Source organism: Streptomyces sp. NBC_00016, assembly GCF_045040885.1.
GTDB classification, from domain to species: domain Bacteria; phylum Actinomycetota; class Actinomycetes; order Streptomycetales; family Streptomycetaceae; genus Streptomyces; species Streptomyces coriariae.
On record NZ_CP108304.1, the window covers coordinates 1,483,923 to 1,597,886 of the forward strand.

Here is a 113,964-nt window from a genome sequence, read left to right on the forward strand (position 1 = left end):
GCCCAGCTCAACCCCGACCTCGCCTGGGCCGACGTCCTCGGCCTGTCGGTGCTGGCCGGTATCGGCTTCACCGTCGCCCTCCTGATCGGCGAACTCGCCTTCCCCGGCGGCCAGACCGGCGAGCACGCCAAGGCCGCCGTCCTCGTCGCCTCCCTCATCGCAGCGGTTCTCGCCGCCGTCCTGCTGCGGCGGCGCAACACCGTCTACCGCCGCCTGTACGAGGCGGAGAACATCGACGCCGACAACGACGGAATCCCCGACATCTATCAGCACGACACGGCTACCGAGGGCGCCGCCGCCCGCGCGGACGGGCAGTGCACCTGATGACCGGCGGCGACTCCTCACTGCTGGCACCCGTGACCGTCATCGCCGCCCTGGGCATCCGCACTGCGATCACCGAGCTCCGACACCCGGGCAGTGCCCGACGGCAGTGGGCGTTCGCCACCCACCCCTGGGCCACGGCAGCCGGCGCGACGGTCGCCGCGGCCATGGTCTTGATCAGTGGTGCCCGCTTCGGATGGGCGGTGGCGGCCTGGGCCCTGCTCATCGGGGCACTCACCGCGTTCCTCACCGGCCGCGACACCCCGACCGCCACATCTCCCGCAGCACCGAGCAAGGAGCAGCCCGTGTCGGAACGACGGACCGGCAAGGTGCTGGCCGCCATCGGCGCGCCGATCACCCTGGCCGGAGTGGCGATGTACTTCCTGCCCGGTCCCGGCTTCCCCGTACTCATCATCGGCCTCACCCTCCTCATCACCGGCCTCGCCATGGCCGCCGCCCGCCGGTGACACCACACTTCCGACCCGCCCGGCAACCGACAGGACCCGACGACGATGACCTGGGAGTGGACCGGGAGGCATGGCCGCCCGGCAACACGACGGCCCCTCATGAACGAAACGCCAGAGGGGACCGAACCCCACGCGACGCCGTTCCCCCACGCCATATCGCTATCTGCCGAGTTCGAAGGGAATGAGTCGATCGCCGAGGCCCGGAAACTTGCCCGGTGCTTCCTAGCCGACATACAGAACGTCCATGGCCTGCCGGTCTCCGACCGCGCCCAGGGCCTGGTGGAGCTGGTCGTCAGCGAGCTGGTCACCAACACCCGCAAATACGCGCCCGGCCCCGCCCTGCTCACTCTCCAAGTCCGTGACGGCTCCGTGGACATAGCCGTCTGGGACAGCAACCCGGATCCACCGACAATCCTGCCTCCTGACCCCGCCCGAGTGGGACAGCACGGTCTGGAGATCATCATGGCTGCAGCCCTGACCTTTCAGATCCACCGCGAGCCCGTCGGCAAGCGCATCACAGCCTCCATCATGCTGGCCGACGACAAGGACGCCGACGTCGCAGGCCGATGAAACGCGTCCGGACCCGGCCGGCGTGCTGTGGCCAAACCGCCTGCCTATGTGACAGCTGTCGCGCTTCGGCTCAGCTTGCGGGACAGTCGCGGTCCCAAACTGGGGAATGGGATTACCGCGGTCGCCACGGCCTACTCGGATTGCAGCTCACGAACTCGGGCACGGAACACGCGCCAGCGCCTCTCGTTCTCATGCACAAGAATTGCTGATTCCGCCATCAGGTCGGCAGCCCTGTCGAGCAGCTCGGAAGCCGAATAGAGGTAGGCAGGAGCCGTCCGCTCGCCTCGCAGGTCGGCCCGAAGTGCTGTCGGCGAGAAGTCGACCTGGGCCAGCAGGTCCAGGGCCCGGCGCAGCAGTCGCGCGATCAGAGCCTGCAAACCCGCCGACTGCCAGTCATTGGCGATGATCCGGTGGCGCTCTCCCAGCAGGTCGGCAAGGGCCGGATAGGCAGCCAAGTTTCCCGCCATGCTCCAAGCATGCTCCATCGCCTGGGCCAGCCAGTCACCGCCCTGCTGGGTCTCATCGGCGAGCAGGGCGACTTCACTCTTCAGCCTCTGGAGTTCGGCAGGCTCGCCCTCCCCTTCCATGAAGAGGATTCCCGACTCCGCTACGAGCCCTGGCGCATTCAGGTCCTCCGTGCCGGCGAACGCAATCGGCGACGTCTGCTCACCGACCTCGACCACGGTCCACCTGTCGGCCAGTGACTTCAGCGCCCGAGCCCGCGCCTGGAGCTCTCCAGCCTGCTGCAAAGGCGCTTGCGAGTAGTACTCCTCATGCTCTCGATGGAACTTCGAGAGGTTGTCGATCACCTGCAGCAGTGACTCCGGAGGGGTGAGGTGCGCCTCGTCATCGGGCATGCCGGCAGCTTGCACCTCGTCTCACACCAAAGGCAGCGGGGCACGCCCTCCAAGACAAATACCAACACCCGTTCGGTGGAAACGAGATCACGTGCCTCGCCCGCGACGCCACCACCGCCCACCGCGTTCAGCTGGAGCAGGGTGGAATGGTCGGCAGGAACGTCCGGTCCCAGCGCCCACCGGCCACGACTCCGTCGGCGCCCCAACCGTCCCGAGCGAGTCCGGCCCCCTGACCTGTGACCTCAAGTTGGCTCGCAGCACCTCACCGCACGTCGCCCTCACGTCGACGACCACCGCCCTTGACCGCGCGCGCCTACACGCGCGGCAAGATATCCGAGTCCACCTGCCGCGGCCGCCAGGGCGATCTCTGTCCAGTCGAGCGCGACCGTGCTGAGCACCGCGCGGAGGAAGGGCACATACAGGGCAGCGGCCGCGAGCCCGGCCGAGACGGCGACCGCCGCCGGCAGGAACGGGTTCTCCCGGGTCAGTAGGCGGTCCCGCAGGCCGAGCACGACTCCGAGCTGTGCCGGGCCTCAATGCCTATCTGGACTTGAGCATCCGGCCACCCAAGGCCCCGCACCGGGGGCTGGTCGCAGCGTCCTCGAGCCACGCCTCGCCGGAGACCTTCAGCTCCGGGTTTCGCAGCCGCGCATGTTCCGCGCACGACGCGGCGATGCTCTCCGCCATGATCACTCCGGACGGGCGGTATTCGCCGAGGGCGGGAAGGCGTCGCTCGCACCGCTCCCATCGCGAGCCGTGGACAAGCCGCACTGCCAGTCTGTGGCGCGCCGCCTCGTCCACGGCCCAGTCCACGGCCTCCAGGCTGGAATCCGATCCGTCGACCCCCACGACCAGCGGGCGCTCCATCGTCCCACCGCCCTTCCGCCCAGCCGCTGTGAGAGTCCCCTGTGAATACCGTCGCACCGGCCTGAACCCCCCGCGACACGCGCTTCGGCTCTCGGAGTGCCTCCGCCCGGGTTGCGCCACGCCGGTTTGCGGCGATGGTGGAGTCATGCGGCCGGCAGCAAGACGCCGCTGGGTCCCACCTCCCGCCACGGCTTCCGCATCGGCCGCGTGCTGAGACGTCCGTGACCGGACAGGAGCCAGTCTCCACCTCGAGGTCGCGGAGAAGGGACGGCCATCGTGGTTGCGAGGACCGGCGTATTCGGCGCCATGACCCACGAGCATCGCGAGCAGCTCATGTCACACGCTCGTGAGGTGTCGTTCGAGGCAGGCGAGCGCATCTTCGACGAGGGCGGCAAGGCCGACCGCTTCTGGATCATCCACACGGGCACGGTCGCTCTCGACCTGCAAGTGCCCGGCCGACGGGCGGCGGTCGTCGAGACCCTCGGTGCCGGAAAGCTGCTGGGCTGGTCCTGGCTGGTCCCTCCCCATCAATGGCATCTGGGGGCCGTGGCCGGCAGCCCGGTCCGCGCCTACGAGTTCGACGCGGCGGCGGTTCGTGAGATGTGCGCGAAGGACCCGGGGCTGGATCACGAGCTGTGTACGTATGTCTCCGGCGTGCTCGCGCGCCGGCTCAGGTCCGCTCGGGTGCGGCTGCTCGACCTGTACGCGCCCCACGGTTCGGGCGAGGTTCCCTGACAAGGCGAGACGAGGTGCTTCGAAGTGCCGCAGACCCCGCACATCGTGAGCGATGTGATGACTCAGACGGTCGTGGCTGTCGGACGCGACGCGCCCTTCAAAGAGATCGTGCGGACCATGGAGCAGTGGAAGGTCAGTGCCATGCCCGTCCTTGAGGGCGAAGGTCGCGTCATCGGTGTCGTCTCCGAGGCCGATCTGCTGCCCAAGGAGGAGTTCCATGACAGCGACCCGAGCCTCTTGGAGCAACGCCGGCGTCTGTCCGACGTCGCCAAAGCGGGGGCAGCAACGGCGGAAGAACTCATGAGCACCCCCGCTATCACCGTCCACCCCGGCGTCACCCTGGCCCAGGCTGCCCGGATCATGGCCGTCCGGCACGTCAAGCGTCTGCCTGTGGTCGACGACATCGGCATGCTCCAGGGCATCGTCAGCCGTGCCGACCTGCTGAAGGTCTTCCTTCGGTCGGACGAGGACATCGAGGAGGAAGTCCGCCGCACCGTGGTGTCCTACCTCTTCCCGGCCTTCAGCCACGCCATCCACGTGAACGTGCACGAGGGAGTCGTCACCCTCCGCGGACACATCCGCGACACCTCACTCATCTCGGTCGCCGTGCGCCTCGTGCGCGCCGTGGAGGGCGTCGTGGACGTCGAACCCCAACTCACCGGCGAGTCCGCCACTCCATCTGGACCGGGGGGCGCGCGATAGCGGTCAGGCGGTGCGGCCCCACCACCAGGGTGGACAGGTGTCCGCGTCGGCGCTGGTCACGAGGTGGTCGGGCACACCGAAGTAACACTGAGCCCCAGCCGGGCCCTACCTGGTCATATCTGCGGAACGACCGCGATCGGACACGGCGCGTGATGCAGCACCGCATGGTTGACCAGGCCCAGCTGCAGACCGACGTGCCCATGTCGTCTGCGGGCTCCGACGACGAGCAGATCAGCAGCGGACGCGGCATTCAGGAGCGCCTGTCGTGCCGGACCCTCGACCACCTCGCTGCTCACCGGCACGTCCGGATACCGCTGTTCCGGGCCACGCAAGGCGTCGGCGAGCACCTGGGCAGGCGGGCGATCGAGGGCTTGGAGAGCGTAGCCGGACAGTCCCGGAGGCCCAGGGTTCCCAACCGGGACACTCCAGGTGTGCACCGCCAGGAGCCGACTGCGCCGCACCTGGGCCTCGCGGAACGCGAAGTCCACGGCCGTACCGCTGCCCTCCCCGTCCTCGACTCCGACAACGACGCACCCGAACCGGCCGTGCCGGTGCTCCACACCGCCGCGCACGACGACGACCGGGCAGTCGGCACGGGCCGCCACAGCCAGGCTGACCGATCCGAGGAGCAGCCCGGCGAGACCTCCGAGCCCTCTGGACCCGAGTACCAGAGCGAGGGCGTTGCGTCCCTCGCCGACCAGCGCGGACGCCGCGTCCTCGGACAGCACCTCACTCGACATCCGTACCGCAGGAGCACTCTTGCCGGCTCGCTCCGAGGCTGCGGCGACCAGGTCTGACGCGTCAGGGCCCGCTGCGGCCGCGTGCAGGAGACGGAGCGGCACCTCGTGGCGGGCTGCCTCGTCCGCGGCCCAGTCCACCGCCTCAAGGCTCGCCTCGGACCCGTCTACGCCGACCACCAGGGGAACCGCCATTGCCTCCGCCTCCTCCTCATGCCGGACTTCACGTCCGTCCGTTCGCCGCCGTTCGCTCTGCCGCACTCCTCCGCAGCGGCGGGGAGCGCCGCTGCGGGCACTGCGGGGACCGCATGCGCCGTGAGGAGATCTGGGGTACTCCTCAAGGGAGAAGCGCCGTGGTCAAACGCGCCGGCACAAATGCTCATGCGTGCGCCGACTACGTCCCACCGCCGGCCCGCACGGCCAAAGAATCACCGAGACCGCAGCAGTCCGGACAGCGGCCACACTCACCGTCCTTTCCAGCTTCGTACGAGACGGAGGCAGTCGCCATGGAACGAGTCCTCACCGTGGGCCTCGACGGCTCACCCGAGAGCCTCGCCGCTGCCCACTGGGCCGCCGACGAAGCCCAGCGGCGCAAACTCACCCTGCGCCTGCTGCACGCGTGGCCGCTACTGGCGCCGGAACCGACCGCCGTCCCCTCGGAAGTCGACCAGAACTACTGGGCGAAGCGGCTCGTGCACAACGCCCAGACGGAACTCCAGGCGCACCATCCGGGCCTCACCGTCGTCGGCAACCTGGTCGCCGACGACGCGCAGGACGCACTGATCCAAGCGGCGTCCGAGTCGGAGATGCTCGTACTCGGCTCGCGCGGCCTGACTCCTGTGGAGAGCTACTTCCTCGGTGACATCAGCATGTCCGTCGTGGCAAGCGCCGAGGGGCCCGTGGTCCTCGTCCGCGCCGACAAGCGTGCGAAGCGTGCGGAAGGGTCCTCGGCGTCTGAGTCAGGTGCGGCAGGCGGAGTGGTGGTGGGGCTGAAACTGCACGGCCCGTGCGACGACCTGCTCGAATTCGCCTTCACCACCGCAGCAGCTCGGGGCGTGCCCCTCCGCGCCGTTCACGGCCGCGCCATCCCGATCCACGCGTACGCCCCGTGGGGCGTGGACCACACCGTGACCCAGGAGATCATCCAGGACGCGCAGAAGCACCTGAGGCAGACCCTCCGCCCCTGGTGCGAGAAGTTTCCAGGCGTGGCCGTGACGGACGACATCCGCCTCGAAAGTCCCGCCAGGGTCGTCGTAGCAGCCGCCGAGCGCGCCGAACTCCTGATCGTGGGCCGGCGCAGCCACCACGCCCCGGCACCACGCCTGGGCTCCGTGGCCCAGGCCGCCGTCCACCACGCGCGCTGCCCAGTCGCCGTCATCCCTCATGAGTGAACCGAGCCGCTACGGGAAGCCGGTGGTGTCAGACCCACTCGGCGTCACGGACGCACTGCTGCCGTTCGCCTTCTGGGCAATCGCTACGCGGGACCTGCGGCACCCGGCGGCGACACCACCTGCACAGGTCCAACTCTCGCCGGCTGCCCGGGCGGGAGCCACCGCGAGCACCCGACATTCCCGTAGCCGCTGACACCGGTGACCCGACCTGCTCGGTAGTGTGCTCTTAGGTGAGCCCGCGTGGCAGGAGTGGCCAGGACCGTGACGACGGGCAGACGAGATCGCCGGTTCTCGCCCCCTGCGCGGCCAGCGCCCGCGCCTGCGCAACAGCCGAACGACCCCGCTGTCGGGACCTCTGGCAACGCCGAGCGCCAGGTGTCAGCCGTGGGGGCTCTCTGCCGGTGGCCGTCGCCGCCCGTTGCGCCGTCAACGGCGATGACGACGCCGGTGATCGAGTCGGCCCCTTGAAGCGCCGGGCCGCGAGCACGAGCCGGTGCCGCTCAGCCGCATCACCACCCTCGCCCCGTCGACCTCGCCAACCCGACACCACCATGTCGCTTCGTCCCGGCCTGGCAGACGCACGTTGTTGGGCTGCCGCGTGCGGAGACAGGCGGAGCGACACCGCGGGGGATCAGTGCCGCTCCTGCTCACCCGGTGCGATGAATCGTCCATGCGGCTGACGGCGGTGATGGCCCCACCTCCTGGGGCCGAACGCCCCCGAGCATGTCAGCGGCTGTCGCTCCCTTCCGTCGCGGGCAGGGCGGCCCTGCCGGCCTCCAGCCGCGCCACCGGGACACGGAACGGGGAGCAGGAGACGTAGTCCAGGCCCGCCGCATGGAAGAAGTGCACGGACTCGGGGTCGCCGCCGTGTTCGCCGCAGACTCCGATCTTCAGGTCGGGGCGTGCGGCGCGGCCCTCGTCGACCGCGATCCGGATGAGTCGGCCCACTCCGTCGCGGTCGAGGGTCTCGAAGGGGGAGGTGGCGAAGATGCCCTTGTCGAGGTAGGCGGAGAAGAACGCGGCCTCGACGTCGTCGCGGGAGAAGCCCCACGTGGTCTGCGTCAGGTCGTTCGTGCCGAAGGAGAAGAACTCGGCCTCCTCGGCGATCTGGCCCGCGGTGAGCGCCGCCCGGGGAAGTTCGATCATGGTGCCGACGGGGCAGTGCAGGGGCACGCCCGTCTCGGCGGTGACCTCGGCGAGCACCCGCTCCACCTCCTCGCGGGCGAGCCTGAGTTCCTCGACCGCGCCGACCAGCGGCACCATGATCTCGGCCTCGGGAGAGCCCCCTGCCCTCATTCGTGCCACGACCGCCTCGGCGATCGCCCGCACCTGCATGGCGACCAGTCCAGGCACCACCAGGCCCAGCCGCACGCCCCGCAGACCGAGCATCGGGTTCTCCTCGTGCATGCGGTTCACCGCGTCGAGCAACTCGACGTCGTGCGGGTCCGGTTGCCCGCCGCGGGCCTCGGCTGCGGCGATCCGTACGGCGAGTTCGGTGTGGTCGGGGAGGAACTCGTGCAGCGGCGGGTCGAGCAGGCGGATGGTCACGGGCAGGCCGTCCATGGCCTCCAGGATGCCGGCGAAGTCCTGCCGCTGAAGTGGGAGAAGAGCGTTCAGCGCCCGGTCGCGTTCGGCGTCGGTGCGGGCCAGGATCATCCGCTCGACCAGCTTGCGCCGCTCGCCGAGGAACATGTGCTCGGTACGGCACAGACCGATGCCCTGCGCGCCGAAGCGGCGGGCGCGGGCCGCGTCCTCGGGGGTGTCGGCGTTCGCCCGGACCTCCAGCCGCCGTACGGAGTCGGCGTGCTGGAGGGCGCGGGCCACCCCGGCCACCACGCTGTCGGACTCTTCGCCGGTCTCCAGGTAGCGCATGGCGGCGGAGGCGACCAGCGGGACTTCACCCGCGTACACGGCGCCGACGGAGCCGTCCACCGAGATGACCGTGCCCTGCTCGACGACGGTGCCGTCGGGGGTGGTGAACCGCCGGGCCTCGGTGTGCACGGTGAGTTCCTCCGCGCCGCAGACGCACACCTTGCCCATGCCGCGGGCGACGACGGCCGCGTGGCTCGTCTTGCCGCCCCGGCTGGTCAGCACGGCTTCGGCGGCCACCATGCCGGGCAGGTCGTCCGGGGTGGTCTCCTGGCGGACGAGCACCACCTTCTCGCCGGCCGCGGCACGCCGTACGGCCTCGGCGGAGTCGAACACCGCCGCGCCGACCGCCGCACCCGGGGAGGCCGGAAGCCCGTGGGCGAGCGCGTCGCCGGTGACGGAGGTGTCGAAGCGGGGGAACATCAGCCGGGCGAGGCCGTCCCCGCCGACCCGGGCCAGTGCTTCCTCCGGCGTGATCTGCCCTTCGTCCACCAGTTCGGCGGCGATGGCGAACGCGGCTTCGGCGGTCCGCTTGCCGACCCGGGTTTGGAGCATCCACAGCGTGCCGCGCTCGATCGTGAACTCGATGTCGCAGAGGTCGCGGTAGTGGCGCTCCAGGGTCCCCATGTGGTCGAGCAGCCGCCGGTACGAGTTCGCGTCCAGCCGCTCGAGATCGGCCAGCGGCACGGTGTTGCGGATACCGGCGACGACGTCCTCGCCCTGGGCGTTGGAGAGGTAGTCGCCGTAGAGGCCGGGCCGCCCGGTGGCGGGGTCGCGGGTGAAGGCGACACCGCTGCCGGAGTCGGTGCCCCGGTTGCCATACACCATGCGCTGTACGGTGACGGCGGTGCCCAGGTCGTCGGGGATGTGCTCGCGCCGGCGGTACAGCCGGGCCCGTTCGCCGTTCCAGGAACGGAAGACCGCGAGGATCGCCAGGCGCAGTTGCTCGGCGGGGGACTGAGGGAACTCCTGTCCCGTCTGGTCGTGGATCAGCCGCTTGTACGTCTCGACGAGCCAGGCGAGGTCGTTCGCGTCGAGGTGCAGGTCGTCAGGGGCTTCGCGGGTTTCCTTGAGCAGGGTCATGGCCTCGTCGAACAGGGCCGAGTCGACCCCCATGACCGTGCTGCCGAACATCTGAACGAGTCGGCGGTAGGAGTCCCAGGCGAAGCGGTCGCTGCCGGACGCCTTGGCCAGTCCGAGGACGGATTCGTCGTTGAGGCCGATGTCCAGGACGGTCTCCATCATGCCGGGCATGGAGAACCGTGCTCCGGACCGGACGGACACCAGCAGCGGATCGTCACGCTGGCCCAGCAGGCGCCCGGCGGACTTCTCCAGGACGGAGAGGTGCCGGGACACCTCCTGCAGCATGCCCTCCGGTTCCGAGCCGCTCGCCAGGAAGGCCCGACACGCCTCGGTGGTCACGGTGAAGCCCGACGGGACCGGCAGGCCCAGCCGGGTCATCTCGGCCAGGTTGGCCCCCTTGCCGCCGAGCAGGTCGGCCATGTCACGGCCGCCGTCTGTGAACTCGTACACGTAACGGACCATGACGCCGGTCTCCTCGCTGTGTCTGCGGACTCGGTACGACTACAGCGTCCGGCGGCGGCGGCGGCGGGGACAGGTGCTGTCCGTCCCGTGCGGTGGGCCGACCGGCCCCCTTTGCACGACAGGGTCCGGCCTGTGGCGGGCACGCCGACGGGCGTGTCGACTCGGCCGGTTCCGCTTACGCCCCGGACTGGCGACCGTTACCGTGGCACATGGTCGGACCAGTGGGTGTCCGTTCGGTGAGCGGACTTGGAGGAACACAGGTGGGAAGCCCCGGGGAAGCCCGTGTACGGCTGCCTCAGCTCAGGCTGGACGAGCTGCTGGAGGAGTTGCAAGCACGGCTGGACGCCGCGCGAGGCACTCGGGACCGGGTGCACAGCCTGCTGGAGGCCGTGCTCTCGGTCGGCCGGGAGCTAAACCTTGAGCAGGCCCTCCACAGCATTGTCGAAGCGGCTGCGGTGCTCGTCGACGCGGAGTACGCCGCGCTGGGCGTGATCGGTCCTGACGGCAAGCGGTTGTCGGCCTTCCACACCATCGGGGTCACCGAGGAGCAGATCGCCGCGATCGGCCCCTACCCCGAGGGGCACGGCATTCTCGGAGAGCTGATCCGCCACCCGGAGCCCCTTCGGCTCGCGAAGATCTCCGAGCACCCGGCCTCGTACGGCTTCCCGCCCCACCATCCGCCGATGAACACCTTCCTCGGCGTCCCGATCCGGGTCCGCGACCAGGTGTTCGGCAACCTGTACCTGACCGAGAAGCGCGGCGGTGGGCAGTTCGACGAGGAGGACATCTCCGTCACGCTCACCCTGGCCGTCGCGGCCAGCGTCGCCATCGACAACGCCCGGCTGTACGCCGAGTCCCGGCTGCGCGAGCGCTGGCTGCGGGCGAACGCCGAGATCACCCACAGCCTGATGTCGGGTGGTGGGCGCACCGAGGTCCTTCGTCTGATCGCCGAGCGGGCGGGCGAGATCACCGAGGCGGCGCTGGCGGCGGTCGCCCTGCCCATGGAGGACACCGGGTCGCTCGGCGTCGAGATCGCCGTCGGACTGGACGCCGACGCGCACCGGGGGCTCGTCCTGTCGATGGACAGGAGCCTGATGGGACTTGCCTTCTCCGGAGCAGCCCCGGTCACCAGCGAGGACGTCGCCCACGACGAGCGGATCTCTTTGGAGCCTCCGCGCTTCGGGGGGCTGGGCCCCGCCGTGGCCGTGCCCATCGGTACCGGCGACGCGGGTGTGCGTGGTGTGGTGCTGCTGGCGCGGGAAGCCGGCCGGCCGGTGTTCACCACGACGGAGACCGAGACCTTGCAGGTCTTCGCCGCGCAGGCCGCCGTCGCGATGGAGCTGGCGGAGCGCCGTCAGGACGCCGAGCAGATCGCCGTGCTCACGGACCGCGACCGCATCGCACGCGACCTGCACGACCTCGCGATCCAGCGGCTTTTCGCCACCGGCATGACGCTGCAGAGCGCGGGCCGCTTCATCGAGCATCCCGAGGCTTCCGAGCGCGTGGCGCGAGCTGTCGACGACCTCGACGAGACCATCAAGATCATCCGATCGACGATCTTCGGCCTGCGCACCCGCGAGGGAGCCGACGGCACCGGACTGCGGGCCCGCGCGATGCGGGTCGTGGGGGAGGCGGCGCCGGTCCTGGCCTTCGCCCCCAGTGTGCGGATGGAGGGCCTGCTGGACACCGATGTGCCGAAGGAGGTCGCCGATCACGTCGTGGCGGTCCTCTCCGAGGCTCTGACCAACATCGCACGTCACGCCCGTGCCGACCGGGCCGAGGTGGTCCTCACGACCGATGGGCGCGAGGTGCGGTTGTCGATCACGGACAACGGCGTCGGTATTCCGCCCGAGGGCCGCCGCAGCGGACTGCGGAACATGGCAGAGCGGGCCGAGCAGCTGGGTGGTCGCCTCGAACTGGCGAAACCTTCCGGCGGTGGCACCTCGCTGATGTGGCGGGCACCGGTGCAGGAAGGTTAGGCGTCCGTCCCACACCGCTGCGGCGCGACGCCGTAGGGCGCCGATCATTCGTCGAGGTACGTCACAGCAGGTCACTCCGCTCCGAGGCGTGCGGAGAGGTGGCAGCGGACGTCGACGACGCCCTCGACGGCCCGCGCCAGGCGTTCGGCCACCGGTACCAACCGCGGGCCGTCCACCCATCCCGTGAGGGTCACGACGCCCTCGGCCACCTCGACCCGGATGTGGTCGGCGGACAGCGGGAACAGGCGGTCGACGACCTCATGGCGCACCTCCTCGGTGAGCTCCTCGTCATTCCGCAGGAACACCTTGAGCAGATCCGAGCGACTGACGACGCCCTGGAGCATGCCCTCGTCGTCGATCACCGGCAGCCGCTTGACGCCGCGCCGGGCCATGATGCGGGCCGCCTCGGCCAGAGTGGTGGTGCCGTGCACGGTGATCGCCGGGCTGCTCATCAGTTCCTCGGCAGTCACCGCGCCGGCCTTGGCCAGGTCGGACAGCCTCCGCTGCTGGGTGAACCGGTCCGGATCGCTGTCCCGGAACTCTTCCTTCGGCAGCAGATCCGCCTCCGAGACGACGCCGATCACCCGGCCCTCGCCCTCGAGCACGGGGAGGGCGCTGACCTTCCAACGCTCCATGAGCTGGACGATGTCCTTGAACAACGCGTCGCGGCCGACGCCGATGACGGCGCGTGTCATCACGTCGCTCACGACGTGCGGGCTGCTGTTCATGGTCTCCTCCTCGAAGGGTCGTCCACGGCGGGGCCAGGAGACGCGGGCCGAGCCGGATCTGCGCCCCGCGTCCTCGAGGATGGCCCCGACCCTTGGGACGATCCGGCTGCTGTTCGGTGTTGAGGACCATCGGCAGGCCCGGTCTCCGGCGCTCGGTCTCCGGCGCCGGATGTCCGCGCCAGGTCCAGAAGGCGCCGCGAACACAGGACGGGAAGGGCGTCACCCGCTTCTCGCGGATCCTGATTGCGCGGTGCACGACCGCCGTCGATCGCTTCTCCGCGTCTGTGTCGCGCCCCTCCCGTCGTCTCCACCCCACCACGGAGGACCGCCCGGCCACCAGGGCCGATCGGCCCCGATCGGCCCCGGCGTGGGCGCATCCGGGGCACTCATCCGATCGTGAACCGGCCGATGGGGAGGGTCCATACGGGCTTGCGTGCAGGTACCTTGCGGACCTTTGCGCGGACCGGTCGGCTCATGCGCCCTCGCCTCCTTCGCGGTTGGCTGGAAGCAGAGAGAACACACCGATCAGGGAGGGTGATGACAGTGGGTACGAGTCTCACGCCGGAGTTCTGGGAGCGGTTCGCGCTCCTGTTCGTGCTGGCGACGGGCGTGACGTTCGTGCTCGCGGCGACCTTCGACGCCCTGGCTGTCCGCCTGCTGCGTAGCCGAACGCAGCGGACGCCGCCGCGAACGACGCATCTCGAGCAGCGAAGCGACCACCGTATGTCGACGCACTGCTGAACGCCGATCGCTCGCCGGTCATCTCGAAAGGCCGGAGACGGTCACCGCCGCACCGCCGGGGCCTGATTCGTCGATGGGTGTAGCTCTTCTGCAGGGACGGCACAGTAGAAGGACACCCACCCCGTCAACCAGCGTTCTACCAGCTCAGGGCTTCCCCGGAGGAGAGCCGCACCCGGAGGCTCTTCCGGCGGACGTGATGTCAGTCGGAGGCGACCCTTACGGGGTCGTCGGCCGGGGTGCCGACGCGCAGCCACCGATAGCCGTAGGCAGGCAGTTCGACGCGGAGCAGGCCGTCGTCGTCCACCGTGAGACCGGCGTGCCCTTCGTCGAGCAGATCCATGAGCCTCCCGCCGGGCCCGGCCTCGGGCAGCCGCAGCCGTACGGTGACCGGCCCGCCCGCGAAGTTGTGCATCGCCAGGACAGTCCCGTCGGTCCCGTCGGTGGTGCAGGCGATGTGCGCCAGGACCGCTCGCTCCCCGGTGTCCACGAGGCGGTAGTCGCCCCAGGCCAGCTCGGGAGCCTCCCGGTAGCGCTCGATGAACAGCCGCATGCGGCTGAGCAGCGAGCCCGGGTCGCGACTCTGCTCGTACACGTTGACCTTCTGGGGTCCGAACGCGCCGTCGGTCAGCGGGTTGGGAAAGGCGTCCGGGCCGGCATGGGAGAAGCCGGCGCCCGCCTCCGGGGTCCATTGCATGGGCGTCCGTACGGCTTGGCGTCCCTCGGCGGCCAGGTTCTCCCCCATGCCGAGTTCCTCGCCGTAGAAGAGCACGGGGGTACCCGGCAGGGTGAACAGCAGGCTGTAGGCGAGTTCGATGCGGCGCCGGTCGCCCTCGACCATGGGCGGCAGCCTGCGGCGCAGTCCCCGGTCGTAGAGTTGCATGTTCTTGTCCGGGCCGAAGGACGCGACCACCTCGGCCCGTTCGGCGTCGCTCAGCTTGTCGAGGGTGAGTTCGTCGTGGTTGCGCACGAACGTGGCCCAGTGGGCGTCTCGCGGGGCTGCGGGGCGGTCCCGTAGCGCGGCGGCCAGCGGCCCGGCGTCCTCGCGCGCCATCGACAGGTACATCTGTTGCATGGCGATGAAGTCGAAGCACATGGTGAGCTCGTCGCCGCGGCCCGAGGCGGGGTCGCCGAAGAAGCGGGCGGTGTCGTCGTAGGGCAGATTGACCTCGCCGAGCAGCACTGCCTCGCCGTTGCGGCGGCCGAGGAAGGCGCGCAGGTCGGCGAGGTACTCGTGCGGGTCCGGCAGTGCCCCGGAGTCGGCCTGCCCGTCCGTCTCCAGCAGGAAGGGCACGGCGTCGACCCGGAAACCGGACAGCCCGAGCTGTGTCCAGAACCCCATGACGCGGGCTATCTCGTCGCGGACCTCGGGGTTGGCGACGTTGAGGTCGGGCTGCTGCTTGTAGAAGCGGTGCAGGTAGTACTGGCCGCTGCCCTTGTCGTACTCCCACAGGCTGTCCTCCGCATCGGGGAAGACCACACCCTTGGGACCGTCCTCGGGGGGCTTGTCCGCCCAGACGTACCAGTCGCGGTGGGCGGAGTCCCGGCCGGATCGGGCGTCCTTGAACCAGGGGTGGTCCTCGGAGGTGTGATTGACGACGAGGTCGGCGATCACACGGATGCCGCGGTCCTTGGCGGTGCGGGCGAACTCGGTGAAGTCACCGAGGGTGCCCAGGCGGGGGTCGACACCGTAGAAGTCCGTGATGTCGTACCCGTCGTCGCGCTCCCGCGTCGGATAGAAGGGCATCAGCCACACGCAGGTCACGCCGAGACGCTCCAGATGGTCGATGCGCTGCGTGAGGCCCGCGAAGTCGCCGATCCCGTCGCCGTTGCCGTCCTGGTACGTCTCGACGTCCAGGCAGTACACCACCGCGTTCTTCCACCACAGGTCGGACGTACGGGTCAGACGCATCGGTACTCCATCACCGTGGCGGGAAGCGGGCGGGTGACGTCGAGTCGCGGCAGTACCTCGGCCCCGAACGCGTCGATGAACGGGCCCTGTTCGCGGCCCACGTGATGCAGCATCACCGCGTCGAAGCCGAGTTCGGTGTACTCCTGCAGCCATGCGGTGTGTCGGCCCAGGTCGGACGAGATGTTGACCGAGCGCGCCACCTGCTCGGGGGTGACGTGTTCACTGACGACGTCGAACAGTTCCGCGGAGTCGAGGTCCCAACTTGCCGGGGGCGCGTGCACGTTGGTGCGCCATTGGTCGTACGCCAGCGCCCGGGCCTCGTCCTCGCCGGGCGCCCAGCTCAGGTGCGCCTGGAGGTGCAGCGGCCCACGGCCGCCGGCGTCACGGTACGCGTCCACGATCTCGCGCAGCCGCGCGCGTGGAGCGTTGACCGTGATCAGGCCGTCCGCCCACTCGGCGCACCAGGCCGCGGTCGCCGTGCTGCACGCGGCTCCGATCAGCGGCGGTACGTCGGGCGGCAGCGTCCACAGCCGAGCCCGGTCCACGGTCACCAGGCCGTCGTGGCTGACCTCCTCGCCCCGCAGCAGTGCCCGGATGACGTCGACGCACTCGCGCAGCCGCGCGGTGCGGACGTCCTTGCGGGGCCAACCCGCCCCTGTGATGTGCTCGTTGGAGGCCTCACCGGTGCCGAGCGCCACCCAGAACCTGGCCGGATACATGGCCGCGAGGCTGGCGACCGCCTGCGCGACGATCGCGGGGTGGTAGCGCTGGCCGGGCGCGTTCACCACGCCGAACGGCACCTGGTCGGTGGCCTGGAGGGCGGCGCCGAGCCACGACCAGGCGAACCCGGACTCCCCCTGACGGACGCTCCACGGCGAGAAGTGGTCGGAGCACATGGCGGCGGTGAAGCCCGCGCGTTCCGCGTGCACCACGGCGTCGAGCAGATCCGCGGGCGGGACCTGTTCGTGCGAGGCGTGTAATCCATAGACAGTCATGCCGCGCGAGTACCCCCGGGAGGGACCCTCAGCGGAGAAGTGGCCGGACGCCCCCGAAACCGCGTGCGCGGCAACGGAGTTGCTCCGCACACTCGCTGCCCGGAGTACGTCCCGACGAGTTTCCTGTCACCTTGCTGACGATCGGCGCCGACCTGGCCGGCAAGGGCCTGTTCAGCGAGGGCGACCCGGACCTGGATGGGTGCGGGTCTTCTGGTGTGAGCTCGTCTGTCAGGCCAGGAGTTCGTTGTTGTGCTGGTCGGGCCGGGGGTAGAGGCGTTCGCGCTCTCTGTGGGTGTGGAAGGTCCAGTACTGCGGGAAGTCGCCGTTGCTGATGAGGGCCCGGAGGGTCAGGACGGCTTCGGCTCCGGGGACGCTTCACCGGCCGCCAGTGATGTCGAACCGGTCGGCCACCAGATGACGTGCGGCGCCTTCGACGATGCCGCTGGCGATCGGCCATCCGGCCGCGAGTGCCTTGTCGTAGTGGAGATGGGCGGCGTTGTTCTCCAGGTAGTGGCAGGCCCGGTGCGCTGCGGCCCGCTGGTCTGCGGACAGGCCCAGCCGGTCGGCTTGTGCGCGGATGCCTGTGACGGCGCCGAGGGCGTCGCCGGCCAGGATCCCCGGCAGTGCTGCATCTGGACTCCGGACTGCTGGAGCGCAGTACGCGGTACACGTTCGGCGAGGGCCGGTCGCTCACCGTCCGGCAGCAACGTCTCGTACACATGGCAGACCCCCATCTGGCCTGTCTGCGCACCGACTTCAGGGCCGAGGGCTTCTCCGGAGACCTCGAGGTCGAGGCGGCTCTGGACGGCGGAGTCGCCAACGCGGGGTGTACCGCGCTACCGGGAACTGGACGGCCACCACCTGACCCACGTGCACACGGGTACCGCCGCGCCGGACACCGTGTGGTTGCGCTGCCGGACCCGCACCTCCGACGTCCGGATCGGCATGGCGGCCCGGCTGACCGCCGAAGCGCCCGTCGTCACCGCCCGGCACGAGGGACCGCGCGCCGGTCAGCGAGTGCGCGTGAGTCTGCTGCCGGACCCGTACGGTCACCGTCGTCAAGACCGTTGCTCTGCACACCTCCCGGGACGCCGCGATCAGTGACCCGCTGGACGCCGCGATCCAACGGGTGGGCGCGGCACCCGCCTTCGACGAGTTGCTCGAAGCACACCTGACCGCCTGGGACCAGCTGTGGCGGAGGACGGAGCTGGACCTCCCCGGCGAGGCGGGCCGCGTCCTGCGGCTGCACCTCTTCCACGTACTGCAGACCATCTCCCCGCATACGGCGGACCTCGACGTCGGCGTCCCGGCCCGCGGTCTGCACGGCGAGGCGTACCGCGGCCATGCCTCACCGTCGGTGAGGCACCGGGCCCGGCCCTGAGCGCTCAGGGGCCGAGGTCCACTCCGTACAGCGTGTGTCCGCCGACGAGTTCACGTCCCCGGACCAGCTCCGGGTCGATGCGGACGAAGACCTCCCGCGGCGCGGGCACCCAGGACCGCGGCCCCGCGCTCAGGAGGCGCGTGTGTTCGGCCGGGTCGGTGATCAGGGTGGCCGTGCCGGTGACCACGACGCTCCAGCCGGAGTGGGCGGCGGCATCGACCGAGTCGGCCTCGAAGGCGACCACCGCCCCGTCGATCGCACCCACCAGCTCCGAAGTCGCGGAGGTGCGCAGCAGGATCGCGTCGTCGCCGTCCAGACAGAAGTTGACGGGCAGCACTGCGGGCAGCGCCTGCCGGGTGTGGACGATACGCCCCACGGGGACCGTGCCCAGCAGGCGTACGCACTCCTGTCGGTCGAGTTCGCGGAATCCGTCGTTGGCGTACATCTGCCTTCTCTTCTCTCGCACCTGATGACTCGCACCCGATGAGGGGGCGCGCCGCAGCGTCCATGGTCGGACCGCACGGCACGCCGCGGCCAGGGGCCATCGGTCCCGGGCCGCCCTGAGAAGGGCCCGGTTCAGACCGTGATCCGGCGTCCGGTGACGGAGTACGGATCGATCCGCACCCACATGTCGCGCCGGCCCCCGGCCCAGGGTGTGCTGTGCGCCCGTGCCGCGAGGCGGTTCGCCTCGCCGACGTCCGTCACCATGCGCGCGTGTCCCCGCACCAGCACGCTCCAGCCCTCGCTGAACGCCGCGTCGATGCGGTCGATCTCGAAGGCCACCGAGCAACCGGCCGCCAGCGCCGGCGTCGCATCGCGGGCGGTCCTGAAGACGATCGTGCCGTCGATGACGCTGTAGTTGACGGGGACGATCACCGGCCCGGATGCCGTGGGCACCGCGAGCCTTCCCACACCGTGGGTCGAGAGCAGGTCACCGCACTCGGTCCTGCTCAGCTCGGTGAACCGAGGATCATGCCCGGCCTGTCCGGGCCCGGGGGGCAGATCGGCGTCGCCTCCGGTGAGCGCCGAGAGCGTGGTCTCCAGAGCAGCCGCCAGCTTGAGCAGTGCGGCTCGGCTCGGGGCGGCGTCGGAATGCTGCTCCAGGTGCCGCAGATAGCCGGGGTCCATGTCCGCTCGGGCGGCCGTCTCCCCGTGTGTCAATCCGAGTTGGAGTCGACGTGCGGCGAGTCGGCGGCCCAGGTCACCCGAAGGGAGGCTCTCCGTCGCACTCATGTGGGTCTGTTCGGCCATGACTCGTCACGTCCTCTCGTCAGGCCGCCGGGATGGCGACCTCCTCGTGCGGCTGTTCGCCGAGCACCACCTTGAGCGCGCCGGTGTCGGCGGCCCGGGCGAAGACGTCGTACGCCTCCTCCATGTGGTCCAGCGGGAAGGTGTGGGTGACCAGCTGTGCCGTGGGCAGTCGGCCGGCGGCGGCCATGCGCAGCAGGGTCGGGGTGGAGTGGGTGTCCACCAGGCCGGTGGTGATCGTGACGTTCTTGATCCACAGGTCTTCCAGGTGGAGCGTGGCGGGCTTGCCGTGGACTCCGACGTTGGCCACGTGGCCGCCGGGGCGCACCATCCGCGTGCAGAGCTCGAAGCTCTCCGGCACGCCGACCGCCTCGATGACGACGTCGGCGCCGAGCCCGTCGGTGAGGTCGGCGATCAGCTGCTCGGGGTCCTCGCGCGCGTCGGCCACGGCGTCGGCGCCGAGCCGCCGGGCCGCTTCCAGCCGGGACGCGGCCAGGTCGACGGCGACGATCCGCTCGGGCGCGAACAGTCGCGCCGTGGTGATCGCCGCGAGGCCGATGGGGCCCGCTCCGACGACGGCGACGGTGTCGCCCGGGCGTACGTGGCCGTTCAGGACGCCCACCTCGTACGACGTCGGGAAGATGTCCGCCAACAGGACGGCGTCCTTGCTCTCCACCGCACTGGGCAGGGCGTGCACGGACAGGTCGGCGTAGGGGACGCGGACGTACTCGGCCTGGGTGCCGTCGATCAGGTGGCCGAGGATCCAGCCCCCGCCGCCCCGGCACTGACCGTAGGCGCTCTCGCGGCAGAAGCGGCAGCGCCCGCAGGCACTGATGCAGGAGACCAGCACACGGTCGCCCGGACGGACGGTCCGGACGTCGCCGCCGACCTCCACGATCTCGCCGACGGCCTCATGCCCCAGGACCGTGCCCGGGCGCACCTCGGGGACGTCGCCTTTGAGGATGTGCAGGTCCGTGCCGCAGATGGTGACGGCGTCGACCCGCACGATGGCGTCGGTGGGCTCCTTGACGGCCGGGTCCGGGACGTCCTGCCAGGCGGACTGCCCGGGACCGTGGAAGACAAAGCCTTTCATGACCTTCCTCACCCTCGTCGGTCTGGTGCGGAGCCGGGAGGAGCGGTGGTGGTCGCCGCCCCCTGCGGACCCGGCGTCGACTTGAGCGCCGGGATCGCCCCGCGGGTCCAGCCTGTCCGGTGCGGAGGTGCGACGCTTGGGCCGTCCGGCCCCCATGGCCTGCCGAACGGGTCCACCAGCGGTCGGCGGCCGGCAGGATCGGCGCGGTCCTGTCGGCCCCACGCGACAGGGACCGAACGGCCCTTCCCTCCACCCTGTCGGACGGCTTTGTTGATTCCATGGCCGAAATCCACACGAGGCCAGCGCCGTACCAAGCGGATCGCCGTGCCGCAGGCGCGACCGTCGTGACACTGCACGGTGAGATAGACCTCCTGGTCGTACAGCCGCTCAGGACGCGCCTTGACGCGCTCACCGCCGGCCCGCACCCCGATCTGGTGATCGACCTGCGTGGCGTGTCCTTCATCGACTGCGTCGGGCTGAGCGTCCTGTGCCGAACGCGCAACCGCGTCAGAGCGCGACGGGGTCGGCTGCGGCTGATCGCCGACAAGTCCTCCTTCCTCCGGATACTTCGATCCACCGGGCTGTCCGGCGTCTTCGACATTCGGCCCGAGATGCCGGATTCCTCGGGTGCCCTCGTGCCGCTGCCGGGCTGAAGGCCTCCGTCTGCCGGCGCGTCGGGGCCGAACGCCCCCCATGCGCCCCCGGTTCGGCCCATCCCTCGGCACGAAACCCGCTGTCGCCTTCGTAGGAGTCACGATGACGACGAAGAGGTGGAGGCGCGGACCCATGCACGGCAGCGCGTACGCGAGGAGCGGCTGTGGCGCTGGCGGAACAGCCCGCTGCGGCGGCGCGACGACATCATCGAAGCCTGGATCGTGCTCGCTGTCTGGACGGCCGTCATCGGGGGCGGCACAGCCGCAGGCCTGACGACGGCCCAGGCCGCGAACGAGGTGTTCACGGAACAGGGGGCCGAACGGCACGCGGTCCAAGCCGTGCTCCTGACCGACGTTCCTCGAACGATGACCGCGACTGTGCGCTCGGCCGATCGCACGACGGCGTCCGTGCGCTGGACGTCGCCCGACGGCGTCTCCCGGACCGGCAGGACTTCGGTGAGTACCGGTCACAAGGCCGGATCCGGTCACGGTCTGGCAGGACGGCCAGGGCCACCTGATCTCCGAGCCGACCGATCCCGCGACGGCCGCCATCGAGGCGGGCCTGCTCGGCGCCGCGGCGGCCCTCGCTCTCGCCGGACTGGCGTGCGGAGCGGGCGCGGCCGCACGGCGGCCGCTCGACCGGCGGCGCATCGATGCGTGGGGCCGGGAGTGGGACCTGGACGGACCTCGACGGAACCACGCGATTCCGGCGTCCGTGCCAGATCGCGGAACCGGTCGTCGGTTGGTCCTCGCGAGGCGTGCGCCTGCACGTCGTGCACGCCTGCTGCCTTGCATCACGCTCCTACGCCCGCGTCAGCTCGCGGGCCACGCCCGCTGCCCACGTTTCGATCGCGTCGAAGTTCCGGAAGTCGCCGCCCTTGCCGGAGCGGAGGATCATCCCGGCCACACGCCCCTTCGCGCCTTCCTCGAGGCAGCCACCGAAGGTGACGTGCTCCCGGACGGACAGGCGTGTCATCGCCCGCCTCACACCGCGCACGGGCGGGATGTCCCGTTCCGATGCCGATGCGTCCAGCGGGCCACTGCTGAAGAACCAGACCGGTCGCTCCGCGAGGAGATGGCGGTGGCGGCGGACGAAGCGGCGCGCGTTCTTCTGCCAGCGCCCGGCGTACAGCCCGCCGCCGACCACCACGGCGTCGTACGACGCCACGCTCGTCACGGCGCCTGCCGGCAGTACGTCGACCGTCAGCCCGTCCTTGCGCAGTACCTCGGCGACCGCTTCGGCGATCTGCGCTGTCGACCCGTTCGTGGATCCGTAGGTGACCAGCACGGTGTCGGTCATGGCGGTGCGCCTCCTCTCACAGCCGGCCCGGCCGGTCGTCGGCCGCGCCGTGCGGCGCCTGCGCCTCGGCGCGCAGGGCCGCGTCGTCCAGTCGGTAGGTGAGGTGGTCGACCACGTCGACGACGCCGACCGTTCGTCGGGTCATGGCGAGGGCGATCTCCGTCTCGGTCTTGCGCTCCATGTGTCCCGTGAGAGTGACGACGCCGGCGGTGACGGTGACGTCGACGCTTCTGGGCGGCAGCCACAGCGCATGTATCAGTACGTCCTCGATCACCTCGCCTCGGATCTCCGCGTCCGGCCGCAGGAAGCCCCGGAGCAAGTCGCGCCGGGTGACGATGCCGAGGAGCCGCCCCTGCTCGTCCACGACGGGAAGTCTCTCCACCCGACGCCGGGTCATGGTCCGGGCTGCCTCGGCGATGGTGTCGTCGGCATGGACGGTGACGGGCGGTTCGGTCATGAGCCGGCCGGCTGTGCGGGCGTTCGCCTTCTCGGCCCGCCGCCTGGCGCCGGGCATCAGCACGTGGAACGCGGTGCGGCGCTGTGGCCCGTAGGGGTCGGGTGCGGCCGCCTGGTGCAGCATCAGGTCCGTTTCGGACAGGACGCCGATGACCTTGTCCTGCTCGTCCACCACCGGCAGTCCGCTGATCCGGTGGTCCGCGAGCCGGCGCGCCACCTCCTTGAACGGTGTGGCGTACCCGGCGCGGACGACATCCGTGGTCATCACGGAGCCGACCTTGTCGTGCCTCATGGCCGTTTCCTCCTCAGCGCAGTCGGCGCAGGTAGGGGTCCTGGGGGCGCCGCGGCAGAAGTCGCACCCGCGCGTCGAGCACGGTGACACCGCCGGGCGCCGCCAGAACCGGGTTGAAGTCGACCTCGGCGAGCTGCGGGAGGTCGGAGGCCATCCGGGACAACCGCTGGAGCAGCTGTTCCAGCTCCTCCAGGTCGACGGGGGCGCTTCCGTTCGCGCCCAGCAGCAGCGGGGCACAGCGTGGCGAGGTGATCAGTTCGTGCACGTCGCGGTCGGTGAGCGGGGCGAGGCGGGCCGCGTGATCGGCGAGCACCTGCGTCGCGGTACCGCCGAGCCCGAACAGGACGAGCGGGCCGAAGACCTCGTCCTGGACGACGCCCGCGAACAGCTCTGTGCCGCGCGCGGCGAGCGGCTGTAGGACCACTCCGGTCATCAGTCCGTCGAAGCGGGTCGCCAGGTCACGGAAGGCCGCTCGCACCTGGGAGTCGCCGCGCAGGTCGAGGTGGACGGCGTGCTGTGCGCTCTTGTGGACGAGTCCGGGCCACTGGGCCTTCATGACCACCCGGCCGTCGAGTCCGTGCAGCCGCTCGGCGGCCAGGACGGCCTCGTCCTCGGTCTCGGCCCATGCCCAGGGGATCTGCGGAATGCAGTAGCAGGCGAGCAGGTCGGCGCAGGCGCGGGGGTCGAGCCAGCCGCCGTCGGGTGTCAGCGCGAGGAACTCCTCGACGACCGTTCGGGCCCGCACGGTCTCGACGTCGTCGAGGACCGGGACCACACCGGCGGGCCTGGCCAGCCAGGAGGCCCGGTCGGCGGCGCGGGCGAGGGCACGGGCCGCGGCCTGCGGTTCGGCGTAGGAGGGGATCGTGCCGCCGTCGGCTGCGGGCAGCAGTCTGATAGACCGGTCCTGCTCCAGGCGTACGGCGAGCACGGGCATCGCCCGCCGGCCGGGAGCGGCGGTGACGGCCCGCACCAGGTCGTCACCGGTGGCCACCGCGACCGCCGTCGGGACGAGGGCCACGACGACGGCGTCGATACCGGTGCACCGGGTCAGACGGTCGACGCATTCGGTCAGCTGCTGCTCGGACACGGCGGCGGTGGCGTCGACGGGGTTGCCGATGGCGGCGCCGTCCGGCAGCACGCCGAGCAGTTCCTCGACCATGGCGGGGGTGAACGGGGGAACGGCCAGCCCCGCCTCCACGCAGGCGTCGGCTGCCAGCACTCCCGCGCCGCCCGCGTTGGTGACGATCGCGACGCGGGTGCCTTCCGGCAGCGGCTGGGAGTGCAGCAGGGCCGCGGTTTCGAGGAGCTCGCCGACCGAGCGGGTCGCGGTGATGCCGGCCTGGGTGAACAGCGCGCCGCGGGTCATGGTGCGGGTGGCGGCGGCAGCGGTGTGCGAGGCGGCCGCGCGACGCCCCGCGTCCGTGCGTCCGGTGTCGACGGTGAGCACCGGGATGCGACGCGTGACGCGGCGAGCGGTCCGGGAGAAGGCGCGCGGGTTGCCGAATGACTCCAGGTGCAGCAGCGCGAGGTCGGTGCGGCCGTCGCTCTCCCACCACTGCAGCAGATCGTTGCCGCTGACGTCGAACTTGTCGCCGAGCGAGACGAAGGACGAGACTCCGATGCCCAGCCGGGAGAGCCCGTCGAGCAGGGCGATGCCGACGCCTCCGGACTGCACGGCGACACCGGCCGTCCCGGGTCGGGGGTGTTCGGCGGCGAAGGTGGCGTCGAGGTTCAGCTCGGGGTCCGTGTTGGCGACGCCGAGGCAGTTGGGTCCGACGAGCCGCATGCCGTAGGTGCGGCAGGCGTCCAGCAGGGACCGCGCCTGGGTGTGGTCGAGTCCGGCGGTGACGACGACGAGCGCACGCACCCCGGCCCGGCCGCACTCGTCGGCGACTGCCGGGACCGCGCTGGCCGGCACTGCCACGATCACGAGGTCGGGGGTCTTGGGCAGGGCCGCGACGGACGGGTGGGACGGCACACCGAGCACCGAGGTGACGCGGGGGTTCACGGCGAAGAGCCGCCGGGTGAAGCCACCCTGGTGCAGATGGTGGAGGATCGCCCGGCCCACCGACCCCGGCGTGTGTCCGGCGCCGACGACCGCGACGGCGTCCGGGCGCAGCAACGGCAGGAGGCTGGCCACGTCGGCGGCACGGCCCCTGGCCTCGACGGCCGACAGGTAGGTGTCGTCCTGGTCGAGGTGGACGGTGCAGCGCACCTCCGGTCCCTCGAAGCGGCGGGAGGTGCGCAGGCCGAGGTCGGCGAAGAGACGGAGCACCTCGTGGTTCTCGCTCAGCGCGTCGGCCGTGAAGGTGGTGATGCCGTCCGCGTGCGCCGCCGAGACCAGGTGCTCGACGAGCAGGGTGCCCACACCCCGGTGGTGCAGACCGTCGGCAACGGCGATGGAGACCTCCGCGTCGTCCTTCTCCCCGGCGGTGTCGTACTCGGCGAGGCCGATCACCCGGCCGTCCGCCTCGGCCATCAGGGCCCGGTAGCCCGGACGGGTCGGGGCGCAGGCCCGGTCGGCGGCCATGGCGGCCGACCGTCGGCTCGCCGAGAAGAACCGCAGGCGGAGGTTGTCCGCCGACATCTCCTCGTAGAACCCTTGCAGCTGGCCGTGGTCACTCGGCCGCACGGGCCGTATGCACACGGTGGTGCCGTCGGCGAGCAGGGCGTGAACCGTGGGCCGGTCGATCAGGTCGTCCGTCATCGCAGGTCTCCTCCATGGCTCTCGACACTTCGATCGTCCGGCAGACCGGAGGGCGGTCCCATGGGCTGTCCGGGGCGGAACGGGGGGCCGATCGGCCCCCCCGTTCCGCTGATGGTCCCGGGGCGGTCGGCGTCGTCAGGCCCGTCAGGCCGTCCATGTCCAGTCGGCGACCTCGGGCAGGTCGGTGCCGTGCTCCCGGATCCAGGCCTGGTGACGGGTGCGGGCGTCGGCCATCCGCTGGCGTACCGCGGCGGCCCGCACGGCGAGGCCGGGGACCCGGTCGATGACGTCCATGACCAGGCGGTAGCGGTCCAGGTCGTTGCGGACGACCATGTCGAACGGCGTCGTCGTCGTGCCGGACTCCTTGTAGCCGCGCACGTGAAGGTTCCTGTGCCCGGTGCGGCGGTAGGCGAGGCGGTGGATCAGCCACGGGTACCCGTGGTAGGCGAAGATCACCGGCTTGTCGGTGGTGAACAGTCCGTCGTACTCGAAGTCGCTCATCCCGTGCGGGTGTTCCTCGCGCGGCAGCAGCCGGGTCATGTCGACGACGTTGACCACGCGCACGGCCAGGTCGGGCAGATGCCGGCGGAGCAGCTGCGCGGCGGCCAGCACCTCCAGGGTGGGCACGTCGCCCGCGCAGGCGAGGACCACGTCGGGTTCGCGGGTGCCGTTGTCGGTGCCGGCCCACTCCCAGATGCCGGCCCCGCGGGCGCAGTGGGCCCGGGCGGCGTCCATGGAGAGCCAGTCGAAGCAGGGCTGCTTGCCCGCCACGATGACGTTGACGTAGTCGCGGCTGCGCAGGGCGTGGTCCGCGACCGACAGGAGCGTGTTGGCGTCCGGCGGGAGGTAGACGCGGACGACCTCGGGGCTCTTGTTGAGGACGTGGTCGACGAAGCCGGGGTCCTGGTGGGAGAAGCCGTTGTGGTCCTGGCGCCAGACGTGCGAGGTGAGCAGGTAGTTGAGGGAGGCGATGGGCGCGCGCCAGGGCAGCTCCCTCGACGTCTTGAGCCACTTGATGTGTTGGTTGACCATCGAGTCGACGATGTGCACGAACGCCTCGTAGCAGGAGAACAAGCCGTGCCGGCCGGTCAGGAGATAGCCCTCCAGCCAGCCCTGGCAGGTGTGTTCGGACAGGATCTCCATCACCCGGCCGTGGTGCTCGAGGTGCTCGTCGACCGGCAGGTGTTCGGCCTGCCACGCCTTTCCGCTGACGTCGAAGACGGCCTGAAGCCGGTTGGACGCGGTCTCGTCCGGGCCGACGAGACGGAAGTCCCGTCGCTCACCGGTGTCCTTCATCACCCGGGCGAGGAGGTCGCCGAGAACGCGGGTCGGTTCGTGCAGGGTGGTGCCCGGCTTGTCGACGGGTACGGCGAAGTCGTCGATCGGGGGGACGGGCAGGTCGCGCACGAGCAGGCCGCCGTTGGCGTGCGGCGTGGCGCCGAGCCGCTGGGCGCCGTCGGGGACACAGGCGAGGACGTCGGCAGTGGGACGGCCGTCGGGCCCGAAGAGTTCCCGGGGCCGGTACGAGCGCAGCCACGCCTCCAGCTGCCGCAGGTGCTCCGGATTCTCACGGACCCCGGACAGAGGCACCTGGTGGGCGCGCCAGGTGCCCTCGACGGGTTCGCCGTCCACCACGGCCGGTCCCGTCCAGCCCTTCGGGGTGCGCAGCACGATCATGGGCCAGTGCACGCGCTCGGTGACACCGCCCTCGCGGGCGGTGCCCTGCATGACGGCGATGCGGTCGAGTGCGTCGTCCATCGCCGCGGCCATGGCCCGGTGGACCTTGGCGGGGTCGTCGCCGGTGACGTGGATCGGGTCGTGGCCGTAGCCGCGCAGCAGCTCGTCGAGTTCGGCCTCCGGGATGCGGGAGAGCACCGTCGGGTTGGCGATCTTGTAGCCGTTGAGGTGCAGGATGGGCAGGACCGCGCCGTCGTGGACGGGGTCGAGGAACTTGTTGGAGTGCCAGGCGGCGGCCAGCGGCCCGGTCTCCGCCTCGCCGTCGCCGATCACGCAGGCGACGAGGAGGTCCGGGTTGTCGAAGGCGGCGCCGTAGGCGTGGGCCAGCGAGTAGCCGAGCTCGCCGCCCTCGTGGATCGAACCGGGGGTCTCCGGGGCGACATGGCTGGGGACGCCACCGGGGAACGAGAACTGGCGGAACAGCCGGGCCATGCCGTCCTCGTCGCGCGTCACGTCCGGGTAGGTCTCGGTGTAGCTGCCCTCCAGCCAGGAGTTGGCGAGGATCGAGGGACCGCCGTGGCCCGGACCCCATACGCACAGCGCGTCGAGCCCTCGGGCCTTGATCACCCGGTTGAGGTGCGTGTGGACGAGGTTGAGACCGGGCGAGGTGCCCCAGTGCCCGAGCAGCCGCGGCTTGATGTGCTCGGGTCGCAGCGGCTCCCGCAGCAGCGGGTTCGCCATCAGGTAGATCTGTCCGGCGGCCAGGTAGTTGGCGGCGCGCCAGTGTGCGTCCAGAGTGCGCAGCTCTTCGTCGGTGGGTGCGGTGGCGTCCTGGTGCCGGATGGTGGACATGGTGACTCCGAAGGCGTCGAGTGGTCGGTCGGGTCGCTGGGCGCTCACGCCTGCTCGGGCACGATCGCGACAGGGCAGGCGGCGTGGTGCAGGACTCCGTGGGCGACACGCCCGAGCTGGAGCCCGAGGTGCCCGGGGTTGCGCCGGGCACCGACCACCAGCAGGCCGGCGTCGCGCGAGGCGTCGAGCAGGACTCTGCGGGCGGGTCCCTCGACGGTGCGTCGGTGCAGTTCGACGTCCGTCGGGGCGTCCTTCAGGGCCTCTTCCAGAGCTTCGGCGGCGTGTTCCTCGTGCAGTCGCGCCGGCTCGCCGGCGAGGAGAGGGTGGTCCACGCTCTCGTGTGCGGGGCACCGCCACGCGCGCACGGCGTCCAGGGGTGCGGCGCGCAGCCTGGCTTCCTGGAAGGCGAAGCGCGTCGCCGCGGAGTCCTTCCCCGTCTCCCCCACGCCGAGCACGACATGCCCCCGCGAGTCCGCGCCGGCCCGGTTGTCGTGGCTGCCGCGCAGCACGATCACCGGACAGTCCGCGTGTGCGGCCACGGTGAGGCTGACGGACCCGAGCAGCATCTCGACGAGGCCGCTGCGGCCCCGGCTGCCGAGCACCAGCGCGCAGGCATGGCGCCCTTCCCGCACCAGCGCGTATTCCGGCTCCTCGGGCAGCACGTCCGCGGAGACCTTCAGGTCCGGTCGACGGTGGAGGGCACGCCGTGCGGCGGCCTCCACGATGTCGTCCGCCCTCACCTCCTCCGGCGGCTTGGCGACGTCCGCGGCGAGCGCGCTGCCCTCGTAGCGCTCCCAGAGGGAGGCGTACACCACCTTCAGCGCCACTCCGCGCAGAGCTGCTTCGTCGGCCGCCCAGTCGACGGCGCGCAGGCTCGGCTCGGAGCCGTCCACGCCGACGACCAAGGGCAGTCCCGCCGCCTTCACCGCTGCGCTCCGAGGTCGAAGACGATGCGTGCCTTGACGTGGCCGCGCAGTACCTCGTCGATGGACTCGTTCACCGAGGCCAGGGGTCGGGTCTCGTAGACGACCTTGGTGCGGCCGGCCGCGTGCAGTTGGAAGACCTCGGCGAGGTCCTGCCGGGTGCCGACGATCGAGCCGATCACCGAGGTGCCGTTGAGAACGGTGTCGAAGATGGGCACGCGGACCGTGCCGTGCGCGGGCAGGGCCACCATGACCAGCTTGCCGCCGCGCCGCAGCCCGGAGTTGACGGCTTCGAAGGCCGCGTCGTTCACCGCGAGCGCGATGGCGGTGTGGGCGCCGCCGTGCCGCTTGAGCACCTCGCCGACGTTCTCCTTGCGGGCGTCGATGACGATGTCCGCGCCGAGTTCCGCGGCCAGCCGGAGCTTCTCGTCGGTGACGTCGATCGCGGCGACCGTGGCGCCCGCGATCTTCGCGTACTGCACGGCCAGATGGCCGAGCCCGCCGATCCCGGAGATCGCGACGAGCTGAGCGGGCCTGACGTCGGCGACCTTCAGCGCCTTGTACGTCGTCACGCCCGCACAGGTCAGCGGGGCGGCTTCCAGGGCGCTGATCCCGTCGGGTACGGGCTGGGCGAAGTCGGCCCAGGCGAGCATCTTCTCGGCGTAACCGCCGTCGCAGCCGTAGCCGGTGTTGATCTGCTGCTCGCACAGGGTCTCCCAGCCGGACAGGCAGTGCTCGCACCGCCCGCACGCCCTGCCGAGCCACGGCACGGCGACGCGCTGCCCGACGGTGAGATGGGTGACGCCTTCGCCGAGCGCCTCCACCAGGCCGACACCCTCGTGCCCGGGAACGAACGGCGGGTTCGGCTTGACCGGCCAGTCGCCGTGGGCCGCGTGGATGTCGGTGTGGCACAGCCCGGACGCCTCCACCCGGACGCGGACCTGGCCGGGGCCGGGCTCCGGGTCGGGTCGCTCCTCGATGACCAGGGGCTCGCCGAACGCGCGTACGACCGCTGCCTTCATGGGTCTCTTCTCCTCAGGGTGAATCAGCTGTGCGGGACGACGGCGACGGGGGCGGTGGAGTGGTGCAGGACCGCGTGGGTGACGTGCCCGACGTGGGCGCCGAAGGAGCTGCGGCGGATGCGCCGGCCCACGACGACCAGGGATGCGTGACGGGAGGCCTCCACGACGTGGATCGCGGGGCTGCCGTAGCGGGACTGCTCGACGACCTCCACGTCCGGGAACTTCTTCCGCCAGGGGGCCACGGCCTCGGCCAGCGCCTCGGCATCACTCAGGGCCAGTGCCTCGTGCAGTGCGGGGTTGGCTGGTGTGCCGTACGCGTAGTAGGGCGGCGGGTTCCAGCCGTGGACGACCCTCAGGGACGTCGCGCGGCGCCTGGCGGCGTCGAAGGCGAACTCGATCAGCGTCTCGTCCGGGTACTCGACGTCGAGTCCGAGCACCACCGGCCGGAACGGGGTCGCGGCGGAGGGAACGCCTGCCGGGTCCGGCTCGTGCTCGTCGGCGGCCTGCTCCAGCGCCCGTACCAGCACCACGGGGCGGTCCGTGTGGGCGACGACGGACAAGCCGACCGAGCCGACCATGAACCCGCCGATCCCGCCGAAACCACGCGAGCCCAGGACAAGCAGTTCGGCACTCTTCGCCACCTCGGCCAGCGCATGGCCCGGGTGTCCGGAGAGCTGCTCCCTGATCACCTCGACGCCCGGGTGCCGCAGACCGATGCCCTCGGCGGCCTCGCGGGGAATCCGCTCGGTCCAGTGCTGCTGGGTCTCGGCTCCGAGGAGCGGGGCCTCGGCCATGGGCTCCGGCACCGGCTCCCAGACGTGGACGATCTTCAGGGGCAGGTCGCGCAGCTTTGCTTCGCGAGCCGCCCATTCGGCGGCTGCCCGGCTCTCCTGCGAGCCGTCGAGACCTACGGTGATGGTGCGGAGCATGATCTCCACCTCCTGGGGCGAGGGATCCGATTCCAGCGTCGTCTTAGGGGGGTTCGTTGTGCAGGGGCCACTGGTCCCGGATCGGGACCGGACGGCCCAGGAGAGGGCTCGGCGCGGTGGGCCGGGTGACGGGCCCACCGCGCCGCCGGTGTTCAGCGCAGCCAGCCGTGGTCGCGCACCATCGGCAGCCGGGCCCAGAGCCGACCCGCGCCGAGGGTGTCGCCTGCCGCGGTGGCGGCCAGGACGATCAGGGCGACGGCGTAGATCAGGTGGTAGTCGGCGAACGGGTTCGTCGACATGCTCAGCGAGCCGTCCGAGATGTGCCGCGCGGGCGGCCACTCGGCGACCCACATCAGGATCATCATCGCGGTCCCGGCGACGGCGGCGATCCGCAGCGCGACACCGAGGACAAGCGCGAGGCCGATCCCGAGCAGACCGAGCATGAACAGCCAGTTCGCCCACGGGTCGCCGGCCCAGGAGTGGAAGGTGGACTCCATCGGCCCGACGGCGACGGAGCCGAGGAAGCCCTTCGTCGGCGATCCGCCGTCGATCCAGCCCTTGCCGGACGGAGTCGCGTAGCCGAGGCCAAAGGTCTTGTCGAGGAAGGCCCACAGGAAGACGAACCCGGTGAGCAGGCGCAGGGAGGCGAGGACGTAGGCCCGCACGGTGTGCGTGCCGGTGTCTGACGACACTGCCGACTCGGCGGACTCGGATGCGGTGGCGGCCGGGTTCCCGCGCAGTGACGGCAGGTGGAAGCCGGTGCTCCGGTGCGGGTGCTCGTGCACGGACATGGTGGGTTTCCCTTCGAAGACGGTCGGGTCGTTGTCTGACGTGACTCACTCTGGCCCTGTGCACCGGACGGCGCCGGATGCCGAAGGTCCGCGACCATGGGGCTGAACGGCCCTGTCTTGAGGGGCTGTTGGGCATCGACACGGCACGCCCGACACACGGAGTGCGCCGGTGCCTCGGGCACCTCTCCTCGACGAACCGTGCCGCGAACTCGCCCGGCACGAAGTCGTGTTCGCCCTCACCCGTGTGACGCAGCGCCTGCGGGACGACTCGGACGCACACGGCCTGCCTGACGGAGTCAGCGGGCGGGGACTGATCTTCCCTGCCCCGCCCACTGCCGTGGACGCGTACCGGAGGTGGTGCGGCGAGCGGTGGACACCCGGCCCCGGGGTCAGTCGTGCGGCACCACCGCGACCGGTGCGGAGGCGTGTTGCAGCACGGCGTGTGTCACCGGGCCGACGCGGCCGCCGACCGCCGCACGGCGGTTCTTGCGGCCGACGACGACGAGCGCCGCGTCCCGCGAGGCGTGCACGAGATGACGGCCGGCGCCACCGATCACGGCCTGCTCATGCAGTTTGACCCCGGGGAACCTGTCCTTCCACGGCCGCAGGACGTCGCTCAGCCCGTTCCGTGTTTCCTCGGCCAGCTCTTCGTTGAGTCCCGCGTCCACGGCGGCGGCGTAGCCGTAGACGGCGGCCGGGTTCCAGCCATGGACCACGCGCAGGCCGGCCGCGCGCTGCTGAGCGGCCCTGAAGGCGAACTCGATGACAGTATCGCTCGGCTGTTCCAGGTCCAGCCCCAGCACCACGTCACGGTACGGAGTGGTGGTCACCCCGGCGCCCGCGGCGTCCGGCAGGTGCTCGTCCGCTGCGTGCTCAGTGGCCCGAACGAGGACGACGGGTCGTACGGTACGCGCCACGACGGCCTGTGCCACGGAGCCGACCAGGAACCCGGCGACGGTACCCAGGCCCCGGGACCCCAGGACCAGCAGATCGCTGTCCGCGGCGGCGGCCAGCAGTGCGGGGACGGCCTGGTCTCCGGTGAGCCGGCTGGTGATCAGCAGACCGGGGTGGCGCCGCGCGAGCCGGGACTCGGCCTTGCGCAGCAGATCCGCGGCCCACTCGTGTTGCCCGTCGATCGCGCCGAGCGACGGAACGCCACCGAACGGCGCGTAGGGAGGGGGCGGGTCCTCGGCATGAACGAGGTGCAGGAGCGCCTCTCGCTGTACCGCTTCCCGAGCCGCCCAGTCTGCGGCGGCGAGACTTGCGGGCGAGCCGTCGAGACCGACGGTGATGGTGGGCATGTGCGGACCTCCTTGGGGGATGCACCGTAAGTCTCCGAGCCCCGTGATCCGAGGCAGAAGAGGCCGGAGGGTCCCTCCTGAGGGCCGACCGGCCCACGAGAGGGGCGAACGCCCCGCGTCCACAGGGTGGCGGCGGGGTCGCGCGGAGAGGCGGGTGCCGGCTCACACCGCCCGCACCCCGTGCTCGCGGAACTGTGCACGGACCCGCTGGACGAGGTCCCGGTCGGGCGTCGGGGTGTCCTTGAGCGGGAAGGGGATCCCGAGGGCCTCGTACTTGTGGCTGCCGAGATTGTGGAAGGGCAGGACGTCGACCCGGTCGACGTTGCCCAGCCCGCCCAGAAACGCGCCCAGGCCGTCGACGGCGGTCTCGTCGTCGGTCCAGCCGGGGACCAGGACGTAACGGATCCACACGGGGACGCCGAGCCGGTCCAGGCGAGTGGCGAAGTTGAGGGTGGGGGCCAGCTCACCGCCGGTCAGCTTGCGATACGTGCCGATGTCGAAGGACTTGATGTCCAGGAGCACCAGGTCGGTGTCGGCGAGGAGCGTGTCGTCGGCACGGACGCCGAGAAAGCCGGAGGTGTCGAGGGCGGTGTGCAGCCCGAGTTCCTTGCAGCGATGGAGCACGGCAGCGGTGAAGGCGGACTGGAGAAGGGGCTCGCCACCGGTGAGAGTGACTCCGCCGCCTGCCGTCGTGACGAAGGCCCGGTACTTCTCGATCTCGGCCATCACCTCCTCCACCGTGGTCTCCCGGCCGTCGCGCATGTGCCAGGTGTCGGGGTTGGCGCAGTACAGGCAGCGCAACGAGCAGCCGCTGACGAAGAGCACGAACCGGGTCCCGGGACCGTCCACGCCGGTGGAGAGGTCCCAGGAGTGGATCCGGCCCTTGATCATCGTGCTCACAGCGAACCGTGGAAGGTGCGGCTGATCACGTCGAGCTGCTGTTCACGGGTCAGCCGGACGAAGTTGACGGCGTATCCGGAGACCCGGACCGTCAGCTCCGGATACTTCTCCGGGTGCTCCATGGCGTCCTCCAGGGTCGCCCGGTCCAGGACGTTGACGTTCATGTGGAAGCCGCCAGAGGACATGTACGCGTCCAGGATCCCGGCCAGGTGATCCGCGCGCTCGTCCGGGTCGTGACCCAGGCCTTCCGGAGTGATCGTCGTGGTCAGCGAGATCCCGTCCCGCGCCTGTTCGTACGGCAGCTTGGCGACGGAGAGGGCGGAGGCGGCCACGCCGTGGCGGTCGCGCCCGTTCATCGGGTTGGCGCCGGGCGCGAAGGGCGCGCCGGCCCTCCGGCCGTCGGGGGTGTTGCCGGTGTGCTTGCCGTAGACGACGTTCGAGGTGATGGTCAGTACCGACTGGGTGTGTTCGGCGTCCCGGTAGGTGGGGTGCTTGCGGACCTTGGCCATGAAGGACTCCACGAGGCCGACGGCGATGCTGTCGGCGCGGTCGTCGTTGTTGCCGTAGGCCGGGAACTCCCCCTCGGTGCGGAAATCGACGGCGAGACCGGTGGCGTCGCGGAACACCTTCACCCGCGCGTGCTTGACGGCGGACAGGCTGTCGGCGGCGACCGAGAGTCCGGCGATCCCGCAGGCCATGAACCGGTGCACCGGATGATCGTGCAGGGCCATCTCGATGCGCTCATAGGCGTACTTGTCGTGCATGAAGTGGATGACGTTGAGGGTGTTGACGTATGTCTCCGCCAGCCAGTCCAGGACGCGGTCGTACGCCGCCGACAGCTCGGCGAAGTCCAGGTACTCACCCGTCAGCGCAGGTGCCTCGGGGGCGACCTGTTCGCCGGTCATCTCGTCCCGGCCGCCGTTGACGGCGTACAGCAGTGCCTTGGCGAGGTTGACCCGCGCCCCGAAGAACTGCATCTGCTTGCCGACGGCCATCGCCGAGACACAGCAGGCGATCGCGGTGTCGTCGCCCGTGCGCGGGCGCATGAGGTCGTCGGACTCGTACTGGATCGCGCTGGTGTCGATGGAGACCTGGGCGCAGAACTTCTTGAAGCCGGCGGGGAGTCGCGGCGACCACAGCACGGTCAGATTGGGCTCGGGGGCCGGACCGAGGTTGTACAGGGTCTGAAGGAAACGGAAGGAGGTGCGGGTGACCAGCGTGCGGCCGTCGTCGCCGATGCCGCCGATGGACTCCGTCACCCAGGTGGGGTCGCCGGAGAACAGCGCGTCGTACTCGGGGGTGCGCAGGAACCGCACGATCCGCAGCTTGATCACGAAGTCGTCGATCAGTTCCTGGGCACGCGTCTCGTCGATGAGCCCCGCGACCAGGTCCCGCTGGAGGTAGACGTCCAGGAAGGTGGAGGTGCGGCCCAGCGACATGGCGGCGCCGTTCTGCTCCTTCACCGCGGCCAGGAAGCCGAGGTAGAGCCATTGCACGGCCTCGTGGGCGGTGGCGGCGGGCCGGGAGACGTCGCAGCCGTAGGTGGTCGCCATCTCCGCCAGTTCCCTCAACGCCCTCATCTGCTCGGCGAGTTCCTCGCGATCACGGATGACGTCCGAGGTGGAGGGCTGTGTGTCCAGCAGGGCCTTCTCGGCCTGCTTGGCCTCGATCAGCCGGTCGGTGCCGTACAGGGCGACCCGCCGGTAGTCGCCGATGATCCGGCCACGGCCGTAGGCGTCCGGCAGGCCGGTGATGATGCCCACCTTGCGTGCGGTGCGCATTTCGGGAGTGTAGGCGTCGAAGACACCGTCGTTGTGGGTCTTGCGGTAGGTTCCGAAGACCCGGGTGACAAAGGGATCTGCCTGGTAGCCGTACGCCTTCAGCCCGTTCTCGACCATCCGCAGGCCGCCGTTGGGCATGATGGCCCGCCGCAGCGGGGCATCGGTCTGGAGGCCGACGATCAGCTCGCGGTCACGGTCGATGAAGCCCGGCCGGTGCGAGGTGATCGTGGACGGATTACCCGGGTCGGCATCGAGGATGCCCCGGCGCCGCTCCTCGGGAAACAAGGAGCTCACCTTCTCCCACACCGCGCGCGTGCGCTCGGTGTGGCCGGCCAGGAAGGCCGCGTCACCCTCGTACGGCGTGTAGTTCGCCTGGATGAAGTCGCGGACGTCCATCCGCTCGCGCCAGCCTGCGCCGGCGAAGTCCCGCCACGCCTGCGGCGTCCGGGGTCCAGCCGTCACCGTTACCGTCATCGCCGGTCTCTCCTCGGTCCGCACGGTTGCTCCTTCTGTACTGCCGATCCTTCTCGTCGGCCCCGGCTGCCGGGAGGGTCCGTCGGCACACCTGCGGGCGGCCACCGGCCCTCACGCCCGGGCCGATCGGCCCTTCGTCTCAGCCCGCTGCCATCTCGGGGCGGACGAGCGTGCCCGATCGGCCGTGGACGATCTCGTACGCCGCGTCCAGGGCGCCGATCGCGGCCAGTCCCCCCGTGCGTTCCACGAACCGGGCGCACGCCTCGGCCTTGGGGCCCATCGAGCCTTCGGGAAGGCTCCTTCGCCGCAGCTCGGCGGGGGTGGCGTCGAGTACGGGCTGCTGGGCCGGTGTGCCGTAGTCCTCGTACACGCAGGGGACGTCGGTGAGGACGAGCAGGAAGTCGGCCTTGAGGTCCTCGGCGAGCAGCGCGGCCGTGAGGTCCTTGTCCACGACGGCCTCGACCCCGGTCAGCGCCCCGGTGACCTTGTCGGCGGTGACGGGAACGCCTCCCCCGCCGGCGCAGATCACCAGAGCTCCGCCGTTCAGCAGTTCGTGGACCGTGTCGGTCTCCAGGATCCGTTCCGGTACCGGGGAGGGCACCACGCGGCGCCAGCCGCCGGTGTCCCGGGCGATGTGCCAGCCCCGCTTGCGCGCCAGGGACCGAGCCGCCTCCCGGGAGTAGATCTGTCCCACGAATTTCGTGGGTCGTGCGAAGGCCGGATCGTCGGCCCGTACGAGAGTGTGGGTGACGAGCGTGGCGATCCGGCGGCCGGGCAGGGCGTCGTGCAGGGTGCAGGCCAGCAGGGAGCCGATCATCCCCTGGGTCTGGGCGCCGAGCAGGTGCAGCGGATAGGGGGCGCTGAGGGCGGGGTCGGACGCGCTTTCCATGGCGAGCAGGCCGATCTGGGGGCCGTTGCCGTGGGTGAGGACGACCTCGTGCTCGTGTGCCAGAGCCGCAAGGGCGGTGGCCACCCGGTCGATGTTCGCCTGCTGGACGGCGGCGTCGGGGCGCTCGCCGCGGTGGAGCAGGGCGTTGCCGCCGAGGGCGACGACGATACGCATGGCTTCAGCCCTCCAGGGTGGCCACAAGCACGGCCTTGATGGTGTGCAGCCGGTTCTCGGCCTGGTCGAAGACGATCGACGCGGGCGAGGAGAAGACATCGTCGGTGACTTCCAGTCCGTCCAGGCCGTAGGCGTCGAAGAGGTCCTGCCCGAGGCGGGTACGGCGGTCGTGCAGGGCCGGCAGGCAGTGCATGAACTTCACGTCCGGGTTGCCGGTGGCGGCCAGCGTCTTGTCGTTGACCTGGTACGGCAGCAGCAGCTTGATCCGCTCCCGCCAGGTCTCGGCGGGCTCGCCCATGGAGACCCAGACGTCGGTGTACAGGAAGTCGGCGCCGCGAACGCCCGTCTCGACGTCCTCGGTGAGGGTGATCCGGGCGCCGCTGTGCTCGGCGAGTTCTCGGCACCTGGTCACCAGCGCCGGGTCCGGCCAGAGGCGGGCGGGCGCGGCGATCCGTACATCCATGCCGAGCAGGGCGCCCATGGACAGCAGGGAGTTGCCCATGTTGTTGCGGGCGTCGCCGAGGTAGCAGTAGCCGATGTCAGGCACCGGCTTGAGGCTGTGTTCGCGCATGGTGAGGACGTCGCACAGGCTCTGGGTGGGGTGCGCGGTGTCGGTCAGGCCGTTGTAGACCGGGACTCCGGAGTGGGCGGCCAACTCGGTGACCAGCGAGTGGGCCGAGCCCCGGTACTCGATGGCGTCGAACATACGACCGAGCACACGGGCGGTGTCGGCGATGGACTCCTTGACGCCGACATGGGTGTCGCGGGGGCCCAGGTAGGTGGTGGCGACGCCCTGATCGGCGGCGGCGACCTCGAAGGCACAGCGGGTGCGGGTGGAGGTCTTCTCGAAGATCAGCGCAAGGTGCCTGCCGGTGAGCCGGGGCCGCTCGGTACCGGCACGCCTGGCCGCCTTGAGGTCGGCTGCGAGGTCGAGGAGATGGTGGATCTCGCGGGCGGTGAAGTCGAGTTCGCTCAGGCAGGAGCGGCCTCGGAGGTCGACGGTCATGGTGGAATCCCTCCCTGGGGCGGTCGGTCGCGGGTCAGGCGACCGGGTCGCGCTCGATGGGGCAGCTCATGCAGCGCGGGCCACCGCGTCCGCGGCCGAGTTCGGCGCCGGCGATCGTGACGATCTCGATGCCCTGCTTGCGTAGGTAGGTGTTGGTGGTGACGTTGCGCTCGTAGCCGACGATCACGCCGGGAGCGAGGGCGAGGAAGTTGCTGCCGTCGTCCCACTGCTCGCGTTCGGCGTTGCGGATGTCCTGCGGGGCGGAGAACATCCGGACCTTGTCGAGGTCGAGTGCCTCGGCGAGTGCGGTGGCGAGGTCCGAGTTCGGCGCGACCTCGAAGCCGCACTCCCGCGTGTCGCTCGGGGTGAGCGTCCAGGAGCGCAGCGAGTCGGCGAGGCCCGGATAGACAACGAAGGTGTCGCGGTCGACCATCGTCAGCACGGTGTCGAGGTGCATGTACGCCCGTGTGGCGGGGAGTTGGACGGCGACCAGCCGGTTTGCCGTGCCGTCGGCGAAAAGCCGGGCGGCGAGGTTCTCCACGGCCTGGGCGGTGGTCCGCTCTCCCATGCCGACCATGACCGCCCCGCCCCCGAAGACATGGACGTCACCGCCTTCCAGCGTGCCCACGGGGCCGTCGAGAAGCGGTACGGGCGCTGCGTCGGCGAACATCGGGTGGAACCGGTAGATGGCTTCGGCGTGCAGGCTCTCGCGACGGCGGGCGGGCTTGGCCATGGGATTGACCGAGAGCCGGTCGTAGACCCAGCAGGAGTTGTCGCGCGGAAAGAGGTGGTTGGGCAGCGGGGCGAGCGCGAAGTCCTCGGCATCGAGCGCGTTCCAGACCAGGCTGTGCGGGCTGGCCAGCGGCAGATCGCTCTTGAACAGCCCGCCGATGAGGTGTCCGGCGAGGGTGTCGCCGTCGAGTGCGGCGCACAACTCGCGGACCGGGTCGATCAGGGCCGGTCCGACGGCGGCGGGGGTGATCACTCGGTCGAGCAGCCAGTCGCGGGCCTCGGGAAGGTCGAGGGTCCGGGCGAGCAGGTCGGCGAAGTAGTGGACCTTCGTTCCGTGGTCGCGCAGCACCTGGGCGAAGGCGTCGTGCTCCTCGCGGGCTCGCTTGGCCCACAGGATGTCGTCGAAGAGGAGAGCGTCGACATTGCGCGGGGTCAGTCGGGAGAGTTCGATGCCGGGGCGGTGCAGGATCACCTGGCGCAGCGAGCCGACCTCGGAGTCGACGTGGAACGTGTTCATGGCGTGGGGTCCTCTGTCGGGAGGTGGGGTGGTCATTCCTGGTGAGGGTGATCACTCGTGGTGAGGCTGGACGTTGCGCTTACGCAGGGAACCGGTGCCGCTGCCGCGCGGGCGCGCCCGGGGCGGTGTCGGCGTCTTGGGCGCCCGCTCCTCCCGGGGAACGCGGGCGGCGGGAATCGGCAGGTCGGTACCGCCGTAGACGCCCTCGCCCCGCTTCAGCCAGACGTAGACCGGAACTCCGAGCAGCAGCACGAACAGCCCGTAGTAGACGGTCTGGTAGCCGCTGCCCTGGATCGACCAGTAGGAGAAGACGAGTGCCAGACCGGCGACGGTGACATCGCGAGCCAGACGCCGGGGGCCGACGCTCTCCCGGCCGCGCACCAGGAGCCAGTACAGCTGGGCGGCGGCGGAGAACAGGTACGGGATCACCGCAGTCAGCACGCTCAGCAGCACGATCTTCGTGAAGACGTCCTCGAAGCGCGAGTAGCTGAACACCGTGATCAACGAGGCCAGCACGGTCGAGGCGACGATACCGAACGCCGGGACACCGCTCTGCCCGCGAAGCCTGGCGAAGGAGCCGGGAAAGAGACCGTCGCGGGCGGCGGCGTACGGCATCTCGGCGCACAGCATGGTCCAGCCGTTCAGGGCGCCGATGCCGGAGATGACGGCGGCGACAGCCACGACGTCCCCGGCCCAGGTACCGCCGAAGATGTTGTTCGCGGAGTCGGTGAACGGCGCGGAGGTGGCGCCGAGCTCACCGTGCGAGACGGTGCCGAACACGGCGAGGGTGCCGAGGATGTAGAGGACGGCGCACAGGAGGGTGCCGTACACGGTGGCACGGGGCACGTTCCGCTCCGGATCGCGCACCCGGCCGGCGACCACGGAGGCGGCCTCCAGGCCGAGGTAGCTGAACAGGGCGATGGCGGCCGCTGCCGAGATCGCACCGACGGCGGACCGACCACTGGCGTTGAAGGTCCCGAAGTTGTCCGGGTCGATGAACAGCAGCCCGACAGTGGCCATGAAGACGAGCGGGACGAACTTCAGCACGGTCGTGACCACCTGGAACGCGCCCATGTTGCGGACGCCGGTGAGGTTGATCGCGGCCGCGGTCCAGAGTCCGCCGAGGGCGAGCCCCATGGAGATCCACGTCTTGTGGCCCGTGTTGACGAACACCTCGACGTAACCGACCCATGCCACGGCGATGGCCGCGTTCCCGGCCCAGGCGGTGATCCAGTACGACCACGCGTTGAGGAATCCGGCGAACTCCCCGAACGCCTCGCGGGCGTAGACGTACGGCCCGCCACTCGCCGGCGCCCTCTTCGACAGGGCTCCGAAGGTCAGTGCCAGCGCCAGCGCGCCCAGCGTCACGACGACGAACGCCACCAGGGAGATCGGTCCGTACGGTGCCAGGGCGGCAGGCAGGGCGAAGATCCCCGTGCCGATGATGGTGCCGATCACGAGCGAGGACGCGGCGGGCAGACCGAGTGACGGTCTCGGCGCCGCTCGCTCCCCTGTCCTGGTGGTCCTGGGCATGGCTGTGCTCCTTGTGCGGTTCGGTGCGGATGGGTCGATCCGTGAACGATCTTTCTGCGCCGTGCCGGGCGCAGGCAGCGGCCACACGGCCCGAGGCGGTGCCGAGAGTCCCGGGCCGCGAGGGCCGACCGGCCCGGGGTGCCCCGAAGGTCCCGGCCAAGGGACCGGGTGGCCCCTGCCCTGCTCAGCGGCCTATCGCACACGCTGGCCGTGGAACGTCGTACAGCCCTCGCGGAGGCACGCCATGAGCCCTTCCCCCACCCCCACCATGCTTCGCTCCCTGACCGCAGAACACCGCGAGCGGTTGATGCGGTTCGCCCAGGAGGTGTCCATTCCTCAGGGAACCCGCCTGTTCGAGGAGGGATCGCGCGCCGATCGGTTCTGGATCATCCGCACCGGCAGGATCGACCTCGACATGCGCGTCCCCGGCCGACGCCCCGCCGTGATCGAGAACCTCGGCCACAACGAACTGGTCGGCTGGTCCTGGCTCTTCCCGCCGCACGCGTGGCACCTGGGCGCCGAGGCGACAACACCGGTCAGGGCCTACGAGTTCGACGGCGCGGCGGTCCGTTCCCTGTGCCAGGACGACGCCGGCCTGGGCCGGGACGTCTCCCAGTGGGTGGGGCAGGTCCTTGCCCACCGGCTCCGTTCGGCCAGGACGCATCTGCTGGACCTGTACGCCCCGTACGGCGCCGGCAGCTCCGTCTGACCCCGCCGGCTCCCGGACGAAGAACGAAGGAGTGACCATGCACGGCACCCCGCACATCGTCAGCGATGTCATGCCCCACACGGTCGCCGCGGTAGGCCGCGGGGCGGCCTTCAAGGAGATCGTCCAGCTGATGCAGGAGTGGAAGATCAGCGCCCTGCCCGTGATCGAGGGCGAGGGCCGGGTCGTCGGCGTGGTCTCCGAGGCGGATCTGCTGCCCAAGGAAGAGTTCCGCGACGGCGATCCCGACCGCTATACGCAGCTGCGGCGTCTCAAGGACCTGGAGAAGGCGGGTGCGCTCACCGCTGAGCAGCTGATGACATCCCCTGCCCTCACCGTCCACGCGGACGCCACCCTCGCACAGGCGGCTCGCACCATGGCGCGCGCGAAGGTCAAGCGGCTGCCCGTGGTCGACGCCCTGGGCATGCTCGAGGGCGTCGTCAGCCGCGCCGACCTGCTCAAGGTCTTCCTGCGCGACGACGAGGAGATTGCCGAGGAGGTACGGCGCGAGGTCGTGTCCTACCTCTTCCCCCCGCCGAAGTCGGCCGTGCTCGTGAGCGTGCGGGACGGGGTCGTACAGCTCACCGGCCGCGTCCGGGACACCGCACTGGTGCCGGTGGCAGCACGTCTGGCCCGTGCCGTCGAGGGCGTGGTGGACGTGGAATTCGACCTCGCTCCCCACGGAGGGCCGCCCGAACTGGAGAAAGCCGCCGCGCCGCGATGACGCTCACCGGCGGAGTCCACTGCCCTCGCCCATCTGGGCGCGATCGGTGGCTCGCCGTCCCCCTTCCTGCACCACGGCGAGGAGGCGCCTCATGACTGCCGCCGTGATCAGGGCGACCTGACCGCGCCCGAGAGCGACACCCCCACTGTGCCCGCGACCCGCAAGGAACGGGCTGCCGTCGGCGCAGGCTTCGCTCGCCACCAGACGCGGGGGACCGCGCCACGCCCCGCCAGGGAATCCGTCGTGCCGAGGTCACGCGACGTCGAGGACCTCCCCCACCGCGCGCCGAGGCGTGACCGGCCCGCGCGGGCCGTAGCCGAGTCGCAGCACCATCTGTACCTGGCCTGTGCCCTCTCCGGGGTCTCGGGCAAGCAGGCGCAGGTCGCGGGTCTCCAGCGCGTGAGAGGTCAGGGAGGTGGCCAGGTCGGCCAGGGTGGCCTCCAACAGGACGCGTTCCAGTGCCTGCCCCGCGCGCAGCCAGTCGTCGGAGCCGTCGCCGGGGGTGCTGAGCAGGGCCAGGTGCGGGGTGTGTTCGAAGGTGGTGGTGCCACGGTCGGCCACGCGCCGACGGCCGGCGAAGTCCCGTACGGGAGCCTTGCCGTCCCGCTTGCGGGGACCGAAGGCGTACTCCGGGACGCCGTCGACGGCGATGTCCGCTTCCGGCCCGAGCCGCGTCCAGCGCACCAGGTCCTCGTCGGAGCCGGGGTCCATGACGTCGCGGCTCTCGGCGTCGCGGACGAGGTCGAGAACGGTCTCGGTGTGCCAGGGGCCGGGGAACAACAGCTCGGCGCCTTTGCGTGCCGCGGCCTCGCACAGGGTGGCCTGCACGTCTTCCGGGACGGCCTTGTCCGCGAACGGGTGGCGGCTCGTGTGCCGTTGCTGGATCCCCGGGTGCAGCCGCACCAGGTCGTCGTCTCCAAGACGCCCGACAGGGTCGAGCAGACGTACGGCCGCAAGCAGCGTCGGGTCCTGCGGATCGGGCGACAGTGCTGTCTCCGCGACGAGGTCCGCATGCGCGGCGGCGACGCGGAGGTTGAACAGCGCCGCCCCGCAGCCGATGTGCAACGCCCGGTTGCCGGGGTCCGAGCGGGGCATGGCCCGCTCGAGATCCGCGTACAACAGCATGAGGCGTTCACCGGTCACGAAGCGGAACCGCCACGGCTGCGCGTTGTGCATGGACGGCGCCGCCGTGGCCTCGGCCACCAGCTTCGCCACCGTCTTGTCGTCGAGTCGGGATGCCATGGCATCCTCCTCACACGCTCGGGATACGCGGCGAGTCCCGCCCGTCGGTCGTGACGGGCGGGGCGCCGCACACGCGGGCTTCTTCGAAGCGGTGTGCGTTCCCGCCGGCCGACGCCCGGCGGGAACGCGTAGCTCTGTACAGGTGTGCCCTACCTCCATTCACCACGTCCGAACACAGGACGCAAGGCCAGGTCGCCCCTGGCCCCCGCATGTCCCGAGAGGTCATCGCGTGCGACCAGGCTCGTCAGCTCTGCGAAAGCCGGGCCGCGACGTACTCCGTGAGGTCCAGCAGCCGGTTGGTGTAACCCCACTCGTTGTCGTACCAGCCGAAGATCTTGACCAGGTCACCGTGTGCCTGGGTCAGCGGGGCGTCCAGGACGCACGAGGCGGGATCGCCCACGACGTCCCGGGAGACGATCGGGGCGTCGGACACCCGCAGGATGCCCTTGAGCGGTCCGTCGGCGGCCTCACGGAAGGCGGCAGTGACCTCGTCCGTGGTCACGGGCCGCTCCAGGACCACGCTCAGGTCGGTCAGCGAGCCGTCCTCGACCGGCACCCGCACGGCGATGCCGTCCAGGGTCCCGGCCAGCTCCGGCAGCACCAGTCCGACGGCACGCGCGGCCCCCGTGCTGGTGGGGATGATGTTGACGGCGGCACTGCGGCCACGGCGCAGGTCCTTGTGCGGGCCGTCCAGGACCACCTGGTCGTTGGTATAGCCATGGATGGTGGTCATCAGGCCCTTGACCAGGCCGAAGTGCTCGTCGAGGACCTTCACCATGGGCGCCACGCAGTTGGTGGTGCAGGAGGCGTTGGAGACCACGTGGTGCCGCTCCGGGTCGTACGTGCCTTCGTTGACGCCCATCACCACGGTGGCGTCGACGTCCTTGCCCGGCACCGACAGCAGCACCTTGCTGGCGCCGGCCTTCAGGTGTAGCCCTGCCTGCTCGCGGGTGCGGAATCGACCGGTGGACTCGATGACGACATCGACCCCGGCGTCACGCCAGGCCAGAGCTGCCGGATCGCGCTCGGCGGTCACGACGATCCGGTGCCCGTCGACCGTGAGCGAGCTGTCGTCGTGCTCGACCACGCGGTGCAGCCGGCCGTACGTGGAGTCGAACTCCAGCAGATGGGCCAGCGCCGTCGGCGAGGTGAGGTCGTTGACCGCGACGACCTCGACCGGTGTGCCGGCCGAGGTCTCCGCACGCTCCAGCACACAGCGCAGGTAGTTGCGTCCGATGCGGCCGAAGCCGTTGATGCCGACGCGCACGCTCATGTCCGTCATCCTCCCGATGAGTGCCGTCCGGTGATGTCCGGGTGCGCTGCCAGCCTGACGGCCCGGAAAGGGATCCGGCTTGGGCCGCACGGGGCTGGGAGGAGGGCCGTTCGGCCCGGTGGGCCTGACGTGCGGGCGGGCTCAACGGCCTTGCTGCCTGAGCCGGTCCTGGGCCTGGGTGGCGATGACTGCCGCCTGGATGCGGCGCTCCACACCGAGTTTGGCCAACAGCCGTGAGATGTGGTTCTTGACCGTCTTCTCCGCGAGGTAGAGCCGCTGACCGATCTGCCGGTTGGTGAGTCCCTCACCGATGAGGGCCAGGATCTCCCGCTCCCGGTCCGTCAGGCCCGGGAGGGCGTCGGGCTCCGGCTCCGGCTCCGGGCCCTGGCGCAAGCGGGCCATCAGCCTGGCGGTGGCGCTGGGGTCGAGCAGGGACTGGCCGGCGGCCACGGTACGGACGGCCGAAACCAGGTCCGATCCCTGGATCTGCTTCAGGACGTATCCGGAGGCGCCGGCCATGATGGAGTCGAGCAGTGCCTCCTCGTCGTCGAACGAGGTCAGCATCAGACAGGCCAGCTCCGGCATGCGCGACCGCAGCTCCCGGCAGACGGTCACACCGTCGCCGTCCGGCAGGCGGACGTCGAGCACCGCCACCTGCGGGCGCAGCGCGGGGACACGCACCAGCGCCTGTTCCACGGTGCCAGCCTCACCGACCACGTCGATGTCCGGCTCGTCGTTCAGCAGGTCGCGCACCCCGCGGCGTACCACCTCGTGGTCGTCCAGCAGGAAGACCTGGATCGGATCGTCGGGTCCGGGCCGCTTGCCGTCCGCCATCGAATGCTCCTCGTTCTGCGCCGTCTCGTACCTGCGCCGGAAGACGCCCACCGCGTGCCCCGGTCCCTGCCTACCGTAGATCGTGCGCGTTCCAGGGCCGAAGGGCCAGGGCCGGTCGGCCCTACACTGCTGCGGACCGTCGAACTCCGGTGTCGAGCAAGGCCCTCGCCGCGTTCCTCGGACCACCCGTCGGCGGCGGGAGATCGTCGACGATCCCCCTTCCTGCGCGCCCCTGCGCCCGATCGCGCGCATCCCGAAGCGGCGGATTGCGCAGGTGACAGGGCCGGACTCCTGGAGTCGGGGCATTCGGTCCCGGCTTCGGGACGGTTGGCCCCTGCCCCGGCGGCTCGTCGTGCCGGACGCTGAATTCGTACCGGGGGCCGGTTCCCCGGGACGGTCCGTAGGGACATCGACAGCCGACGGCCGACACAGCCCGTGCGCTCCGGCCTCGGTGCGTTCACGGACGACCTGCCGCACAGGGCTTCCGGCCTGTGGGCGCCCGGGCACAACACCGTCCGCCGCGCTTGTCTCGCGGATGGTCGAGGGAAGGAGTGGCGTGATGACCCGCATCGTCGGCGAGGTGATGACCAGCGAGGTCGTCGAAGCGCGCCGGGAAACACCCTTCAAGGACGTGGCACGCCTGCTGGACCGGCACCGCATCAGCGGCGTGCCCGTGGTGGACGACGACGACAAGGTCCTCGGGGTCATCTCCGAAGCCGACCTGATCCGCCATCAGGCGGCTCGGCCCCCTCACGGCCGCGTCCGGCGTGGCCGCAAGTCCGCGCGCGGCGCCACCCCTGACGCGACGGCCGCGGCCCGGGCCACGACCGCCGGAGAGCTGATGTCGACGCCGGCCATCACCGTGCACCCCGAACAGCGCGTCGCGGACGCCGCACGCATCATGGAACGCCGCCACGTGGACCGGCTTCCCGTGGTGGACGAGGAAGACCGGCTGATCGGCATCGCTACCCGACGGGACCTGCTGCGCGTCTTCCTGCGCACGGACGAGGAGATCGGCCGGGAAGTACTCGAGGACGTGCTGACGCGGGCCATGTGCGTGCCGCCCCACACGGTGAACGTCTCGGTCCGGGACGGCATGGTCACCTTGCAGGGTCGGCTGGAGCAGCGCAGCGGCATCCCCCTGGCCATCCAGCTGACGTGGCGGGTGGACGGAGTGGTGGGCGTCGTGAACAACCTCACGTCCCGCGTCGACGACACTCGTCCGCCCGAGCGGCACACGGGCGGGATCGCGCACCCCTGGCCGCTCTGACAAGCGGCTCGCACCGCGCAGCGTTCCACAGGGAGTAAGGGCCACTCGGCCCGCGCATTCGGGGCCGGTCAGGCACCTGCTGGGAACCGGGAGGACCTGCTCGGGGCAGCGCTGCCGACGAGACGCTGCTGACGGAGCGGCACCGGTCATCCACAGCGCCGCTCTCGTACGGCCGCCGGAACGTGCGGCCTCACCTCTCGACGACGGAGGCACACCCATGACCCGCCACGACGACCGCACCGCGACCAGGGCCACCGCCGAGGCGCCGTCGGACACCGTCATCGCCGTTGACCAGCTCGTCACCAACGGACTCAAGGCCTTGGCCGACTACGAGGCCCTGGACCAGGAGCAGGTCGACCACATCGTCAAGAAGGCGTCGGTCGCCGCTCTGGACCAGCACACCGCGCTGGCCCGCCTCGCGGTGGAGGAGACCGGACGGGGCGTCTTCGAGGACAAGGCGGCCAAGAACATGTTCGCCTGCGAGCACGTCACCCACAGCATGGCTCCCATGAAGACCGTGGGCGTCATCGCCCGCGACGACATCGAGGACATGGTCGAGGTGGCGGAACCGGTCGGCGTGGTGTGCGCGGTCACTCCCGTCACCAACCCGACCTCCACCACGATCTTCAAGGCGCTGATGGCGCTGAAGACCCGCAACCCCGTCGTGTTCGCCTTCCATCCCTCCGCCCAGCGCTGCAGCGCGCAGGCGGCCCGCGTCGTGCGCGACGCCGCCCTCGCCGCGGGAGCGCCCGAGCACTGCATCCAGTGGATCGAGGCTCCGTCCGTCGAGGCGACCGGCACTCTGATGCGCCACCCGGGCGTCTCGCTGATACTCGCCACGGGCGGCAACGCCATGGTCAGGGCGGCCTACTCGGCGGGCAAGCCCGCCCTGGGGGTCGGCGCCGGCAACGTCCCCGCGTACGTCCACAAGAGCGCCAGGCTGCGCCGCGCCGTCAACGACCTGGTGCTGTCCAAGTCCTTCGACAACGGCATGATCTGCGCCTCCGAGCAGGCCGTCATCCTGGACGACGAGATCTACGACCCGGCGCTCGCCGAGTTCCGCACGCTGCACGCCCACCTGGCGACCGCCGAGGAGAAGGCGAAGCTGGAGACCTTCCTGTTCCCTGCGGGCACCGCGGGTGCGGGCTGTGAGCCCAAGGTCAACGCCGCCGCCGTGGGCCGGAGTCCCGAGTGGATCGCGGAGCGCGCGGGTTTCCGGGTGCCCGCCGACACGTCGCTCATCCTGGTCGAGACGGACCGGGTCGGCCCGGAGGAGCCGCTGACCCGGGAGAAGCTCTGCCCGGTGCTCGCCGTGCTGCGCGCGCGTTCGGAACAGCAGGGCTTCGACCTGGCCGCGGACATGGTCGCCTTCCACGGCCAGGGCCACAGCGCCGTCATCCACACCGAGGACCGCGCGCTGGCGGAGGCGTACGGGAAGCGGATGAAGACCGTGCGGATCATCGTGAACGCGCCGTCCTCGCAGGGCGCGATCGGCGGCATCTACAACGGCCTGCTGCCGTCGCTGACGCTGGGCTGCGGCTCCTGGGGCAGCACGTCGGTGTCCAACAACGTGTCCGCCGCGCAACTGTTGAACGTCAAGCGGGTCGGCACCCGCCGCAACAACCTGCAGTGGTTCAAGGTGCCGCCGAAGATCTACTTCGAGCCGCAGGCGATCCGGTACCTGGCGTCCATGCCGGACGTGCACCGGGTCACGGTCGTCACCGACGCGACGATGACCCGCCTCGGCTTCGTCGACCGCGTCACGCGCGTGCTCCAGCGGCGCCACGAGCCGGTGACCGTCCAGATCATCGACAACGTCGAGCCCGAGCCGAGCATCGACTCCGTGCAGCGCGGCGCCCGGCTGATGCGTGACTTCCGGCCGGACACGATCATCGCGCTGGGCGGCGGCTCGCCGATGGACGCGGCCAAGGTGATGTGGTTGCTGTACGAGCAGCCGGACATCGATTTCGCGGACATGCGGCAGAAGTTCTCCGACATCCGCAAGCGGGCCTTCCGCTTCCCCGTCCTCGGTCGTCTGGCCCGTCTCGTGTGCGTGCCCACCACTTCCGGCACCGGCGCCGAGGTCACCCCCTTCGCCGTCATCTCCGACCCGGCGACCGGCAAGAAGTACCCGCTCGCCGATTACGCGCTCACGCCGAGCGTGGCCATCGTCGACCCCCTGCTCACCACCGGGCTGCCCCCGGCGCTGGCGGCGGACAGCGGCTTCGACGCCCTCACCCACGCCATCGAGGCGTACGTGTCCGTCTACGCCAACGACTTCACCGACGGCCTCGCCCTGCACGCGATTCGGCTGATCTTCGGCCACATCGAGGCCGCCGTGAACGACCGGACGGACAGCCCGCAGGCGCGCGAGAAGATGCACAACGCCGGCACCATCGCGGGCATGGCCTTCGGAAACGCCTTCCTCGGCATCGTCCACGCCATGTCCCACACCCTCGGCGCCACGTTCCACATCGCGCACGGCAGGACCAACGCCGTCCTGCTCCCCCTCGTCATCCGCTACAACGGCACCGTTCCGACCAAGCTCACGGGCTGGCCCAAGTACGAGAACTACCGCGCTCCCGAACGCCTCCAGGACATCGCCCGCACCCTGGGCCTGCCGGCCGGCACCCCGGCCGAGGGCGTCGACTCCCTTGCCCGCGCCGTGGAGCGACTGCGTGACGCCGTGGGCATCGAACCGTCGTTCAAGTCCCTCGGCATCGACGAGCGGACCTTCCTCGACGCACTGCCCCAACAGGCCATGAACGCCTACGAAGACCAGTGCGCGCCCGCCAACCCGCGGATGCCCATGCTCGACGACATGCAGGGGATCATGCGAGCCGCCTTCTACGGGCCGACAGGCACACCCGAACAGTAGATCCGGCGGTGCCTGCCACGCGAGGTGCCGTGCCGTTCCGCCGTGCCGTGCCGGGAGCCCGGGGACAAGTCCATTCGGCATGCCCAGCTCCCGGCACGGCACCCTCGCAGCTCGTCCGCCGGTCCCCCGCCTCCGCCTCGCAGTCCCTGCGGATGCAGACAGAGGCCGACACGATGATCCCGGTCAGTCCCGGCATCTCGGGAGGGCGTCCGCCATGGCCGCCGCGCCCCTCATCTCGCGCATGACCGCGCTCCGGAGGACAGCGCCCCTCTTGACCGCCCCTCCCGGGAACCGGCCCTGAGGAACCGGTCGAGCACGGCGGGGCAGCCGAACCCCGCGATCACGCCCCGTGCCGCCCGCGAGTTCTCACGCGGGCGGCACGGGGCGACGGGTGTCCTGTCGCGGCTCGCGGGCCGGCAGGCCGCCGACACATCTTGGTCGGTGCGTCGCGTGCCCGACGCGAACGTCGGACACGCGACGTGTCCCGGAGACGGGAACGCACCTGGAGGCGGGCGGCCGGACAGTCGGACGACACGCTCACGTCGTCGGCACCAGCACCACGGGACAGTGGGAGTTGTGCAGCAGGACGTGCGCGACCGGGCCCAGCTGAAGGCCGAACCGACCCGCACGGCGGCGCGCGCCGACGACCACGACACCGGCCTCCCGCGTATCCCTCCGACGACCAACAGCGGGCCTCGCACGTGCGCGGCCAGGCGCCGGCTCACCGAGCGTGCCAGAACGCCGACGACACCGCCGAACCCCCGGGCGCCCACGACGGTGGTCCGCTTCCTCGCTCTCCTTCGTCAGCGCCGGCACGACGCCGCCCTCCACGGCCTTGGTCTCCAGTGTCCAGGCCGATACGCCATGGCTGGGTGTTGTGGATCGACGTGCGGCGACCGCAGCCGACACACAGGTCTCGGGATTCATGGCGTCCAGGCGGGTGTTGTGCATGATGCCCTTCTAACGCGTGGGCGTAGGACGGGGGTTCGGTCCCACCAGCGTGTGCGCCCGGCCACGGCCCCGTCAGAGGCCGTTGACCCTCGCGCCGGGCCCGAAGAGGCCACACCCGACCCAGCGACCGGGGCACCGCGACATCGCCGCAGCTCTCCTCCTCCGATCACCTCGGTCATGGGCCGAACGAACCAGGCTCCTCCGCGAATCGGCGCCGACCGGCCCTCATGTGCTGCCCCCTCGGCCCATCCCAAGGATCGCTCCCGGCTGTCACTTTCGTGGGTGTCACGACGAGGAGGAGGGGCGGGCCATGAAGGGCATCACGCGTACGCGGAAGAGGCTCTGGCGGTGGCGAGGCAATCCGCTGCGCCGGCGCGACGACATCGTCGAGGCCTGGATCGTGCTTGCCGTATGGGTGGTGGCCGCGGTGGGCGGCACCATGGTCGGCCTGGTGACGGTCCACGCATCCGATGAGATGTTCGCCCGCCAGCGCGCCGAACGCTCCTCGGTACACGCCACGCTCCTCACCGACGTACCGCGAAACGTGGCGGGGATCGGGACGACCAGCGGACAGACCGCAGCGCGCGTCCGCTGGACGGACCCTGACGGCTCCGTCCACACCGACGAGACCTTGGTGGAGGACGGTCTGAAGGCCGGAACCGAGGTCGTCGTCTGGACAGACGGCCGAGGAGAGATCACCGCCGAGCCGCCGAGTCCCACGGAGGCAGCCATCGAAGGCGGCGTCCTGGCCGTCGCGGCGGCGCTCGTCCTCACGGGCATGACCTTCGGCGCCGGAGCCGTCGCGCGGTGGCGGCTCGACCGGCGGCGGATCGCTCAATGGGGCAGCGAGTGGGACCTGGTCGGCCCTGAGTGGGGTCACAAGACCGGCTGATGCGCGCTCGGCTGCCGGGACGCCCGGGAGGGCGGTTCGTCATCGGCCGGACGGCCTTCCTCTGCCCCACAGGATCCCGGTCCCGTCTCCCGGGCGGGAGCTCCCGGAGCTACCGCCGTCCACCGGCTGCCGACGCTGAGGGCGGACCCCCGCCCGGCGTGAGTCCGAGGCAACGACGGGCCCGGTCGGTGACGGTCCACCGGCCGGGCCTCGTCTGCCCTCTGCCCTCGTCCTCGAACGGCCGGCCGGCCCCGCCGCATGGGCCATACGGACCCAGCCGGTGACCATCGGCCCACTGACCGCCGTCGCGGCACGGACGAGAGTGGCCGTGCGGTTCCCGATCAGCTGGACAGAACAAGGAGTTGTGCGGTGGCCAAGGCATATCTGGTGGGCAGCGGCATCGCCGCGCTCGCCGCGGCGACGTTCCTCATCCGCGACGGCGGTTTCGACGGATCCGACATCCACCTCTACGAGGAGCAGCGGAACATCGGCGGGAGCCTGGACGCGGGTGGCACGGCGGAGACGGGCTACACGATGCGCGGCGGGCGGATGTTCGAGGCCGAGTTCCGCTGCACGTACGACCTGCTGTCCGGCATCCCCTCCCTCGACGACCCCTCGGTGTCGGTGACCCAGGAGACCCTGGCCGGGCACGAGGACTTCGCCTGGGACGACATCAGCCGCCTCGTCGACGGAGAGGGAAAGATCGTCGACGTCCGCTCGATGGGGTTCTCCGAGCGGGACCGGATAGACCTGGTCAGGTGTCTGGCGACCCCTGAAGGACACCTGGACGGCAAGCGGATCACCGACTGCTTCGGCGAACACTTCTTCACCACGAACTTCTGGTTCATGTGGTGCACCACGTTCGCCTTCCAGCCCTGGCACAGCGCGATCGAGTTCCGCCGCTACCTCAGGCGCTTCGTCCACCTCTTCCCCGAGTTCGCCTCCATGTCAGGGATCCAGCGGACCCGTTACAACCAGTACGACTCCATCGTGCTGCCGCTGACGACCTGGCTGCGCGAGCGCGGCGTCACCTTCCACACCGGCTGCAGTGTCACCGACCTCGGGTTCACACCCGGTCCTCGGAGTGGCACCGTGCAGACCGTCCACCTCACCCGTGGCGGCCACGACGAGAAGATCACCGTCGCTCCCGGGGACCTGGTCCTGGTCACCAACGGCTCCATGACCGATGCCTCCAGCCTCGGCTCACACAGCGCGGCGCCCCCACCGGCGCCCCATCGCTCCGATGCCTGGCTGCTGTGGCACCGGCTTGCCCGGGGGCGTGAGGACTTCGGCAACCCCGCCGCCTTCGACAAGCACGTCAAGGAGTCCCGCTGGGAGTCGTTCACCGTCACGACCAAGGATCCCGCTTTCCTCCAGGCGTTGGAGGAGTTCACGGGCCGGGACACGGGCAAGGCCGGCTTGATGACGTTCACCGATTCCAACTGGCTGCTCACCATCGTCGCCCAGCGCCAGCCCGTCTACCGCGACCAGCCCGACGGGGTCTCGGTCTGGTGGGGTTACGGCCTCTTCCCCGGCCGCGCGGGCAACCACACGCCCAAACCGATGACGATGTGCTCCGGCCGGGAGATCCTGGAAGAAGTGTTGTGCCACCTGCGGTTCGACGAGGCACTCACGGCCCGCGTCCTGGCCACCTCCACCGTCGTGCCCTGCGTGATGCCGTACATCACCAGCCAGTTCCTGGCCCGTCGGCGCGACGACCGTCCCAAGGTCGTTCCCGAGGGATCGGTCAACCTCGCCTTCATCGGGCAGTTCGCCGAGGTGCCCGACGACGTCGTCTTCACCGTCGAGTACTCCGTACGCACCGCCTGGACGGCGGTGTCCCGACTCCTCGGCCTCGAAAAGCAACCACCCGCGGTCTACAAGGGCCACCACGATCCCCACGTCCTCGCCGGAGCTCTGGAGACCATGCACCGCCGGTAGCCAGGAGCGCGGTCCGACCGCCACCGGACGGTGAGCCGCTCGACCGGCTGACGAAGTCGAGGCGGGGATTCCGGGGCCGAAGGCGGAGAAGAGCGGGCACAGCACGCTGGTGTTCTTCAAAGTGCCGAGCACCGCTGTGTACAACTCGGGGCAGCGGCCGAGCAGGGTGAACACCCGGTCTCCGCGGCCGACGCCGAGTGACCGCAGAACGTTCGCGAAACGCGCCGTACGTCGGGCCAGTTCCGCGTACGTGACGGTGGAGACGGAGTCGTCCCGAGCGACGCAGCGCAGGGCGACCTTGTCCGCGTGGGCGGACGCCGCGTGCAGGTCGACCTCTTCGTGGGCCATGTTGAGGCCGCCGCCGGGCAGCCCAGCCAGCTCGGTGCGCGCCTGTGCCCAGGTGAAGTCCGAGCAGGCTCGGTCGTAGTCGTCGAGACGGGGTGGGACGACCGATGTGATCCAAGATCTCACCCACGGCCTCGTGGCCAAGGACCGTCCCCGGTTTCACCTCGGGGAGGTCTCCGCGCAGGATGTGCAGATCACTGCCGCAGACGGTGGTGGCGTCGACGCGCACAATCGCGTCGGTCGCCTCCTGAATCGCGGGGTCCGGGGCGGTGTCCCAGGAGATGTGCCCCGGGCCGTGATAGACGACCGCTCGCACGGTACTCACTCCTCGCTCCCCCACCTCCACGGTCACCCCGGCGGAACACCCTGGCAACACGGACCGCCGCGTCGTGGTGCGTGTCCCGTCAGTCCGGTTCCATGTAGGGGCGGCGGAAGACCGGGGCCTGGCCGGTGCCCCAGGGGCGTACGGCTGCCAGCGCCCTGGCGACCGCGGACTCCAACGGGCCGCTGGTGTCGACGGCGACGGCCTCGGGCCACGCGGGTTCCCCGGCCGCCATGGCGGTGGCGATGTCGAGGTCGGCGTCGGAGGGGCCGGGGGCGCGCGTGCTCAGGCGGGCCGCTGACACGTCGTCCGGGACGTGGCAGTGCAGGGCGACCAGGTCGGCGCTGGTGCGTTCGGCCACGCGCTGTGCCGCTTCACGCTGTGCCGTGTCGGACCAGGTGGCGTCCAGAACGACGGACTCGCCGGCGGACAGCAGGGCGGCCGCCCGGTCGAGGAGGGTGGCGTAGGTCCTGGCGGTCCATTCCGGTGTGTACAGCCCTTCGCCGTAGCCGGCCGCCGCGGACTGCTCCGCGGGAATGCCCGCCAGTTCCTTGCGGACGCGGTCACTGCTGAGCAGGGTGACCCCCAGCCGGTCGGCCAGCGCACCGGAGAGGGTGGACTTCCCGCTGCCCGGCAGCCCGCCGACGACGGTCAGGCCGACAGCGGAGGTGCGCAGGTGACGCAGCGTCGTCGAGACCAGCCGTCGTGACGCCACCTCCGCGCCCGGCGCACCCTGGCGGGCCTGGATCAGAGAGACCTTGGCGCGGACGAACGCGCGGTAGGCGACGTAGTGGTGCCACAGCGACGCGGGAGCGCGGTCGCCGGAGTATTCGCCGTACCGCGCGAGGAAGTAGGCGGCGGCCTCCGGGGCCCCCAGGTGTTCCAGGTCCATGGCGAGGAAGGCGGCGTCGTCCAGGCCGTCGACGTAGCGCAGCCGGTCGTCGAACTCCAGGCAGTCGAGGATGCGAGGGCCGTCGTCGAGGCAGAAGACGTCCTCGGCGAGCAGGTCACCGTGGCCGTCGACCACCCGCCCCTGCTGGATGCGGGAGGCGAACAACCGCTCGCGGCCTGCGAGATAGCGGCGCACCAGTTGCTCCGTCTCCGTCATCCCCTCGGGCACGGAGCCGTCGTCGGCCATCACGTGGATCTGCGCGAAGCTGGCCTCCCAGCGCGACGACAGGGCGTCCCGCGTGCCCTGCTCGTCCACATCCCGGCCACGGGGCGCGTCCGCGTGCCACGCGGCGAGGTGCCGGGCTACGGCCCGCAGGACGTCGTCCAGGGCGACGCCCTCTCGGACCAAGCGGGAGAGACGCCGGTCCGCGGGCATGCGGCGCATCACCACAAGTGGTTCGGGCGCCTCCGTGTCGGGACTGCTGAACTCGCCCAGGCCCAGATAAACGTCGGGGGCGAAGCGGCGGTTGAGAGCGATCTCGCGTTCGCACGCGTGCCGGCGCGCCGTCCGCGTGGTGTAGTCCAGGAAACCCAGGTCCACCGGCTTCTTGACCTTGTAGGCGCGGTCCCCGGCGAAGAACACGATCGCGGTATGGGTCTCGCACACCTCCGCGCGCGGGGGCGGTGGCCCGTGGTGGCCGGGCTCAGTCATGAGGGACGACGGCGACGGGGCAGCGCCCGTGATGGATGGCCGCGTGGGCGATCGGACCCAGGTGGGGTGCCACACCGCGCCGGTGTGCCCGCCGGCCGACGACCAGCAGCGCGGCGCCTTCGGCGGCCTGCAGGACGGCCTTGGCGGGGCTTGCGAGACGGATGCTGTCGGCCACGTCGACCTGCGGGTACTTCTCGCGCCAGGGGCCGAGCGCCTTGCTCAACTCCCTCTGCGCGTCCCGCGTCATCTCGTCGGTGGCGGCGTGGTCCACCCCCCAGGGCACGCGCGCGTGAAGCGGCACGCTCCGGCCGTGCACGGCCACCAGCGGAACGTCCCTGGCCGCGGCGGTGTGGAACGCGAAGTCGAGCAGGTCGTCGGAGGATCCGTTCAGTTTCAGGGCCACGGCCACGCGGCCCGCAGGGGCCGGAGGTGTTCCCTCCACCCGGGTTTCGGCGCGGACCAGTACCACCGGCCGCTCCGCCCGGGCCACGACGGGCATGCTGACGTCGCCCAGGAAGTAGCTCTCGACGGGCTCCAGCCCCCGCGAGCCGAGCACCATCAGCTCCGACTCCGACGCTGCCTGGAGCAGCGCCTTTTGCGCGTCGTCGGCCACCAGGCTCCCGACAATGGTCAGGCCCGGGTGGCGGGCTTGGAGTTCGGCCCGCGCGGTGTGCACGAGACGCTTCGCCCAATAGTTCTGATCGACCTCGGAGTGGGCATGGGCGGGTTCCGGCGCGAGCAGGGGCCACGCGTGCAGCAGGCGCAGCGTGAGCCGACGCTTCTCGGCCTCTTCGGCGGCCCAGCGGGCGGCGGCGAGGCTTTCGGGTGAGCCGTCGAGGCCCACGGTGATGACTGGCTGCATGGCGGCGGCCTCCGTCTCGTACGAAGCTGGATACGACGGTGGGTGACGGTGAACGAGTCCGATGGGTGCATGCTCCGGACGTCGCCGACATGCCGAGGCGCGGTGCTTCTCTCCTTCGAGGAGTACCCCAATCCCCTCTCCGGCGCATGTGGAGCCGTGGAGGGGGAGGCCGGTCACGTGGCACCCGCCACGAGAGGAGACAGGTGCGGTGGCGATTCCCCTGGTGGTCGGCATCGACGGGTCCGAAGCCAGTCTGGAGGCGATGGACTGGGCCGCCGACGAGGCAGTCCGGTACAGCGTGCCGCTCCACCTCGTGCACGCGGCGGCCGGTGACCGCGAGCCGTCCGACGTGATCAGTGCCGCCTCGGAACGCGCCAGGGGAAGAGCTCCCAGGGCGCAGCGGTCGAGCGAGGTGCTGCACGAGGACGCCGCCGCTGCCCTCGTCGACAAGGGACGCAACGCGTTCGCGCTGGTGCTCGGGTCCAGAGGTCTGGGAGACCTCGCCGAAATGCTCCTGGGCGCGGTCAGCCTGGCCGTGGCGGCACGAGCGGACTGCCCGGTGGTCGTGGTGCGAGGTGCCGCTGAGCACAGGGACGGCCAGTTCGGGAACGTCGGTGTCGAGGAGGGGGAGGGCAGCGGCACGGCTTTGCAGTTCGCTCTGCGGGAGGCTCAGGTGCGGAGCTGCCGGCTGACGGCGGTGCACGCCTGGAATCCGTCACCCAGAGCTCTCACCACGCGGCCGGCTCCGTCGTGGTACGCCATGGAGGCCCATCGGCGCCCGCCGTCCCAGGTCCTCGACGGGGCCCTGCGCGGCCTTGCGGAGCGGTATCGCGACGCCCGGGTGAGCTCCAGGGTGATCGAGGGCCCGGCCCGCCGAGCACGGCCTTGGGGACTAGCGGAACAGCCAGTAACGCTAAGCACTTGATCTTGCTACGTTCGCCTACAACTCAAACGTCAGCTGCCCGCCGGTTTCGAGCGCGGTATGCCGGGTCTGGGCCCGGGTACGGGCGTGGTGGTTACGGTCGTAGTGCAGGTGGCAGCCCTGGCATGGCTTTGAGGTTGGCCGGGTGACAGTTCTCCGGCGTGTGGTCGAGGTGCGCGCTCTCGTCGTCAGGATGACCCGCGAACCGGTGCCGTACACGGGCTGTCCGTGCCGGTTGGGACACCGGCCGGGTGACTGCCGCGTCCGCACTCGCCTTCACACTCGCACCGCCAGCCGGCGCGTTCGTTGATGGCGTTGGAGATGTCCGGCCAGTCGGCGGGACAACGCTCGCGGTCCTAGGGACGGATCGGCACGTGGGGTCACCGTTCCGCAGCGTCGAGCTGGTGGGGGACGGCGGAGGCGCGCAGGTCTTGGAGGTCGGGGATGTGGTTGTAGAGGGTGCCCGGGGAGATGCCCAGCATTTTGGCGATCGAGGTGATGGAGCGGCCGGGGTCGGGCAGCAGGTCGCGGGCGGCGCGGATGACTTCCTCGGTAGCGACGGTGGGGCGCCCGCCGACCCGGCCGCGGGCGCGGGCGGCGGCCAGGCCCTCGCGGGTGCCCTGGACGATGAGTTCGCGGATGAACTCCGCCAGAGCGGCGAAGACGTGGAAGACGAGTCGGCCGCCGGGGGTGGTGGTGTCGAGGTTCTCGTGCAGCGAGGTGAAGCCGATCCCGCGCGTCCGGAGTTCGGCGACCATGTTGATGAGGTCCTGGAGGCTGCGGCCGTAGCGGTCGAGCGACGGGACGACGAGGGTGTCGCCAGCGTCGAGGAAGGCGTGGCACGCCTTCAATTCCGGGCGGAGGGCGTTCTTTCCGGACTTCTTGTCCGAGAAGATCTTCCGGCATCCGGCGGTGGTGAGGGCGTCGATCTGCCGGTCGAGCTTCTGTCCGCCGCTGGACACCCGCGCGTACCCGATCTTGATCTCGGTGCAGACAAGCGGTTCGGCAACGAGGAGTTCGGGGTGGCCGGACGGCTCCGGAGTGTCACTCATGACCCCGGATCATGTCAGAAAACGGTGGTCGAGGGTTCTTGAATGACCCAGGTTTTTGAAGGGTTTTTGAAGGGGCTGCGGGGTGTGCGGACCCCCGCACGGTGATCTTCAGAAAACGTTCGTTTTTTGAAGGCGAGGCTCGTCGACCCGCATCGTCTTCTTTGTTGGATGGGAGTGTCGCAGTAAGGGCGGTTGGTGCGATGCCGGGCCCTCATCAGCACCCCGGGCGAGACTCTGACGGCACGGTCGGCGGCAGCCCGGCGGGGACGCAAGGGGTCATCCCGGTTTCTGATCGATCTCGGCGAGTTGCGCCTCCACCTGGTCTCCCAATTCGATCAGCAGGTCCATCTGCGCAGGGGTCACGTGGTCGATCAGCACATTGCGCACGTCAGCCAGGTGGAGCGGGGCGGCTGCCTCGACGAGGGTGCGGCCCTGTTCGGTGATGACCACGACGGCCCCTCGCTGGTCGGTCGCGCATCGCTCGCGGCGGATGAGGTTGCGGTTCTGCATGCGGGTCAGATGCTGCGACAGACGGCTCTTCTCCCATTGCAGCGCATCTCCGAGTGCGAACGACCGCAGGCGTCCCTCGGGCGCCTCAGACAGGTGCGCCAGCACCTGGTAGTCGGCGGTGGACAGCCCGCTGTGGGTGCGCAGCTGCCGCTCGATGTATTCGGACAGGCCGGCCTGCATCTTCATGAGGCTGCGCCAAGCCCGCTGTTCACGCTCGTCCAGCCATCGCGGTTCGTCCATGAAGCCCATCCTACCGCTTTGGTTGACATGTTAACCAGTCCGTCGTACGGTTTGGTTAACACCTCAACCAAATGGACTTGCGGAGGTCGGAGCCGCCTACAGAAACGCGGCGACGACAGGCCGGACGATGAAGCCGCTCCGCCGCCTCGACAGCCTTCAGCAATTACTGGAACAGGGAGCACTCATGTCTGCAGACACCCGCTACGCCATCGTGGGCACCGGAAACATCGGTTCGGCGCTGGCGCGTCTCTTCGCCCGGGCCGGAGTCGAGGTCAGCATCGCCAACACCCGCGGACCGGGCTCGATCAGCGAACTCGCCGCCTCCTGGGGTTCCACGGTCCGGGCCGTGACGCTCACCGAGGCACTGGCGAGCGACGTCATCTTCATGGCCATCCCGTTCGGCGCAGTCGAGACGTTCGGCAACGCCCTGCCCGACTGGAACGGGAAGATCGTCGTCGACACCACCAACGCGCACTACGCGCCCAACGCGGGCGACATCCTCAAGGGTCGGCTCTCCTCGCAGTACGCGGCCGAGGTCCTGCCCGGCGCCCAGATCGTGAAGGGCTTCAACCACCTTCCCGCCCAGACGCTCGCCGCCGAAGTGCCCTCCGGCCAGGGCAAGCGCGTGGTCTTCGTCTCCAGCGACTCCGGGGAGGCCAGCTCCCAGATCGCCGAGTTCGCCCGCACGCTCGGCCTGTCGCCGGTGGAACTCGGCAGGATCGACGAAGGCGGACGCCTCATCGAGGTTCCCGGCGCACTGGTGCTCAGGAACTTCACCGAACAGCCCCTCACCTGATCGGCCGCGTTCCGCCTTCCACAGGCGGTGCGGCCGGCGCCGACGAGCCGTCCCGCCTCAGCGTCTGCCGTCACCGGCCGCACCGCGGCGGCCGGCGCCCGGCCCGCGGCCGGGTTGCCGCGCAGCAGCGCTCTCCATCGATGAGACCGCACTTCAGCAACGCTCACGCGTGAGCAGCAAAACCCGCCGGCACACCCATCCTCCACGGATGCCGGTCCCTCACAGCTCGGGCGGTCCGAATCACTCTCCAGAAAGGCATGACCCGTGTTTGTCTTCGCCGCCGTACTGAGCGTTCTGCTCGCCGTTGTCGGGCTGGCCGCCGGACTACCGAAAGCCCTGCTCAGGGGCAGCATTCCAGCCCAGTTGCAGTCTCCCGGAGGCTTCAGCGCCCCGCTGGTCCGGTTCATCGGGCTGGCCGAGCTGGCCGCAGCCGCAGGGCTCATCGCCGGTCTCTTCTGGCAGCCCATCGGCGTTGCCGCCGCCCTGGGATTCGCAGTCCTGCTCGTCGGAGCCGTCGGCTTCCACGCCAAGTCCGGCGACTACGCCAACCCCGAGAGCCGCGGCAACGCGATGGCACCCATCATCCTCACCGTAATCGCGATCGCTGCCGCCGCCACGCTCGTCCTCGCCTCCTGACCAGCGCCTGAATCCGAGGCGCCACAGCTCACCTTCCGCCCGGCAAACCCGGCCGGGTGATCGCGAGACGCCCTCGCCACGCGGACCGTCACCGATCATCCGCATTCCCGACCACTGCTACACCTGAGGAACATCCCATGGCCACTCTTCTGCATCTCGATTCCTCGCTGTTTTCCGGCGACGCCTCCTCCTCCCGCGCCGTGACCGCCGCCTTCCGCCGGACCTGGCAGGAGCACCACCCCGAGGGCACGGTCATCTACCGTGACCTCGCCACGAACCCCGTACCGCACCTCACCGCCGACGCCCACACCGCCGGCCAGACCGACCCGGCCACGCACACCCCCGCCCAGGCCGCCGCCCTCGCCCACCGGCTGACGCTGATCGACGAGCTGGAGAACGCCGACGCCATACTGATCGGCGCTCCGATGTACAACTACTCGATTCCTTCGACCCTCAAGGCGTGGCTCGACAACATCGTCCTCGTCGGCCGCACCGCCGGCGTGGAAAGCTCCAGGCTCAAGGGCACCTCCGTCACCGTCGTCGCCAGCCGCGGCGGCTCCTACGCCCCGGGCACGCCCCGCGAGGGCTACGAATACGTGCAGAACTACCTCACGGCCGTTCTGGCCGACGCGCTCGCCCTGGACGTGAACTTCATCGTCCCGGAGCTCACGATGGCCGTACACAATCCGGCGATGTCCCAGCTGATCCACCTCTTCGAAGCCTCCCGCCAGCAGGCACTGGATGACGCAGCCTCCACGGCCAAGGCGATAGCCCACCGCATCGCCGCCTAGAAACAGCGCCCTCCGGACGGCGGCCGTGAAGCACGCTTCACGGCCGCCGTGGGCGAACTCCAGCGGGGACAGGCGGCTGGCTGCCCTCGAAGGAATTTCTCGCCCCGGAGGAGCTGGACGACGCGAACCGGCGAATCGACGAGGCGGCCGGCGCTGCCGGGCGGGACCCGAGCCGGACCAACCGGGTCTACAACCTGGTCGGTGACCGTTCGACTACGCAGCGGGTCGACCTGCTGACGAGCTGGCCGGTCGAGCACGGCATGAACGGCTACATCTTCAGCGGCCCGGTCGACGAGTCCGCGCTGCGCCCCATCATCGAGAAGGTCGCGCCCGCCGTGCGCGAGGCAGTCGCAAAGGAGCATCGACGATGACACAGCCGCAGGCGGGAACTGTCGCCGGCCGCCAGGTGGTGCAGCAGCTGCTGATGGCGCATGCGCCGCTGCGCAGCGACGTCGCCGCCCTGCGCAAGGGGCTTGAGGTGCTCGATGCGGCGACCACACGCGCAGAGGACATCGAGGAGCTGCTCGGCGGTCTGACTGTCGCGGACCTCACCTGGCAGCTCAAGGTGGGCTGCCAGCATTTCTGCGCCCACCTGGACGCCCACCACACGATCGAGGACGCTCGGATGCTGCCGGTCATGCAGCACCGGTTCCCCGAGCTCAGCGGTCAGATCGGGCGGCTCCGGCGCGAGCATGAGGAGGTCAAACAGATGATCGTGAGCATCCGCGCCGACGCGCGGCAGCTGAACCCCAAGGACGAGCGCTCCGTCCGCGTGGTGCTGGAACAGATCGTCGCGCTTGCCGACCACCTCCAGGCCCATCTCGACTTCGAGGAGCGCACCCTCTTCCCGTACTTCCTGCGGATGGACCACGACTGGCACGCCTGAGCTGTTCTGGCCGGGAGGGTGAGTTTGGAGCCGCGGACGGCGGTGCCGCTGCGCCATGGAGGCTTTGAAGCTGGACGCTGAGCTTGACTCTGGTCCGAAAATGAAGGCTGATCCCAGGTCAGTGAGGTGACTGGTGGGCTGTGTTCAGGGGGCCTCGATGGGGTCGAAGCGGACGGCCATCGGCGCGTCCCTGCGGTCGGCGGCGAACCGCTCGTTGGCCTCCCGCAGGTGCTCCCTAATCTCGTCGTGCGAGTCGGTCACGGTCATACCGGCGCCCCCTTCTCACTGCCCCGCCGGTCGGCGGTGGTCTTCTCGAAGTACAACGACCCGCCCCGGACGGCGGATGCGGCGCTCACTCCTCCTGGCCGTCGTCGTCATCGTCGAGGTCGATGGCATCCGGGTCGCGCAGGGGCCGCAGCCCCTTCACCGGCTGGGAGGCGGTGAAGTTGTACCGGCCCAGGACGTTCAGATTCTTGTGCTTGAGCGGGGAGAGCCGGGCGACGTCCTCGTCGCGGATCTCGTGGCCCTCCGCGCGGAGCTGGGCGACGGCGGCGTCGATGTAGCGCGTCGTCCACAGGACCACGGCGTTCAGCACGAGCCCCAGCGCCCCGAGCTGGTCCTCCATCCCGTCCCGGTACGCCTGGTGGATGGTGCCCTTCTTGCCGTGGCAGATGTCGCGGGCGAGCTTGTGGCGGGATTCCTGGACGGTGAGCTGTTTGTGCATCTGGCGGCGGTAGGTGTCGTCGACCGGGTCGACGACGGCGAGCAGGTGCAGGGTTTTGGCGATGCGCCCGTACTCGGCGAACGCCTGCCCCAGCGGGGCGGGATGCCCCTCTCTGCCGAACATCCTCAGCAGGTCGTAGGCGCGGACCTGGTTGGTGACCAGGGAGCCGGCGACCCGCAGCATGTCCGGCCAGTGCGTGATCACCTTCTTCACGTTCACCTTGCTCCGCGCGATCGCCTCCAGCGGCCCGTACTCGCCGGCCGTCTCGGCGCCGGGCATCTGGGCCTTCCAGAACCGCTGGTCTTGAAGGTCCTTGAAGCGCGGGGAGAAGCGGTAGCCGAGCAGCTTGAAGATGCCGAAGACCATGTCGGAGCAGGAGGCGTTATCGGTGGCGACCATCTCCGGCTTCACTCCGCCGTCCAGGTTCAACAAGGCGTCCAGGATGAACAGGGAGTCACGCGGGGTGCCGGGCACCACCATCTGCCCGATGCCGATGACCTGGTCGTTGATGGCGTTCAACCATGTGATGCCGGTCTTCTTCGCGAAGTACTTGGGTGAGGGGGCGGCGTTGATGGTGCGGACGGGGACGACGAACCGCAGGCCGTCGACGGAGGCCAGCAGCCCCTTTCCCCAGTGCTCGACGATGGGCACCTGGGCCTGGGCGGCGATCAGGGCCGCGTTCGCCGCGGCGATGGTGTCGGCGCGCAGATAGTACTGGTCGACGTGGACCAGCCGGGAGCGGGTCAGAGCCTCGTGGTTGGGGTTGATGACCGGAGTCATCCCGATGTTGCACGCCTCGCTCACCAGCAGGGCGACGACCGAGGTGGTCAGGTCCTTCATCCGGGTTCTGCCGTCGCCCAGATGCACGAAAGCGTCCAGGAACCCGGTCCATGAGTAGACCTCGAACAACAGGTCCGGCAGGTCGATCTTCGGAAGCATCTTCTCGACACGCTCGCGCAGCCACTTCAGCGACTTCGGCTCACCCAGCGCATGGAGCTTCTCCACGTTCAGCTTCGCCCGGCCGTTGGGCTGCACCTCGATGCTGATCTTCGCGTCGGCGCCCGCCTCCTGAAGGCGCTCGGCCATCTGCTTCCACGTCGCGTCCAGCACGGCGACGAGTTCCCGAAGGTGCTGTTCGGCGTCCTCGTCCAGGCTCAGGCCCGCCAGGACGTCCTCACGCACCGCCTCCCACCCCTTGCCCTGAAGCAGCCGGGCTCGCGGGTCGGACCAGCGGTGCGAGGGCGAGGCGAAGATGTCGCGGCGCCTCAGCGCGCCGAACAGCTGTGCTCCAGCACACACACCACGTACGCATCACGGTCCACCGCCCCCTGCGGCAGCTCCGCGTTCGCGTACACGGCCTTGCGCCAGTGCGCCGGCACCAGCTTGTCGTCGACCTCGCGCGGCAGCAGCGGCTTCTCGCCCACCTTCCGCCGGGAGAGAGCCGGGAGCCGCTGCACCCCGGTGAGGATCCGTCTGCCGGCGGGCGCCGCGTCCAGCGCCTTCGACTCACCCAGCAGCGACAGGAACGGCCTGACGGTGTTGTAGCGCAGCGCCAGCGCCCCACGCAGCGCGGTCTCCGCCGTGCCGTCGTCCTCCGGCACCAGGCTCACCACCGTGGCCGCCGCGCTGGACGCGGCGTCGGAAGCGGACCTGCTGGTCGTCGGCGCCCGCAGGCGCCACGGGCACGCGGGCCCGCAGCTGGGACTGATCAATCACGCACTACTGCATCACGCGCCGTGTCCCGTCGCGGTCGTTCCCCAGATATGACCGACGTGACCGCGGTCTGCGGAAGCGGACCAGGCCGGAAATCGGTTGGACAGGGACTTTCGGCCCTGTGCCCCGAGCCCGCTGCCGTTCGACGGTGGGAGCAGGTGGGGGACGGCCGGCGAGTTGCTGGAGGCCGACTCATGAGCGCACAAGGTTCGCCGTACGCATCCGGTCCGCCGCCCAAGCGCGGCGATCACGCGGCCCAGGGCTCCCTGAGCCGTACGTCCGACAGGCTCGAGCGCTGGCTCCGCCGCGTCCTGATGGTCGTACTCGTCGTCGGGCTGCCGGCAGCCGCGGTCAGCACGGGACTGACGGCGTACGAGGCGTCGATGCGCACCGTACGGGTCCAGGCGGCGGAACGGCACCAGGTCACCGCCCGACTGACAGTGGGCGTCAGGAGCGAAGACGACTGGGCGAAGCGACCGGCGCAGGTGAGCTGGACCGACACCAGCGGTGTCGTGCGAACGGGAACGGCCCTCGTGAAGCCGGGAACTCCCAAGGGCGCCACCGTGCGTGTGTGGGTGACCCGGGACGGAATCGTCACCAGTCCGCCGGTGAGCACGCTCAATGCGACGACCAGTGGCTGGATCGTGGGCGGTATGGCGGCGTTCGGCGTGGCCGCCGGGTCCTACGCGGCCTGGGCGGGGATGCGCCTGGTCCTGGACCGGAGAAGGTATGCGCGGTGGGACGCCGAGTGGGACCTGGTGGAACCGCAGTGGTCCGCGCGCTTCCGCCGGTGACGAGCAGGAGCCCGGACGGAAGCCCAGGAGGTGACACCGATGTCGGATGCAACGACCACCGATCTGTACGAAGTCACGATGGCCATGTCCTACCTGCGGGAGGGGATGACCGGCCCGGCGACGTTCAGCCTCTTCGTCCGCAACCTGCCCCCTGAACGCGGCTTCCTGGTGGCGGCGGGGCTCGAATCAGCACTCGACTACCTGGCCGGCTTTCATGTCGGCCCCGAGGACGTCGACGCCTGCGCTTCCGCGCTCCACCGGCCGCCAGGGGACCTGGAGCCGCTGCTCGGCCTGACGTTCACCGGCCAGGTGCGGGCGGTCCCGGAGGGGCGGATCGTGTTCGCGGGTGAGCCGCTGCTGGAGGTGACCGCACCACTTCCGCAGGCGCAGTGGGTCGAGTCGTATGTGCTCAACCGACTCAGCCATCAGACGGCGATCGCTTCGAAGGCCGCACGCTGCGTGCTCGCGGCCGCTGGTCACCCGGTCGTCGACTTCTCCCTGCGGCGCACCCACGGTCCGCAGGCGGGGTTCCAGGCCGCTCGGCTGGGGGCGATCGTCGGCTTCGCCGGGACCAGCAACGTGGCGGCGGCCACCGCGGAGGGCATACCCGCCGTCGGCACCATGGCTCACTCCTTCGTGGAGGCGTTCGCCTCGGAGGAGGAGGCGTTCCGCGCCTTCGCCCGGTGCCATCCCGGCCCGGTGACCCTGCTGGTGGACACCTACGACACGGAGGAAGGCGTCCGTGTCGCGGCACGCGTCCTGCGGGACCTGGACCGCGGGCCCGGCTCCGCCGTGCGGCTGGACAGCGGCGACCTCGGGGAACTGGCGGTACGGGCCCGGTCGATCCTTGACGACGCGGGGCTGCCGGACGTGCGGATCGTCGCCAGTGGTGGTCTCGACGAGTACGCCGTGGACGACCTCGTGCGCTCCGGGGCACCGATCGACACGTACGCCGTGGGCACCCGTGTCGGTGTGTCGGCCGACGCACCGTACCTGGACTCCGCGTACAAGCTGGTCGAGTCCGACGGCCACCCGGTGATGAAGCTCTCATCGGCGAAGGTGACGGCACCCGGCCGCAAACAGGTCTTCCGCCGCCCCGGCTGCGCCGACGAGATCGCTCTCGCCGACGAGCAGCCCCCCGACGACAGCGTTCCGCTGCTGGAGACGGTGATGCGGAACGGGCGGCGCACCGGCAGGAAGCCCACGCTCGACGAGTGCCGGGAGAGACTCGCCGCGGACATGGGTGAGCTGCCCTCGGCCGCCCGCCGGATCCGAGCGCCCGTCGCACCTCGGGCGACGACCTCCGAGCGACTGAGCGTACTCACGGCCCGCGTCCGGCAACGCATCGAGGACCAGATGCCGGCCGCCTCCGCACGGCCTGAAGCCCCAGAACGAACCCCGTCCGGATCGCATCGGTCCGTACCGAGGTGAGGAGGAAAGCGATGCCACATACGTTGGAATGGACGGTTCGTCTTCATCTGTTCGAGGACGACGCGGGAACGACGAAGGCACATCTGACCCTGGACACCGGCACCACAGAACTCACCGGTCACGGGACCGCGCACTGCCATCCGGCGGACTCGAACGTGCCGGAGATCGGTGACGAACTGGCAACGGGCCGGGCCATGAACGACCTGGCCAGGCAACTACTGAAGACCGCAGAGCGCGACATCAAGGGCATGGGCGCACCGCAGCCACACGGCGGGGAGGTCGCCGGGTGGCCCACGTGACCGACGGCGAGCCCGAAGTCAGAAGTCGAGGGACCAGCCATGACACCTCCCGCGCACGGCACAGCAGAGGTGGGCTTCCGGCAGCCCTGCGGGAACTGTAGCCAGTCGGCGCAGCCTCCCAGGCTGATCGGTCCCGTGCGGCTGCCCGTCGCGCGTGGCACGTTGGATACAGCACCGTTCTGCAGAGAGGGCGGACGTCATGCGAGCTCACCTCGGCGACCAACTCGTCATCGAACGCACGACGACCGGCGCCGCCAAGCGCGACGGCGAGATCGTCGGACTCCATCACGAGGACGGAACGCCTCCTTACGACGTGCGCTGGTCGGACACGGACGAAGTGACGCTCGTGTTCCCCGGGCCCGACGCACACATCCGCCATCTCGAGCACGGCCGGCCCGAGAGCACCGGCACCCCCTCCGGCCCCGACACGGCCGAGGCGGAGGCCATGCCGGCCGGGGCCCCCGGCCCCGGTGACATCGGCCGACGCGTGGCCGTCGAACGCCACCGACAGCGGCTCAGCCGCGAGGAGACGGCCCGCCGCGCCCGGATGTCCCCCGGTTACCTGGAGTACCTGGAGGAGCGGCCTGCCGACCCGAGTGTGGCGACCCTCATCAGGCTGGCCGACGCACTGGGCACCACGGTCACCACGCTGCGCGGCGGAGGAATGGATCTGCCACCCGGCCAAGGACAGGCACTGCTGCATCCTGAACTGCGGGACCTCGGCCCGGAGGAATGCCGCACGTTGCTCTCCACCCACGGCGTGGGGCGCATCGCGGTGTCGGCGTCCGACGGCCGCCCGGCGGTCGTGCCGGTCAACTACGAGGTCGTCGATGACGCGATCGTCTTCCGGACCGCGCCGGACTCCACGCCCGCGGCAGCCGTCGGAACCGAGGTCGCCTTCGAGGTCGATCACATGGACGAGGCCCTGAGTCAGGGCTGGAGTGTCCTCGCCGTCGGCCCCGCGAGCGTCGTGACGGAGCCTGACTCCGTGCGCAGGCTCACCGAACACGCCCACACCACGCCATGGCCGGGCGGTGAACGCGAGATGTGGGTGTCGATCCGGCCCGCGCACCTCACGGGCCGCCGCATCACTCCAGCCGATGGATGACCAGGCAGTCGCGGGCCGGGCCAGTGAAGAGCGCTTCCGTCCCGACTGCTGCTATCTCTGGCAGAGCCGTGCTTTCCCTGTTGAACCTGAGGGCCGCCATCGCCCACGCGGGCTGGCACCCGGAAACCCGGTTACTGCCCGACCTCACCGACCGGGCACTCCTCGCGAGCGTACGGTTGGCCGGCCGTACGAAGGATGTGAGCGGCCTCGGCGCGCTGTATCCGGCGATCCGCCAACGGCACAGCAGCCGATACCCGTTCGAGGTGAGACAGATCCCCGAGGCCGTGCGGGCGGCGCTCGCCGCGAGTGCTCGCGTCGAAGGAGCGGCACTGACGTTTCCCGACTCATGGCATCTGTGGGAAGTGCTGGAACTGGTTCAGGAAGCCGAGGCCCGCAACATCACCGACCGCCGCAGCGAGCAGGACCTGGCCCGGTGGACGCGTATCGACGCCCCGTCGGTGAGCACCGCCGACGACGGAGTCCCGCACTACGCCTTCGGGCCGCGCAAGCGCGGCGGCAAGGCGCCCATGCGTGACTTCGCGGGCCCCCGACAGGTGGCGGGACGTGACACGGCGGACTTCGAGCAGAACCCTCAGCTGGCGCTCATCAGCACGGATCACGACCGCCCGGAGGACTGGCTCCGCGCCGGCCAGGCGATGGAACGCTCCTGCTGCTGGCCACCCACGACGTCCTCGCCAGCTCCTTCGTGACCCAGTCTCTCGAATGGACGGACCCGCGCTGGCCAGTGCGCGACCCGATGGCCGGGACGGGCTACACACAGGTCCTGCTGCGCCTGGGCTGCGGCCCCAACGGTCCCGGCACGCCGCGCCGCCCTGTGTCGGAAGGTACTCGACATCGAAGCGTGACCCTGGACTGTCCACGTCCGGGGTTCACACCCGGACGTGGGGGCGGACCGTGACCCAGGGAGTGGTCATGTGCTCCTGGGCGCTCACCGCCCTCTCCTCGGCTAGCTGTATTGACCCGCAGGGTTGTTGACGCGGCTGATGGGTGGTTGGCCGTCGAGTGCGGTGTGGCACCGGTGGTAGTTGTAGGTGTGGAGGAAGTCCGCCAGGGCTTCGGTGCGTTCGGCGTTGCTGGCGTACGGGCGCACGTATGCCCATTCGTCGAGCAGGGTGCGATTTAGGCGCTCCACCTTGCCGTTCGTCTGCGGGCGATAGGGGCGCGTGCCCTTATGGACGATGTCGGCGGCGCTGAGAGTCTGGCCGAACAGCGGGATCTGTAGCAGGAGCCGTTGTCGGTAAGGACGCGCTCGACGGTGATGCCATGCTCGGCGAAGAAGGTATTCGCACGCTGCTGGAAAGAGGCCGCGGTCTCTTTGCGTTCGTCGGTCAGAACCTCGCTGCACGCGAGCCGGGAGTGATCGTCGCCGGCTGTGTGGACGAACCTGTAGCCGATCACGGGACTGCCGCCCCTACGCGCGTCGGTTGTGGCCTGCCGATTGCCGGCGGCCTGCTGGCGGGGCATGATCCGATGTCCGCCGCCGTCGGGAATGTTGCCGAGCTTCTTGATGTCGACGTGGACCAGTTCGCCGGGACGTGATCGTTCGTAGCGTCGGACGATCTGACCGGTGGGTCCAGTCGACCCCTGACGACGCCGGTCCATCCAGCGCGCGGTCATACAACCCCGGATCGCCTTCGGCTCGCCAGCGCCGTACCCATTTGTGGGCTGTGGTGCGGGAGACGCCCATTTCTTCGGCGACGTGGGCGATGGGGCTGCCAGCGCGGACCCCATCGACCAGGAGCCGTCTGCCGTGGATGCTCAGCCGGGCATGGGGATGGGGCATGGGAAACCTCTGGGATGGTGTGGAGTCTGGGCTTGTGCCCGAGGCCGCCGATCTGGTGATCGACGTCCTCGGGCGACAGCGGACGAGGCTTTGTGGGCGGCGAGTCAGGCCGGGCTGTCTGCGCGCCCCACTGGATCTATTCGGCCCAGGCACGCTCCAGCTGGGTACGGAAGGTGGCGGGCTTTCGCCCGATCAGCTCGGCCAGCGTCGAGTCGACAGCGGTGAACTCGCCATTCCGCGACGCGGCGAAGATGCTCAGCATCAGGTCGGCGATCGGGACCGGGGCGCCGTGCGCCAGGACCTGCTCTCGGAAGACGTCGTCGGGGACGACGGTGCGGGTGAAGGGCCGTTTGGTGGCCTCGGACGCGATCTCGGCGATGGTGTCGAAGTCGAGCGCCGCCGGGCCTGTGAGCGGCGGGGTGGGCCCCTCGAAGCGGGCCTCCTCGGCGAGGATCACCGCAGTGGCCTCGGCGAGGTCGTCGTGGGCGGTCCAGGCGACGGGGCCGTCGGCAGGGAGGGCGATGTCGCCGGTGTGGCGGGCGGGCTCCAGGAACTGCAGGGCGCTGGAGGCGTAGAAGCCGTTGCGCAGCGCGGTCCAGGGCAGGCCGGTGGCGTGCAGCAGGTCCTCGGTCTGGGCGTGGTCGCGGCATGCCTGGAAGCGGGCGTCGTGGGCGGCGCCCATCTGGCTGGTGTAGAGGATGCGGCCGACGCCGGCCTGCACGGCGGCGTCGATGGCGGCGCGGTGGCCGCTGACGCATTCCTGGCCTATGCGGTCGAGGGAGACGAGGAGCAGTTGCTCGGCGCCCTCGAAGGAGTGTGCGAGCGAGGTGGGGTCGTCGAAGCTGCCCTGACGGACGCGGACGCCGCGGTCGGCGAGGTCCTGGGCCTTGCGGGGGTCGCGGACGCTGATGCCGACGCGGTCGGCGGGGACGCGCTCCAGGAGGCGCTCGACGGTGCGGCGGCCGAGCTTTCCGGTGGCTCCGGTGACGATGATCATTGAGTTCTCCACAAACCGTTTCCGATGGAATCACGGTAACGTTAACACTGGAAATTTCCGATGGAACCAGATTCTCGGTACCATCGGTTCATGGCTACGCGCGACTCAACCGGCAGCCCTCGGCGCCGCATCGTCGAGGCCGCCGTCGAGCTGCTGGAGAACGGCGGCCCTGACGCGGTGAGCACCCGCGCGGTGGCGGCCGCGGCCGGAATGCAGCCGCCGGCGATCTACCGCCTCTTCGGCGATAAGGAGGGGCTTCTTGAGGCCGTCGTCGAGCACGGCTACGCGCAGTTCCTGGAGAGAAAGCGCGCGCAGCTCGACCCCGCTCCACAGGACCCGGTGGAGGAGCTTCGCCGGGGCTGGGACATGGTGGTCGAGTTCGGGGTCTCCAGCCCCGAGCTGTTCGCGGTGATGAACCGGGCCGTCGGCCGGGGACCGGACGCAGCACACCGCGCGGGCTTGGAGATCCTCCATGGGCGGGTGCGTCGGCTGGCGGCCGGGGGGTGGTTGCGGGTCGACGAGGAGCTGGCCGCCCAGATCATCCAGGCAACCGGCCAGGGCGCGGTCACCACCTGGCACTCCACCCCTGCGGACCGCCGCAATCCGGCGCTGTTGACCGTCCTGCGCGAGTCCATGGTCGCGGCTGTTACTCGCGCCGAGCCGGTGGTCCCCGCCTCGGAGTCCGGTCCCCCCGCGGCGGCCCGCGCGCTGCGCGCCGCCCTCCCCGACGGTGCCGATGTCCTGAGCGACGCCGAGCAGCGCCTGCTGCGTGAGTGGCTCACGCGCCTGGCGGCGGACGGTGGCGCGCCACATGCCTGATCACGCGTCAGGCGCCCTCCTGCAGGTTGAACCTCCCGAGGAGAGATCGTGCGATGAAGCGGCGTCTACGGGATGAGACGGTGGGCGACCACGCGACTCCGGCTGGCTTTCCCTTGCCCATAACGTGCCGCCAACCTTGATCACGTCTTTGCCGCCCACTGTTGACAACGCTCGTGGTCAAGACACATCACATGTCCAGGTCCTTGAGGAGCGCGTCGGGTGGTTGGTCGGGCCGTACGTCTCCAGCGTTGTCGCGGCCCGGCGCACCGCAACCCGCCAACGGCCACCCGATCCGAGCGCCCGCCCGTATGTCGCGGCGGCGCGCGGGGGGTGCGACGGTATTCACAGGGGGTCTGTCAGCAACGGGACGGAAGGCGGTGGCCCCGATGGAACTCCCGCTGGTCGTGGGCGTCGACGGATCGGAATCCAGCCTGCTGGCGGTCGACTGGGCGGCGGACGAAGCCGCACGCCACGGACTGTCGCTGCGGCTCGTCCATGCCTCCCTCTGGGAGCGTTACGAAAGAGTCAGGCCCTCCTTCAGCACCGATCGCCCCGCCGGAGAGGTCATGGCGCAGGACATCGTCGCCTCCTGCGCGGAACGCGCCCGGCTTCGCGACCCCGAGGTGAAGGTGTCCGCCGACGTAGTGGCCGCCGACGCGGTCTCCACGCTGCTGCGGGCCGGGTCCGAGGCGTTCGCCCTGGTCACGGGCGCACGTGGGCGCGGCGAGGTCGCCGGGCTGCTGCTGGGGTCGGTCAGCCTCACGGTGGCGGCTCATGCCATGTGCCCGGTCGTCGTCGTCCGAGGCGAGGAGCGCAACCTCCGGGGGTTCCTCGGCCGGGTCGTGGTGGGAGTAGGCGATGTGACCGGCGGCACGGGTGCCGTACGGTTCGCCGCCCGCGAGGCCGAGGCGCGGGGCTGCGCCCTGACCGCCGTACGGGCCTGGCGCAGTCCGGACCACGCGCCGGGCTCCCCTCCCGCGGAGTCCGTCCCGGGGGACCCCCGGCTCGCGATGGACGCCGCGGGGACGCCCGAGGAGCAAGTCTCGGCTCACCTCGACGACGCGCTGCGCGAGGTCGTACGGGAGCACCCCGAGGTTGAGGTCAGCCGGCGCGCGGTCGAGGGCCCCGCCCACCGTGTCCTGCTGGAGGCATCGGCCGATGCCGACCTGATCGTCGTCGGCGCTCAGCGCCGGCACGGGCACTTCGGTCTGCAACTCGGCAGCGTCGCCCACGCGCTGCTGCACCACTCCGCCTGCCCGGTCGCCGTCGTCCCTCACCTGGTCTGAGGTCGCCGTGCGGGCTCGGCTCCCCCGACTTCCGAACTGAGGAGGGCCACGGATGGCGGAGTGGACGTGGGAGTGGAAGGGGTACGACCCCGCTGCCGAACAGCTGCGGGAGTCGCTCTGCACGCTCGGCAACGGCTACTTCGCCACACGAGGTGCGGTGCCCGAGTGCCGGGCAGGCCTGGTGCACTACCCGGGAACCTACGCGGCCGGATGCTACAACCGCCCGGAGTCGACGGTTGCGGGACGACAGGTGGTGAACGAGGACCTGGTCAACCTGCCGAACTGGCTGCCCCTGCGGTTCCGCCTGCGCCGCGCCGAGGGTGCGTGGGGCCCCTGGTTCTCCCCTCATCCGCGCACCCTCCTGGACCACCGGCACACCCTGGATCTGCGCCACGCCACGCTCACCCGCGCCTTCCGCCACCGGGACGAGAAGGCAGGCGTGGTCGCTGTCGAGCAGACCCGCCTGGTGCACATGGAAGATCCTCATCTGGCCGCGCTGCGGACGGTCTTCACCGCCGAGGGCTGGTCGGGAGATGTCGAAATCGAGTCCTGCCTCGACGGTGAGGTACACAACGGCAATGTGCACCGTTACCGTGCCCTCAACCACCACCAGCTGACCCAGGTGCGGACCGGGGCGCGGGAACCCAGCACGGTCTGGCTGACATGCCGGACCAGCGCCTCCGACATCGGTGTCGCCATGGCCGCCCGGACGGTCGTCACCGACCTGCCACCGGCCTCGTCGGAGCTCCGCCCAGGCCGCCACCGTGCCGTCCACCGCCTGGTGGTCCCGCTCGCTCCCGGCCGTCCCGTCGCCGTGGAGAAGACCGTGGCGGTCCACACCTCACGCGACACGGCGATCAGCGATCCTCTCAGCGCGGCGGTCGACCGGGTGTCCTCGGCCGCGGACTTCGCGGCCCTGCTGAACTCCCACGTCGCGGCCTGGGAGCGGTTGTGGCGGCGCGCGGAGATCCAGGTGCCCGGTCAGTCCGGGCGAGTCCTGCGCTTCCACCTCTTCCACCTCCTGCAGACACTGTCCCCGCACACTACGGATCTGGACGTGGGCGTCCCGGCCCGGGGGCTGCACGGCGAGGCGTACCGCGGCCACGTGTTCTGGGACGAGCTGTTCGTCCTGCCCTACCTCAACCTGCACTTCCCGGAGGTCTCCCGGGCCCTGCTGAACTACCGGTACCGACGCCTCCCACGGGCCTGCCGGGCCGCCGCCGCGATCGGCCGGGCCGGGGCGATGTACCCCTGGCAGAGCGGCAGCGACGGCCGCGAGGAGACCCAGGAGTGGCATCTCAACCCCCGCTCGGGTCGCTGGCTGCCGGACCACTCCCATCTCCAGCACCACGTGGGCTCGGCGATCGCGTACAACGTGTGGCAGTACTGCGAGGCCACCGGTGACACCGAGTTCCTGCACACCAGAGGTGCGGACATGCTGCTGCAGATAGCCCGCTTCTGGGCGGACCTCGCGGTCTTCGACCCCGCGACGGAGCGCTACCACATCCGCGGAGTCGTCGGCCCCGACGAGTACCACGACGCCTACCCGGGCGCCGCTCAGCCAGGGCTGGAGGACAACGCGTACACCAACGTCACCGCCGCCTGGGTGCTCGGCCGCGCCCTGGATCTACTGTGGCGCCTTCCCGTCTGGCGCCGGGAGGAGCTGCGCGATCGCATCCGGCTGGACGACGACGAACTTCCGAAGTGGGAGGAGATCTCCCGACGGTTGTGGGTGCCGTTCCACCGTGGCGTGATCAGCCAGTTCGAGGGCTACGACGATCTGGCCGAGCTGGACTGGGACGCCTACCGAACGCGCTACGACGGCATCCGGCGGCTGGACCGGATCCTGGAGGCCGAGGGCGACACGGTCAACCGCTATAAGGCGTCCAAGCAGGCCGACGTCCTCATGCTCGGCTACCTGTTCTCACCCGGCGAGCTGCGGCAGCTGTTCAGGCGTCTCGGCTACGACCTGGACGACGAGGTCTGGCGCGGGACCGTCGACTATTACCTCCGGCGCACCAGCCACGGCTCCACACTCAGCGGCCTCGTCCACGGCCTGGTCCTCGCCAAGGCCAGACGAGCCGAGGCATGGCAGTACGTCCAGGAGGCCCTGGAGGCAGACATCGCTGACATACAGGGCGGCACAACTGGCGAAGGCATTCATCTCGGGGCCATGGCCGGAACCCTCGACCTGGTCCAGCGCGGCCTGACCGGACTGGAGACGCGCGAGGACGCGCTGTGGCTGGACCCCGTGCCTCTTCCCGCACTCTCCGAGTACGGATTCTCGCTGCGCTATCGCGGCCACTGGGGGGTGCGCATACGGCGCCTGAGCGGGCGGCTGGAGATCGGCGTGCCCGACTCGGAGGAGTCAGCGATCCGCGTGGTGCTGGCGGACCGGGCCGTGACCGTGGTACCTGGGGAGACCTGCACGCTCGTTCTGTCGGCGGATGATCCGAGCGAATGAGCGTGGCGTCGGCGCATCCGCACCGTCACGCGCCGCACACGGCCTAGGCTTGGCCCGGGCTCCGCAGCGGGTTTCCGTTTCATGCCAGAGCGCCGTGGGAGACGCGGATGAAGTGGTTGGTCTCGCTGGTCGGTGTCGGACTCGTCATGGTGACCCTGCGGGACCTTTTCCACACCCTCTGGCACCCCACGCGCCACGGTGGTCTGAGCCGCCTCGTGATGACGGCACTGTGGCGCCTCGCCCGGCGTTTCCGTGCGCCCGGCCGCGTGGTCGGGCTCGTCGGGCCGCTGGCCATGGTCACGGTCGTGAGCATGTGGGCCGTCACCGTCATCCTCGGCTGGGCGATCGTCTACTGGCCCCACATGCCCGGGGCGTTCACCTTCGCCCCCGGTTCCCAGGCGGCGCAGGAACCGGCGCTACTCGACTCCGTGTATCTGTCGCTCGTCACGGTGGCCACCCTGGGGCTGGGTGACATCGCACCCGACGAGGGCTGGCTCCGTCTGGTCTCACCGCTCGAAGCCCTCATCGGTTTCGCCCTCCTGACGGCCACCGTCTCCTGGGTGCTGGAGATCTATCCGGCGCTGACCCGCAGGAGGGTCCTGGCCGTCCGACTGGCTCTGCTGCGCGACGCCGAGCCCACAACACGGCAGATCGACTGCACCGCAGGAGCACTGCTGCTGGACAGCCTGGCCACCGACGTCTCACGCGTCCGCATCGACTTCACCCAGTACGCCGAGGCGTACTACTTCCACGACGGGGAGGACCACTCGTCGCTGGCGGCCATGGTCGGCTACGCCGCCGTACTCGCCCAGCGCGGGCAGGCGGCGGTACGACCTGAGGTGCGACTGGCGGGTGCCCTGCTCGCAGGCGCGTTGAAAGACCTCGCCGGCATCCTCGACCAACGTTTCCTCCACACGGGCGGCCCGCCGACGGAAGTGTTCGCCGCATACGCCGCCGACCACGGCCGCGACGGCGCTCAGCCCTGAGCGAGCAAGGGGTGGCACTCTGAGAAGCTGGGTTCCGTCCTACGGGGCGGCCGGCCACAGGACGGGAGATCCTTTACTCGGCCGGACACCGGTCCGGCCCTCGCGACGACGAGAAAGGCCGACGCCATGCGCTACGACCGGACCGTGCAGCTCGACACCGATTTCGCCACCGCGGTCGCCCGCACCCGCGACGCCCTCGCGGAGCAGGGGTTCGGCATCCTCACCGAGATCGACGTCACCGCCACCCTCAAGGCCAAGCTCGACCACGACATGGAGGACTACGTCATCCTCGGTGCTTGCAACCCGTCTCTGGCCCACCGCGCCCTGGACACCGACCGCTCGATCGGCCTGCTGCTGCCGTGCAACGTCGTCGTCCGCCGCGACGGCGGCCACACCGCCGTACAGGTCCTCGACCCGAACACGATGATCGCGCTCACGGAACTCGACGCGCTGCGCCCGGTCGCCGAAGAGGCCACTCGGCGCCTCGACGCCGCCCTCACCTCACTCACCGCGCCCGCCACGAGCAACTGACTCACCAGCTCGGCAACAACAGGGGGGTGCCCGTATGTCTTCGGTCAAGGGAAACGGGTGGGCAAGCCGGTGTTGATGGACCGGGAGGGGGACTGGCGTCTCCGGTGCTCGGCTTCGTCGTCGAGGCTGATTGAGTCGTTCTCCTCGCGGAGCCCTGCTCAGGTGACTGCGGCCAACGGCTGGGGTGAAGGTGCTGTCGCGGAGCATCGCGAAAAGGCGTCAGCGACCGGGGGACGGCCTTGCTGACCACTTCGCACTCCGTAGGCCCCCGAAGTAACGGTTCAGCATATCGAGGATTTCGGAGCGCAGCGCAACCGAGCCAGCCTGGCCACACCCACGCCCTGCTGTCCGCCGCCAGGCAGGGCGGAGGTACTGGGCAGCACTGCTTCGTTGCTCCAGGCCGACGGCCTACCCGCGCACTGGCGAGACAGCGTCGTTCAATTCGCGCTGGCCGCTTATCACGGAGTCTCCATCAAACTGCAGAGAGATGATCCGGGAGTCGCCCACCCATTCCCGGAGGGTGTCGAGGGCAGCGGGGTCGAGCTTCGTGGTGAAGAGGAGGGCCAAGTGCTCTTTGGCCCGCGAACACGCCACGTAAAAGAGGTTCCGCGCCCTGACGAAGGCTTCCCGCTCCTTACCCTGCAGTCCGTGACGCCGGGAGAAGTTCGCCAGCATCTCGGGGATCTGGAAGCGAGTGTGCCCCTTGCTGACGACCGCTAGGACCCTGTCGAACTCCTGGCCTTTGACTCCGTGCTGCGTCGCGAAGGGCGTGCCACCGCCCAAGTGATCATGCAGCGCCAGCAGTTGCGCGTACGGCACAGCACGCAGGGCCTCGTACTCTTCCAGTCGCGCCTTGGCCTTGTCGTCGCTTTCGGCCTGCGAATCGTTGTTGGCCGGTGCCACGGACTTGCGGTGGCGTTCACGGACCTTTCCCAGTCCATCAAACAGTTGCTGGCTCAGACAGAGGTCGAGGACGTCGCCAACCGTGCCATCCTCACGGATCCTCTCCAGCTCTTTCAGGAGGGCCGCCCACGCGTGCTTGTCGGCGGGTGAGGTGAGAAGCGAGCGGTGGCCGAGCACGTCGAACATCGCGCCATAGCGCTTGTTCCGGTGATGAAGCAGTGCGGGTTCCAGGACGTCCAGGAAGAAGGCCATGATGTGGTCCTCCTTCTTCACATAGGACTCGTTGCGCCGGAAGGCTTGGTGAAGTCGCTGGTAGCCCAGTTCGCCAGCAATGGTCTCGTGCGTGAGCATCAGGATCTTCGTGCTGGGTGCTGCCGCCCGCGCTCTGTCCAAGCCATTGGAAACCTTGGTGTTCCATAGGCGTTGGCGTGCGTCTTCCAGGGCCCAGCTGCGGGCCGCATGCGCAGCATCCCAGCCTATCTGTCCCTTCCGGTGGTGGGTGAGCCTCGTGCCGGCCCAGTCGTTGGTGTGGTAGATGGCGATGCTCCCCTCACCTGCTCCCGGGCTCGTGGTCTGCTCCAGTTCAGGGCGCATCGCGTTCAGGAGATCCACCACAGCGCGCTGCGACCGGCGGTTGCGCCGTCTGTCGATCGGTTTCACGCGCGGGTCGTCGATGGTTCCGCACACCTTGCGCTGGCGTCACTGTGCCGTGCTTTGGATGCCGAGGACGTCGTAGAGGTACTCGCCGTGGGCCCATCGTTTCAATTCCGGGCGGCCCATGAGGATGAGCTGGTGATGCTGGGCGAAGTCGATCGCCGGCTGCGTGAAGCCGTTGAGCGCAATCATGATCGGGAGGTCGGCTCCGTGATGCGGGCGGGCTGTCCCGTTGAACTCCTGCAGATGACCTGACCCGACTGGGCTCTGATACTGCTTGCAAAGCACGATCAGGAGGCGGTCTTCGTCATCACGGGCAGTGATGTCTACGCCGAGGTCACCGGCGCCTCCGACCCGCCTGGGACGCCGGAATCCGTCACGGGCCAGGAGATCAGTGCACGCCTGCTCGAAACCCGTCGCACTCATCGACGAGAGCTGCTTCATCTTGAAGGTCAGCACGTCCGCTTCGATCGCATCGCCAGACGGAGCGACGAACATGTCGTCCGCGTCGGCGTAGGTGTTGGCGCCGAACAGGAACGACAGGATTCTGACGAGCAGGAGCAGCACGGGAAGTTGATCGGCTATCAGTCCCCACAGATCTCCGGTAATCCGCTGGCCGACGTCCTCGGCGAGCCACTCCCAGAGCATCTTGCCGACGGCCAGCGTGATAACCGCATACAGCAGGAACTTCAGCAGCGGGTCGAGCGTCCCGTCCTCGTCGAACACCACACCCCCCAGACGTCTGGGGCAGCGATCACGATCTTTGCCAGTCAGGCCGCACGCCTGAACCGGCTCGGGCGGGAGCGCGTGGACAGTCCGAGGAGGTCGTGCAGAGCGGCGCCGTCCTCGGCCCAGCGCCGTAGCTTCTCCCGGTCGATCCAGTGGACGCCGTGCCGGTCACCCCACGCCATAGCATCCCGGGTGAAGGCCCCATTGGTGACGACGACAGCGTGATGGGCTTTGTGGACAGGCCCGGCCGTCCCCTTCACGGCGTACATCACCGATGAGCCCACCTTCCCGCCGACGCGGGTGTGCTTGGCCTGCACCACGATCCGACCGCGCTGCGGATGGTCACCGATGACGTCGGCGGCCTGGTCGCCGCCGCCACCCACTCTGCGGGCCGGCCAGCCGTCGCGGACCAACAGATCCCGCAGGGCGTACTCGAAGCGACGGTCGTCCATGGCGTCGAAGTCAGCGAGCGTGATCAGGAGAGTGGCCAGCCGCTCCCTCTCCCGACGCCGCATCGTGGTCGCCTGCATGATCCGCCACGCCGCGACGGCTCCCGTGAGCAGGGCGAGAGCCAGCAGGGCAGGCCAGGCCGCCTTCAGCGCGCCGACCGCCGTGGCCGCCGTCCGCGCCACCAGGACGAGCACGGCCAGGGCAACCACAGCCGCTGCGCCCAGCTCTGCGGCACCACGAGGACGCCGCAGACGTAACCGTTCCATCACCGGTCGGCCGTCGCGCTGGCCGCCGGCTTCGGATCCGCTGGCGGCGTCGTGGCGGTGGACTCACTGAACCCGAACACCTGCCCCCACAGCCACACACCAGCCAGTAAGCCGGCAATCATCCAACCGCTCATGCGCTTGGCGCTCCTGGGCTTCGGATTGCGACGGATGTGCCCGCGCACCCTGTGGAACCCGTCCGGTACGTTCGCCATGTAGCCCCTCCCGTTGGCGGGCCGCAGAGTGTGGCCCCAGCAAAAGGGTGTAGCAGGGCGCACTGACAGCAACTGATGGATGATCACGACGCTGCCCCCGGTCCAGTCGCCATCAGGCCAGGAGTGCCCACACCGTCAGGCCGATCACGGGGCAGCGAGCCTGAGGCGGCTCACCTGGACGAACGCCCTTCTCAGCTCCCGAGCGGCTCACCATGCCCCTTTCCGCCAGCCCTCATACGGCGCGTGACCGCCTGTCTCCCACCTGTGGACACGTCCCCAGGCACACCAAGCGGAGCTCTGCCGACGAATGGCGAAAAGCAGCGGAAGCGCACTCACAGCCATCGTGCGCCGGAGCCGCCCCTTCGGACCGGGGTTCTGCGCCTATGACTCGGGGGGTGTCTCCGGGCCGGGAGGCGCTAGTAGGCGCTGATCAACCCACGGCCGCGACGCCTCGGCCAGCCGAGCCCTCACGGGATGAATCCACAGCGCCGGGCATCGCCCGGAACGAGGCACCGGCAACGACCCCAGCCCACGGGAGGGCAATACCAGCAAAGCCGCCGCTGGCCCCCGCCCGTGCCGAATACAACCTTGATGCCGCCAGTCAGGAAAGTCTTCTGCGGCCCGTCGTCGCCTCTCGAAGCAGTGCCGAGGGCGTCATCGTCGTACAGCGCGAAATGTGAGCAGCGCTCATCACCACCAATCACTTAGATCCAAGATCCGGACCATACCCGGACCAGCCGTCCGTAGCTTGTCGCGATCGGAGCTGTTTTCGCAGGTCAAGGTACATCTGAGCCGTGTACCACCAGCAGACGAAGAACGTTCTCGTCCTTGTCCTCACTCCGAAACGGATGAGCGGTTTTCGATCCATGCCAGTCCGCCGAGGTCGAGTCGGCTGCGGGCGCGGGTGACGGCCACGTAGGCGAGGCGGGCGTCGGTGGCGTTCACAGGTCCCGGAATCGGACGGCCTTCGTTGTCATGCTGGTCCGTGTCCTTCGGCTCCGGGAAGTCTTCTGCAATCTTCACGGCATCCCATTCGCGTCCCTTCGCCTTGTGAGCAGTCGAGACGGTGACGTCGGCGGTCGTCTCGTCTGTAAGTTCCTCAACAGCGGCGAGGATCGCGTCAGGCCCGTGGGTGTCGACGAGATCGACAAAGGGCTGGAGGTCACGGCCGGCCGGGTCGTATGCGGCGTAGTCCTGCAGTTCGCCCCAGGAGGCGAACAGCACCAGCTCCGGGTGGTTCGTACGTCGGCCGTCCTTCAGATCGCGGGCTGCGATGGCCAGCGCAGCCAACTGTTGCCCTCCCCGGGTGAGGGCGACGCGCCTACCGTCAGCGAGCAGGCGCATCACTTCCGCCATGGCGCCGATGTTGGTGCGGCACAACACCGCGTCCGGGCTGCGGATGTCGCCGATTTCGGCGGGGATGGTATCCGTGCCGGTCAGCCGGATGGGAGCGTCGGCAAGGGCGAGCCACCGGTTGGCCTGGTCGGCGATCCCGGGGCCGAAACGGAAGGAGCGTGTCAGGGTCAGCTGCGCCGCGTCGAAGCAGCTCATCACGTCGCAGGCACCGCGCCAGCCATAGATGGCTTGGGCGGAGTCACCGACCATGACCAGCTGGGCGTGGTCACGCTGGGCGGCGAAGACCTGTTCCAGGACGGGGTTCGTGTCCTGGGCCTCGTCGAGGAAGAGGAAGTCTGCTTCGATCTTCGGTGCGGTCAGGGCCCACATCTTCAGGTAATGGTCGTGTTCGAAGCGGACCACGCCCTGCTCGTGGTTCTGCAGATCTGCCCAGGCTTTCACGGCGAACGGCACGACCACATCTACCACTTGAGCGTGCTCACCGGGCGCGCCCAGGCCGCGCAAGCGTGGTACATGATGCCAGGCCGGGGCGCGGTCGGCGGAGTAGCAAAAGCGCGTCACGGTACGCACGACGGCGTGTGAAAGCGTCCGCTGGGTGATGTTGTGATCTCCGATGCGGACGGAGCGGGTGATGCCGAGGGCCTGGCCGGTTTTCCAAGCGGGCTGCCGCGGGCTGTTGAGGCGGCGGGCAAAGCGGTGGCCGAGCGCGGCGTAAGCAGTGGCATGGGCGGTTTTACACATCACGGATCGCGGGAAGCGTCCTGAGGCGTCGCGTGCGATGTCCTTGTTGAAGGCGAGATAGCGCCCTCGGCGCTTGGTGCTGGAGGCGAGCAGGCTCAGCGTGCTGGTCTTTCCAGTGCCGGCGCCGGCCTGTAGCACGAGGTGATGGCCATCTTGGAAGGCTTTGACGGCATGAGCCTGTTCGTCGGTGGGCGTGTGCAACGTGGCCTCCACGGAGGAAAACGACTAGGGGTTCGTGTGGCCTCGCCGATCGCGGTCGGCTGCGTATGAGTCAGATGCGGCCGAGCCACGACGGCGGAGCAGGATTCGGGCTGTGCAGGCCAGTAGGTCCTCGGAGGAATGGCGAGCCAATAGGCCTTCGAGTTGCGCCGTCAGTTGCTGAGAGCGTTCCCTCTCGTTCCGATCGAGGGCTGCGGTCACACTCCGGCCGACGAAGTCTCCGGGCCGCTGTCCGCCGGCGGTCGCGGCCCGGTGAATCGCCGCTCGCGCGGTACGGCTGAGCTCGAGGTTGAGGAGGACCTGCCCGAGCTGGTCGGCGTAGTGGGTGGTCAGGACGTCGATGGGAAGCAGGTGGTGCAGTCGTCGGCGCACTGATTGCAGCGCACGGCCGGGTGTCTTGGCCGGGTGGACGGCCAACAGCCGGGTGCGGTCTGTGTTCGCTGCGAGCGGCACCGTACGACGAGCTCGATGGAGCTCGCTGTTTGTGGCCGGCCTGGTCAGCAGGATTTCAATGGCATGGTGCGACGTCACGGCGTGCCGGTCCCGTGCTCGTGATGGGTCTGGCGTGGACGACGGACGTGATCCGGCAGGCGGTTGCGGACGTGCGCGTGATGGAGCAGGGGGTCGAAGGGCTCCCAGTCAGCCAACGCGAGGTCTGCTGCTGACGGGGTCGCGGCGTGGGCGGAACAGCGCTGCATGCGCCAGCGCAGCTGCTCGGCGTAGGGCAGGGCCGTGAGGTCATATAGGCCCATGACCTCGCAGGGCAAGGCGAGTTGCCCCCTTGCGGCCGTGGCTGGTACGAGCGTCCAAACGCCCACCGGGGATTCACCGGCGCGGAGGAGCCTCTGTGTGCAGCGGTCTCGGCGCCGTGTCTGTGCCACGCACTGGATTTCGTCCACGGGGTGCGCAGCAAGGTAGCGGACGTACAGGAGCTGCACGACGGGCCTGGCGGGTCGACAGACGTCCGGTTGTGCCGTCGGCTGGCTCGGAGGGGTGCCGGGGGTGAACGCGCCGCTGTCGATCAGACGGCGCGTGTTCAGAGCCAGCACGCGCCGCAGCCCATCCAACGCGGATGTTTCGGGAACAGCTTCACGCGCGGGGCAGACATGGGCATGCGCCAGGCGGCACCACGCACTGCCGTCGCCAGCCGGATGCGCGACACCGGAGCTGACGTGCCAGCGGTGGGCTGCGGGCACCTTCACCGCGGGCACCTCCCGAGGGTGCAGGCAAACGGGCCGCGCAAAGCTGCGCTCGTACCACTCGACCGGGTTGCCGCACTCTCGGCAGCGATTTCGTTGAGCACAGCGCAGGAGCCGACTGGGGCTGTCGTGCTCGACACGCAGTGAGCGTCGGGAGTGGGAGACAGCGGGGCTGCCGTCCCAGTGCCACGGTGTGGATGAACAACGCATGCGCGTGAAGGTGCCAGGCAACACGCCGCATCGGTGGCGTCGAGGCTGGAAGGTACCTCGAACAGCCCCATCTCATGAAACACACATACGAGACGTCGATCAGAGGTTCGTGTCGCGTCGCCGGTCCGGGTGATTGGCGCAATCCCTGCCAGTCAGAGGCCACCGTCGGTCGACCCTGGAGGCTCGTGCGCCTCACACAGCGTTCCGAAGAGTTCGTCCAGCGGAGTGTTCAGCGCATGGGCGAGTGCGTGCCAGGTCTTGAGCGTGCCGAGGGTTCGCCCCTGTTCAATCTCGATGAGGGTCCTTCTGGCCAGGCCGCTTCGAGCCGCGAGCTCGTCATAGCTCCAGCCCTGCGCCGCCCGCAGCCGCGCAAGCTCCAGACGCAGCGCGTCGAAATCCGGGTCGGGCGGGAAGATCGTCACCCGACAATCCGACGGTGCAGACTACTGCCCTGTCAGTGCAGACCTCTGCCCTATTTCCGCTGATAGTGACACCGGAGGGAGGGCAGAGGTCTGCACTACCGTGTGCGAGCCACCCCACTCCTCTGCGGGTCCGGCGCAGATATGACGGGAGGAACACGCCCCCCATGAGGCTTTGCACGGCACGACCCGGCGTCGGGCGCGCTTGGACCGTGGAACTGCGCCCGGAGCCCGGCGGGCCGATCCTCGTATGCCAGCAGTGCTCCCACAGTGGGCGACTCCTCGGCGGCACTTCCGCTCGGTCGGAGCTCTTGGCCCACCTGGCAGGACATGCTCGCCGCGATCTCCTCCCTGCGCACCTTCGGACTTGCCGGTGCCACGAACGCGGCTGCAGTTGGCACCCACGCCATCGAGGCTGTGGTGGACCCATCCGGCTCGTGCTAGCACGCGAGCAAGGCGGACGACTCTGGCGCCTGGCTGACATGTGCACGGCCTGTGCCGCCGCCACGTCTCAAGCGGCCGTCGTCCCGGACACATTGATCAACGCACCGGCAGCACCATCAGCGCATGTGGGCGTCCGTCGAAAACGCCGCAGCCCCAGAGGCCCGGACGCCCAAACCCGGGTCCGGGAGATGCTCAGCTACCTCTCCTCTGCCCTGCCGGCCGAGACCGGAGCCGCCGCCCGTCTGATCGCCCTGCAATGCGCTTTACGCATGAACGACTCAGCGCAAGTACGCTTGCCGCTCGGAGTATTGCGCAGCCTTTGCCTGGAACCTGCCAGGGATTCTTGGCGGGAGCTCCACCAGGCACGCTGGCTCTACGCAACCCCGCCCGCGCCGTGCACCAATGCAGGCGCTGTGGTTGTCCAACTCCTCGACGTCGGGCTCTTCGCCCAATACCCGGCCCGCCCTGACCGGCTCGTCGCCGCGGACTGGGCGCTGCGCGCCGCCGGCCGCGTCCGTAGGGACTGCGCCCCGCTTCCTCGTCTGATCACCATGTGCCTCACGGCTCATACCACCCCGGAGAGCATCCACGGAATAATGGAAGTGGATCGGCTGGCACGGGAGTGTGGGCTGGCCACAACGGAGTTCGTGAATGCGCTGGACCGATTGGCGGTCGCAGGACAAGTCAGCTCGTGGAGCGTCCACTCGGTGTCGGGAGATCTGCACTGGACACTGGTAGAACACAGCAAGCATGAGTTCGGAGGCGCGGCCCGCCGGTGACCGACAGGCATCGACGACTCACGAGGCTCAACGCTGATATCGCGAGAAAGCGTCGGGGCATCAACCTCGCTGTCAGCGGCGAAGCAGGGACCTGACGGGCTAACGTCGAATCCCCATCGCCCGCTCCTGAAGCGTCCGTTGGGCGATTTCCTGAGCGCTTGAAGCGTTTACGCGCCAGGCCGCGCATTGAGCCTTTTCCAACCTCACGCTGATGCGTGGTGAAGGACGAGGACGGCCTTCACCACGTTGGTGAGGCGGTTGGTGCTGCAGCGGAGTTTCCGCAGGAGGCGCCAGCTCTTGAGGGTGGCCATGGCCTGCTCGCCGAGGCAGCGGATCTTGGCGTGGGTGGTGTTGTGGCGGCGCTTCCACTTCTTGAGGCGTCGGCCCCGGAACGGGACCCGGACGGTTCCGCCGGCGCCTTGATACGCCTTGTCCGCCCCGCATCTTAGGCCGGCATCGGTGAGGGCTTCGATGATGCCGTGCTCTCGCGCGGCGGTCAGGTCGTGCGTCGAGCCGGGCAGGGCCGGTGAGGCCCAGAGCAGCCGTCCGAACGGATCGGTGAGGACCTGGACGTTCATGCCGTGGCGTTTGTGTTTCCCGGAGTAGTACGGGGTGTCGGCGGCGATCCGGTCGATCGGCAGCAGGGTGCCGTCGAGGATGACGAACGGCTTCGTGCGGATCGTCTTCATCGCTTCGGCCAGGGACGGGGCGAGGGCGGGGGTCTCGACGGCTTCACGTATGTAGCGGTAGACGGTCGCGATCCCGATGCCGAACCCGGCGGCGAGTTGGGTGTAGGTGTCACCGCATCGCAGGTGGGCCAGGGCGAGCAGGGCCTGACGTGCCGCGGGAAGGCGTCGCCAGCGTGTACCGATCTCCTGCCGCCTGGCTGTGAGTTGCCCGGTCAGGAACCGCAAGGTGCGGCTGGACAGATCAATCGAGGACGGGTAGACCAGCACGCGAAGCTCCTGGCGGACACGGGTGATCTTGGTCGAGAACCCGTCTACCAGGAGCTTCGTCGTTGCGCAGGACTGTCCAACTCTCGGTCAGCACCGCCAGCTTGGAAAAGGCTCACTGAAATGAATCTTGCGCTACTGAAATCTTCAGAGCCATCCGACATCTACGGCTGGCATCCGGATATGTCCGCGCCCGCATAAGCCGCGTTCAACAAGAACGTGCTGGCCGTGGTCAACCGTGAGCTGGGTGCCGACTTCGACCCCGCGGCCTTCGACCACGTCGCCCTCTGGGACGCGGACAACGAGTGGATCGAGATGCGGCTGCGCTCGCGTACGGAGCAGACCGTGAAGGTTCCCGCGCTCGACCTGGCGGTCGACTTCGCGGCCGGTGAGGAACTGCGCACCGAGGTGTCGGCGAAGTTCCGGGAGGAGGGAGTGCGCACGGAACTTGCCGCTGTCGGCCTGGAGTTGAGTCACTGGTGGACGGACGGCGCGGGCCGCTTCGCGCTGTCGCTGAGTACCGCCCGCTGAGTACCGCCCGCCGAGCACCCGCCGAACCCTGCCCGGTGGTGAGCACCGGGCAGGGCGGCCGAGGCCGTCAGAAGGTCACCGTCAGCGCCTCCGTGATCCGGCGGGCGGCGCGGCGGGCCTCGGTCGCCGGGTCGGCGCCGGTGAGCACCTTCGTCATGTAGTCCTTGATCGGGTTGTCCGCCTCGACGGCGGCCCACTCGGGTGTGCTGGGGGTCGCGCGACCCTGCGCGGCCCCCGCCGCCATGGCCGCGACCCCCTCCTCGACGGCCACGGACTTCGCCAGCTTCGCCTTGTTCGGCACGTAGTTCATGGTGCGGGCCAGTTCGGTGTCCCACTCCGCGCCGGTCAGTGCGGCGACCACCGCGACGGCGTCCTGTCTGACGTCGGTGTTGCGCGGGACGACGAGGTCGGAGCCGCCGGTGAAGACCGCGCCGGGCCTGTCCGCGCTCTTGCCGGGCACCGGGAAGAAGCCCAACTCGCCGTCCAGGGCGGGATTCTGCTGGACCACCGCCCGGGCCAGTCCGGGCACGGCCACGATCTGCGCCACCTTGCCCGCGGCGAACACCCCCGCCTGGGGCGGGTGTTCCTCGTCCGCCGCCACGGGACCACCGCCGAGGGCCTGGAGCCGCCGGTAGAAGTCCATGCCGCGCAGGGCGGCCCGGGTGTCGAGGGCGCCCTCCCAGCGGCCGCCGTCCTCGGTGGCGAGGTCGCCGCCCTCGTCCCAGATGAACCCGGCGAGCGTGTACCAGTCCTGCCCCGCCAGGTAGATGCCCTGGTTCCCGTCCGCGTTCAGCTTCTCGGTGGCGGCCAGCCACTCGGCGCGGGTGCGGGGCGCGGCGGTGATGCCGGCCTGCTCGAAGAGGTCCTTGCGGTAGATCACGACCCGGTTGGCGGCGTACCAGGGGATGCCGTACTGGTGGAAGCGCTGCTGCCCCGGTTCGGCGAGGCCGGGCAGCCAGTCGTCCCGGCCCCATTTCGCGGCGGCCTCCAGGGTCAGGTCGAGCAGTCCGCGGCCGTCGACGTACTGCGGGACCTGGGTGTTGCCGACCTCGATGACGTCCGGCCCGTTCCCGTCGTCGGCCTCCAGCGCGGCCTCCACCTTGCCGCCGATCCCGGTCCACTCCTGGATGCGGATGTCGAGGTCGAGATCGGGGTGGTCGTGTTCGAAGTCCTCGGTGAAGCGGTCCAGGAACTCCTGCGACGCGCTGTCCTTCATCAGCCACACCGTGACCGTCCGGCGGTCGGGCCCCGTCCCCGGCAGCACGCCACAGGCGGTCAGGAAGCAGGCGGACACGCAGAGGAGGGCGAGGAGGCGACGTCTCACGGGGGTCCTGTTCTGCCCGGCGGACAGGGCGAGAGGCCCGACGTGGGGGACGAGCGCGGCGCTCGTACGGGTGTCCCGGATTTTGGTATGGACCAATACGGGGGGTCAAGAGGGACCGGGCGGAAGGGGCCCGTCCGGTCCGACGCCTCGCGCTCCGCCGCAGCTTGGGGCACGGTGGAGTGACGCGTGACACACATGACGAGGCCGTCACGGTCGAGAGGAGCACCCTGATGTCGAAGCACACCTACCGGGTCACGGAGATCGTCGGCACCTCACCGGAGGGCGTCGACGACGCCATCCGCAACGGCATCACCCGCGCCTCGCAGACCCTGCGCAACCTGGACTGGTTCGAGGTGACGCAGGTACGCGGCCAGATCGAGAACGGCGACATCGCGCACTGGCAGGTGGGCCTGAAGGTCGGCTTCCGCCTGGACGAGTCGGCCTGACGGCCCGGCACCCCTCCCGAAGGGCCGCGCCTTCCCGTACGGCCGCGCCTTCCCGTACGGCCGCGCCTTCCCGTAGGGCCGCCCCTTCCCGTAGGGCCGCCCCTTCCCGTAGGGCCGCCCCTCAGGTACGCCCCTCGCCCTCCTGCGCCTGCTTCAGCGCGCCCGAAGGAGCCGTCCAACGGGCCAGGACGACGGTGAAACCGGCCCGTCGGGCGTCGGCGCACACCAGTTCGTCGTCGTCCACCAGGACGCGCACCTCCCGGTCGCGGGCCAGTCGGCGCAGCACCTCGAGCTTGGTGCGCCGGGCGGGCCTGCGGTCGTCGTTGCGCCGCATGTGGACGCGCCCCTCCGGCAGCCCCTGCGCGGCGAGCCACGCCAGCGTGTCGCGCCGGCAGCGCTCGGGCCGGCCGGTGAGGTAGACGACCTCGCACTCCTCGGCACGGGCCAGCACCATCGCGACACCCTCCGGGATCGGCGGGTCCTGCGGCGCGGCCGCGAAGAACGCGTCCCAGTCGCGCGGGCTGCGCTCCAGGAACCGCTGCCGGTGGGCCGTGTCGGCGAGGGTGTTGTCCAGGTCGAAGACGGCGACGGGTCGCCTGCTGCTGTCGGTCACGCCGCCCACCCTAGACAGCCGCACCCAGGGCCCGAGAACCCCAGAGCCCCAGAGCCCCAGCAGGCCTGCCCGGGTCGGCCTGCCCCGGCCGACGATCCCGGCCGACGACCCCGGCGACGCAATTGCTAATGGGATCCATTTTCATATAGCTTCCTCGCAGCTCACCCGAGCCCACCGAGGAGGTTTCCCATGGCCGTTCCCAAGCGGAAGATGTCCCGCAGCAACACCCGGCACCGCCGCGCCCAGTGGAAGGCGAGCACGCCACAGCTCGTACCGGTCACCGTCGACGGCGTCCGCCGTCTCGTGCCCCAGCGCCTGCTGACGGCGTACCGGCGCGGCCTGCTGCTCCCCGAGGACTGACCCGCGTCGGCACCCCGGGCGGTCCCGCGCAGGGCATCACGCCGTGCGGGGAATCCAGCGGGCCCCGCGGTGTTGAACCCCGTATGAGCTCCGTGATCGCCTCGGCCCGCTTCTCCGTCCTCGACCGCTCGCGCACGCGCGAGGGCCACACCGGCGCCGAGGCGCTCCGGGACACCGTGCGGCTGGCGCGGGAGGCGGAGGCGCTGGGCTACCACCGGTTCTGGGTCTCGGAGCACCACGGCGTGCCCGGGGTCGCCGGATCGGCGCCCACGGTGCTGGCCGCGGCCGTGGCCGGCGCGACGGACCGGATCCGGGTCGGCACCGGCGGGGTGATGCTGCCCAACCACCGGCCCCTGGTCGTGGCCGAGCAGTTCGGTGTCCTGGAGTCCCTGTTCCCGGGCCGCGTCGACATGGGCCTGGGACGCTCGGTGGGCTTCACCGACGGGGTACGCAGGGCGCTGGGACGGGACAAGGACGACGCGGACGACTTCGCGGGACAGCTCCGGGAACTGCTCGGCTGGTTCCTCGGCGGCTCGCCCACGGGCGTGCACGCCCGGCCCTCGGAGGGGCTGACCGTGCCGCCGTTCGTGCTGGCCATGGGCGAGGGCGCGGAGATCGCCGCCCGCGCGGGGCTGCCGATGGTCATCGGCGACCTCCGCGGCCGCGAGAAGATGCGGCGCGGCATCGACCGCTACCGGGCCCTCTTCCGGCCCTCGCCCTGGGCGTCGGAGCCGTATGTGGTCATCTCCGGCACGATCGCGGTGGCGGGGACGCCCGAGGAGGCACGACGGCTCCTGGTCCCGGAGGCCTGGTCGATGGCGTACTCCCGCACCCACGGCACCTTCCCGCCCCTGCCACCGGCCGAGGAGGCCGGGCTGCGCGCGATGACCGCGAAGGAGCGCGGCTTCTACGAGTCCGGGCTCACCGGCCATCTCGCGGGCACCGAGGAGCAGGTCACGGAGGAGCTGGAGACGGTGCTGAAGGAGACGGGGGCGCAGGAGGTCCTGGTCACCACCAGCACCTACGACCGGGCCGCGCTGCTGGACTCCTACCGGCGGCTCGCCGGGATCGTGCACGCGCAGCGGAGCGGCGGCTGACCACGGCCGCCGCGCGGGTCACCGGGCGCAGGTCACCGGGCGCAGCTCAGCGGGCACCGCACGCCCCGCGCGCATAGGATTGCGGGGTTTGTCCCGCCCCGGCAGCAGCCGGCCGCACAGCCGAAGACCCGTACGGAGTCCCCCATGCCGAGCCGACCCGAGCCGTACGGCGACGAGCCGTCCACGAAGGACGGGTACATCCGGGTCCGGGGAGCCCGCGAGCACAACCTCCGGGGCGTGGACGTCGACGTCCCGCGCGACGTGGTGGCCGTGTTCACGGGGGTGTCCGGCTCCGGGAAGTCGTCGCTGGCGTTCGGGACGATCTACGCGGAGGCCCAGCGCCGCTATTTCGAGTCGGTCGCGCCGTACGCGCGGCGGCTGATCCACCAGGTCGGCGCGCCGAAGGTCGGTGAGATCACCGGACTGCCCCCGGCGGTCTCGCTCCAGCAGCGCCGCTCGACCCCCACCTCGCGCTCGTCGGTGGGCACCGTCACGAACCTGTCGAACTCGCTGCGGATGCTCTTCTCCCGGGCGGGCGACTACCCGCCGGGCGCGGAGCGCCTCGACTCCGACGCCTTCTCCCCCAACACGGCGGCCGGGGCCTGCCCCGAGTGCCACGGCCTCGGCGAGGTCCACCGCACCACCGAGGAGTCGCTGGTACCGGACCCGTCGCTGTCCGTCCGCGAGGGCGCGATCGCCGCCTGGCCGGGTGCCTGGCAGGGCAAGAACCTGCGGGACATCCTCGACACGCTCGGCCACGACGTCGACGTCCCCTGGCGCGAACTGCCCGCAGAGCAGCGGGAGTGGATCCTGTTCACGGACGAGCAGCCGGTGGTGACGGTCCACCCGGTGCGGGACGCGGACCGCATCCAACGCCCTTACCAGGGCACCTATATGAGCGCCCACCGGTATGTGATGAAGACCTTCGCGGACTCCAGGAGCCAGACCCTGCGGGCCAGGGCGGAGCGCTTCCTGACGGCCGCCCCCTGCCCGGCGTGCGCCGGCGGCCGGCTGCGGCCGGAATCGCTCGCCGTGACCTTCGCGGGCCGGACGATCGCGGAACTGGCCGCGCTGCCGCTGGCGGAACTGGCCCGGCTCCTCGAGGGGACGACCGAGACGGCCCGTGTCCTCACCGACGACCTCCGCACCCGTATCGCTCCCGTCCTCGAACTCGGACTCGGCTATCTCGGTCTGGACCGCGCCACCCCCACCCTGTCGGCGGGCGAGCTCCAGCGGCTGCGGATCGCGACCCAGCTGCGCTCCGGGCTGTTCGGCGTGGTGTACGTGCTCGACGAGCCGTCGGCGGGACTGCACCCGGCGGACACGGAGGCCCTGCTCACGGTGCTGGAGCGGCTGAAGGCGGCGGGCAACTCGGTGTTCGTGGTGGAACACCGGCTGGACGTGATGCGCGCCGCCGACTGGCTGGTGGACGTGGGCCCGCGGGCGGGCGAGCACGGCGGGCGGGTGCTGCACAGCGGCCCGGTGGCCGGTCTGGCGTCGGTCCCGGAGTCGGCGACGGCACGCTTCCTGTTCGACCGCTCGCCGACGCCCATGCGTGAAGTCCGCGCGGCCCGGGGCCGGTTGACGGTCGGTCCGGTGACCCGGCACAACCTGCGCGGGGTGACCGCCGAGTTCGGGCTGGGCGTGTTCACGGCCGTGACCGGCGTCTCGGGCTCGGGAAAGTCGACGCTCGTCGGGGAGATCACGCAGGACCTGCCCGGCGTGGGCCGGCTGGTCGCGGTCGACCAGAAGCCGATCGGCCGCACCCCGCGCTCGAACCTGGCGACGTACACGGGCCTGTTCGACGTGGTCCGCAAGGTCTTCGCGGCGACGGACGCGGCCCGGGCCAGGAAGTACGGTGTCGGCCGGTTCTCCTTCAACGTGGCAGGAGGGCGCTGCGAGACCTGTCAGGGCGAGGGTTTCGTGAGCGTCGAACTCCTCTTCCTGCCCAGCACCTACGCGCCCTGTCCGGACTGCGGCGGGGCCCGCTACAACCCCGGGACACTCGAAGTGGCCTACCGGGACCGGAACATCGCGCAGGTGCTGGACCTGACGGTGGAGTCGGCGGCGGACTTCTTCGCCGACGTCCCGGCCGTCTCGCGCAGTCTGGCCACCCTCCTCGACGTGGGCCTCGGCTATCTGCGCCTCGGCCAGCCGGCGACGGAACTCTCCGGCGGCGAGGCCCAACGCATCAAGCTGGCCGCCGAGTTGCAGCGCGGCCGCCGCGGCCACACGCTCTACCTCCTCGACGAACCCACGGCCGGTCTCCACCCGGCCGACGTCGAGGTCCTCATGCGGCAGCTGCACGGCCTGGTCGACGCCGGGCACACCGTGATCGTCGTCGAGCACGACATGTCCGTGGTGGCGGGCGCCGACCGGGTGATCGACCTCGGGCCCGGCGGCGGCGACGCGGGCGGACGGATCGTGGCGACGGGGACGCCGCAGGAGGTGGCGGCGTCCGAGGAGAGCGCGACGGCGCCGTATCTGCGCCGGGTGCTGGGCACGCTCCGCTAGCCTCGCTGCTCCCGCCAGGCCCGGTGGTGGTCCACCAGGGTCTCCTCGATCGGACGGTAGGTGAGGCCCAGTTCCTCGGTGCTTCTGCGGTTGTCGACCCGGAAGCGGATGCCGAGGTGGTGACGGATGTACTCCTGGGAGAGGCCGAAGGCGGGGCCGAGGATCCGCACCGGCCAGTGCGGGAGAGCGGTCCGGGGCAGGCGCCGGTTTCCCGGGTGGTGCTTCAGCAGGGCTCTCGACATCTGGTGGAAGGAGGTCATCTCCTGCGCCGCGACGATGTAGCGGCCGTGCGCCCCGGGATGTTCGGCCGCCGCTATGTGGGCCGCCGCGACATCGCGGACGTCGGCCGTGGTGAAGCTGAAGTCCGGGGCGCCGTAGAAGAAGTAGCCCTTGAAGAGCTCGTCCAGGAGGAACAGGCTGCCCGAGTCCGAGCCGGGGGTGAGGGAGGGGCCCAGGATCAGGCCGGGGTTGACGGAGACCATGCGCCAGCGGCTCTGGGCGGCCTCGGCCTCCCAGGCGGCCCGCTCGGCCACCGTCTTGGCGTAGTGGTACGGGTTGTTCTCCACGGTGCTGGTGGTGTTGAAGTACTTCTCCGACAGGGTCTGGTCGTCCATCTCCCGCACATCGGCGTAGTCGCCGAAGATCGCCCCGACCGTGGACGTGAGGACCAGGCGCTCGACGGTCTCGGTGCGTTCGATCGACGCCACGACGTTGCGCGTGCCGGTCAGGGCCGGTTCCACCACGTCCCGCCGGCCGTCCTTGATCTTCTCCGGCATCAGGAAGGGCGAGGCCACATGGAAGACCACCGTGCAGCCCTTCATGGCCTCGTCGAAGGAGCCCTCCGTCAGCAGGTCCGCCTCGAAGAGGTCCAGGCGGCCGGGATGGGCGTCCCCCAGGGCGCGCAGCGGCCGGCGCTTGGCCGCGTTCGCCGTCGCGCGCACGGTGGTGTGCACGTGGTAGCCGCGCTCCAGGAGTTGCCGTACGAGATGGGCGGCCACGAATCCGCTGCCCCCCGTCACGAGTACCGTCCGGCCGGCCGGGCTTCCGCTCACGCGCGCTCCCCTCAGAGGTCGGGATGCGTCATGATCCCATCAAGGTCGGCCGACGACCCCCGACTTGAACGGAATACGTCCGCCGGCCGACCCCACCGGCCCCGCTCGGCGAACTCGGCGGCTCGGCGAACTCGGCGGCTCGGCGGGCCGCCCTCCGCCCTCGACCGCAGGTCCCGCCCTGCCCCGCCCCGCCCTCACGGCACGTACCCGCGCCGGTTGCGGCGGCTACCGGGCAGGAAATCCGGCGCGCTCCCCGGCCCCTTGGAGCACCTCGCGGGGACCGCGGCGGCGGCGCGACAGGCGCGGGTCGCGCGGGTCGGGGCGGTGGCGCGCCGGGCCGGGCACGGCGCCGGGCCGGGCCATGACCTGTCGCTCGGGCGGGCCGTCCAGCACCTGGGCGCCGGCGGCCGCGGCCAGCGCCCTGCGGTCGGGGTGGCTGCCCGGCGCGAGCACGGGCAGCACCTCGACCTCCGCCACCAGGCCCCGCGCCGACACCACCCGCCACAGCGAGACGAGCAGCGGATCGTCGCCGACGAACGCGGCCACGGTGCTGGCCGCTCCCGCACGGTCCCGGTAGCGGATGCGTACGGGCTGCACCGGCACCCGGGCGTCCAGGGCGGCCTGGAACACCGCCCGCCGGAAGTGCCCCTGGGCGCGGCCGCACCAGGTGCTCCCCTCCGGGAACACCGCCACCGCCCGCCCGGCGCGCAGGGCGTCGGCGATCCTGGCGACCGTGGCGGGCAGGGCCCGCAGCCGGTCGCGGTCGATGAACAGGACACCGCCGCGCGCGACCAGCGTGCCCGCCACCGGCCACCTGCGGATCTCGTCCTTGGCGAGCATCCCGGCCGGGCGGACGGCGGCCAGCAGCGGGATGTCCAGCCAGGAGATGTGGTTCGCGACCAGCAGCAGCCCGGTGCCGGTGGGCGCGGTCGCGCCGGTCACCCGGACCCGCACCCCCGCCGCCCGCACGACGGTCCGGCTCCAGTACCGCACCACGCGGGACGGGAACCGGCCGCCGACCGGCGCCAGCACCACCCCGACCAGGACCAGCACGACCACCGCCGTGAGCCGCAGCGCGGCCCGGGGCACGGTCGTGCGGGTCGCCGTCGCCTCCACGCACGCCCGCGGGGTGCAGGGCGCGCTGGGCAGCCAGACGCTCATCAGGCCGGGACGAGGGAGAGGAAGTGCCGCAGGTAGCGCGGGTTGACCCGGCTCATCGGCAGCAGCACATACAGGTCGGCGACGCCGAAGTCGGGGTCGTGGGCGGGCTCCCCGCACACCCAGGCGCCGAGGCGGAGATAGCCGCGCAGCAGGGCCGGGAGCTCGGTGCGCGCGGCCGGGCCGGTGCCGTTGGGGGTCCAGGGCCGCAGCGGCCGTACCCGGTACTCCGGCGGGGCGAGGTGCTTGTCGCGCACCCGGTCCCAGGTCGCCGTCGCCAGCGTGCCGCCGTCGGCCAGCGGGATCGAGCAGCAGCCGGCCAGCCACTCGTGGCCGCGGTCCACCATGTAGCGGGCTATGCCGGCCCAGATGAGCCCGATGACGGCGCCGTCCCGGTGGTCGGGGTGCACGCAGGAGCGGCCGACCTCGACCAGGCCGGGCCGGATCGCGTCGAGCGGTCCGAGGTCGAACTCGCCCTCGGAGTAGAGCCGTCCGGCGATCGCGGCCCGCTCGGGCGGCAGCAGCCGGTAGGTGCCGACCACCTCACCGGTGGCGTTGTCACGGATGAGCAGGTGATCGCAGTAGGCGTCGAAGGCGTCCGTGTCCAGGCCCGGTTCCGGGCCGTCGAGCCGGGCGCCCAGCTCCCCGGCGAACACCTGGTGGCGCAGCCGTTGCGCGGCCCGGACGTCGTCCTGGTCACGGGCGAGCGAGACGAGATAGCCGGAACCGCCGGGCGGCACGGCGAGAGCGGGGGGTGCGACGGGCATGGCGGTCATGGAGGTCTCCTGCGCCGAGCGGAAGAAGCATGGGGACGGTGCACGGGGAATCTGCACCTGCTTTCTTCCGCGCCCGGCTGGCCTCGGCGTGACCTGCGCGGGGCCCGTGGATGTGCGGCTGCTGAATCCCGGGAGTCACCGCCCCCTCCCGTGCCGGGGATGCCTGGCGGGGCCGGGGATGAGCACCACTCCCGGCCCCGCCCGTCCGCACCTTGCCGGCGAACGTCCGACCCACGGTCCGCCCTGCGGCGCTACCGCTTCGTGACTTTCCGAGCGGCCCGCAGCCACTCCTTGTTCATCCCGGTGATGGACACCAGCGGGATGCCCTTCGGGCAGGCGGTCGCGCACTCGCCCGCCAGCGTGCAGCCGCCGAACCCCTCCTCGTCCATCTGCGCCACCATGTCCAGCACCCGGGTCTCCCGCTCGGGCGCGCCCTGCGGCAGCACGTTGAGGTGGTTGACCTTGGCGGAGGTGAACAGCATCGCCGCGCCGTTCGGGCAGGCGGCGACGCACGCCCCGCAGCCGATGCACTCGGCGTGCTCGAAGGCGAAGTCGGCGTCGGGCTTGGGCACCGGCGTCGCGTGGGCCTCGGGGGCGGCGCCGGTCGGGGCGGTGACGTACCCGCCGGCCTGGATGATCCGGTCGAAGGCGCTCCGGTCGACCACCAGGTCCTTGACGACCGGGAAGGCGGCGGCCCGCCACGGCTCGACGTCGATCGTGTCGCCGTCCCGGAAGGATCGCATGTGCAGCTGGCAGGTGGTGGTCCGCTCCGGGCCGTGCGCGTCGCCGTTGATGACGAGCGAGCACGCGCCGCAGATGCCCTCGCGGCAGTCGTGGTCGAAGGCGACCGGGTCGTCGCCGCGCAGGATGAGCTCTTCGTTGAGGGTGTCGAGCATCTCCAGGAAAGACATGTCGGGCGATATGCCGTCCACCTCGTACGTGGACATGGCGCCGTCGGCGTCCGCGTTCTTCTGCCGCCAGACGCGCAGGTTGAGCCTCATGCGTAGCTCCGCTGGGTGGGGTGGACGTACTCGAAGACCAGGTCTTCCCGGTGCAGGGCCGGGGCCTCGCCCGTCCCGGTGAACTCCCAGGCGGCCGCGTATCCGAACTCCTCGTCCCGTCGGGCCGCCTCGCCGTCCGGGGTCTGCGACTCCTCTCGGAAGTGGCCGCCGCAGGACTCGGCGCGGTGCAGCGCGTCGAGGCACATCAGCTCGGCGAGTTCCAGGTAGTCGACGACGCGGTTGGCCTTCTCCAGGGACTGGTTGAACTCCTCGCCGGTGCCGGGCACCTTGATGCGCCGCCAGAACTCCTCGCGGATCTGCGGGATGCGGCTCAGGGCCTTGCGCAGACCCGCGTCGGTGCGGGCCATGCCGCAGAACTCCCACATGAGTTCGCCGACCTCGCGGTGGAAGGAGTCCGGGGTGCGGTCGCCGTCGACCGAGAGCAGCAGGTTCAGGCGGTCCTGGGTCTCCGCCAGCACCTCCTGGACGACGGGGTGTTCGAGGGTCACCTCGCCCTGGTGCGGGTTGCGGGCGAGGTAGTCGTTGATGGTGGCCGGCAGCACGAAGTAGCCGTCGGCCAGCCCCTGCATCAGCGCGGAGGCGCCGAGGCGGTTGGCGCCGTGGTCGGAGAAGTTGGCCTCGCCGATCGCGAACAGGCCGGGGACGGTGGTCTGGAGGTCGTAGTCGACCCACAACCCGCCCATCGTGTAGTGCACCGCCGGGTAGATCCGCATCGGGACCTCGTACGGATCCTCGTCGGTGATCCGCTGGTACATGTCGAAGAGGTTGCCGTACTTGGCCTCGACGGCGTTGCGGCCCATGCGCGTGATGGCGTCGGCGAAGTCGAGGTACACGCCCTGTCCGCCGGGGCCGACGCCCTTGCCCTCGTCGCAGACGTTCTTGGCGGCGCGGGAGGCGATGTCCCGTGGGACCAGGTTGCCGAAGGAGGGGTAGATGCGCTCCAGGTAGTAGTCGCGCTCCTCCTCGGGGATGCGGTTCGGCGGACGGTCGTCGCCCTTGGCCTTCGGCACCCAGATCCGGCCGTCGTTGCGCAGCGACTCGCTCATCAGCGTCAGCTTGGACTGGTGGTCGCCGGTGCGCGGGATGCAGGTCGGGTGGATCTGCGTGAAGCAGGGGTTGGCGAAGTACGCGCCGCGCCGGTGCGCCCGCCAGATCGCGGTGGCGTTGGAGTTCATGGCGTTGGTCGACAGGTAGAAGACGTTTCCGTAGCCGCCGCTCGCCAGGACGACGGCGTCCGCGAAGTAGGTGTCGATCTTCCCGGTGATCAGGTCCCGGGCCACGATCCCGCGCGCCCGCCCGTCCACGACGATCAGGTCGAGCATCTCGGTGCGCGGGTGCATCTCGATGTTGCCGGCGGCGATCTGCCTGCTGAGGGCCTGGTAGGCGCCCAGCAGGAGCTGCTGGCCCGTCTGGCCGCGGGCGTAGAAGGTCCGCGACACCTGTACGCCGCCGAACGAACGCGTGTCGAGCAGCCCGCCGTACTCCCGTGCGAAGGGCACTCCCTGGGCCACGCACTGGTCGATGATCTCGACCGAGATCTGCGCGAGCCGGTGCACGTTGGACTCCCGGGCCCGGAAGTCGCCGCCCTTGACGGTGTCGTAGAACAGGCGGTGGACGGAGTCGCCGTCGTTGCGGTAGTTCTTCGCCGCGTTGATGCCGCCCTGCGCGGCGATGGAGTGGGCGCGGCGCGGGGAGTCCTGGTAGCAGAACTGGACGACGTGGTAGCCCTGTTCGGCGAGGGTGGCGCCGGCCGAGCCGCCCGCGAGGCCGGTGCCCACGACGATGACCGTGTGCTTGCGCCGGTTGGCCGGGTTGACCAGCTTGGCCTCGAAGCGGCGCTTGTCCCAGCGCTCGGCGACGGGGCCGGAAGGGGCCTTGGAGTCGACGACCGGCTCACCGGTCCGGTAGTCCGCGTAGGCGGAGAAGGCAGTCATGTTCAGCTCACCACTCCGGTCATGACGCCCACGGGTACGGCGAGGAAGCCGGCCGTGAGCAGCAGCGCGAGGACGTCGGCGACGGTCTTGAGGGCGCGGTCGCGGGTGCGGCTGCCGACGCCGAGGGTCTGGGCGGCGCTCCAGAAGCCGTGCCGGACGTGCAGCCCGACGGCGAGCATCGCCACGATGTAGATGACGTTGCCGTACCAGGTGGAGAAGGTGTCCACGACGTTCTGGTACGGGTGGCCCTCCTGGAAGCCGCCGCTGTGCACGGTGCCGGTGGTCAGGTCGAGGATGTGCCACACGATGAACAGGGCCAGGATGATGCCGCCCCAGCGCATGGTGCGGGTGGCGTAACTCGCCCGCGGCTTCTTGTGTACGTACTTGCTGGGCCGCGCCCTGATGTCGCGGCGGCTGAGCTGGTACGCGGAGACGGCGTGGGCGACCACCGCGACGACCAGCACGACGCGCACGAGCCAGAGCGTCCACTCGTAGTGCATGAACGGTTCGCCCACGGTGCGCAGCCAGTGGGCGTAGTGGTTGAACTCCTCCGCGCCGAAGAAGATCTTCAGATTGCCGATGACGTGGACGACCAGGTACAGCAGCATGATCATGCCGCTGACCGCCATCACCGTCTTCTTGCCGACGGAGGAGTCCCACACGGTGCGCGCCATGGACGGCCGTCGGTCCGTCCGCGTTGCCAGAGCCATGGGTCAAGACGCTAGGGCCGGACCACCCCATCGGTCCAAGACATGGTCCGCCTCGATTCCATAGCCAGCACCTATCGCCGACGTAGGCTGGGGGCATGCAGTTCCAGCAGCTCCAGTACTTCGTGGCGGTCGCCGAGACCCGGCACTTCACCCGGGCCGCCGAGCTCGTGCACGTGGCGCAGCCCTCTCTCTCGCAGCAGATCAAGGCGCTGGAAAGGGAGTTGGGGGCTGATCTGTTCCTGCGGGCGCGCGGCAACATCACGCTCACCGACGCGGGCGAGGCGCTGCTGCCGCTGGCGCGGCGGATCCTCGCGGACACGGAGACCGCGCGGTACGAGGTGCAGGAGCTGGTGCAGCTGCGCAGCGGGCGGGTGCGGCTCGGGGCGACGCCGAGTCTGTGCACGGGTCTGCTGCCGGACGTGCTGCGCGCCTTCCACGACCGCTATCCGGGCATCCGGCTGCTGATCGAGGAGGGCGGCTCGCACGACCTCGTCCGGGAGCTGGCCCGCGGCGCCCTCGACCTCGCCCTGGTCGTCCTGCCCCTGCCGACCCCGTCCCCGGCCCTGACGACGGTGGAACTGCTGCGCGAGGACCTGGTGGTGGTGTCCTCCCCGGAGGCCTCCCGGCCGGGGAACGGGCGGCGGACCGTACGGATCGCCGACCTGGAGGGGGAGCGTCTTGTGATGTTCCGGCACGGCTACGACCTGCGGGAACTGACCGTGGCCGCATGCCGGGCCGAGGGGTTCGAGCCGGACTTCGCGGTGGAGGGCGGGGAGATGGACGCGGTGCTCGGGTTCGTCCGGGCCGGGCTGGGGGTGGCCGTCGTCCCCCGGATGGTGGCCGCCCGGTCGGGCCGGGGCCTACGGGTCACCCCGCTCGCCCGTCCCGGCCTGCACCGCGCGATCGCCCTCGCACACCGCAGCGATGTGGCTCCGCCGAGGGCGGCCCGAGAACTCCAGCGCATGCTGCTGGAACGCTGACCAGCACCCACACCCGACACCTCGACGCCGGCACCCGCAGGCCGACCCCACCCCGGGCCGACACCGGGCGGGGCGCACCCGTGGGCCGCCAGACGCAAGGCCGACGCCTGCCGGGACCGGCACCTGCCGGCCGATGTTCACGAGCCGGTGCCGCCGAGCGGGCGCCAACACGGCAGCACCTGCCAAGCCGGCCTCCGCCGGGCCACCCCTGCGAGGCGATGCCCTCGGGCCGACACCGGTGAGGCAGCAGCCGTGGGGCGCGGCGGCGGGCGGTCAGCCGTGGGGCGCGGCGGCGGGCGGTCAGCCGTGGGCGGCCGGCTTCAGGACCTCCTCGCACCACTGGCGGAAGCTCGTGGGCGCGGTGTCGGGGGTGCTGGGCCGGGTGGCGCCGTAGAAGCCCTGGGTGTTCTGGGCGTGCATCATGTCGGCCACACCCTGTGCCCAGGCCTCCGTGGCGCCGAAGCCCGTCAGCCTCGCCTTCAGGTCGGCGACGGTGATCTGCCGGACCCGTACGGGCCGGTCCAGCACCTCGGAGACGACCCGGGCCATGCCCTCGGGGCTGAGGGCGTCGGGGCCCACCAGCGGAACGTCCGCGTATCCGGTCCAGGAGTCGTCCAGGAGCAGCCGGGCCGCCTCGGCGGCGACGTCCCGGACGGCGCAGGTGCGCACCACGCGATCCTGCGCGAGCGCCTCCGACCACACACCCTCGGCGCGGATCGAGGCCGTCTGGCGGAGCAGGTTCTCCATCAACGACGGCGGACACAGTGCCCGGTAGTGCACGCCGGTGGCGGCGATCGCCTCGTCCATGGACAGGGAGGCCGAGATCTGCCCGGCGTTCTCGGCGGCGCCCCGGCCCAGGGTCGAGACGGCCACCACCCGCTCGACGCCCCGGCCCTCGATCAGCTCGCACAGCGGATCGGTGAAGGCACGGAAGTGGCCCTCGACGCTGTCCGCCCCGGGCGTCGGGGGCACCAGCCAGAAGATCCGGTCGGCGCCCTCGCACGCCTCCTTCAGGACAGCGGGGTCGGCGTGGGACCCCTGGACGACCTCGACGCGTTCGCGGGTCTGCGGGGAGAGCCGGGCGGGGTCGCGGACGATCACCCGGACCGGTGAGGCGCCGTCGCCGGCGTCGAGCACCCGGGCCAGGACCTCGCGGCCGATCTGGCCGGTCGGAGTGGTGATGACGATCATGAACTGCTCCAGAGCTCGCGGTGGTCGGTATGCGTCGAGCCTGCTGCCCCGCGCGTCGGAACTGAAGGATCGATCGGCTCGCGGTTGTTACCCTCAGAGCAATACCGATCGGAGGGCCGCCCATGGAGTCCCGCCCGCTGCGCTACTTCGTCGCCGTCGCCGAGGAACTCAACTTCGCCCGCGCCGCCGACCGGCTGGGCATCTCGCCGCCGCCGCTGTCCCGGGCGATCCGCCAGTTGGAGACGGAGCTGGGGGCGGTCCTGTTCGAGCGGACCACGCACAGCGTGTCGCTGACCCCGGCGGGCGAAGTCCTGCTGGTGGAGGCCCGGTTCGCGCTCGCCGCGCTGGAGGCCGCGGGGCGACGGGCCCGGCGGGCCGCGGCCCCCGAGCCCAAGCTGGCGCTGGCCGTGAAGGCCGACGGGGACGCCGGGCTGCTGGAGGGGATCCTCGCCCGGTACGCGTCCGATCCCGCGGCGGTGCCGGTCGCCGTCCGGCTGTGCGCCTGGCACGAGCAGTCCCGGCTGCTGTGCCGGGGCGAGGCCGATGTGGCCCTGGTCTACGAGCCGTACGACCGCACCGGCCTGGACACGGAGGACCTGGCCGCCGAGCCGCGCGTCGCCGCCCTCGCCGTGAGTCATCCGCTCGCCGCCCGGGCCGCGTTGCGCCTCGCCGACCTGGGGCTGCGCCCGGACGAGGCGCACCGCTACATCGACGAGGTACGCGGCAGGGGCCAGGACCTCGCCCAGCTCCTCACGCTGGTGGGCCTCGGCGAGGTCGTCGCCCTGCTGCCCGCGTCCGTCGCCGACCGCTATCCCCGGCCGGGCGTCGTCTACCGCCCGGTCCTGGACGCGCCTCCCGCCGTCCTGGCCATCGCGTGGCCCCAGCAGTCCCGTTCGCAGGCCGCGGCGGCGCTGGTGCGGGCCGCCGTCTCCGTGGCCGAGGAAGCCCGCGAACGCGAGCGGGAGGCGGGCTGACGCTACGCGGCCTCGGGCGGGACCGGGGTCCCCTGGTGGTAGTACATCCGCCAGCCCGTCTCCTCGCTGCGCTTGCGCCACAGTGAGCTGCGCCGGGCATGCCGGCCGTCGAAGTCCGTCTCGTAGGTGAGGTGGATCAGACCGGGGGCCAGGAAGACGCCCTCGATCGCCGACGGCCGGTAGCGGGGGCCGCTCCGCGAGCTGCCCGGGTGCTCGGGCAGCCAGGCCAGCATGTCCTCGTACGTGTAGCGGCGGCCCGAGGAGCCGACCTCGACGAACTCGGGGTCGAGCAGCCGCTCGAAGAGGGCCCGGGAGGCGCGCACGGCGGGGTCCATCAGGGCCAGCTCACCGGCGATCGCCTCGCCCACGCCGTCGTTCGCACCCTCGCCCACGCCGTCGTCCGCGTCGCAGTACAGGCCGTCGTCCGCGGCGCGGTACACGTCGTCGTCCTCGTGGGTCACCCGGCCATCTTCGTGGGTGACCCCCGCACTCCCGCAACCGGGTTGTCCGCTCACCCCGTCGCGTCCACCAGGGCCAGCTCGTGGAGCCGGTCCGGCGGGCCCGGGCGGGCGTAGTACCAGCCCTGGGCCGTGTCGCAGCCCAGTATCCGCAGCTGCTCGGCCTGCGCGCCGGTCTCCACGCCCTCCACCGTGACCGCGAGGTTCAGGCTGTGGGCGAGCGTGACGATCCCCTCGACGATCTTGAGGTCGACGGGGTCCGCCGGGAACTGCTGCATGCCCTGGGTGAAGGAGCGGTCCAGCTTGAGCACGCTCACCGGGAGCCGCCGCAGGTTGGCCAGGTTGGAGTAGCCGGTGCCGAAGTCGTCCAGGGCGATGTCGACGCCCATCTCGGCGAGCCGGCGCAGCGGCTTGAGCAGGTCGTCGTCGGCGCCGATCAACGCCGACTCCGTGACCTCCAGGCACAGGGCCTCCGGTGCGACACCCGCGCGTTCCAGGATGTCGACGGTGTCCTGCACCAGACCGGGATGGGTGAGCTGGCACGGGGAGAGGTTGACGTTGATCCGCAGGGGATCGGTGTCGCCGCCCCGCTCCCGCCACTCGCCGGCCTGACGGACCGACTCCTCCAGGACCCAGCGGCCCAGCGGCACGATCAGCCCGGTGTGCTCGGCGAGCGGGATGAACCGGTCGGGGCCGAGCACCCCGTGCTGCGGATGCAGCCAGCGCACCAGGGCCTCCGCGCCGCGCACACTGCCGTCACCGAGGTGGACGAGCGGCTGGTACTCGATGAAGAACTCGCCGCGGTCGAGGGCCGCCGGCAGCGCGGTGGTCAGGCCGTGGCGGGTGATCGCGCGGGCGTCGGCCTCCGGGTCGGCGAGCTCGAAGCGGTTGCCGCCCGCCGACTTGGCCCGGTACATGGTGATGTCGGCGCTGCGCAGCACCTCCGCCGCGCTGCGCTCCCCCGCCGGCCCCTCGACGATGCCGATGCTGCCGCGCACGGTCAGCTCCCGGCCGTCGATACGCACCGGCGCGATCAGGGCGTTCATGATGCGCGCGGCCAGGTCGTCGACCTCACGGCGGGTGTCGGGGCCAGTGGTCAGCGCCACGAACTCGTCGCCGCCGAGGCGCGCGACCATCTCGCCGGGCGCGGTGGCGCAGGACTGGAGCCGGTCGGCGACCTCGACCAGCAGCCGGTCGCCGGCCGCGTGCCCGAGACTGTCGTTGATGGTCTTGAAGCCGTCCAGGTCGAGGTAGCACAGCCCGAAGCGCTGCCCCGCGCCGGCGCCGAGCGCCTTCTCCAGGCGTTCGAAGAACAGGGTGCGGTTGGGCAGGCCGGTGAGCGCGTCGTGGGTGGCCTCGTAGCGCAGCCGCAGGTTGAGCAGCCGGCGCTCGGTGGTGTCCTCCATCAGGGCCAGCGAGTACTGCGGTGCGCCGTCCGCGTCACGCAGCAGGGAGACCGTCAGGTTGGTCCACAGGGCCGTTCCGTCGGGGCGGCTGAACGCCTTCTCGGTGTGGTAGTGCTCCCGTTCGCCGCGGACCAGCTCGTCGTACAGCTTCCAGGTCTGGGGCGCGTCCTCGGGATGCGTCAGGTCCTGGACCTTGCGGTCGCGCAGGGACTGCTCCGAGCCGCCGAACATGCGCAGCAGGGCCCCGTTGACCTGGAGGACGTTGCCTTCCAGGTCGGCGATGCCGATTCCTATCGCGGCCCCCTCGAAGACCGCGCGGAAGCGGGCCTCGCTCGCGTGCAGCGCCTGCGCGACCACGCCCTGGGCCCGCAACGCGGCCTGGGCGATGGCCTCCTGCTCGGCGAGCGTGCGCTCGCGCAGCGCCTGCGCGTAACCGGCCGCCATGGCGTGCTGGAGCCTGGCTGCGCGGGCCCGCAGATCCTCCTGGGGGCCGTCCTCGCCGCAGTAGAGCACCAGATAGGCGTCGACACAGTCGAGGGAGCGGCTGAGCGCCTCGGGGTCGGTGCAGTGCGCGTCGACGAGCGCGGCGCCGACCGCCTTGCCCGTTTCGGCATCGAAGGCACGCTCCAGCAGTGCGCCGCGCAACCGCCGTGCCAGCGGGAGGAGTTGCTCCTCCAGTTCGGACCGGGTCAGCGACGTCGAGGTCACCGGGAACACCGACCGGCTCCAGATCGTCGCGAACCGCCGCAGTCTGTCCTCCGGCCCGTCCGGCTCGGCGGTCACGCCGTACGCCCCACGCCGGCGAAACCGGAGAGGGCCCATGGGTCCTCGTCCTCCGGCGCCGTGTCCGGCCGCCAGTGCGGCATCGGCACCAGTCCGGGTTCCACCATGTCGTACCCCTCGAAGAACCGCGCGATCTCGTCACGCGAGCGCATGATCAGCGGGTTGCGGATGTCCTTGTACACGTCCACCGCGCCCCCGGCCCGCTCCGGAGGCAGTGGGATTCCCTCGTACGAGGCATGGGTGAGCAGGAGCAGACTGCCGGGCGCGAGCGCCGCGGTGAGTTCGGCCACCGCCGCGAACGGGTCGTCCGCGTCCTCCACGAAATGCAGTACGGCGACGAGCAGCAGCGCCACCGGCCGGTCCAGGTCGATCAGTTGCGCGACCTGCGGACTGTTCAGGATCTCCTGCGGCTTGCGCAGATCGGCGGCCACGACATCGGCGTCGGCGTTGCCGGCCAGCACCGCCTCGCTGTGCGCGACGGCCACCGGGTCGTGGTCGACGTAGACCACGCGGGCCCCGGGGCTCACCGCCTGGGCGACCTCGTGCACATTGCCGAAGGTGGGGATGCCGGAGCCGATGTCGAGGAACTGGGTGACGCCCTCGTCGGCCGCGTAGCGCACGGCACGGCGCATGAACGCCCGGTTCGCCTGGCTGATCTTCGGAAGTCCCGGCAGGAACTCCATGGCCTTGCGGGCTGCTTCCCGGTCGACCTCGAAGTTGTGCGAGCCGCCCAGGTAGTGGTCGTAGATCCGCGAGACGCTGGGCACCGAGATGTCGATGCTCCGAGGGGCCCAGGCGGGTCGCTCCATCTATCTCTCCAAGGCGTAGGCGATCCGGTGTTCGAGCTGAGGCTACTGATCGCCCGCCAAAGGGGCGAGTGGAAACGGAAATTGACCGTCCGTTCCCGGTCACTGCCTGCGGCACGTGCCGAATCGACGCGCCCCGAAGGGCTACTTGAGGTGCCCGGCTCGTTCCGGAGAGTTCCGGAGCGGTCCGTGGGGCGGCGAAAGTCTACGCACAGGAAGCGGCGGCCGGACAAGCACGAGGGACCGGCGGAACGCAAAGCACAACGGTCCGCCCCCTCCGTGCGGCGCGGAGGGGGCGGACCAACGGTCGTGCGCGGTGGGGCAGCTGCGGGATCGGCCCTGGGGAGGCGATCTCTACTGCTCCGGCGCTCCGACCAGCTTTCCGTTCGGCGCGACGGCGTACCACGTACCGCCCACGCCCTGGCCGTTGATGTCGCCGGGCGACTTGTCACCGGAGAAGGTGTAGATCGGCGAGCAGTTGATCGTCTGCTGCTTGGTGCCGTCGGACCGGGTGAAGTTCATGTAGCCCTTCTCCTGGATGCCCTCGGTCTCGTTGAAGGCGACCGGCGCGACGGCCGGCCACTTCTCGAGGCAGGCACCGTTGCAGTTCGAGACCGGCTCGGGCCAGGCCTTGTCCTTCAGGAAGCGGTAGACCGTCATGCCGTTCTTGTCGACGACGATCTCACCGAGGTTGGCGTCCTTGCGGACGGACAGCCCGGCCAGCTCGGTGCCGGACTCGGCGGACGAGCCGGAGGCCTTGGCCTTCTTGCCCTCGGGGGTGAGCGCGAACCACTTGTTGCCCACGCCCTGACCGGTGGTGTCACCGGCCTTGGCGTCCTTGGCGTAGTAGTAGGCGGGCCAGCCGGCGACGGTCAGCTGCTTGGTGCCGTCGGTGCGGGTGACCTCGCCCAGCAGCGACTTGTCGATGCCGTCGCCTGCGGCGATGTCATCGGCGGAGACCGGCGGCCAGGCGGTCGCGCAGTCGCCGTCACAGTTCGACTTCGGGGGTTCCGCGGTGTCCGCGTCGAAGCGGTAGAGAGTCTTGCCGGTGCCGTCGGTGAGGATCTTGCCGAGTTCGTCGTTCGCCGCGACAGCCAGCTCGGCCGCGCTGCCCTGCGCGTCGGCTCCTCCGGTCGCACTGGCGCTCGCACCGGAACCGACCCCACTGCCGACGCCGCTGCCCACGCCGACGCCCGCGATGCCACCGGCCGGGGCCGTGGCCCCGACGTTCTGGCTCGACGACGTGCCGCTCTCAGAACCGCACGCCGTCGTCAGCGCCAGCACGGCCACAGCACTCGCCGCAAGTGAGGCGCTCCGCCAGGTGGTCTTCATCGTCAACAACTCCCCGATCGTCACAAGGTGTTGCAGCGCCCTGCTGCGCCGCCGCACGGCACTGAGTACGCATGGTGACGGTCGTTGTGTTCAAACACGGCACAAAAAACTTTCCGGGACCTGTGACACCGGCCCCGGCGGACCCCTCCGGATCGCACAGGCGCACGGCGAGCCGGATGCGCGAACGTACCGTCCGGCAAACCCGTGGACGTGAACTTCCCCCGTTCGGGGCAATCCCCACCGGGCGTGGGCGTGGGCAGGTACGGGACGCCGCATGATCTCGGTCGTGCATGGACCCGAACCGACCCGATCCGCCCTCGTCATCAGGACCCTGGCCCTGGTGACCGCGGCCTGGATCCTCGCGGCCGCCCCGGCCGGGGTGGCCGCGGCCGACGCGTGCGCGTACGCCTCGACCGGCCCGGACGGCATCGAGGCGGTGGCGGTCGCGGGGAGTCACTCATGGCCGACTCCCCCGGTGTGCCCGGAACCGACGCCGACGCCCACCCCGACCCCCACACCGCCGAAGCCGAAGCCGCCGCCCGAGCCGACGCCGAGCCCCACCCCGACACCCACACCGACACCCACACCGAAGCCGACGCCCCCGCCGCCACCGCCTCCCGGGCCGCCGGCGCCGGAGCCCCGGCCCAGGCCGATGGCGCCCGCGCCGCCCCGGCCCGCGGCACCGCCCCCGCGGCAGGCCCCCACACCCCCGCCGCCACCGCCACCGGCTCCGGCCCCCGAGCCGACACCGGCCGCCGAGCCGAAGCCCACGCCACGCCCGTCCGCGACCCCGGTGAGCTACCCGGCGTACCACGCCTCGCCGCGGCAGCGGCCCGTCCGCCGCGGCCAGTCGCCGGTCACCTACGTCCTGCTCATCACCGTGCCCGCGGTGATCGCCGTCGCCGCGCTGCGACCGCGTTAGCGCCGACCCTGGAGGCATCTCTTGCCGGAATGGCTTGTTCTCACCCTCGCGATGCTCGCCGCCTGCGCGGTGGTGGTCGTCATCACCCTCCTACGGCACCGCAGGGCGCCCGAGGACGAGGACCCCTCCGAGACCCCGGACGTCATCGAGTACATGACGATGTGGATCGGCGTGGTGTACGCCATCGTCCTGGGCCTCGCCATCGCCGGCGTCTGGGAGGCGCGCAGTGTGGCCCAGGACCACGTCCAGGCGGAGGCGCAGGCACTCCACGAGATCTCGGAGCGGGTACGCGTCTACCCGGCCGACGCCCGTGACCGTATTCGGGAGGATGTCAACGCCTATGTCGGACACGTCGTCACCACCGAGTGGAAGTCGATGGCCGACGACGGCGAGGTGACCGAGCGCGGCGACGAACTCCTCCAGCGGATCCGGGTGGACGTCACCGACTACGAGCCGACGTCCGACTTCCAGGCGCAGGCCTACCAGCCGCTGATCGACCAGATGGCCGCCGCGGACCAGGCACGCAACGCCCGGGCCGAGTCGACCGGGGCGACCATGCCGGGCGTGGTGTGGTTCGGGCTGCTGGCCGGGGCCGCCATCACCATCGGCATGGTGTTCGCGCTGCAGATCCGGCGTACCACCCGCGAACTGGTGCTGGCCGGGCTGTTCTCCGCGCTGATCGCCTTTCTGCTCTTCCTCATCTGGGACTTCGACGCGCCCTACAGCCGGGGCATCACCGCGTCGGCGGAACCGTTCCTCCATCTGTTCCCCGGCGTCGAGGGCTGACGTCCGCTCACCTCGCGCTCCCGCGACCGGGGGACGGCGGCAGAAGACGGCCGCCACGCCGCGGCCGTCCCCCGGTTGCCGCAGCGGCGTCCCCTGAGCGGCCCACACGCTTGCCCCATTCGCGCGACTGCGATCGCGGGAGCGCACACATGTTCCTAGCGTTTCGGTCATCGAGGTGCATTTTTGACGCAAGCGGAAAAAGTTCCGCAGCTGCTCCTCGGGGACCGGAGGATCCACCATGCGCGCGATACGCGTCGCTTCGGCCGCACTGTTGGGCGTCGCCGCCCTGACCTTCTCCGCACCGGTCGCCGTCGCGAGCGACGACGACAACCACTACGTCATGTCCAACGGCTACAGCGTGCTGCCCTCGACGATCGCGGCGGGCGGGCAGGTCACCGTTCAGGTGGACCGCAACGCCAGTGGCTGCCGGAGCTCCGTGACGGTCTCCTCGGGGGTCTTCGACGCGGTCGTCATCCCCCGGGGCTCGTCGTCCGCCGTGGTCACGGTCGACTGGGACGCCAGGGCGGGCGCCTCCTACCGGGTGACGTTCGCCTGCGGCGGCATCAGCGCCGTCAAGGAGTTGACGATCGCCGGCGGCCGTCCGGTCGATCCCCCGGCGCCCTACCCGGTCCCGCGGGGCGTGCACGCCGGTGAGGGCGGCACCGTCGCCGGGTTCGACCTGAAGGAGATCGGGCTGGGCGCCGCGCTCATCGTGGGCTCGGTCGGTACCGCGTACTGCTTCTCACGGCGCCGCGCCGCCGAGGACGGCGGCTGACGGCTCGCCCCGACGGCTCCGCCGTGCGCGGGCCTTCGCCCCGGATCCCAGCGGGACCGGGGCGAAGGCCCGCGTCACGTGCGAGGTGCGATCCCCTTCGGGGCGGGCCTCAGACGCGGCGCTCGGCGCGGCGGCGCATCCAGAACAGACCACCCCCGACCAGGGCCGCCGCGACGAGACCGCCGCCGATGGCCATGTCGGTCGGGGTGGCGCCGGTGGTGGTGCTGCCGCCGAGACCGCCGCGGACACCGCCGATGACGGTGAAGGCGGCCGGGCGGGTCAGGGTCCGGCCCGAGCAGTTGACGGTGATGTCGTAGGTGCCGGGTCGGGCGTTGTCGTTGATGGTCGCCGTCCCCTTGGCGGTCTGGTTGGCGCCGTTGATCGGCGTCAGGTTGGCCTGCGGGAACGCCGCCGAGGTCATGGTGCCGCCGCCGGGGCAGCCGTCGACGGTGACCGTCATCTGGCCCCCGCGGGCGATGACGGCGGGCAGGGCCACGATGTTGCTCGGGTTGGCGCCCATGCCGTCGCGTGCGACGGCGGCCGGGGCGCTGACGCCGAGAGAGGCGACCGCGGCGGCCGAGACCACCGAGGCCGCCAGAAAACGAGTGATGCGCATGTGATCCTCCGCGGAAGGCGCCCCGGGGCCCGTCCCCGGCATGTCGGCGAGAAAGCACCTCCCGAAATGACCCTCAGATGCCGTGCACGCGCCCGCATTTCGGGAATGGTCCGTCCTGGTGAGAGGACACGCCGAGCGAAATGCACACAATCGGATATTGCCGCAGGTCACGGACCGTCAGAAAATTCCTTCCGTCGGCAACTCGGATGGCTCACCGAAAGGCATCGGGCCACCCGTTCGCTGCTGCCCCGTCGCCGGTTCCCGCCCGGGGACTTAGCGTTCTCGTATGCGCGAAGGGACGCGGTGACGGCCGCGTCGAAAGGGGATGGCGAATGTCTGCGTACGAGCTGTCCGAGGTGGCGGAGGAAGAGGAGCGGCGGCGCAGGCGCGCCCCATGGGGCGTGATAGCGCTTGTACTGCTGACCGGTCTCGCGCTCATCCGGAACGGGTCGGGAGAGTTCGACATCGGCCCGCCGCAGCCCGCCTCCGCGGCGGCCGCGGACGGCCGCACCGCCGGTGCCTTCGGCCGGACCCCGGCAGCGCTGCCGTACGCCGTGCCGGACCGGGTCCGGATCCCCGCCATCCGGGTGGACGCGCCGGTGACGTCGGTAGGCCTGGACGCGGACGGCTGGGTCGGCGCGCCGCCGCCGGAGGACCCGAATCTGGCCGGCTGGTTCACCGGTGGCGTCTCGCCCGGCGAGAAGGGGACCGCGGTCGTCGTCGGCCATGTCGACAACAAACTGGGCCCCGCCGTCTTCTACGGTCTCGGGGCCCTGAAGAAGGGAAATCGCGTCGAGGTGTCGCGAGGGGACGGAAAGACGGCGGTCTTCGAGATCTACGGCATCGAGGTCTTCGAGAAGAACAACTTCCCCGGCGACCGTGTCTACGCCTCCAAGGGCTCCCCCGAATTGCGGGTCATCACCTGCGGCGGCGGTTTCTCCAAGGCGAACGGATACGACGGGAACGTGGTCGCCTTCGCCCGCCTGGCCGAGGTCCGCTGAGCGGACACCGGCCGGGCGGGCGGGGGGGCTCGCGTCAGGTGTACCGCCGGTGCGGGACGGTGATGTGATAGCCGGAGTCCAGCAGCTGCGGCAGATAGCTGCGCAGGGCCCGCACGCTCTGCGAGCGGTCGCCCCCGGCGTCGTGCGAGAGCACCACGACGCCGGGTGCGGCGCCCTTCTCGACCCGTTGGACGATGGTGCCGGTGCCGGGGGAGGTCCAGTCGAGGGTGTCGACCGTCCAGGCGAGCGGCTCCATGCCCAGTTCGGCGCCGAGTTGGAAGGCGGCACGGTTCCAGGCGCCGTAGGGGGCGCGGAACCAGCGGGGCGGCTCCCCGTAGCCCTCCTCGATGACGTCGCTGGTACGGGACATCTCGGAGCGGATCTGACGGCGGGTGAGGCCGGTCAGCAGGGGGTGGGACCAGGTGTGGTTGCCGACGACATGGCCCTCGTCGGCCATCCGTCCCAGCAGATCCTGGTTGTCTGCGGCCATCTCCCCGCACACGAAGAACATCGCGCGGACGTCGTAGTGGGCCAGGGTGTCGAGGATGCCGGGGGTGTAGCGGGGGTCGGGTCCGTCGTCGAAGGTCAGCACCATGGTGCGGCCGCGGCCGGTCATCCTCAGCAGCGGTTCGTGGCGCACCGGGGTGCGGCCGGGGGCGGTGCGCGGGGGGCCGTAGCCGGTCAGCGGCTGGAGGCGGTAGGCGGAGGGCTTCAGCGGCAGGCTCTGCGCCGGGGCGCCCGCGGCGGGGGCGGCGGCCCGGACCGGCTTCCCGTCCTCGCCCCCCAGGAACACTCCGGCCGTGCCGACCGCTCCGACGGCGGCGGCGCCGGCGACCAACGCCCGGCGGCGCGTGAACAACTGATCCTTCTTCATGCAGTCATCAGTCGCCCGGCGGGCCCCCGACCCACCACACCGGCACCGGACCGGCGGCACGATTCCACCCGCCCGGCGCAGTCACGGTCGGTCCGAACAGTTGAAGGGGGCCGGGTCAGCGGTGTCGTACCAGCGGGAACGGCAGGGTCTCGCGGATCGTGAGACCGGTGAGGAACATGACCAGGCGGTCGACGCCGATGCCGAGGCCACCGGTCGGGGGCATCGCGTACTCGAGGGCGTCGAGGAAGTCCTCGTCGAGTTCCATCGCCTCCGGGTCACCGCCGGCGGCGAGCAGGGACTGCTCGGTGAGGCG

Annotated in this window: 100 protein-coding genes and 8 pseudogenes (2 of these 108 running past the window's edge); 43 read left to right on the plus strand and 65 right to left on the minus strand. The window is 70.6% G+C overall.

Going from position 1 to position 113,964, the window contains the following annotated elements:
* The 3 genes from nhaA to OG933_RS06680 form a co-directional block, all read left to right on the plus strand.
* Positions 1-324: the final stretch of a Na+/H+ antiporter NhaA gene (nhaA, locus tag OG933_RS06670; RefSeq protein WP_327186475.1), read on the plus strand. 996 nt of this gene lie to the left of the window's left edge; 324 of the gene's 1,320 nt are visible here — the last part of the coding sequence; its start codon lies beyond the left edge, outside the window; its stop codon occupies positions 322-324.
* Positions 324-788, plus strand: coding sequence for a PGPGW domain-containing protein (locus OG933_RS06675; RefSeq protein WP_405625869.1), 465 nt, complete (start codon positions 324-326; stop codon positions 786-788). Before nhaA ends, OG933_RS06675 begins: the two co-directional genes overlap by 1 nt.
* Positions 789-887: 99 nt before the next feature.
* Positions 888-1,358, plus strand: a complete 471-nt coding sequence (locus OG933_RS06680; RefSeq protein WP_405625870.1) for an ATP-binding protein — start codon at positions 888-890, stop codon at positions 1,356-1,358.
* Positions 1,359-1,489: 131 nt separating this feature from the next.
* Here the strand turns inward: OG933_RS06680 and OG933_RS06685 are convergent, their stop codons facing one another.
* From OG933_RS06685 to OG933_RS06695, 3 genes are all read right to left on the minus strand, one after another.
* Complete coding sequence (locus OG933_RS06685) at positions 1,490-2,215, minus strand: hypothetical protein (RefSeq protein ID WP_327186472.1); 726 nt, start codon at positions 2,213-2,215, stop codon at positions 1,490-1,492.
* 278 nt (positions 2,216-2,493) lie between these two features.
* Positions 2,494-2,727, minus strand: coding sequence for a cation transporting ATPase C-terminal domain-containing protein (locus OG933_RS06690; protein ID WP_405625872.1), 234 nt, complete (start codon positions 2,725-2,727; stop codon positions 2,494-2,496).
* A gap of 28 nt (positions 2,728-2,755) precedes the next feature.
* Entirely contained in the window at positions 2,756-3,082 is a 327-nt protein-coding gene (locus OG933_RS06695) for a universal stress protein (protein WP_405625874.1), read from the minus strand.
* A 306-nt stretch (positions 3,083-3,388) separates the two neighbouring features.
* Between OG933_RS06695 and OG933_RS06700 the strand changes: the two genes are divergently transcribed.
* Entirely contained in the window at positions 3,389-3,817 is a 429-nt protein-coding gene (locus OG933_RS06700) for a Crp/Fnr family transcriptional regulator (protein ID WP_405625876.1), read from the plus strand.
* 57 nt (positions 3,818-3,874) lie between these two features.
* Positions 3,875-4,519 (plus strand): CBS domain-containing protein, encoded by a 645-nt coding sequence (locus OG933_RS06705; protein WP_405625878.1) that lies wholly within the window; start codon positions 3,875-3,877, stop codon positions 4,517-4,519.
* Positions 4,520-4,632: 113 nt separating this feature from the next.
* Here OG933_RS06705 and OG933_RS06710 read toward each other — a convergent pair whose 3' ends face one another.
* Positions 4,633-5,451, minus strand: coding sequence for a universal stress protein (locus OG933_RS06710; RefSeq protein ID WP_327186468.1), 819 nt, complete (start codon positions 5,449-5,451; stop codon positions 4,633-4,635).
* Positions 5,452-5,762: 311 nt separating this feature from the next.
* Between OG933_RS06710 and OG933_RS06715 the strand changes: the two genes are divergently transcribed.
* Positions 5,763-6,647 carry a universal stress protein gene (locus tag OG933_RS06715; protein WP_405625881.1) on the plus strand — a complete coding sequence of 295 codons (885 nt, stop codon included), beginning with the start codon at positions 5,763-5,765 and terminating at the stop codon, positions 6,645-6,647.
* 726 nt (positions 6,648-7,373) lie between these two features.
* Here the strand turns inward: OG933_RS06715 and ppdK are convergent.
* Positions 7,374-10,061, minus strand: a complete 2,688-nt coding sequence (ppdK, locus tag OG933_RS06720; protein WP_405625883.1) for a pyruvate, phosphate dikinase — start codon at positions 10,059-10,061, stop codon at positions 7,374-7,376.
* 260 nt (positions 10,062-10,321) lie between these two features.
* Here ppdK and OG933_RS06725 point away from each other — a divergent pair, with 260 nt between their 5' ends.
* Positions 10,322-12,040, plus strand: a complete 1,719-nt coding sequence (locus OG933_RS06725; RefSeq protein WP_327186465.1) for a GAF domain-containing sensor histidine kinase — start codon at positions 10,322-10,324, stop codon at positions 12,038-12,040.
* 71 nt (positions 12,041-12,111) lie between these two features.
* Here the strand turns inward: OG933_RS06725 and OG933_RS06730 are convergent, their stop codons facing one another.
* Complete coding sequence (locus tag OG933_RS06730) at positions 12,112-12,768, minus strand: CBS domain-containing protein (protein WP_327186464.1); 657 nt, start codon at positions 12,766-12,768, stop codon at positions 12,112-12,114.
* 537 nt (positions 12,769-13,305) lie between these two features.
* Here OG933_RS06730 and OG933_RS06735 point away from each other — a divergent pair.
* A complete protein-coding gene (locus OG933_RS06735) occupies positions 13,306-13,509 on the plus strand; it encodes a hypothetical protein (RefSeq protein ID WP_327186463.1) in 204 nt (67 codons plus the stop codon).
* A 199-nt stretch (positions 13,510-13,708) separates the two neighbouring features.
* On the opposite strand, the gene OG933_RS06740 is transcribed toward OG933_RS06735, so the two are convergent.
* On the minus strand, positions 13,709-15,418 hold the full coding sequence (locus OG933_RS06740) for an alpha-amylase family protein (RefSeq protein WP_405625887.1): 1,710 nt from the start codon (positions 15,416-15,418) through the stop codon (positions 13,709-13,711).
* On the minus strand, positions 15,409-16,413 hold the full coding sequence (locus tag OG933_RS06745; RefSeq protein ID WP_405625890.1) for a TIGR03885 family FMN-dependent LLM class oxidoreductase: 1,005 nt from the start codon (positions 16,411-16,413) through the stop codon (positions 15,409-15,411). Before OG933_RS06745 ends, OG933_RS06740 begins: the two co-directional genes overlap by 10 nt.
* A gap of 626 nt (positions 16,414-17,039) precedes the next feature.
* Between OG933_RS06745 and OG933_RS06750 the strand changes: the two are divergent.
* Positions 17,040-17,758 (plus strand): annotated as a pseudogene (locus tag OG933_RS06750) (glycoside hydrolase family 65 protein); the annotation flags it as partial.
* Positions 17,759-17,798: 40 nt separating this feature from the next.
* Here OG933_RS06750 and OG933_RS06755 read toward each other — a convergent pair.
* From OG933_RS06755 to OG933_RS06765, 3 genes are all read right to left on the minus strand, one after another.
* Positions 17,799-18,239 carry a pyridoxamine 5'-phosphate oxidase family protein gene (locus tag OG933_RS06755; protein WP_327186460.1) on the minus strand — a complete coding sequence of 147 codons (441 nt, stop codon included), beginning with the start codon at positions 18,237-18,239 and terminating at the stop codon, positions 17,799-17,801.
* 131 nt (positions 18,240-18,370) lie between these two features.
* Complete coding sequence (locus OG933_RS06760; protein ID WP_327186459.1) at positions 18,371-19,045, minus strand: pyridoxamine 5'-phosphate oxidase family protein; 675 nt, start codon at positions 19,043-19,045, stop codon at positions 18,371-18,373.
* A 19-nt stretch (positions 19,046-19,064) separates the two neighbouring features.
* Positions 19,065-20,135 carry a zinc-dependent alcohol dehydrogenase family protein gene (locus OG933_RS06765; protein ID WP_327186458.1) on the minus strand — a complete coding sequence of 357 codons (1,071 nt, stop codon included), beginning with the start codon at positions 20,133-20,135 and terminating at the stop codon, positions 19,065-19,067.
* A 278-nt stretch (positions 20,136-20,413) separates the two neighbouring features.
* Here OG933_RS06765 and OG933_RS06770 point away from each other — a divergent pair, with 278 nt between their 5' ends.
* Positions 20,414-20,788 (plus strand): STAS domain-containing protein, encoded by a 375-nt coding sequence (locus tag OG933_RS06770; protein ID WP_327186457.1) that lies wholly within the window; start codon positions 20,414-20,416, stop codon positions 20,786-20,788.
* Between the two features lie 802 nt (positions 20,789-21,590).
* Here the strand turns inward: OG933_RS06770 and OG933_RS06775 are convergent.
* From OG933_RS06775 to OG933_RS06845, 15 genes are all read right to left on the minus strand, one after another.
* Positions 21,591-22,088: a flavodoxin domain-containing protein gene (locus OG933_RS06775; protein ID WP_405625895.1), complete on the minus strand. Its 498-nt coding sequence runs from the start codon at positions 22,086-22,088 to the stop codon at positions 21,591-21,593.
* A gap of 16 nt (positions 22,089-22,104) precedes the next feature.
* Complete coding sequence (locus OG933_RS06780; protein WP_405625897.1) at positions 22,105-22,836, minus strand: CBS domain-containing protein; 732 nt, start codon at positions 22,834-22,836, stop codon at positions 22,105-22,107.
* Between the two features lie 13 nt (positions 22,837-22,849).
* On the minus strand, positions 22,850-25,543 hold the full coding sequence (locus OG933_RS06785; RefSeq protein ID WP_327186454.1) for a GNAT family N-acetyltransferase: 2,694 nt from the start codon (positions 25,541-25,543) through the stop codon (positions 22,850-22,852).
* 144 nt (positions 25,544-25,687) lie between these two features.
* Positions 25,688-28,072, minus strand: coding sequence for a phosphoketolase (locus OG933_RS06790; protein WP_405625900.1), 2,385 nt, complete (start codon positions 28,070-28,072; stop codon positions 25,688-25,690).
* Between the two features lie 44 nt (positions 28,073-28,116).
* Positions 28,117-28,998: a universal stress protein gene (locus OG933_RS06795; RefSeq protein WP_405625903.1), complete on the minus strand. Its 882-nt coding sequence runs from the start codon at positions 28,996-28,998 to the stop codon at positions 28,117-28,119.
* A complete protein-coding gene (locus OG933_RS06800) occupies positions 28,995-30,017 on the minus strand; it encodes a zinc-dependent alcohol dehydrogenase (protein ID WP_327186451.1) in 1,023 nt (340 codons plus the stop codon). Before OG933_RS06800 ends, OG933_RS06795 begins: the two co-directional genes overlap by 4 nt.
* Positions 30,018-30,040: 23 nt before the next feature.
* Positions 30,041-30,946 (minus strand): universal stress protein, encoded by a 906-nt coding sequence (locus OG933_RS06805; protein ID WP_405625905.1) that lies wholly within the window; start codon positions 30,944-30,946, stop codon positions 30,041-30,043.
* A 152-nt stretch (positions 30,947-31,098) separates the two neighbouring features.
* The gene (locus tag OG933_RS06810) at positions 31,099-31,737 is read right to left on the minus strand and encodes a hypothetical protein (RefSeq protein WP_405625907.1); all 639 of its coding nucleotides are present in this window, start codon (positions 31,735-31,737) and stop codon (positions 31,099-31,101) included.
* A 389-nt stretch (positions 31,738-32,126) separates the two neighbouring features.
* Positions 32,127-33,038 (minus strand): universal stress protein, encoded by a 912-nt coding sequence (locus tag OG933_RS06815; protein ID WP_405625910.1) that lies wholly within the window; start codon positions 33,036-33,038, stop codon positions 32,127-32,129.
* A gap of 162 nt (positions 33,039-33,200) precedes the next feature.
* Positions 33,201-33,929, minus strand: a complete 729-nt coding sequence (gene pflA / locus OG933_RS06820; protein ID WP_327187820.1) for a pyruvate formate-lyase-activating protein — start codon at positions 33,927-33,929, stop codon at positions 33,201-33,203.
* 5 nt (positions 33,930-33,934) lie between these two features.
* Positions 33,935-36,193, minus strand: coding sequence for a formate C-acetyltransferase (gene pflB, locus OG933_RS06825; RefSeq protein ID WP_327186447.1), 2,259 nt, complete (start codon positions 36,191-36,193; stop codon positions 33,935-33,937).
* Between the two features lie 139 nt (positions 36,194-36,332).
* Positions 36,333-37,256: a carbamate kinase gene (locus OG933_RS06830; protein WP_405625913.1), complete on the minus strand. Its 924-nt coding sequence runs from the start codon at positions 37,254-37,256 to the stop codon at positions 36,333-36,335.
* 4 nt (positions 37,257-37,260) lie between these two features.
* Entirely contained in the window at positions 37,261-38,262 is a 1,002-nt protein-coding gene (gene argF / locus OG933_RS06835) for an ornithine carbamoyltransferase (protein ID WP_405625915.1), read from the minus strand.
* A 34-nt stretch (positions 38,263-38,296) separates the two neighbouring features.
* Positions 38,297-39,511 carry an arginine deiminase gene (locus OG933_RS06840; protein WP_405625917.1) on the minus strand — a complete coding sequence of 405 codons (1,215 nt, stop codon included), beginning with the start codon at positions 39,509-39,511 and terminating at the stop codon, positions 38,297-38,299.
* A 51-nt stretch (positions 39,512-39,562) separates the two neighbouring features.
* Positions 39,563-41,044, minus strand: coding sequence for an APC family permease (locus OG933_RS06845; protein ID WP_405625920.1), 1,482 nt, complete (start codon positions 41,042-41,044; stop codon positions 39,563-39,565).
* Between the two features lie 244 nt (positions 41,045-41,288).
* Between OG933_RS06845 and OG933_RS06850 the strand changes: the two genes are divergently transcribed.
* Positions 41,289-41,753, plus strand: a complete 465-nt coding sequence (locus OG933_RS06850) for a cyclic nucleotide-binding domain-containing protein (RefSeq protein ID WP_327186443.1) — start codon at positions 41,289-41,291, stop codon at positions 41,751-41,753.
* Between the two features lie 37 nt (positions 41,754-41,790).
* Complete coding sequence (locus OG933_RS06855; protein ID WP_327186442.1) at positions 41,791-42,474, plus strand: CBS domain-containing protein; 684 nt, start codon at positions 41,791-41,793, stop codon at positions 42,472-42,474.
* A 252-nt stretch (positions 42,475-42,726) separates the two neighbouring features.
* On the opposite strand, the gene OG933_RS06860 is transcribed toward OG933_RS06855, so the two are convergent.
* The 3 genes from OG933_RS06860 to OG933_RS06870 all read right to left on the minus strand — a co-directional run bounded on the left by OG933_RS06860 (position 42,727) and on the right by OG933_RS06870 (position 45,823).
* On the minus strand, positions 42,727-43,716 hold the full coding sequence (locus OG933_RS06860; RefSeq protein WP_405625923.1) for an Acg family FMN-binding oxidoreductase: 990 nt from the start codon (positions 43,714-43,716) through the stop codon (positions 42,727-42,729).
* 244 nt (positions 43,717-43,960) lie between these two features.
* The gene (gene gap, locus OG933_RS06865; protein WP_405625925.1) at positions 43,961-44,989 is read right to left on the minus strand and encodes a type I glyceraldehyde-3-phosphate dehydrogenase; all 1,029 of its coding nucleotides are present in this window, start codon (positions 44,987-44,989) and stop codon (positions 43,961-43,963) included.
* Positions 44,990-45,130: 141 nt separating this feature from the next.
* Complete coding sequence (locus tag OG933_RS06870) at positions 45,131-45,823, minus strand: response regulator transcription factor (protein ID WP_142267582.1); 693 nt, start codon at positions 45,821-45,823, stop codon at positions 45,131-45,133.
* A 559-nt stretch (positions 45,824-46,382) separates the two neighbouring features.
* Here OG933_RS06870 and OG933_RS06875 point away from each other — a divergent pair.
* Both OG933_RS06875 and adhE read left to right on the plus strand, forming a co-directional pair.
* Complete coding sequence (locus tag OG933_RS06875; RefSeq protein WP_327186439.1) at positions 46,383-47,093, plus strand: CBS domain-containing protein; 711 nt, start codon at positions 46,383-46,385, stop codon at positions 47,091-47,093.
* A gap of 217 nt (positions 47,094-47,310) precedes the next feature.
* The gene (adhE, locus tag OG933_RS06880; protein ID WP_405625928.1) at positions 47,311-49,971 is read left to right on the plus strand and encodes a bifunctional acetaldehyde-CoA/alcohol dehydrogenase; all 2,661 of its coding nucleotides are present in this window, start codon (positions 47,311-47,313) and stop codon (positions 49,969-49,971) included.
* A gap of 537 nt (positions 49,972-50,508) precedes the next feature.
* On the opposite strand, the gene OG933_RS06885 is transcribed toward adhE, so the two are convergent.
* Positions 50,509-50,622, minus strand: coding sequence for a universal stress protein (locus tag OG933_RS06885; RefSeq protein ID WP_405625930.1), 114 nt, complete (start codon positions 50,620-50,622; stop codon positions 50,509-50,511).
* 610 nt (positions 50,623-51,232) lie between these two features.
* On the opposite strand from OG933_RS06885, the gene OG933_RS06890 reads away from it, so the two are divergent.
* Together OG933_RS06890 and OG933_RS06895 are read left to right on the plus strand one after the other, a co-directional pair.
* A complete protein-coding gene (locus tag OG933_RS06890) occupies positions 51,233-51,814 on the plus strand; it encodes a hypothetical protein (RefSeq protein WP_327186437.1) in 582 nt (193 codons plus the stop codon).
* 369 nt (positions 51,815-52,183) lie between these two features.
* Positions 52,184-53,755, plus strand: a complete 1,572-nt coding sequence (locus OG933_RS06895) for an oleate hydratase (protein ID WP_327186436.1) — start codon at positions 52,184-52,186, stop codon at positions 53,753-53,755.
* Positions 53,756-53,839: 84 nt separating this feature from the next.
* Here OG933_RS06895 and OG933_RS06900 read toward each other — a convergent pair.
* The 4 genes and pseudogenes from OG933_RS06900 to OG933_RS06915 all read right to left on the minus strand — a co-directional run.
* Positions 53,840-54,103 (minus strand): annotated as a pseudogene (locus tag OG933_RS06900) (AMP-binding protein); the annotation flags it as partial.
* 109 nt (positions 54,104-54,212) lie between these two features.
* Positions 54,213-54,416 (minus strand): annotated as a pseudogene (locus OG933_RS06905) (alcohol dehydrogenase catalytic domain-containing protein); the annotation flags it as partial.
* Between the two features lie 88 nt (positions 54,417-54,504).
* Positions 54,505-56,025: an AAA family ATPase gene (locus OG933_RS06910; RefSeq protein WP_327186435.1), complete on the minus strand. Its 1,521-nt coding sequence runs from the start codon at positions 56,023-56,025 to the stop codon at positions 54,505-54,507.
* Positions 56,018-56,887 carry a universal stress protein gene (locus OG933_RS06915; protein WP_405625933.1) on the minus strand — a complete coding sequence of 290 codons (870 nt, stop codon included), beginning with the start codon at positions 56,885-56,887 and terminating at the stop codon, positions 56,018-56,020. The genes OG933_RS06910 and OG933_RS06915 overlap by 8 nt, the downstream gene beginning before the upstream one ends.
* 208 nt (positions 56,888-57,095) lie before the next feature.
* On the opposite strand from OG933_RS06915, the gene OG933_RS06920 reads away from it, so the two are divergent.
* On the plus strand, positions 57,096-57,812 hold the full coding sequence (locus OG933_RS06920) for a universal stress protein (RefSeq protein WP_405625936.1): 717 nt from the start codon (positions 57,096-57,098) through the stop codon (positions 57,810-57,812).
* A gap of 377 nt (positions 57,813-58,189) precedes the next feature.
* On the opposite strand, the gene OG933_RS06925 is transcribed toward OG933_RS06920, so the two are convergent.
* Both OG933_RS06925 and OG933_RS06930 read right to left on the minus strand, forming a co-directional pair.
* Entirely contained in the window at positions 58,190-58,861 is a 672-nt protein-coding gene (locus OG933_RS06925) for a recombinase family protein (protein ID WP_143606564.1), read from the minus strand.
* Between the two features lie 276 nt (positions 58,862-59,137).
* Entirely contained in the window at positions 59,138-59,611 is a 474-nt protein-coding gene (locus OG933_RS06930; protein WP_057582258.1) for a MarR family winged helix-turn-helix transcriptional regulator, read from the minus strand.
* Between the two features lie 184 nt (positions 59,612-59,795).
* Here OG933_RS06930 and OG933_RS06935 point away from each other — a divergent pair, with 184 nt between their 5' ends.
* The 4 genes from OG933_RS06935 (at position 59,796) to OG933_RS06950 (ending at position 62,720) form a co-directional block, all read left to right on the plus strand.
* A complete protein-coding gene (locus OG933_RS06935) occupies positions 59,796-60,407 on the plus strand; it encodes an NADPH-dependent F420 reductase (RefSeq protein ID WP_381199305.1) in 612 nt (203 codons plus the stop codon).
* Positions 60,408-60,671: 264 nt separating this feature from the next.
* Positions 60,672-61,043, plus strand: coding sequence for a DoxX family protein (locus OG933_RS06940; protein ID WP_327186429.1), 372 nt, complete (start codon positions 60,672-60,674; stop codon positions 61,041-61,043).
* A 137-nt stretch (positions 61,044-61,180) separates the two neighbouring features.
* Positions 61,181-61,834: an NAD(P)H-dependent oxidoreductase gene (locus OG933_RS06945; RefSeq protein WP_327186428.1), complete on the plus strand. Its 654-nt coding sequence runs from the start codon at positions 61,181-61,183 to the stop codon at positions 61,832-61,834.
* A gap of 367 nt (positions 61,835-62,201) precedes the next feature.
* On the plus strand, positions 62,202-62,720 hold the full coding sequence (locus OG933_RS06950; RefSeq protein WP_405625941.1) for a hemerythrin domain-containing protein: 519 nt from the start codon (positions 62,202-62,204) through the stop codon (positions 62,718-62,720).
* Positions 62,721-62,864: 144 nt separating this feature from the next.
* Here the strand turns inward: OG933_RS06950 and OG933_RS06955 are convergent, their stop codons facing one another.
* Together OG933_RS06955 and OG933_RS06960 are read right to left on the minus strand one after the other, a co-directional pair.
* Positions 62,865-62,987: a hypothetical protein gene (locus OG933_RS06955; protein WP_327186426.1), complete on the minus strand. Its 123-nt coding sequence runs from the start codon at positions 62,985-62,987 to the stop codon at positions 62,865-62,867.
* 85 nt (positions 62,988-63,072) lie between these two features.
* Positions 63,073-65,015: pseudogene (locus OG933_RS06960) on the minus strand (Tn3 family transposase); the annotation flags it as partial.
* A gap of 49 nt (positions 65,016-65,064) precedes the next feature.
* On the opposite strand from OG933_RS06960, the pseudogene OG933_RS06965 reads away from it, so the two are divergent.
* From OG933_RS06965 to OG933_RS06990, 6 genes and pseudogenes are all read left to right on the plus strand, one after another.
* Positions 65,065-65,211, plus strand: a pseudogene (locus OG933_RS06965) (universal stress protein); the annotation flags it as partial.
* 140 nt (positions 65,212-65,351) lie between these two features.
* On the plus strand, positions 65,352-65,951 hold the full coding sequence (locus OG933_RS06970; protein ID WP_327186424.1) for a hypothetical protein: 600 nt from the start codon (positions 65,352-65,354) through the stop codon (positions 65,949-65,951).
* Between the two features lie 30 nt (positions 65,952-65,981).
* Entirely contained in the window at positions 65,982-67,382 is a 1,401-nt protein-coding gene (locus OG933_RS06975) for a nicotinate phosphoribosyltransferase (RefSeq protein ID WP_327186423.1), read from the plus strand.
* Positions 67,383-67,393: 11 nt separating this feature from the next.
* On the plus strand, positions 67,394-67,681 hold the full coding sequence (locus OG933_RS06980; protein WP_171395365.1) for a DUF1876 domain-containing protein: 288 nt from the start codon (positions 67,394-67,396) through the stop codon (positions 67,679-67,681).
* 199 nt (positions 67,682-67,880) lie between these two features.
* Positions 67,881-68,789 carry a DUF1918 domain-containing protein gene (locus OG933_RS06985; RefSeq protein ID WP_327186422.1) on the plus strand — a complete coding sequence of 303 codons (909 nt, stop codon included), beginning with the start codon at positions 67,881-67,883 and terminating at the stop codon, positions 68,787-68,789.
* Between the two features lie 68 nt (positions 68,790-68,857).
* Entirely contained in the window at positions 68,858-69,499 is a 642-nt protein-coding gene (locus tag OG933_RS06990) for a hypothetical protein (protein ID WP_327186421.1), read from the plus strand.
* A 257-nt stretch (positions 69,500-69,756) separates the two neighbouring features.
* Here the strand turns inward: OG933_RS06990 and OG933_RS06995 are convergent.
* Together OG933_RS06995 and OG933_RS07000 are read right to left on the minus strand one after the other, a co-directional pair.
* Positions 69,757-70,593, minus strand: a pseudogene (locus tag OG933_RS06995) (IS481 family transposase).
* 136 nt (positions 70,594-70,729) lie between these two features.
* Positions 70,730-71,590 carry an SDR family oxidoreductase gene (locus OG933_RS07000; protein WP_327186420.1) on the minus strand — a complete coding sequence of 287 codons (861 nt, stop codon included), beginning with the start codon at positions 71,588-71,590 and terminating at the stop codon, positions 70,730-70,732.
* Positions 71,591-71,680: 90 nt separating this feature from the next.
* Here OG933_RS07000 and OG933_RS07005 point away from each other — a divergent pair, with 90 nt between their 5' ends.
* The 5 genes from OG933_RS07005 to OG933_RS07025 all read left to right on the plus strand — a co-directional run bounded on the left by OG933_RS07005 (position 71,681) and on the right by OG933_RS07025 (position 77,676).
* Positions 71,681-72,409: a TetR/AcrR family transcriptional regulator gene (locus tag OG933_RS07005; RefSeq protein WP_327186419.1), complete on the plus strand. Its 729-nt coding sequence runs from the start codon at positions 71,681-71,683 to the stop codon at positions 72,407-72,409.
* A 386-nt stretch (positions 72,410-72,795) separates the two neighbouring features.
* Positions 72,796-73,695 (plus strand): universal stress protein, encoded by a 900-nt coding sequence (locus OG933_RS07010; RefSeq protein ID WP_327186418.1) that lies wholly within the window; start codon positions 72,796-72,798, stop codon positions 73,693-73,695.
* Between the two features lie 52 nt (positions 73,696-73,747).
* A complete protein-coding gene (locus OG933_RS07015; protein WP_405625948.1) occupies positions 73,748-76,159 on the plus strand; it encodes a glycoside hydrolase family 65 protein in 2,412 nt (803 codons plus the stop codon).
* 107 nt (positions 76,160-76,266) lie between these two features.
* Entirely contained in the window at positions 76,267-77,145 is an 879-nt protein-coding gene (locus OG933_RS07020; RefSeq protein ID WP_327186416.1) for a potassium channel family protein, read from the plus strand.
* 126 nt (positions 77,146-77,271) lie between these two features.
* Positions 77,272-77,676 carry a DUF302 domain-containing protein gene (locus OG933_RS07025; protein WP_327186415.1) on the plus strand — a complete coding sequence of 135 codons (405 nt, stop codon included), beginning with the start codon at positions 77,272-77,274 and terminating at the stop codon, positions 77,674-77,676.
* A 408-nt stretch (positions 77,677-78,084) separates the two neighbouring features.
* On the opposite strand, the gene OG933_RS07030 is transcribed toward OG933_RS07025, so the two are convergent.
* The 9 genes and pseudogenes from OG933_RS07030 to OG933_RS07070 form a co-directional block, all read right to left on the minus strand.
* Positions 78,085-79,239: a hypothetical protein gene (locus tag OG933_RS07030; protein ID WP_405625952.1), complete on the minus strand. Its 1,155-nt coding sequence runs from the start codon at positions 79,237-79,239 to the stop codon at positions 78,085-78,087.
* A gap of 39 nt (positions 79,240-79,278) precedes the next feature.
* Positions 79,279-79,959: a restriction endonuclease gene (locus tag OG933_RS07035; RefSeq protein WP_405625955.1), complete on the minus strand. Its 681-nt coding sequence runs from the start codon at positions 79,957-79,959 to the stop codon at positions 79,279-79,281.
* 44 nt (positions 79,960-80,003) lie between these two features.
* Entirely contained in the window at positions 80,004-80,678 is a 675-nt protein-coding gene (locus tag OG933_RS07040; protein ID WP_405625957.1) for a restriction endonuclease, read from the minus strand.
* Positions 80,678-80,890, minus strand: a complete 213-nt coding sequence (locus OG933_RS07045; RefSeq protein WP_405625960.1) for a hypothetical protein — start codon at positions 80,888-80,890, stop codon at positions 80,678-80,680. The genes OG933_RS07040 and OG933_RS07045 overlap by 1 nt, the downstream gene beginning before the upstream one ends.
* Positions 80,891-81,724: 834 nt before the next feature.
* Positions 81,725-83,188, minus strand: coding sequence for a UvrD-helicase domain-containing protein (locus tag OG933_RS07050; protein WP_405625962.1), 1,464 nt, complete (start codon positions 83,186-83,188; stop codon positions 81,725-81,727).
* A gap of 545 nt (positions 83,189-83,733) precedes the next feature.
* The gene (locus OG933_RS07055; protein ID WP_405633718.1) at positions 83,734-83,958 is read right to left on the minus strand and encodes a hypothetical protein; all 225 of its coding nucleotides are present in this window, start codon (positions 83,956-83,958) and stop codon (positions 83,734-83,736) included.
* 276 nt (positions 83,959-84,234) lie between these two features.
* Positions 84,235-84,615: pseudogene (locus OG933_RS07060) on the minus strand (DUF6083 domain-containing protein); the annotation flags it as partial.
* 152 nt (positions 84,616-84,767) lie between these two features.
* The gene (locus OG933_RS07065) at positions 84,768-85,037 is read right to left on the minus strand and encodes a helix-turn-helix transcriptional regulator (RefSeq protein ID WP_405625965.1); all 270 of its coding nucleotides are present in this window, start codon (positions 85,035-85,037) and stop codon (positions 84,768-84,770) included.
* A gap of 1,423 nt (positions 85,038-86,460) precedes the next feature.
* On the minus strand, positions 86,461-87,213 hold the full coding sequence (locus tag OG933_RS07070) for a transposase family protein (protein ID WP_405625967.1): 753 nt from the start codon (positions 87,211-87,213) through the stop codon (positions 86,461-86,463).
* Between the two features lie 198 nt (positions 87,214-87,411).
* On the opposite strand from OG933_RS07070, the pseudogene OG933_RS07075 reads away from it, so the two are divergent.
* Positions 87,412-87,741, plus strand: a pseudogene (locus OG933_RS07075) (L-histidine N(alpha)-methyltransferase); the annotation flags it as partial.
* Positions 87,742-87,808: 67 nt separating this feature from the next.
* Here the strand turns inward: OG933_RS07075 and OG933_RS07080 are convergent.
* Positions 87,809-89,065, minus strand: coding sequence for an extracellular solute-binding protein (locus OG933_RS07080; protein ID WP_362519275.1), 1,257 nt, complete (start codon positions 89,063-89,065; stop codon positions 87,809-87,811).
* Between the two features lie 230 nt (positions 89,066-89,295).
* Here OG933_RS07080 and OG933_RS07085 point away from each other — a divergent pair, with 230 nt between their 5' ends.
* Positions 89,296-89,511 carry a dodecin gene (locus tag OG933_RS07085; protein WP_362519272.1) on the plus strand — a complete coding sequence of 72 codons (216 nt, stop codon included), beginning with the start codon at positions 89,296-89,298 and terminating at the stop codon, positions 89,509-89,511.
* Positions 89,512-89,632: 121 nt separating this feature from the next.
* Here OG933_RS07085 and OG933_RS07090 read toward each other — a convergent pair whose 3' ends face one another.
* A complete protein-coding gene (locus tag OG933_RS07090) occupies positions 89,633-90,124 on the minus strand; it encodes a hypothetical protein (protein WP_405625971.1) in 492 nt (163 codons plus the stop codon).
* Between the two features lie 189 nt (positions 90,125-90,313).
* On the opposite strand from OG933_RS07090, the gene rpmF reads away from it, so the two are divergent.
* The 3 genes from rpmF to OG933_RS07105 all read left to right on the plus strand — a co-directional run bounded on the left by rpmF (position 90,314) and on the right by OG933_RS07105 (position 94,095).
* Positions 90,314-90,484: a 50S ribosomal protein L32 gene (rpmF, locus tag OG933_RS07095; RefSeq protein WP_405625973.1), complete on the plus strand. Its 171-nt coding sequence runs from the start codon at positions 90,314-90,316 to the stop codon at positions 90,482-90,484.
* Positions 90,485-90,567: 83 nt separating this feature from the next.
* Entirely contained in the window at positions 90,568-91,581 is a 1,014-nt protein-coding gene (locus OG933_RS07100) for an LLM class flavin-dependent oxidoreductase (protein ID WP_362519265.1), read from the plus strand.
* 144 nt (positions 91,582-91,725) lie between these two features.
* Entirely contained in the window at positions 91,726-94,095 is a 2,370-nt protein-coding gene (locus tag OG933_RS07105; protein ID WP_405625978.1) for an ATP-binding cassette domain-containing protein, read from the plus strand.
* On the opposite strand, the gene OG933_RS07110 is transcribed toward OG933_RS07105, so the two are convergent.
* From OG933_RS07110 to OG933_RS07135, 6 genes are all read right to left on the minus strand, one after another.
* Positions 94,092-95,147 (minus strand): NAD-dependent epimerase/dehydratase family protein, encoded by a 1,056-nt coding sequence (locus OG933_RS07110; protein ID WP_405625981.1) that lies wholly within the window; start codon positions 95,145-95,147, stop codon positions 94,092-94,094. The two genes, OG933_RS07105 and OG933_RS07110, sit on opposite strands and share 4 nt — an antisense overlap.
* 225 nt (positions 95,148-95,372) lie before the next feature.
* Positions 95,373-96,308 (minus strand): lysophospholipid acyltransferase family protein, encoded by a 936-nt coding sequence (locus OG933_RS07115; protein ID WP_362519258.1) that lies wholly within the window; start codon positions 96,306-96,308, stop codon positions 95,373-95,375.
* The gene (locus OG933_RS07120; RefSeq protein WP_362520073.1) at positions 96,308-97,072 is read right to left on the minus strand and encodes a GNAT family N-acyltransferase; all 765 of its coding nucleotides are present in this window, start codon (positions 97,070-97,072) and stop codon (positions 96,308-96,310) included. Before OG933_RS07120 ends, OG933_RS07115 begins: the two co-directional genes overlap by 1 nt.
* Positions 97,073-97,332: 260 nt before the next feature.
* Entirely contained in the window at positions 97,333-98,082 is a 750-nt protein-coding gene (locus OG933_RS07125) for a succinate dehydrogenase/fumarate reductase iron-sulfur subunit (RefSeq protein ID WP_230196666.1), read from the minus strand.
* A complete protein-coding gene (locus OG933_RS07130; protein ID WP_362519254.1) occupies positions 98,079-100,037 on the minus strand; it encodes a fumarate reductase/succinate dehydrogenase flavoprotein subunit in 1,959 nt (652 codons plus the stop codon). The genes OG933_RS07125 and OG933_RS07130 overlap by 4 nt, the downstream gene beginning before the upstream one ends.
* Before the next feature lie 2 nt (positions 100,038-100,039).
* Positions 100,040-100,711 (minus strand): succinate dehydrogenase, encoded by a 672-nt coding sequence (locus OG933_RS07135; RefSeq protein ID WP_405633264.1) that lies wholly within the window; start codon positions 100,709-100,711, stop codon positions 100,040-100,042.
* 131 nt (positions 100,712-100,842) lie between these two features.
* Between OG933_RS07135 and OG933_RS07140 the strand changes: the two genes are divergently transcribed.
* Positions 100,843-101,727 carry a LysR family transcriptional regulator gene (locus OG933_RS07140; protein ID WP_267023204.1) on the plus strand — a complete coding sequence of 295 codons (885 nt, stop codon included), beginning with the start codon at positions 100,843-100,845 and terminating at the stop codon, positions 101,725-101,727.
* Between the two features lie 300 nt (positions 101,728-102,027).
* Here OG933_RS07140 and OG933_RS07145 read toward each other — a convergent pair whose 3' ends face one another.
* Positions 102,028-102,918 (minus strand): NAD(P)H-binding protein, encoded by an 891-nt coding sequence (locus OG933_RS07145; RefSeq protein WP_405625985.1) that lies wholly within the window; start codon positions 102,916-102,918, stop codon positions 102,028-102,030.
* 122 nt (positions 102,919-103,040) lie between these two features.
* Between OG933_RS07145 and OG933_RS07150 the strand changes: the two genes are divergently transcribed.
* Entirely contained in the window at positions 103,041-103,892 is an 852-nt protein-coding gene (locus OG933_RS07150) for a LysR family transcriptional regulator (RefSeq protein WP_362266340.1), read from the plus strand.
* A 2-nt stretch (positions 103,893-103,894) separates the two neighbouring features.
* Here the strand turns inward: OG933_RS07150 and OG933_RS07155 are convergent, their stop codons facing one another.
* From OG933_RS07155 to OG933_RS07170, 4 genes are all read right to left on the minus strand, one after another.
* Positions 103,895-104,227 carry a DUF4440 domain-containing protein gene (locus tag OG933_RS07155; protein ID WP_405633266.1) on the minus strand — a complete coding sequence of 111 codons (333 nt, stop codon included), beginning with the start codon at positions 104,225-104,227 and terminating at the stop codon, positions 103,895-103,897.
* Positions 104,228-104,403: 176 nt separating this feature from the next.
* Positions 104,404-106,539: an EAL domain-containing protein gene (locus tag OG933_RS07160; protein ID WP_362519246.1), complete on the minus strand. Its 2,136-nt coding sequence runs from the start codon at positions 106,537-106,539 to the stop codon at positions 104,404-104,406.
* Positions 106,536-107,348 (minus strand): SAM-dependent methyltransferase, encoded by an 813-nt coding sequence (locus OG933_RS07165; protein ID WP_020127538.1) that lies wholly within the window; start codon positions 107,346-107,348, stop codon positions 106,536-106,538. The genes OG933_RS07160 and OG933_RS07165 overlap by 4 nt, the downstream gene beginning before the upstream one ends.
* Positions 107,349-107,699: 351 nt before the next feature.
* A complete protein-coding gene (locus OG933_RS07170; RefSeq protein WP_405625990.1) occupies positions 107,700-108,677 on the minus strand; it encodes an SCO0930 family lipoprotein in 978 nt (325 codons plus the stop codon).
* A gap of 286 nt (positions 108,678-108,963) precedes the next feature.
* On the opposite strand from OG933_RS07170, the gene OG933_RS07175 reads away from it, so the two are divergent.
* The 3 genes from OG933_RS07175 (at position 108,964) to OG933_RS07185 (ending at position 111,160) form a co-directional block, all read left to right on the plus strand.
* Complete coding sequence (locus OG933_RS07175; protein ID WP_362519241.1) at positions 108,964-109,599, plus strand: hypothetical protein; 636 nt, start codon at positions 108,964-108,966, stop codon at positions 109,597-109,599.
* Between the two features lie 21 nt (positions 109,600-109,620).
* On the plus strand, positions 109,621-110,385 hold the full coding sequence (locus OG933_RS07180) for a DUF4239 domain-containing protein (protein WP_078615579.1): 765 nt from the start codon (positions 109,621-109,623) through the stop codon (positions 110,383-110,385).
* A 238-nt stretch (positions 110,386-110,623) separates the two neighbouring features.
* The gene (locus OG933_RS07185; RefSeq protein WP_362519238.1) at positions 110,624-111,160 is read left to right on the plus strand and encodes a hypothetical protein; all 537 of its coding nucleotides are present in this window, start codon (positions 110,624-110,626) and stop codon (positions 111,158-111,160) included.
* A gap of 109 nt (positions 111,161-111,269) precedes the next feature.
* Here the strand turns inward: OG933_RS07185 and OG933_RS07190 are convergent, their stop codons facing one another.
* The gene (locus OG933_RS07190) at positions 111,270-111,776 is read right to left on the minus strand and encodes a hypothetical protein (protein ID WP_020127532.1); all 507 of its coding nucleotides are present in this window, start codon (positions 111,774-111,776) and stop codon (positions 111,270-111,272) included.
* A 332-nt stretch (positions 111,777-112,108) separates the two neighbouring features.
* Here OG933_RS07190 and OG933_RS07195 point away from each other — a divergent pair, with 332 nt between their 5' ends.
* Complete coding sequence (locus OG933_RS07195) at positions 112,109-112,777, plus strand: class F sortase (protein ID WP_267023214.1); 669 nt, start codon at positions 112,109-112,111, stop codon at positions 112,775-112,777.
* A 34-nt stretch (positions 112,778-112,811) separates the two neighbouring features.
* Here OG933_RS07195 and OG933_RS07200 read toward each other — a convergent pair whose 3' ends face one another.
* Together OG933_RS07200 and lysX are read right to left on the minus strand one after the other, a co-directional pair.
* Positions 112,812-113,651: a polysaccharide deacetylase family protein gene (locus tag OG933_RS07200; protein ID WP_362519232.1), complete on the minus strand. Its 840-nt coding sequence runs from the start codon at positions 113,649-113,651 to the stop codon at positions 112,812-112,814.
* Between the two features lie 115 nt (positions 113,652-113,766).
* Positions 113,767-113,964: the end of a bifunctional lysylphosphatidylglycerol synthetase/lysine--tRNA ligase LysX gene (gene lysX, locus OG933_RS07205; protein WP_405625994.1), read on the minus strand. Its footprint extends 3,069 nt past the window's final position; the window shows 198 of its 3,267 coding nt (coding positions 3,070-3,267); its start codon lies beyond the right edge, outside the window; it ends in the stop codon at positions 113,767-113,769.

Bases quoted from the DNA above. Each gene is read 5' to 3' on its own strand.
- OG933_RS06675 (WP_405625869.1), top strand. From the start codon at position 324: ATGACCGGCGGCGACTCCTCACTGCTGGCACCCGTGACCGTCATCGCC.
- OG933_RS06680 (WP_405625870.1), top strand. From the start codon at position 888: ATGAACGAAACGCCAGAGGGGACCGAACCCCACGCGACGCCGTTCCCC.
- OG933_RS06685 (WP_327186472.1), bottom strand. From the start codon at position 2,215: ATGCCCGATGACGAGGCGCACCTCACCCCTCCGGAGTCACTGCTGCAG.
- OG933_RS06695 (WP_405625874.1), bottom strand. From the start codon at position 3,082: ATGGAGCGCCCGCTGGTCGTGGGGGTCGACGGATCGGATTCCAGCCTG.
- OG933_RS06700 (WP_405625876.1), top strand. From the start codon at position 3,389: ATGACCCACGAGCATCGCGAGCAGCTCATGTCACACGCTCGTGAGGTG.
- OG933_RS06705 (WP_405625878.1), top strand. From the start codon at position 3,875: ATGACTCAGACGGTCGTGGCTGTCGGACGCGACGCGCCCTTCAAAGAG.
- OG933_RS06710 (WP_327186468.1), bottom strand. From the start codon at position 5,451: ATGGCGGTTCCCCTGGTGGTCGGCGTAGACGGGTCCGAGGCGAGCCTT.
- OG933_RS06715 (WP_405625881.1), top strand. From the start codon at position 5,763: ATGGAACGAGTCCTCACCGTGGGCCTCGACGGCTCACCCGAGAGCCTC.
- ppdK (WP_405625883.1), bottom strand. From the start codon at position 10,061: ATGGTCCGTTACGTGTACGAGTTCACAGACGGCGGCCGTGACATGGCC.
- OG933_RS06730 (WP_327186464.1), bottom strand. From the start codon at position 12,768: ATGAACAGCAGCCCGCACGTCGTGAGCGACGTGATGACACGCGCCGTC.
- OG933_RS06735 (WP_327186463.1), top strand. From the start codon at position 13,306: ATGACAGTGGGTACGAGTCTCACGCCGGAGTTCTGGGAGCGGTTCGCG.
- OG933_RS06740 (WP_405625887.1), bottom strand. From the start codon at position 15,418: ATGCGTCTGACCCGTACGTCCGACCTGTGGTGGAAGAACGCGGTGGTG.
- OG933_RS06745 (WP_405625890.1), bottom strand. From the start codon at position 16,413: ATGACTGTCTATGGATTACACGCCTCGCACGAACAGGTCCCGCCCGCG.
- OG933_RS06755 (WP_327186460.1), bottom strand. From the start codon at position 18,239: ATGTACGCCAACGACGGATTCCGCGAACTCGACCGACAGGAGTGCGTA.
- OG933_RS06760 (WP_327186459.1), bottom strand. From the start codon at position 19,045: ATGGCCGAACAGACCCACATGAGTGCGACGGAGAGCCTCCCTTCGGGT.
- OG933_RS06765 (WP_327186458.1), bottom strand. From the start codon at position 20,135: ATGAAAGGCTTTGTCTTCCACGGTCCCGGGCAGTCCGCCTGGCAGGAC.
- OG933_RS06770 (WP_327186457.1), top strand. From the start codon at position 20,414: ATGGCCGAAATCCACACGAGGCCAGCGCCGTACCAAGCGGATCGCCGT.
- OG933_RS06775 (WP_405625895.1), bottom strand. From the start codon at position 22,088: ATGACCGACACCGTGCTGGTCACCTACGGATCCACGAACGGGTCGACA.
- OG933_RS06780 (WP_405625897.1), bottom strand. From the start codon at position 22,836: ATGAGGCACGACAAGGTCGGCTCCGTGATGACCACGGATGTCGTCCGC.
- OG933_RS06785 (WP_327186454.1), bottom strand. From the start codon at position 25,543: ATGACGGACGACCTGATCGACCGGCCCACGGTTCACGCCCTGCTCGCC.
- OG933_RS06790 (WP_405625900.1), bottom strand. From the start codon at position 28,072: ATGTCCACCATCCGGCACCAGGACGCCACCGCACCCACCGACGAAGAG.
- OG933_RS06800 (WP_327186451.1), bottom strand. From the start codon at position 30,017: ATGAAGGCAGCGGTCGTACGCGCGTTCGGCGAGCCCCTGGTCATCGAG.
- OG933_RS06805 (WP_405625905.1), bottom strand. From the start codon at position 30,946: ATGCTCCGCACCATCACCGTAGGTCTCGACGGCTCGCAGGAGAGCCGG.
- OG933_RS06810 (WP_405625907.1), bottom strand. From the start codon at position 31,737: ATGTCCGTGCACGAGCACCCGCACCGGAGCACCGGCTTCCACCTGCCG.
- OG933_RS06815 (WP_405625910.1), bottom strand. From the start codon at position 33,038: ATGCCCACCATCACCGTCGGTCTCGACGGCTCGCCCGCAAGTCTCGCC.
- pflA (WP_327187820.1), bottom strand. From the start codon at position 33,929: ATGATCAAGGGCCGGATCCACTCCTGGGACCTCTCCACCGGCGTGGAC.
- pflB (WP_327186447.1), bottom strand. From the start codon at position 36,193: ATGACGGTAACGGTGACGGCTGGACCCCGGACGCCGCAGGCGTGGCGG.
- OG933_RS06830 (WP_405625913.1), bottom strand. From the start codon at position 37,256: ATGCGTATCGTCGTCGCCCTCGGCGGCAACGCCCTGCTCCACCGCGGC.
- argF (WP_405625915.1), bottom strand. From the start codon at position 38,262: ATGACCGTCGACCTCCGAGGCCGCTCCTGCCTGAGCGAACTCGACTTC.
- OG933_RS06840 (WP_405625917.1), bottom strand. From the start codon at position 39,511: ATGAACACGTTCCACGTCGACTCCGAGGTCGGCTCGCTGCGCCAGGTG.
- OG933_RS06845 (WP_405625920.1), bottom strand. From the start codon at position 41,044: ATGCCCAGGACCACCAGGACAGGGGAGCGAGCGGCGCCGAGACCGTCA.
- OG933_RS06850 (WP_327186443.1), top strand. From the start codon at position 41,289: ATGAGCCCTTCCCCCACCCCCACCATGCTTCGCTCCCTGACCGCAGAA.
- OG933_RS06855 (WP_327186442.1), top strand. From the start codon at position 41,791: ATGCACGGCACCCCGCACATCGTCAGCGATGTCATGCCCCACACGGTC.
- OG933_RS06860 (WP_405625923.1), bottom strand. From the start codon at position 43,716: ATGGCATCCCGACTCGACGACAAGACGGTGGCGAAGCTGGTGGCCGAG.
- gap (WP_405625925.1), bottom strand. From the start codon at position 44,989: ATGAGCGTGCGCGTCGGCATCAACGGCTTCGGCCGCATCGGACGCAAC.
- OG933_RS06870 (WP_142267582.1), bottom strand. From the start codon at position 45,823: ATGGCGGACGGCAAGCGGCCCGGACCCGACGATCCGATCCAGGTCTTC.
- OG933_RS06875 (WP_327186439.1), top strand. From the start codon at position 46,383: ATGACCCGCATCGTCGGCGAGGTGATGACCAGCGAGGTCGTCGAAGCG.
- adhE (WP_405625928.1), top strand. From the start codon at position 47,311: ATGACCCGCCACGACGACCGCACCGCGACCAGGGCCACCGCCGAGGCG.
- OG933_RS06890 (WP_327186437.1), top strand. From the start codon at position 51,233: ATGAAGGGCATCACGCGTACGCGGAAGAGGCTCTGGCGGTGGCGAGGC.
- OG933_RS06910 (WP_327186435.1), bottom strand. From the start codon at position 56,025: ATGACTGAGCCCGGCCACCACGGGCCACCGCCCCCGCGCGCGGAGGTG.
- OG933_RS06915 (WP_405625933.1), bottom strand. From the start codon at position 56,887: ATGCAGCCAGTCATCACCGTGGGCCTCGACGGCTCACCCGAAAGCCTC.
- OG933_RS06925 (WP_143606564.1), bottom strand. From the start codon at position 58,861: ATGAGTGACACTCCGGAGCCGTCCGGCCACCCCGAACTCCTCGTTGCC.
- OG933_RS06930 (WP_057582258.1), bottom strand. From the start codon at position 59,611: ATGGACGAACCGCGATGGCTGGACGAGCGTGAACAGCGGGCTTGGCGC.
- OG933_RS06935 (WP_381199305.1), top strand. From the start codon at position 59,796: ATGTCTGCAGACACCCGCTACGCCATCGTGGGCACCGGAAACATCGGT.
- OG933_RS06945 (WP_327186428.1), top strand. From the start codon at position 61,181: ATGGCCACTCTTCTGCATCTCGATTCCTCGCTGTTTTCCGGCGACGCC.
- OG933_RS06950 (WP_405625941.1), top strand. From the start codon at position 62,202: ATGACACAGCCGCAGGCGGGAACTGTCGCCGGCCGCCAGGTGGTGCAG.
- OG933_RS06955 (WP_327186426.1), bottom strand. From the start codon at position 62,987: ATGACCGTGACCGACTCGCACGACGAGATTAGGGAGCACCTGCGGGAG.
- OG933_RS06970 (WP_327186424.1), top strand. From the start codon at position 65,352: ATGAGCGCACAAGGTTCGCCGTACGCATCCGGTCCGCCGCCCAAGCGC.
- OG933_RS06980 (WP_171395365.1), top strand. From the start codon at position 67,394: ATGCCACATACGTTGGAATGGACGGTTCGTCTTCATCTGTTCGAGGAC.
- OG933_RS06985 (WP_327186422.1), top strand. From the start codon at position 67,881: ATGCGAGCTCACCTCGGCGACCAACTCGTCATCGAACGCACGACGACC.
- OG933_RS07000 (WP_327186420.1), bottom strand. From the start codon at position 71,590: ATGATCATCGTCACCGGAGCCACCGGAAAGCTCGGCCGCCGCACCGTC.
- OG933_RS07005 (WP_327186419.1), top strand. From the start codon at position 71,681: ATGGCTACGCGCGACTCAACCGGCAGCCCTCGGCGCCGCATCGTCGAG.
- OG933_RS07010 (WP_327186418.1), top strand. From the start codon at position 72,796: ATGGAACTCCCGCTGGTCGTGGGCGTCGACGGATCGGAATCCAGCCTG.
- OG933_RS07015 (WP_405625948.1), top strand. From the start codon at position 73,748: ATGGCGGAGTGGACGTGGGAGTGGAAGGGGTACGACCCCGCTGCCGAA.
- OG933_RS07020 (WP_327186416.1), top strand. From the start codon at position 76,267: ATGAAGTGGTTGGTCTCGCTGGTCGGTGTCGGACTCGTCATGGTGACC.
- OG933_RS07025 (WP_327186415.1), top strand. From the start codon at position 77,272: ATGCGCTACGACCGGACCGTGCAGCTCGACACCGATTTCGCCACCGCG.
- OG933_RS07040 (WP_405625957.1), bottom strand. From the start codon at position 80,678: ATGGAACGGTTACGTCTGCGGCGTCCTCGTGGTGCCGCAGAGCTGGGC.
- OG933_RS07045 (WP_405625960.1), bottom strand. From the start codon at position 80,890: ATGGCGAACGTACCGGACGGGTTCCACAGGGTGCGCGGGCACATCCGT.
- OG933_RS07055 (WP_405633718.1), bottom strand. From the start codon at position 83,958: ATGGGCCTATATGACCTCACGGCCCTGCCCTACGCCGAGCAGCTGCGC.
- OG933_RS07085 (WP_362519272.1), top strand. From the start codon at position 89,296: ATGTCGAAGCACACCTACCGGGTCACGGAGATCGTCGGCACCTCACCG.
- rpmF (WP_405625973.1), top strand. From the start codon at position 90,314: ATGGCCGTTCCCAAGCGGAAGATGTCCCGCAGCAACACCCGGCACCGC.
- OG933_RS07100 (WP_362519265.1), top strand. From the start codon at position 90,568: ATGAGCTCCGTGATCGCCTCGGCCCGCTTCTCCGTCCTCGACCGCTCG.
- OG933_RS07105 (WP_405625978.1), top strand. From the start codon at position 91,726: ATGCCGAGCCGACCCGAGCCGTACGGCGACGAGCCGTCCACGAAGGAC.
- OG933_RS07115 (WP_362519258.1), bottom strand. From the start codon at position 96,308: ATGAGCGTCTGGCTGCCCAGCGCGCCCTGCACCCCGCGGGCGTGCGTG.
- OG933_RS07120 (WP_362520073.1), bottom strand. From the start codon at position 97,072: ATGCCCGTCGCACCCCCCGCTCTCGCCGTGCCGCCCGGCGGTTCCGGC.
- OG933_RS07125 (WP_230196666.1), bottom strand. From the start codon at position 98,082: ATGAGGCTCAACCTGCGCGTCTGGCGGCAGAAGAACGCGGACGCCGAC.
- OG933_RS07130 (WP_362519254.1), bottom strand. From the start codon at position 100,037: ATGACTGCCTTCTCCGCCTACGCGGACTACCGGACCGGTGAGCCGGTC.
- OG933_RS07135 (WP_405633264.1), bottom strand. From the start codon at position 100,711: ATGGCGCGCACCGTGTGGGACTCCTCCGTCGGCAAGAAGACGGTGATG.
- OG933_RS07140 (WP_267023204.1), top strand. From the start codon at position 100,843: ATGCAGTTCCAGCAGCTCCAGTACTTCGTGGCGGTCGCCGAGACCCGG.
- OG933_RS07145 (WP_405625985.1), bottom strand. From the start codon at position 102,918: ATGATCGTCATCACCACTCCGACCGGCCAGATCGGCCGCGAGGTCCTG.
- OG933_RS07150 (WP_362266340.1), top strand. From the start codon at position 103,041: ATGGAGTCCCGCCCGCTGCGCTACTTCGTCGCCGTCGCCGAGGAACTC.
- OG933_RS07155 (WP_405633266.1), bottom strand. From the start codon at position 104,227: ATGGACCCCGCCGTGCGCGCCTCCCGGGCCCTCTTCGAGCGGCTGCTC.
- OG933_RS07165 (WP_020127538.1), bottom strand. From the start codon at position 107,348: ATGGAGCGACCCGCCTGGGCCCCTCGGAGCATCGACATCTCGGTGCCC.
- OG933_RS07170 (WP_405625990.1), bottom strand. From the start codon at position 108,677: ATGAAGACCACCTGGCGGAGCGCCTCACTTGCGGCGAGTGCTGTGGCC.
- OG933_RS07185 (WP_362519238.1), top strand. From the start codon at position 110,624: ATGCGCGCGATACGCGTCGCTTCGGCCGCACTGTTGGGCGTCGCCGCC.
- OG933_RS07190 (WP_020127532.1), bottom strand. From the start codon at position 111,776: ATGCGCATCACTCGTTTTCTGGCGGCCTCGGTGGTCTCGGCCGCCGCG.
- OG933_RS07195 (WP_267023214.1), top strand. From the start codon at position 112,109: ATGTCTGCGTACGAGCTGTCCGAGGTGGCGGAGGAAGAGGAGCGGCGG.
- OG933_RS07200 (WP_362519232.1), bottom strand. From the start codon at position 113,651: ATGAAGAAGGATCAGTTGTTCACGCGCCGCCGGGCGTTGGTCGCCGGC.